Source organism: Bacillus sp. XF8 (genome assembly GCF_017498755.1).
Lineage (GTDB): Bacteria > Bacillota > Bacilli > Bacillales > Bacillaceae_G > Bacillus_A > Bacillus_A bingmayongensis.
On the sequence record NZ_JAGDQK010000016.1, the window covers coordinates 1 to 115,343 of the forward strand.

Annotated in this window: 127 protein-coding genes, 2 pseudogenes and 1 other annotated feature (1 of these 130 running past the window's edge); of the genes and pseudogenes, 28 read left to right on the plus strand and 101 right to left on the minus strand. The window is 34.6% G+C overall.

Annotated elements, in window-relative coordinates:
• Window positions 1-123: 123 nt before the first annotated feature.
• Complete coding sequence (locus J4P91_RS10125; RefSeq protein WP_483862143.1) at window positions 124-732, minus strand: BA5345 family protein; 609 nt, start codon at window positions 730-732, stop codon at window positions 124-126.
• A 154-nt stretch (window positions 733-886) separates the two neighbouring features.
• The gene (locus tag J4P91_RS10130; RefSeq protein ID WP_207993992.1) at window positions 887-1,261 is read right to left on the minus strand and encodes an ArpU family phage packaging/lysis transcriptional regulator; all 375 of its coding nucleotides are present in this window, start codon (window positions 1,259-1,261) and stop codon (window positions 887-889) included.
• A gap of 125 nt (window positions 1,262-1,386) precedes the next feature.
• Between J4P91_RS10130 and J4P91_RS10135 the strand changes: the two genes are divergently transcribed.
• A complete protein-coding gene (locus tag J4P91_RS10135; RefSeq protein WP_243763791.1) occupies window positions 1,387-1,719 on the plus strand; it encodes a hypothetical protein in 333 nt (110 codons plus the stop codon).
• A 64-nt stretch (window positions 1,720-1,783) separates the two neighbouring features.
• On the opposite strand, the gene J4P91_RS10140 is transcribed toward J4P91_RS10135, so the two are convergent.
• Window positions 1,784-2,137 (minus strand): hypothetical protein, encoded by a 354-nt coding sequence (locus J4P91_RS10140; RefSeq protein WP_207993994.1) that lies wholly within the window; start codon window positions 2,135-2,137, stop codon window positions 1,784-1,786.
• A gap of 3 nt (window positions 2,138-2,140) precedes the next feature.
• Window positions 2,141-2,337, minus strand: a pseudogene (locus J4P91_RS29700) (hypothetical protein); the annotation flags it as partial.
• A gap of 115 nt (window positions 2,338-2,452) precedes the next feature.
• Between J4P91_RS29700 and J4P91_RS10145 the strand changes: the two are divergent.
• The 4 genes from J4P91_RS10145 to J4P91_RS10160 all read left to right on the plus strand — a co-directional run bounded on the left by J4P91_RS10145 (window position 2,453) and on the right by J4P91_RS10160 (window position 4,632).
• Window positions 2,453-2,608 carry a DUF4021 domain-containing protein gene (locus J4P91_RS10145; RefSeq protein ID WP_207993996.1) on the plus strand — a complete coding sequence of 52 codons (156 nt, stop codon included), beginning with the start codon at window positions 2,453-2,455 and terminating at the stop codon, window positions 2,606-2,608.
• A gap of 383 nt (window positions 2,609-2,991) precedes the next feature.
• On the plus strand, window positions 2,992-3,366 hold the full coding sequence (locus J4P91_RS10150) for an ImmA/IrrE family metallo-endopeptidase (RefSeq protein WP_307802529.1): 375 nt from the start codon (window positions 2,992-2,994) through the stop codon (window positions 3,364-3,366).
• Window positions 3,367-3,517: 151 nt separating this feature from the next.
• The gene (locus tag J4P91_RS10155; protein ID WP_207993998.1) at window positions 3,518-3,952 is read left to right on the plus strand and encodes an excalibur calcium-binding domain-containing protein; all 435 of its coding nucleotides are present in this window, start codon (window positions 3,518-3,520) and stop codon (window positions 3,950-3,952) included.
• 59 nt (window positions 3,953-4,011) lie between these two features.
• Window positions 4,012-4,632, plus strand: coding sequence for a class D sortase (locus tag J4P91_RS10160; protein ID WP_207994000.1), 621 nt, complete (start codon window positions 4,012-4,014; stop codon window positions 4,630-4,632).
• A 26-nt stretch (window positions 4,633-4,658) separates the two neighbouring features.
• Here J4P91_RS10160 and J4P91_RS10165 read toward each other — a convergent pair whose 3' ends face one another.
• Together J4P91_RS10165 and J4P91_RS10170 are read right to left on the minus strand one after the other, a co-directional pair.
• Complete coding sequence (locus J4P91_RS10165) at window positions 4,659-4,847, minus strand: hypothetical protein (RefSeq protein WP_243763793.1); 189 nt, start codon at window positions 4,845-4,847, stop codon at window positions 4,659-4,661.
• A 249-nt stretch (window positions 4,848-5,096) separates the two neighbouring features.
• Window positions 5,097-6,047, minus strand: a complete 951-nt coding sequence (locus J4P91_RS10170) for a nucleoside hydrolase (protein ID WP_207994001.1) — start codon at window positions 6,045-6,047, stop codon at window positions 5,097-5,099.
• 257 nt (window positions 6,048-6,304) lie between these two features.
• Between J4P91_RS10170 and J4P91_RS10175 the strand changes: the two are divergent.
• Window positions 6,305-7,066, plus strand: a pseudogene (locus J4P91_RS10175) (site-specific integrase).
• A 72-nt stretch (window positions 7,067-7,138) separates the two neighbouring features.
• Window positions 7,139-7,453 (plus strand): thioredoxin family protein, encoded by a 315-nt coding sequence (locus tag J4P91_RS10180; protein WP_098337240.1) that lies wholly within the window; start codon window positions 7,139-7,141, stop codon window positions 7,451-7,453.
• 53 nt (window positions 7,454-7,506) lie between these two features.
• Here the strand turns inward: J4P91_RS10180 and J4P91_RS10185 are convergent, their stop codons facing one another.
• A complete protein-coding gene (locus tag J4P91_RS10185; RefSeq protein ID WP_207994002.1) occupies window positions 7,507-8,289 on the minus strand; it encodes a hypothetical protein in 783 nt (260 codons plus the stop codon).
• Between the two features lie 218 nt (window positions 8,290-8,507).
• On the opposite strand from J4P91_RS10185, the gene J4P91_RS10190 reads away from it, so the two are divergent.
• Entirely contained in the window at window positions 8,508-9,389 is an 882-nt protein-coding gene (locus J4P91_RS10190) for a cation diffusion facilitator family transporter (protein ID WP_207994003.1), read from the plus strand.
• Here J4P91_RS10190 and J4P91_RS10195 read toward each other — a convergent pair.
• The 5 genes from J4P91_RS10195 to J4P91_RS10215 form a co-directional block, all read right to left on the minus strand.
• The gene (locus J4P91_RS10195; protein WP_207994004.1) at window positions 9,376-10,011 is read right to left on the minus strand and encodes a phosphatase PAP2 family protein; all 636 of its coding nucleotides are present in this window, start codon (window positions 10,009-10,011) and stop codon (window positions 9,376-9,378) included. The two genes, J4P91_RS10190 and J4P91_RS10195, sit on opposite strands and share 14 nt — an antisense overlap.
• An 82-nt stretch (window positions 10,012-10,093) precedes the next feature.
• Entirely contained in the window at window positions 10,094-10,849 is a 756-nt protein-coding gene (locus J4P91_RS10200) for a sporulation protein (protein WP_207994005.1), read from the minus strand.
• Window positions 10,831-11,652, minus strand: coding sequence for a serine/threonine protein kinase (locus tag J4P91_RS10205; RefSeq protein ID WP_207994006.1), 822 nt, complete (start codon window positions 11,650-11,652; stop codon window positions 10,831-10,833). The genes J4P91_RS10200 and J4P91_RS10205 overlap by 19 nt, the downstream gene beginning before the upstream one ends.
• Complete coding sequence (locus tag J4P91_RS10210; RefSeq protein WP_017149660.1) at window positions 11,652-11,843, minus strand: hypothetical protein; 192 nt, start codon at window positions 11,841-11,843, stop codon at window positions 11,652-11,654. Before J4P91_RS10210 ends, J4P91_RS10205 begins: the two co-directional genes overlap by 1 nt.
• A 124-nt stretch (window positions 11,844-11,967) precedes the next feature.
• Window positions 11,968-12,147, minus strand: a complete 180-nt coding sequence (locus J4P91_RS10215) for a YozD family protein (RefSeq protein ID WP_003197525.1) — start codon at window positions 12,145-12,147, stop codon at window positions 11,968-11,970.
• A 158-nt stretch (window positions 12,148-12,305) separates the two neighbouring features.
• Between J4P91_RS10215 and J4P91_RS10220 the strand changes: the two genes are divergently transcribed.
• The gene (locus J4P91_RS10220; RefSeq protein WP_017149661.1) at window positions 12,306-12,461 is read left to right on the plus strand and encodes a DUF3930 family protein; all 156 of its coding nucleotides are present in this window, start codon (window positions 12,306-12,308) and stop codon (window positions 12,459-12,461) included.
• Here J4P91_RS10220 and J4P91_RS10225 read toward each other — a convergent pair whose 3' ends face one another.
• The 20 genes from J4P91_RS10225 to J4P91_RS10320 form a co-directional block, all read right to left on the minus strand.
• Entirely contained in the window at window positions 12,462-13,124 is a 663-nt protein-coding gene (locus J4P91_RS10225; protein WP_017149662.1) for a hypothetical protein, read from the minus strand. It abuts the gene before it with no gap.
• 154 nt (window positions 13,125-13,278) lie between these two features.
• Window positions 13,279-13,494 carry a YozE family protein gene (locus J4P91_RS10230; protein ID WP_017149663.1) on the minus strand — a complete coding sequence of 72 codons (216 nt, stop codon included), beginning with the start codon at window positions 13,492-13,494 and terminating at the stop codon, window positions 13,279-13,281.
• Window positions 13,495-13,566: 72 nt separating this feature from the next.
• On the minus strand, window positions 13,567-13,839 hold the full coding sequence (locus J4P91_RS10235; protein WP_017149664.1) for a YokU family protein: 273 nt from the start codon (window positions 13,837-13,839) through the stop codon (window positions 13,567-13,569).
• The gene (kamA, locus tag J4P91_RS10240; protein ID WP_017149665.1) at window positions 13,836-15,254 is read right to left on the minus strand and encodes a lysine 2,3-aminomutase; all 1,419 of its coding nucleotides are present in this window, start codon (window positions 15,252-15,254) and stop codon (window positions 13,836-13,838) included. Before kamA ends, J4P91_RS10235 begins: the two co-directional genes overlap by 4 nt.
• 211 nt (window positions 15,255-15,465) lie before the next feature.
• Window positions 15,466-16,857: a sigma-54 interaction domain-containing protein gene (locus J4P91_RS10245; RefSeq protein WP_207994007.1), complete on the minus strand. Its 1,392-nt coding sequence runs from the start codon at window positions 16,855-16,857 to the stop codon at window positions 15,466-15,468.
• A 219-nt stretch (window positions 16,858-17,076) separates the two neighbouring features.
• Complete coding sequence (ablB, locus tag J4P91_RS10250) at window positions 17,077-17,931, minus strand: putative beta-lysine N-acetyltransferase (protein WP_207994009.1); 855 nt, start codon at window positions 17,929-17,931, stop codon at window positions 17,077-17,079.
• Window positions 17,928-19,196 (minus strand): peptidase, encoded by a 1,269-nt coding sequence (locus J4P91_RS10255; protein WP_207994010.1) that lies wholly within the window; start codon window positions 19,194-19,196, stop codon window positions 17,928-17,930. Before J4P91_RS10255 ends, ablB begins: the two co-directional genes overlap by 4 nt.
• 15 nt (window positions 19,197-19,211) lie before the next feature.
• The gene (locus J4P91_RS10260; RefSeq protein WP_207994011.1) at window positions 19,212-19,874 is read right to left on the minus strand and encodes a CoA transferase subunit B; all 663 of its coding nucleotides are present in this window, start codon (window positions 19,872-19,874) and stop codon (window positions 19,212-19,214) included.
• Window positions 19,859-20,557, minus strand: a complete 699-nt coding sequence (atoD, locus tag J4P91_RS10265) for an acetate CoA-transferase subunit alpha (RefSeq protein ID WP_207994012.1) — start codon at window positions 20,555-20,557, stop codon at window positions 19,859-19,861. Before atoD ends, J4P91_RS10260 begins: the two co-directional genes overlap by 16 nt.
• Window positions 20,554-21,864, minus strand: coding sequence for an aspartate aminotransferase family protein (locus J4P91_RS10270; RefSeq protein WP_207994013.1), 1,311 nt, complete (start codon window positions 21,862-21,864; stop codon window positions 20,554-20,556). Before J4P91_RS10270 ends, atoD begins: the two co-directional genes overlap by 4 nt.
• A 526-nt stretch (window positions 21,865-22,390) precedes the next feature.
• Complete coding sequence (locus J4P91_RS10275) at window positions 22,391-23,335, minus strand: ROK family protein (protein WP_207994015.1); 945 nt, start codon at window positions 23,333-23,335, stop codon at window positions 22,391-22,393.
• A 19-nt stretch (window positions 23,336-23,354) separates the two neighbouring features.
• On the minus strand, window positions 23,355-24,278 hold the full coding sequence (gene pfkB / locus J4P91_RS10280; RefSeq protein ID WP_207994017.1) for a 1-phosphofructokinase: 924 nt from the start codon (window positions 24,276-24,278) through the stop codon (window positions 23,355-23,357).
• A gap of 12 nt (window positions 24,279-24,290) precedes the next feature.
• Window positions 24,291-25,136, minus strand: coding sequence for a tagatose-bisphosphate aldolase subunit GatY (locus J4P91_RS10285; RefSeq protein ID WP_207994019.1), 846 nt, complete (start codon window positions 25,134-25,136; stop codon window positions 24,291-24,293).
• Between the two features lie 4 nt (window positions 25,137-25,140).
• A complete protein-coding gene (nagA, locus tag J4P91_RS10290; RefSeq protein WP_207994020.1) occupies window positions 25,141-26,304 on the minus strand; it encodes an N-acetylglucosamine-6-phosphate deacetylase in 1,164 nt (387 codons plus the stop codon).
• 6 nt (window positions 26,305-26,310) lie between these two features.
• Window positions 26,311-27,498 (minus strand): SIS domain-containing protein, encoded by a 1,188-nt coding sequence (locus J4P91_RS10295; RefSeq protein ID WP_207994022.1) that lies wholly within the window; start codon window positions 27,496-27,498, stop codon window positions 26,311-26,313.
• Window positions 27,499-27,575: 77 nt separating this feature from the next.
• A complete protein-coding gene (locus tag J4P91_RS10300; protein WP_207994023.1) occupies window positions 27,576-28,295 on the minus strand; it encodes a GntR family transcriptional regulator in 720 nt (239 codons plus the stop codon).
• 133 nt (window positions 28,296-28,428) lie between these two features.
• A complete protein-coding gene (locus J4P91_RS10305; protein WP_207994024.1) occupies window positions 28,429-29,694 on the minus strand; it encodes a Gfo/Idh/MocA family protein in 1,266 nt (421 codons plus the stop codon).
• Between the two features lie 26 nt (window positions 29,695-29,720).
• Window positions 29,721-30,554, minus strand: a complete 834-nt coding sequence (locus tag J4P91_RS10310; protein WP_207994151.1) for a carbohydrate ABC transporter permease — start codon at window positions 30,552-30,554, stop codon at window positions 29,721-29,723.
• Window positions 30,547-31,491 carry a carbohydrate ABC transporter permease gene (locus J4P91_RS10315; RefSeq protein WP_207994025.1) on the minus strand — a complete coding sequence of 315 codons (945 nt, stop codon included), beginning with the start codon at window positions 31,489-31,491 and terminating at the stop codon, window positions 30,547-30,549. Before J4P91_RS10315 ends, J4P91_RS10310 begins: the two co-directional genes overlap by 8 nt.
• 60 nt (window positions 31,492-31,551) lie before the next feature.
• Entirely contained in the window at window positions 31,552-32,802 is a 1,251-nt protein-coding gene (locus tag J4P91_RS10320; RefSeq protein WP_207994027.1) for an ABC transporter substrate-binding protein, read from the minus strand.
• 584 nt (window positions 32,803-33,386) lie between these two features.
• Here J4P91_RS10320 and J4P91_RS10325 point away from each other — a divergent pair.
• Both J4P91_RS10325 and J4P91_RS10330 read left to right on the plus strand, forming a co-directional pair.
• Window positions 33,387-34,250, plus strand: a complete 864-nt coding sequence (locus J4P91_RS10325; RefSeq protein ID WP_207994028.1) for a PucR family transcriptional regulator — start codon at window positions 33,387-33,389, stop codon at window positions 34,248-34,250.
• Window positions 34,251-34,353: 103 nt separating this feature from the next.
• Complete coding sequence (locus tag J4P91_RS10330) at window positions 34,354-35,457, plus strand: ABC transporter ATP-binding protein (protein WP_207994029.1); 1,104 nt, start codon at window positions 34,354-34,356, stop codon at window positions 35,455-35,457.
• A 528-nt stretch (window positions 35,458-35,985) separates the two neighbouring features.
• Here the strand turns inward: J4P91_RS10330 and J4P91_RS10335 are convergent.
• Complete coding sequence (locus J4P91_RS10335; RefSeq protein WP_017149672.1) at window positions 35,986-36,120, minus strand: YjcZ family sporulation protein; 135 nt, start codon at window positions 36,118-36,120, stop codon at window positions 35,986-35,988.
• A 183-nt stretch (window positions 36,121-36,303) separates the two neighbouring features.
• Here J4P91_RS10335 and J4P91_RS10340 point away from each other — a divergent pair, with 183 nt between their 5' ends.
• Window positions 36,304-37,053 carry a DUF4397 domain-containing protein gene (locus tag J4P91_RS10340; protein ID WP_207994030.1) on the plus strand — a complete coding sequence of 250 codons (750 nt, stop codon included), beginning with the start codon at window positions 36,304-36,306 and terminating at the stop codon, window positions 37,051-37,053.
• 39 nt (window positions 37,054-37,092) lie between these two features.
• On the opposite strand, the gene J4P91_RS10345 is transcribed toward J4P91_RS10340, so the two are convergent.
• Complete coding sequence (locus J4P91_RS10345) at window positions 37,093-38,226, minus strand: BA2291 family sporulation histidine kinase (protein WP_207994031.1); 1,134 nt, start codon at window positions 38,224-38,226, stop codon at window positions 37,093-37,095.
• Window positions 38,227-38,390: 164 nt separating this feature from the next.
• On the opposite strand from J4P91_RS10345, the gene J4P91_RS10350 reads away from it, so the two are divergent.
• On the plus strand, window positions 38,391-38,783 hold the full coding sequence (locus J4P91_RS10350; RefSeq protein ID WP_017149675.1) for a YueI family protein: 393 nt from the start codon (window positions 38,391-38,393) through the stop codon (window positions 38,781-38,783).
• Between the two features lie 45 nt (window positions 38,784-38,828).
• Here the strand turns inward: J4P91_RS10350 and J4P91_RS10355 are convergent, their stop codons facing one another.
• On the minus strand, window positions 38,829-40,253 hold the full coding sequence (locus J4P91_RS10355) for an aldehyde dehydrogenase family protein (protein ID WP_207994032.1): 1,425 nt from the start codon (window positions 40,251-40,253) through the stop codon (window positions 38,829-38,831).
• Between the two features lie 183 nt (window positions 40,254-40,436).
• Entirely contained in the window at window positions 40,437-41,771 is a 1,335-nt protein-coding gene (locus J4P91_RS10360; RefSeq protein ID WP_207994152.1) for a hemolysin family protein, read from the minus strand.
• A gap of 384 nt (window positions 41,772-42,155) precedes the next feature.
• On the opposite strand from J4P91_RS10360, the gene J4P91_RS10365 reads away from it, so the two are divergent.
• Window positions 42,156-42,632 (plus strand): chromosome segregation protein, encoded by a 477-nt coding sequence (locus tag J4P91_RS10365; protein WP_207994033.1) that lies wholly within the window; start codon window positions 42,156-42,158, stop codon window positions 42,630-42,632.
• 110 nt (window positions 42,633-42,742) lie between these two features.
• On the opposite strand, the gene hcp is transcribed toward J4P91_RS10365, so the two are convergent.
• The 9 genes from hcp to J4P91_RS10410 form a co-directional block, all read right to left on the minus strand.
• Complete coding sequence (hcp, locus tag J4P91_RS10370; RefSeq protein ID WP_207994035.1) at window positions 42,743-44,029, minus strand: hydroxylamine reductase; 1,287 nt, start codon at window positions 44,027-44,029, stop codon at window positions 42,743-42,745.
• Window positions 44,030-44,134: 105 nt separating this feature from the next.
• Window positions 44,135-44,731, minus strand: a complete 597-nt coding sequence (locus J4P91_RS10375) for a hypothetical protein (RefSeq protein WP_207994037.1) — start codon at window positions 44,729-44,731, stop codon at window positions 44,135-44,137.
• 317 nt (window positions 44,732-45,048) lie between these two features.
• The gene (locus tag J4P91_RS10380) at window positions 45,049-46,899 is read right to left on the minus strand and encodes a hypothetical protein (RefSeq protein WP_207994038.1); all 1,851 of its coding nucleotides are present in this window, start codon (window positions 46,897-46,899) and stop codon (window positions 45,049-45,051) included.
• A complete protein-coding gene (locus J4P91_RS10385; RefSeq protein ID WP_207994039.1) occupies window positions 46,889-48,697 on the minus strand; it encodes an McrB family protein in 1,809 nt (602 codons plus the stop codon). Before J4P91_RS10385 ends, J4P91_RS10380 begins: the two co-directional genes overlap by 11 nt.
• Before the next feature lie 110 nt (window positions 48,698-48,807).
• Complete coding sequence (locus tag J4P91_RS10390; protein WP_017149683.1) at window positions 48,808-49,068, minus strand: hypothetical protein; 261 nt, start codon at window positions 49,066-49,068, stop codon at window positions 48,808-48,810.
• Between the two features lie 94 nt (window positions 49,069-49,162).
• Window positions 49,163-50,590: an arginine-ornithine antiporter gene (arcD, locus tag J4P91_RS10395; RefSeq protein ID WP_207994153.1), complete on the minus strand. Its 1,428-nt coding sequence runs from the start codon at window positions 50,588-50,590 to the stop codon at window positions 49,163-49,165.
• A gap of 218 nt (window positions 50,591-50,808) precedes the next feature.
• The gene (locus J4P91_RS10400; protein WP_207994040.1) at window positions 50,809-52,320 is read right to left on the minus strand and encodes an ABC transporter permease/substrate-binding protein; all 1,512 of its coding nucleotides are present in this window, start codon (window positions 52,318-52,320) and stop codon (window positions 50,809-50,811) included.
• A 3-nt stretch (window positions 52,321-52,323) separates the two neighbouring features.
• Window positions 52,324-53,277, minus strand: coding sequence for an ABC transporter ATP-binding protein (locus J4P91_RS10405; RefSeq protein WP_017149686.1), 954 nt, complete (start codon window positions 53,275-53,277; stop codon window positions 52,324-52,326).
• Window positions 53,278-53,380: 103 nt separating this feature from the next.
• The gene (locus J4P91_RS10410; protein ID WP_207994041.1) at window positions 53,381-53,938 is read right to left on the minus strand and encodes a YdcF family protein; all 558 of its coding nucleotides are present in this window, start codon (window positions 53,936-53,938) and stop codon (window positions 53,381-53,383) included.
• Between the two features lie 440 nt (window positions 53,939-54,378).
• On the opposite strand from J4P91_RS10410, the gene J4P91_RS10415 reads away from it, so the two are divergent.
• Entirely contained in the window at window positions 54,379-54,591 is a 213-nt protein-coding gene (locus tag J4P91_RS10415) for a hypothetical protein (protein ID WP_207994042.1), read from the plus strand.
• A 193-nt stretch (window positions 54,592-54,784) separates the two neighbouring features.
• The gene (locus J4P91_RS10420; protein WP_207994043.1) at window positions 54,785-55,207 is read left to right on the plus strand and encodes a DUF1801 domain-containing protein; all 423 of its coding nucleotides are present in this window, start codon (window positions 54,785-54,787) and stop codon (window positions 55,205-55,207) included.
• A gap of 99 nt (window positions 55,208-55,306) precedes the next feature.
• On the opposite strand, the gene J4P91_RS10425 is transcribed toward J4P91_RS10420, so the two are convergent.
• From J4P91_RS10425 to gntK, 5 genes are all read right to left on the minus strand, one after another.
• Window positions 55,307-56,101 carry a VOC family protein gene (locus tag J4P91_RS10425; RefSeq protein ID WP_207994044.1) on the minus strand — a complete coding sequence of 265 codons (795 nt, stop codon included), beginning with the start codon at window positions 56,099-56,101 and terminating at the stop codon, window positions 55,307-55,309.
• A gap of 153 nt (window positions 56,102-56,254) precedes the next feature.
• Window positions 56,255-56,791 (minus strand): NADPH-dependent FMN reductase, encoded by a 537-nt coding sequence (locus J4P91_RS10430; protein ID WP_207994046.1) that lies wholly within the window; start codon window positions 56,789-56,791, stop codon window positions 56,255-56,257.
• A 147-nt stretch (window positions 56,792-56,938) separates the two neighbouring features.
• Window positions 56,939-57,838 carry a phosphogluconate dehydrogenase (NAD(+)-dependent, decarboxylating) gene (gene gnd, locus J4P91_RS10435; protein WP_207994048.1) on the minus strand — a complete coding sequence of 300 codons (900 nt, stop codon included), beginning with the start codon at window positions 57,836-57,838 and terminating at the stop codon, window positions 56,939-56,941.
• Window positions 57,839-57,856: 18 nt separating this feature from the next.
• Complete coding sequence (locus tag J4P91_RS10440) at window positions 57,857-59,206, minus strand: GntP family permease (RefSeq protein ID WP_017149693.1); 1,350 nt, start codon at window positions 59,204-59,206, stop codon at window positions 57,857-57,859.
• A gap of 14 nt (window positions 59,207-59,220) precedes the next feature.
• Complete coding sequence (gntK, locus tag J4P91_RS10445; protein WP_017149694.1) at window positions 59,221-60,759, minus strand: gluconokinase; 1,539 nt, start codon at window positions 60,757-60,759, stop codon at window positions 59,221-59,223.
• Between the two features lie 332 nt (window positions 60,760-61,091).
• Between gntK and J4P91_RS10450 the strand changes: the two genes are divergently transcribed.
• From J4P91_RS10450 to J4P91_RS10460, 3 genes are read left to right on the plus strand one after another with little or no spacing between them, the layout of a single operon-like run.
• Window positions 61,092-61,475 (plus strand): GntR family transcriptional regulator, encoded by a 384-nt coding sequence (locus tag J4P91_RS10450; RefSeq protein WP_207994050.1) that lies wholly within the window; start codon window positions 61,092-61,094, stop codon window positions 61,473-61,475.
• On the plus strand, window positions 61,472-62,338 hold the full coding sequence (locus J4P91_RS10455) for an ABC transporter ATP-binding protein (RefSeq protein WP_207994051.1): 867 nt from the start codon (window positions 61,472-61,474) through the stop codon (window positions 62,336-62,338). Before J4P91_RS10450 ends, J4P91_RS10455 begins: the two co-directional genes overlap by 4 nt.
• Window positions 62,328-62,969: an ABC-2 transporter permease gene (locus J4P91_RS10460; protein ID WP_017149697.1), complete on the plus strand. Its 642-nt coding sequence runs from the start codon at window positions 62,328-62,330 to the stop codon at window positions 62,967-62,969. Before J4P91_RS10455 ends, J4P91_RS10460 begins: the two co-directional genes overlap by 11 nt.
• A 75-nt stretch (window positions 62,970-63,044) precedes the next feature.
• Here J4P91_RS10460 and J4P91_RS10465 read toward each other — a convergent pair whose 3' ends face one another.
• From J4P91_RS10465 to J4P91_RS10485, 5 genes are all read right to left on the minus strand, one after another.
• Complete coding sequence (locus J4P91_RS10465) at window positions 63,045-63,272, minus strand: hypothetical protein (RefSeq protein WP_207994052.1); 228 nt, start codon at window positions 63,270-63,272, stop codon at window positions 63,045-63,047.
• A 96-nt stretch (window positions 63,273-63,368) separates the two neighbouring features.
• A complete protein-coding gene (locus tag J4P91_RS10470; RefSeq protein WP_207994053.1) occupies window positions 63,369-64,223 on the minus strand; it encodes a MurR/RpiR family transcriptional regulator in 855 nt (284 codons plus the stop codon).
• Between the two features lie 86 nt (window positions 64,224-64,309).
• Complete coding sequence (locus tag J4P91_RS10475) at window positions 64,310-64,945, minus strand: response regulator (protein ID WP_243763795.1); 636 nt, start codon at window positions 64,943-64,945, stop codon at window positions 64,310-64,312.
• 14 nt (window positions 64,946-64,959) lie between these two features.
• On the minus strand, window positions 64,960-66,078 hold the full coding sequence (locus tag J4P91_RS10480) for a GAF domain-containing sensor histidine kinase (RefSeq protein ID WP_207994054.1): 1,119 nt from the start codon (window positions 66,076-66,078) through the stop codon (window positions 64,960-64,962).
• An 81-nt stretch (window positions 66,079-66,159) separates the two neighbouring features.
• Complete coding sequence (locus J4P91_RS10485) at window positions 66,160-66,597, minus strand: Hsp20/alpha crystallin family protein (protein WP_207994055.1); 438 nt, start codon at window positions 66,595-66,597, stop codon at window positions 66,160-66,162.
• A gap of 251 nt (window positions 66,598-66,848) precedes the next feature.
• Between J4P91_RS10485 and J4P91_RS10490 the strand changes: the two genes are divergently transcribed.
• Complete coding sequence (locus J4P91_RS10490) at window positions 66,849-67,298, plus strand: NUDIX hydrolase (RefSeq protein WP_207994056.1); 450 nt, start codon at window positions 66,849-66,851, stop codon at window positions 67,296-67,298.
• Between the two features lie 100 nt (window positions 67,299-67,398).
• On the opposite strand, the gene J4P91_RS10495 is transcribed toward J4P91_RS10490, so the two are convergent.
• The 10 genes from J4P91_RS10495 to asnB form a co-directional block, all read right to left on the minus strand.
• Window positions 67,399-67,947: a cysteine hydrolase family protein gene (locus J4P91_RS10495; RefSeq protein WP_017149704.1), complete on the minus strand. Its 549-nt coding sequence runs from the start codon at window positions 67,945-67,947 to the stop codon at window positions 67,399-67,401.
• Between the two features lie 105 nt (window positions 67,948-68,052).
• On the minus strand, window positions 68,053-68,922 hold the full coding sequence (locus J4P91_RS10500; RefSeq protein ID WP_207994057.1) for an AraC family transcriptional regulator: 870 nt from the start codon (window positions 68,920-68,922) through the stop codon (window positions 68,053-68,055).
• A gap of 247 nt (window positions 68,923-69,169) precedes the next feature.
• A complete protein-coding gene (locus tag J4P91_RS10505; protein ID WP_017149706.1) occupies window positions 69,170-69,658 on the minus strand; it encodes a hypothetical protein in 489 nt (162 codons plus the stop codon).
• Window positions 69,659-69,923: 265 nt separating this feature from the next.
• Complete coding sequence (locus J4P91_RS10510; RefSeq protein ID WP_207994058.1) at window positions 69,924-70,571, minus strand: nitroreductase family protein; 648 nt, start codon at window positions 70,569-70,571, stop codon at window positions 69,924-69,926.
• Between the two features lie 102 nt (window positions 70,572-70,673).
• Complete coding sequence (dat, locus tag J4P91_RS10515) at window positions 70,674-71,549, minus strand: D-amino-acid transaminase (RefSeq protein ID WP_207994060.1); 876 nt, start codon at window positions 71,547-71,549, stop codon at window positions 70,674-70,676.
• Window positions 71,550-71,685: 136 nt separating this feature from the next.
• Window positions 71,686-72,648 (minus strand): ABC transporter substrate-binding protein, encoded by a 963-nt coding sequence (locus J4P91_RS10520; RefSeq protein ID WP_017149711.1) that lies wholly within the window; start codon window positions 72,646-72,648, stop codon window positions 71,686-71,688.
• A 385-nt stretch (window positions 72,649-73,033) separates the two neighbouring features.
• Window positions 73,034-74,029 (minus strand): N-acetylmuramoyl-L-alanine amidase, encoded by a 996-nt coding sequence (locus J4P91_RS10525; RefSeq protein ID WP_207994062.1) that lies wholly within the window; start codon window positions 74,027-74,029, stop codon window positions 73,034-73,036.
• Window positions 74,030-74,128: 99 nt separating this feature from the next.
• On the minus strand, window positions 74,129-74,464 hold the full coding sequence (locus tag J4P91_RS10530) for a hypothetical protein (protein ID WP_207994064.1): 336 nt from the start codon (window positions 74,462-74,464) through the stop codon (window positions 74,129-74,131).
• 50 nt (window positions 74,465-74,514) lie between these two features.
• The gene (locus tag J4P91_RS10535; RefSeq protein WP_207994066.1) at window positions 74,515-74,874 is read right to left on the minus strand and encodes a GNAT family N-acetyltransferase; all 360 of its coding nucleotides are present in this window, start codon (window positions 74,872-74,874) and stop codon (window positions 74,515-74,517) included.
• 93 nt (window positions 74,875-74,967) lie between these two features.
• Window positions 74,968-76,869 carry an asparagine synthase (glutamine-hydrolyzing) gene (gene asnB, locus J4P91_RS10540; RefSeq protein ID WP_207994068.1) on the minus strand — a complete coding sequence of 634 codons (1,902 nt, stop codon included), beginning with the start codon at window positions 76,867-76,869 and terminating at the stop codon, window positions 74,968-74,970.
• Between the two features lie 218 nt (window positions 76,870-77,087).
• Here asnB and J4P91_RS10545 point away from each other — a divergent pair, with 218 nt between their 5' ends.
• Window positions 77,088-77,555 (plus strand): Hsp20/alpha crystallin family protein, encoded by a 468-nt coding sequence (locus tag J4P91_RS10545; protein WP_207994070.1) that lies wholly within the window; start codon window positions 77,088-77,090, stop codon window positions 77,553-77,555.
• 52 nt (window positions 77,556-77,607) lie between these two features.
• On the opposite strand, the gene J4P91_RS10550 is transcribed toward J4P91_RS10545, so the two are convergent.
• Window positions 77,608-78,195: an SCO family protein gene (locus tag J4P91_RS10550; RefSeq protein WP_207994072.1), complete on the minus strand. Its 588-nt coding sequence runs from the start codon at window positions 78,193-78,195 to the stop codon at window positions 77,608-77,610.
• 355 nt (window positions 78,196-78,550) lie between these two features.
• Here J4P91_RS10550 and J4P91_RS10555 point away from each other — a divergent pair, with 355 nt between their 5' ends.
• On the plus strand, window positions 78,551-79,528 hold the full coding sequence (locus tag J4P91_RS10555; protein WP_207994074.1) for an MBL fold metallo-hydrolase: 978 nt from the start codon (window positions 78,551-78,553) through the stop codon (window positions 79,526-79,528).
• A 172-nt stretch (window positions 79,529-79,700) separates the two neighbouring features.
• Here the strand turns inward: J4P91_RS10555 and J4P91_RS10560 are convergent, their stop codons facing one another.
• The 4 genes from J4P91_RS10560 to tatA all read right to left on the minus strand — a co-directional run bounded on the left by J4P91_RS10560 (window position 79,701) and on the right by tatA (window position 82,073).
• A complete protein-coding gene (locus tag J4P91_RS10560) occupies window positions 79,701-80,543 on the minus strand; it encodes a DegV family protein (RefSeq protein WP_207994076.1) in 843 nt (280 codons plus the stop codon).
• Between the two features lie 152 nt (window positions 80,544-80,695).
• Window positions 80,696-80,947 (minus strand): DUF2535 family protein, encoded by a 252-nt coding sequence (locus tag J4P91_RS10565; RefSeq protein ID WP_017149721.1) that lies wholly within the window; start codon window positions 80,945-80,947, stop codon window positions 80,696-80,698.
• Window positions 80,948-81,101: 154 nt separating this feature from the next.
• Window positions 81,102-81,830: a twin-arginine translocase subunit TatC gene (gene tatC, locus J4P91_RS10570; RefSeq protein WP_081584529.1), complete on the minus strand. Its 729-nt coding sequence runs from the start codon at window positions 81,828-81,830 to the stop codon at window positions 81,102-81,104.
• Window positions 81,831-81,905: 75 nt separating this feature from the next.
• The gene (tatA, locus tag J4P91_RS10575; RefSeq protein WP_017149723.1) at window positions 81,906-82,073 is read right to left on the minus strand and encodes a twin-arginine translocase TatA/TatE family subunit; all 168 of its coding nucleotides are present in this window, start codon (window positions 82,071-82,073) and stop codon (window positions 81,906-81,908) included.
• 192 nt (window positions 82,074-82,265) lie between these two features.
• On the opposite strand from tatA, the gene trhA reads away from it, so the two are divergent.
• Window positions 82,266-82,922 carry a PAQR family membrane homeostasis protein TrhA gene (trhA, locus tag J4P91_RS10580; protein WP_017149724.1) on the plus strand — a complete coding sequence of 219 codons (657 nt, stop codon included), beginning with the start codon at window positions 82,266-82,268 and terminating at the stop codon, window positions 82,920-82,922.
• A 35-nt stretch (window positions 82,923-82,957) separates the two neighbouring features.
• Here trhA and J4P91_RS10585 read toward each other — a convergent pair whose 3' ends face one another.
• The 5 genes from J4P91_RS10585 to J4P91_RS10605 all read right to left on the minus strand — a co-directional run bounded on the left by J4P91_RS10585 (window position 82,958) and on the right by J4P91_RS10605 (window position 88,278).
• Entirely contained in the window at window positions 82,958-83,677 is a 720-nt protein-coding gene (locus J4P91_RS10585; protein WP_207994078.1) for a lysophospholipid acyltransferase family protein, read from the minus strand.
• A 111-nt stretch (window positions 83,678-83,788) separates the two neighbouring features.
• A complete protein-coding gene (locus J4P91_RS10590; RefSeq protein ID WP_207994080.1) occupies window positions 83,789-84,424 on the minus strand; it encodes an FMN-dependent NADH-azoreductase in 636 nt (211 codons plus the stop codon).
• Window positions 84,425-84,640: 216 nt separating this feature from the next.
• A complete protein-coding gene (locus tag J4P91_RS10595) occupies window positions 84,641-86,626 on the minus strand; it encodes a penicillin-binding transpeptidase domain-containing protein (RefSeq protein ID WP_207994082.1) in 1,986 nt (661 codons plus the stop codon).
• Between the two features lie 186 nt (window positions 86,627-86,812).
• Complete coding sequence (locus J4P91_RS10600) at window positions 86,813-87,301, minus strand: dihydrofolate reductase (RefSeq protein WP_207994084.1); 489 nt, start codon at window positions 87,299-87,301, stop codon at window positions 86,813-86,815.
• A gap of 20 nt (window positions 87,302-87,321) precedes the next feature.
• Window positions 87,322-88,278, minus strand: coding sequence for a thymidylate synthase (locus J4P91_RS10605; RefSeq protein ID WP_017149729.1), 957 nt, complete (start codon window positions 88,276-88,278; stop codon window positions 87,322-87,324).
• 257 nt (window positions 88,279-88,535) lie between these two features.
• On the opposite strand from J4P91_RS10605, the gene J4P91_RS10610 reads away from it, so the two are divergent.
• Entirely contained in the window at window positions 88,536-89,993 is a 1,458-nt protein-coding gene (locus J4P91_RS10610) for a serine hydrolase (protein WP_207994086.1), read from the plus strand.
• Window positions 89,994-90,060: 67 nt separating this feature from the next.
• On the opposite strand, the gene J4P91_RS10615 is transcribed toward J4P91_RS10610, so the two are convergent.
• The 5 genes from J4P91_RS10615 to J4P91_RS10635 form a co-directional block, all read right to left on the minus strand.
• A complete protein-coding gene (locus J4P91_RS10615; protein ID WP_207994088.1) occupies window positions 90,061-90,447 on the minus strand; it encodes a VOC family protein in 387 nt (128 codons plus the stop codon).
• A gap of 22 nt (window positions 90,448-90,469) precedes the next feature.
• Window positions 90,470-91,105 (minus strand): HAD family hydrolase, encoded by a 636-nt coding sequence (locus J4P91_RS10620; RefSeq protein WP_207994090.1) that lies wholly within the window; start codon window positions 91,103-91,105, stop codon window positions 90,470-90,472.
• 131 nt (window positions 91,106-91,236) lie between these two features.
• Complete coding sequence (locus J4P91_RS10625) at window positions 91,237-91,812, minus strand: YpjP family protein (RefSeq protein WP_017149732.1); 576 nt, start codon at window positions 91,810-91,812, stop codon at window positions 91,237-91,239.
• Between the two features lie 282 nt (window positions 91,813-92,094).
• Window positions 92,095-93,291: an ABC transporter permease gene (locus J4P91_RS10630; RefSeq protein ID WP_207994092.1), complete on the minus strand. Its 1,197-nt coding sequence runs from the start codon at window positions 93,289-93,291 to the stop codon at window positions 92,095-92,097.
• The gene (locus J4P91_RS10635; RefSeq protein WP_207994094.1) at window positions 93,269-93,994 is read right to left on the minus strand and encodes an ABC transporter ATP-binding protein; all 726 of its coding nucleotides are present in this window, start codon (window positions 93,992-93,994) and stop codon (window positions 93,269-93,271) included. Before J4P91_RS10635 ends, J4P91_RS10630 begins: the two co-directional genes overlap by 23 nt.
• Before the next feature lie 179 nt (window positions 93,995-94,173).
• On the opposite strand from J4P91_RS10635, the gene J4P91_RS10640 reads away from it, so the two are divergent.
• Together J4P91_RS10640 and J4P91_RS10645 are read left to right on the plus strand one after the other, a co-directional pair.
• Complete coding sequence (locus tag J4P91_RS10640) at window positions 94,174-94,605, plus strand: GNAT family N-acetyltransferase (protein ID WP_207994096.1); 432 nt, start codon at window positions 94,174-94,176, stop codon at window positions 94,603-94,605.
• Between the two features lie 27 nt (window positions 94,606-94,632).
• Window positions 94,633-95,157, plus strand: coding sequence for an HAD-IIIA family hydrolase (locus J4P91_RS10645; protein WP_207994098.1), 525 nt, complete (start codon window positions 94,633-94,635; stop codon window positions 95,155-95,157).
• A 287-nt stretch (window positions 95,158-95,444) separates the two neighbouring features.
• Here J4P91_RS10645 and J4P91_RS10650 read toward each other — a convergent pair whose 3' ends face one another.
• The 6 genes from J4P91_RS10650 to J4P91_RS10675 all read right to left on the minus strand — a co-directional run bounded on the left by J4P91_RS10650 (window position 95,445) and on the right by J4P91_RS10675 (window position 101,537).
• A complete protein-coding gene (locus tag J4P91_RS10650) occupies window positions 95,445-95,885 on the minus strand; it encodes a GNAT family N-acetyltransferase (RefSeq protein ID WP_207994100.1) in 441 nt (146 codons plus the stop codon).
• Window positions 95,882-96,355 (minus strand): SAM-dependent methyltransferase, encoded by a 474-nt coding sequence (locus tag J4P91_RS10655; protein WP_207994102.1) that lies wholly within the window; start codon window positions 96,353-96,355, stop codon window positions 95,882-95,884. The genes J4P91_RS10650 and J4P91_RS10655 overlap by 4 nt, the downstream gene beginning before the upstream one ends.
• Before the next feature lie 98 nt (window positions 96,356-96,453).
• On the minus strand, window positions 96,454-97,176 hold the full coding sequence (locus J4P91_RS10660) for an aspartate/glutamate racemase family protein (protein WP_207994104.1): 723 nt from the start codon (window positions 97,174-97,176) through the stop codon (window positions 96,454-96,456).
• A 116-nt stretch (window positions 97,177-97,292) separates the two neighbouring features.
• Window positions 97,293-98,732, minus strand: a complete 1,440-nt coding sequence (locus J4P91_RS10665; protein ID WP_207994106.1) for a GntP family permease — start codon at window positions 98,730-98,732, stop codon at window positions 97,293-97,295.
• Window positions 98,733-98,783: 51 nt separating this feature from the next.
• Window positions 98,784-99,989 (minus strand): iron-containing alcohol dehydrogenase, encoded by a 1,206-nt coding sequence (locus J4P91_RS10670; RefSeq protein ID WP_307802528.1) that lies wholly within the window; start codon window positions 99,987-99,989, stop codon window positions 98,784-98,786.
• Between the two features lie 108 nt (window positions 99,990-100,097).
• Window positions 100,098-101,537: a GntP family permease gene (locus J4P91_RS10675; RefSeq protein WP_207994110.1), complete on the minus strand. Its 1,440-nt coding sequence runs from the start codon at window positions 101,535-101,537 to the stop codon at window positions 100,098-100,100.
• Between the two features lie 438 nt (window positions 101,538-101,975).
• Here J4P91_RS10675 and J4P91_RS10680 point away from each other — a divergent pair, with 438 nt between their 5' ends.
• On the plus strand, window positions 101,976-102,773 hold the full coding sequence (locus tag J4P91_RS10680; RefSeq protein ID WP_207994111.1) for a lipid II flippase Amj family protein: 798 nt from the start codon (window positions 101,976-101,978) through the stop codon (window positions 102,771-102,773).
• A gap of 52 nt (window positions 102,774-102,825) precedes the next feature.
• Window positions 102,826-103,401, plus strand: coding sequence for a nucleotidyltransferase family protein (locus tag J4P91_RS10685; RefSeq protein WP_207994113.1), 576 nt, complete (start codon window positions 102,826-102,828; stop codon window positions 103,399-103,401).
• A gap of 49 nt (window positions 103,402-103,450) precedes the next feature.
• On the opposite strand, the gene J4P91_RS10690 is transcribed toward J4P91_RS10685, so the two are convergent.
• The 15 genes from J4P91_RS10690 to J4P91_RS10760 form a co-directional block, all read right to left on the minus strand.
• Complete coding sequence (locus J4P91_RS10690) at window positions 103,451-104,365, minus strand: alpha/beta fold hydrolase (protein WP_207994115.1); 915 nt, start codon at window positions 104,363-104,365, stop codon at window positions 103,451-103,453.
• Between the two features lie 136 nt (window positions 104,366-104,501).
• A complete protein-coding gene (locus J4P91_RS10695) occupies window positions 104,502-105,842 on the minus strand; it encodes a sodium-dependent transporter (protein WP_207994117.1) in 1,341 nt (446 codons plus the stop codon).
• 117 nt (window positions 105,843-105,959) lie between these two features.
• Window positions 105,960-106,209 (minus strand) — a binding site (T-box leader).
• Between the two features lie 377 nt (window positions 106,210-106,586).
• Window positions 106,587-106,799, minus strand: coding sequence for a respiratory nitrate reductase subunit gamma (locus J4P91_RS10700; protein WP_307802530.1), 213 nt, complete (start codon window positions 106,797-106,799; stop codon window positions 106,587-106,589).
• Window positions 106,800-106,855: 56 nt separating this feature from the next.
• The gene (locus J4P91_RS10705) at window positions 106,856-107,977 is read right to left on the minus strand and encodes a TIGR04053 family radical SAM/SPASM domain-containing protein (RefSeq protein WP_207994118.1); all 1,122 of its coding nucleotides are present in this window, start codon (window positions 107,975-107,977) and stop codon (window positions 106,856-106,858) included.
• A gap of 238 nt (window positions 107,978-108,215) precedes the next feature.
• The gene (locus J4P91_RS29575; RefSeq protein ID WP_207994119.1) at window positions 108,216-108,503 is read right to left on the minus strand and encodes an SMI1/KNR4 family protein; all 288 of its coding nucleotides are present in this window, start codon (window positions 108,501-108,503) and stop codon (window positions 108,216-108,218) included.
• Window positions 108,457-108,837, minus strand: coding sequence for a BA_1872 family lipoprotein (locus J4P91_RS10715; protein ID WP_207994120.1), 381 nt, complete (start codon window positions 108,835-108,837; stop codon window positions 108,457-108,459). Before J4P91_RS10715 ends, J4P91_RS29575 begins: the two co-directional genes overlap by 47 nt.
• A 462-nt stretch (window positions 108,838-109,299) precedes the next feature.
• Window positions 109,300-109,689: a cupredoxin domain-containing protein gene (locus tag J4P91_RS10720; protein WP_207994121.1), complete on the minus strand. Its 390-nt coding sequence runs from the start codon at window positions 109,687-109,689 to the stop codon at window positions 109,300-109,302.
• A 1,005-nt stretch (window positions 109,690-110,694) separates the two neighbouring features.
• Window positions 110,695-111,237, minus strand: coding sequence for an RNA 2'-phosphotransferase (locus tag J4P91_RS10725; RefSeq protein WP_207994122.1), 543 nt, complete (start codon window positions 111,235-111,237; stop codon window positions 110,695-110,697).
• A 75-nt stretch (window positions 111,238-111,312) separates the two neighbouring features.
• Complete coding sequence (locus J4P91_RS10730) at window positions 111,313-111,951, minus strand: DUF2625 family protein (RefSeq protein WP_243763796.1); 639 nt, start codon at window positions 111,949-111,951, stop codon at window positions 111,313-111,315.
• 65 nt (window positions 111,952-112,016) lie between these two features.
• The gene (locus J4P91_RS10735; protein WP_207994124.1) at window positions 112,017-112,253 is read right to left on the minus strand and encodes a NucA/NucB deoxyribonuclease domain-containing protein; all 237 of its coding nucleotides are present in this window, start codon (window positions 112,251-112,253) and stop codon (window positions 112,017-112,019) included.
• Between the two features lie 214 nt (window positions 112,254-112,467).
• Complete coding sequence (gene imm47, locus J4P91_RS10740) at window positions 112,468-113,262, minus strand: Imm47 family immunity protein (protein ID WP_207994125.1); 795 nt, start codon at window positions 113,260-113,262, stop codon at window positions 112,468-112,470.
• Between the two features lie 114 nt (window positions 113,263-113,376).
• Window positions 113,377-113,772: a hypothetical protein gene (locus J4P91_RS10745; RefSeq protein ID WP_207994159.1), complete on the minus strand. Its 396-nt coding sequence runs from the start codon at window positions 113,770-113,772 to the stop codon at window positions 113,377-113,379.
• Window positions 113,773-114,366: 594 nt separating this feature from the next.
• Entirely contained in the window at window positions 114,367-114,648 is a 282-nt protein-coding gene (locus J4P91_RS10750; protein ID WP_207994126.1) for a hypothetical protein, read from the minus strand.
• A 91-nt stretch (window positions 114,649-114,739) separates the two neighbouring features.
• Window positions 114,740-114,895 carry a hypothetical protein gene (locus J4P91_RS10755; RefSeq protein ID WP_207994127.1) on the minus strand — a complete coding sequence of 52 codons (156 nt, stop codon included), beginning with the start codon at window positions 114,893-114,895 and terminating at the stop codon, window positions 114,740-114,742.
• 288 nt (window positions 114,896-115,183) lie between these two features.
• Window positions 115,184-115,343, minus strand: the final stretch of a protein-coding gene (locus tag J4P91_RS10760; RefSeq protein WP_207994128.1) for an SMI1/KNR4 family protein. The gene runs 188 nt beyond the window's last position; 160 of the gene's 348 nt are visible here — the last part of the coding sequence; its start codon lies beyond the right edge, outside the window — the gene reads right to left on this strand; the stop codon is at window positions 115,184-115,186.

Genomic DNA, 115,343 nt, shown 5'->3' on the forward strand with positions numbered 1-115,343 from the left:
CACCTCCATTTAATTCGCATTTAGTATGCGAATTAAGGAGGTGTTTTTTTCATGTCCCATTAATGGGGTTCACTTTACTACTTATCTATTTAATGACATCGCATTATAAGTAAACCGTATTGATCAGTTATTATTCTTCATTATCTCAGCTAACATCTTACCTTGATAATCCATTAATAAATCTGAATAGTACTGTTGATTTTTCCAAAAAAGCCAGCATAAAAATCCTTGAACAATTACAAGTAGAATTGCAACCCAAAATATATATGAGAATCCATTAAAGATCCAATTCCATCCAAAAATTATTAGACTAACAATAGTAGATAATAACTGAGAAAGAAATAAAGCTCCTAAGCCCTGTATTGTTGATAAATAATGTCTGTATCTTTCAGCTATATAATTACGTTGGTTATCATCTTCTATATTTTTAATTGCGTTTTGCCAAAGGAATTCAATATGATAATACTTTTTAGTATTTTCCCGCGGCCAGTCATCATTTTTTATTTGATTTGTTATTACAGATAAGTCCATATCCTTCAGACTTAGTGTCCATTTGTATGCAAAAAAAGCTTGATGACAAAGATAACCAATTGTCACCCCAATCCCTACAGATGCCAATAATAAAGTGATACTTTGTAAATTTTTATCATTTACTAATAACTTATCAAACGCATTTGAATGCATTAAAAACCAGCTTAAAGTTATCCAAAAGAGAAAAACCCATCCAGGAATTCACCATCTTATTAAATATTTTGTATCAAAATTCATACATGCGCCCTTCCTTCTATTCATCCTCTAACACTCATCAGTTCCCTAATTATATCAATATTTTTCTATATATTTGTAGTACAAAATAAAAATTATTTTCATACCACTAATATGACTTTTATATAATCCCTAAGGCTGTAGCTATCAGTCGTATAGCGCTTCTTTTCTTCTCGTAAAACGGATCACATTTCATCATCAATTCATTGTAAACATAGGAATCTTTTACTTTCTCATTCCCTAAATACTTCATTTCAATGATTTTGCGCTGATCATTATCAAGTGCATTTTGCAACGTCCTTTCAATCTGCCTAAACCGTATCTCATGCTTCTTATCATCTTTCATTTTCGGAAAAAGAAATGCGTACCCTGCTCGAATTTGTTCTTCTTGATTTTTCATACGTACGCGTAATGCTTTGTAATTTTTCAGCTCTTTCACCACAAGTTTACGCATCTCTTTTTCATCGATGTCTTCAAAGAATGACAATTGGTTCATATGATACGCTTCCCCTCCGTTCAAACTTTTTATTTCAAAGGATTATTTTGTTTAAAATTGTAAAAAACCACATGTTCGATTTTATTTTTGTTAAAATAATAAAGGATAAATTAAGATGATTTAATATGCAATTATCGTTACATAGAAAAGAGCTGATAAATTTGAACAAATGGGCAATATCTTCTTTAACATGCTTACTTTTTGCTATATTAACTGTATGGAATGAAGAAACAATAGAAATAGGTGGATCAGCAAACCTTTTTTGGAAAATCGGACTATTCACACCACTTATAGGAATATTTTTGGCATTAGGTGCTAGTTCTATTAGTCAACGAATTTTACTTGTATTGTTTAATTTAGGTTATTACCTTGTATGGATCTATCTTATTTTTAACGCTCCTATGTTCCCTCCGGACGAATACATGCCGCATGAAAGACCATTTGAAGAGCAGCGATGAATTTTTGCTAGCTGCTCTTTATCTATTGAATAAGCTTCTAATCTGTACAAAATGAAATTTTTGTTCAATCTTTTAAGATACCCTCGATAATATCCTGATCTTTCTTAAAAAATACGGTTCTTGTTTTACTGTTTGTGAACTCTTTAACCCGCTCAATTTTATAGTTTAATGTATCCTTTTCACATTGCAATTTATTTACCCATTTACTGTACATCTTGTTTTCTTTTTTTAGACGTTTAGTTTCTTTTTCAAGCTTTTCAATTTCATTATCATAAAAGTAATATGGCTGATTACCGCACCAAATTTTATATTCATCATTATCGGGATCATAATTTACTGACAAGCATGTTGGTGGTTCTAATGACCGTACTACTTTCATCATTTCATCCCATGTTTTTGCTGTCGTATACATTGACATCTATCATTCATCCTCCTCAAGTTCCGTAACAGTTAAATAATTTCTTCCTTTCTTTCTTTGGGACAATCTTCTTTGATATGCTGGTGTCATGTAAAAACGAACTGTTGCAGGAAGTACGCCCATATGTTGAACGCATTCCTTCATGGTCCCGATACATATAAGTGATTCACCTTATAGACTGCATATTCTTTTGAACTTGTTTATGACACTCATTGTTAAACTCTCCTTTGTTCTCAAATGAAGTTTTTATCATGAAACAAACCTTGAATGTTTATATCACTTTTAGACATCCTAAAAATAGGAGGTGATATATATATGAATGACTCTAAAAAAGAAAAAAATGATGTGACAAATAATAATGTGCTTGGTCTTGATTTAGATGAACAGGCTATGAATGGATTATACGGAATGCCTGAAACTGATATTGAAGACAAAGATCACCGTAAAAAAAGCAATTCACCAAAAATCTAGTACATATTTACACATAACATCTTTCTGATTAAGAGCACATTGCAAAAGTGCTCTTAATTTTCGGAGATTAAACCAAATAGCGTTTTTGTTTAGTTTTATACTGCTATCCCTTTAAACTCATTCACATTAAAATCCCTATATATGGTAAAATATAAAGTAATCCTATTTAAAGGAGGTTTATAAATGGCATTTCCAGCTTTGTTTACTATTGTCTTATCAATATTAATTCTGTATTTTCTTCATAAAGAAGAGAATGAAGAGCAATAATGAATTCTAAAATATTTTGTAGTACCAGCTGAAATATTAAGTATACTGACTCAATGTTTCAGCCAGTTTTATTTAAATAACGCTTTTGTTCAATTATTTATCCATTTCATTTTGAAATAGTAGCGTACCAACTATCATCCTTCCAAAAATCGTACTACATAGCAAATAATTATTTAAAAATGATTGTCATTGATTCACGCTTATCTAAAGAAAAACAAAACGAAGTATTCTTTCATGAATTATGCCATATCCTGCGCCACACCGGCATACAAGGGATTATGCCTACTGCTTTTCGTGAATTACAAGAATGGGATGCAGTACATTTTACCAAATATGCAGCTATCCCCTTCCATATGCTAAAATATATTAACCCTGCAAAGGATACTATGGTCGCTGATATGTCTGAAGTGTTTCAAGTCACTCCTGAATTATGTAAGCAACGTCTTACACAAATTCAAAGTAAAATTCGAATCAAGGAGTGTTTGACATGAAAGGACATATTCGAAAAAGAAATTAAAATGTAATAAGAGAGCTATTTGCTCTTTTTTCATTTCCATCCGACAAAATGTGACAAAACCTTTGTAACTATATTTGTTATTATTAGGTAGAAATCTTACATTTTAATATTGGGGGAAATAAATAATGAAGAAAAAGCTATTGATTTCAGCAACAGCGTTCACACTTTTAACAGTTGGGTATACTTCATCTGCATTTGCAGCTAAGAATCCTAACGACAAAGATTGTGGTCAATTCAAAAACAAACAAGAAATTATGGAGTTTTGGCACAGTAATGGTTACAGTGCCACTAATGACCCACATGACCTAGACCGTGATAACGATGGTTTACCTTGTGAAGTAAATAAAGGAGAATACGATCAATTCGTAGCTAGTAAGCAAGCTCCTGTTCAAAAACAAACAAGTAACAGCACTACTAAAGTAGAAACAAAGGAGAATAAAAAACAAGCTGAAAAGTTACCGAATACAGCTTCTAACAATGTGACAATGATGCTCGTAAGCGCCGGTCTAGTATTATTAGGTTCAATCTTTGTATTCCGTCGTAAGAAAACGAATGCATAAATCAATACATAAGGACGGCAGGTATATCTTCCTGTCGTTTTTAATGTGGAGTGATATATTTGAAAAAACTTGAATGGTTCGGCGTATTATTGATTACTATTGGTTCATTTGCTTTTGCTTATTACTTTATAGACTGGTATGATTCCAGAAAAACTGTTGTGACTATGGAAAATGCTGAAGTAGAACAATATCAAAATATATATGCCATGACTGATAATAAGGAAACATTTCCGGAATCTAAAAAACAAATCTCCTCTTCTCAAGTACAACACCAACAAGGAGAACAAATCGCATATATGGTAATCCCGAAAATCAAACGAAAATATCAAGTATACTGGGGTGCTGATGACAAAACATTGAAAAAAGGCGTTGGAATGTTCGTTAGTGACATTACAACAACCCCTTCTGGAAATGGGCACACTGTACTAAGCGGTCATCGTGACACAGTATTTACTGATTTGGGAAATTTACAAGAAAATGATTATATTTTAGTTGAATATGACAGCAAAATATACGTTTACCAAATTCGTAAACACTGGGTTACTGACGCAGAGGATCGTACTGTAATTGTTGCAAAGGATAAGCCTACGCTAACATTAACAACCTGTTATCCATTCAATTATGTCGGAGATGCTCCTAATCGGTATATAATTGAGTCTTCTTTAGTTGCTGTTCAATAAAAAAAAGAGCCCTATGGCTCTTTTTTTTATATCCCTGTTTCTGTATCAAAATTCAAGGTACTTCCCATTCCAGTGCCAGGATCTTTTATGTATCCTCCGCCAGGATTTGGATCGGAACTTAAAATACTTCCAATTCCTGTTCCTGGATCAGATATTATTTTCCATCCTGTGCCCGGCTCTTGTGACTCTTTTGAATATAAAAATATGATTACCATCCTTCTGGATCAGTAGAATTCTTTAAACCACCACCGCCTGGTTCATTGTGCCAGCCGCCAACCGGGTCTTTTGCAAACAATGCCATTCTCTTATCCCCTTTCATATTTTAATCTACTAATATTGTATCTTATTTTGTTATTTTCTAACAAGTTATGACAACCATATCCTATAACCCACACTGTTTATATATGATAAATAAATTCATTGCTAAAATACCTACATAACAAATTCCCTATCAATCCCACGCACTACAGTCTCTTTTTTAAAAATGTTTCCATAATATCTTGCTTAAATCTTTCATAATTGAATTGGAAAGCTACGTTATGCGTTTTATAACCTGGATTTGTAGTAAAACGAAAATCAGCTATACTTTGACCAAAGCCTTCTCCTTGATCAGGTATTATTTTAATGGGTACTTTAGAGAGGGAAACTGCATCTGTATTTAACAGGTACCATATGGTTACAAAGTCATGCATTGGACTTCCTTTTATACCAGGATTCGACTTCAAGTAAAAATTATAGTAGTAATCCAACATAGGTTTAATGATAAGTCCTGCAGGATCCTTTGTATTATGATGAAATGCATCGATTTGTTGAACCATTTCAGGCGTCACAATAGCACTTTGAGTAACGTTTAATGGAATAACTGTCAAATTTTTAGCATATTGTACGATTAGGTTTGCTCCATATGGATCTGAGTAAAAATTAGCCTCAGCCACAGCTGTCACATTTCCGGGATAAAAAAAAGCTCCTCCCATGCAAATATATTCTTTCACTTTTTGCATCTTTTTTAGATTTAAAACAAATGCAGTTGCCAAAGAAGAAAGCCTACCTAAATTAATAATAGTTAGATCATCCAAATTCAAATCTATAATCTGATAAATATCATGAATTGGATAAACTGGGGAATCAATCTGAGGTGGAATAATCGGTCCTAGCCCTGCTTCTCCATGTATTTCTGGAAAGGATTCAACAGCTATACCTGTTAAAGGCACCGAAGCGCCTAGAAAAACAGGTATCTCCGGTCTTCCTGCAATATACTTTAAATAGTTAATGTTCCATATAGCCTTTTCCCTTGATACATTCCCATAGTCAGCTACAATGCCTACTAACTGAATATCCTTACGGAAAAAGGTGTATAGAATAGCAAAGGCATCATCAACTCCTAAATCTGTAAACAAGAGAACCTTTTTTTGCATATATCTCCCCCCAAAAAACCTATATAAAATACATAATAGATTTATAAATTTTATGTATTCCTTAATGATACATTCCATTTGAACTGGTTATGTAATTCTTACTAAGAACAATATCTTTGAACTGTAAATAACAAACATATCCTATAACTAATGTAGTTTATATATGATAAAATATACCCATCGCTGATATGTCCAAACATGTAATTTTCATAGCAGCAAAATTACAACTAGACTTACACAACATGAATCAAAAATCGATGAAGCCTGTTACTACAGTCCGTAGCATTCATCAAATTGTTAGAACAGCTCTTACTTACGCTGTACGTCATGAAATTGTAAAAAAGAATGTTGCTGATGTTGTTAGTCCACCAGTAGCTGGCGCTGATGCTAAAACAGTAAATACTTGGACTGAAGAAGAGGTTCTCCGCTTTTTAGAGCACGCGAAAGAAAGTCGATATTACATCGCTTATTTACTGGCCATTACATGCGGTATGCGCAAAGGAGAAATACTGGGACTTCAATGGAAAGATATTGATTTTGAAAGACGAACGTTATCTGTTAACCGTTCCCTTTCTCATATCACAAAGGAATTCCATGAGCCAAAAACTTCTTCAGGAAAGAGATTGATTGTTCTACCTGACATTACTTTACAGGCGCTTAAAGAACATCTATAAAAGATATCTGAAGAAAAAGAACGATATGGCGATGGCTATAATGACTATGATTTGGTCTACCCTACTTTTAACGGAAATCCTTGCAATTTCAGAAGTTTGACACAGCTCTGGAAAAAGCTTATAAAGAAAAGTGAGGTTCCTGATATTCGGTTCCATGATCTGAGACATACTCATGCAACAATAATGTTAAAGCAGGGTATTCATCCAAAGATTGTAAGTGAGCGATTAGGACATAAAAGAGTAGGCATCACATTGGACACCTACTCACATGTTGTACCAGGACTTCAAGAAACTGCGGTGGATCAATTTGCAAACGAATTGTTCGAAAATAAAACCGTTCGTTAGAAGTTATGATTTTCCAATGAAATCACCACCTAAAAAATACAAAATAAAACAATTGTAAAAGGAGCAAAAAACATGAAAGAAATCAAGTCTGAAAAGGAATTTAAAGACATTATCGCAAGCGAGGAGCCAGTAGTAGTAAAATTCTTCACAACATGGTGTCCAGATTGTGTACGTATGGACAACTTTATTGGAGATGTAATGGAAGAGTTCAATAAATTTGAATGGTATTCTATTAACAAAGATGAGTTCCCAAGTATTGCGGAAGAATATCAAGTAATGGGAATTCCTAGCTTATTAGTGTATCAAAATGGTGAAAAACTTGGTCATTTACATAGTGCAAATGCAAAAACAGAAGAGCAAGTTACTGAGTTTTTAGAAGTGTATTAACTCCAACAAAATATGTATGTAATAAAAAAAGGGACGCAAAAAAAGCGTCCCTTTTAATTTATCTCCCTCCCAAAAAATGTAAAAACAAAAACATCTTTAGTCCATTTCCCTTTCCCATACATATAAAATCCAAATCCACTAATACCGCTTAATACAACAAGAATGGAAAGATATATCCAATTACTGTTATTTTTACTCTTTATCCCCTCTATAATTTGTTCTTTAGTACTTCCAATATAAACAAAATTCCCATACCTATTAGGTAATTCTTTAATTACCTTCCCATTTACCTGCCCCAGTACAACTACATTTTCTTTATTTTCTACTGCTTTAAATGAATAAAAGCGGTTTGTACCATCTGCTAACCTTGTAGTGTTTGCTTGAATATCATTTACCTTTGTTGAAATTACATTTTCACTATCTAATTCTATGAAAAGAGTTTCAAGTGACACATTGTCTTTATTGGCTAGCATTAATTCTTTATTTCCAATATGTATGGGGTTATTGTAAAAAACTTCCATTTGACCATTACTCCATAGAGAACGATTTGGTGCAGAAGTCTGTGTATAATACTTCGTTTTTTTCTTATGAATTCGATTTACTATCGCATATCCATTAGCAAGAAATGTTTCATCTCCTGTTACATGTTCAGAATATATCTTTCCTCGTACAAAGTACATACCATCTGCAACTTCTTTATCACTTGAAATCATCTTTAAATTACCGAGTTCATCCCAGAGTAAAAAACTATTTAAACTCTTATACCCATAAAAAACACATACAACTAATAAAAGTGTAAACAATGTCCCTATTTTAATTGTTGCCTTTTTATTCACTGATTTTTATTCCCCTATATACTACTAATATTTTCATCTTAATTATAATCAGAAATATTATTGATGTACATATATTAATCTTTTTGCCCTAAGCTAACTTTGTTATCCCCTACTTAAAAACCTATAAAGTGTCAACAATGTTTGTATAGACCCACATGAGTTTCGTTTGATACTCTATTAATAGAAAGAAATTCCTAACAGAAAGGTGAGTGATCGTTATGAATTCACTTTCTAATAAAGAAGCTGATAAAGGAGCCATCGTCAGCATTATCGCCTACATATTTTTATCATCACTGAAAATCGTAATTAGCTATATTGCTCTTTCCAGTGCATTACGTGCAGACGGTTTAAATAATTTAACAGATATCGGTGCTTCTTTAGCTGTATTAATCGGTTTAAAAATTTCTCGAAAGCCTCGTGACCCGGATCATCCATATGGTCATTCGCGTGCAGAACAAATCGCTTCACTTGTTGCTTCTTTTATTATGGCAACGGTTGGTTTAGAAGTTATCGTAAGTGCAATACAATCATTTTTTAATCCGCAAAAAACAGCACCAAATGTTCTTGCAGCATGGGTTGCTTTATTTTGTGCTGTCATCATGTACGTTGTGTACAAATATAATAATAAAATTGCGAAACGTACAAAAAGTAAAGCACTAGAAGCTGCAGCAAAAGATAATTTATCAGATGCCCTCGTTAGTATCGGTACAGTTGTCGGCATTGTCGCATCTCAGTTCCACATGCCTATCCTCGATCCAATCGCGGCCTTAATTGTTGGCTTTATCATTTGCAAAACTGCATGGGACATCTTTGTAGAAGCTTCTCATATGTTAACCGATGGCATTGATCCAGATAAAATGGAGGAATATTCACAAGCTGTCAAGCTTGTTTCTGGTGTTGAACATATTGTTGATATTCGTGCCCGTATGTATGGGAATCAAACGTATGTGGATATTACGATTGAAGTAGATGCTCGGATGGACGTGAGTAAAAGTCATCATATTACCGATAAAATTGAAGAAATGTTAGAACAGAAGTTTGGAATTTTTCACACACATATTCATGTTGAACCTATGCAAAAAGAACCTATGATGACATAGGTTCTTTTTTGATGAATGCTTCGTGAAACATAATACATAAAATGAGCCAACTTCCCCCTGCTGCCCAGCCTGCTAATATATCGGATGGATAATGAACTCCAAGATATACGCGGCTAATAGAAATAGAAAATATCACGAAACATGTAATAAAAATAATTAGCAACTTTCTATGCAATGTAATACGATGCTCCGTGATTGTTACATAAGCAATAAACCCTAGAAATGCTGTAGCATTCATCGTATGTCCGCTTGGAAAACTATATCCTGTAGCTGTAACAAGCTGTGACACATCTGGTCTTGGTCGTTCGTACCATAATTTTAGGAGGCTGTTAAGGTGACGGGATCCATAATAATTAATGATTAAAAACAACGCACCTAACAACCTTTTTCGAATGAGAAAGTACATTACAACTATGATTAATAATGGGAAATATATTTTTTTTGAACCAATATAAGACATCCAAGTGAAATAAGCTGTCAAATAATCGTTCCGAAAACTTTGAATAAATTTGGTAATAACATCATCAAATTTCTCAACACAAGCGGTATGATACGAAAGTGATAATCCGACAAAACAAATAAGTAATAGGCTTAACAAGTATACATGTCGATATCGTTTCACATACATAACCTCACTATATAAAAATAAAAAATGGAGCGGTTGTTTTAGTTTTCCTCTCCATTTCTTTTTTATGCATCATTTATTAAGAAATATAATTGTTAATTTTTTGCTGCATCGTTGGAATGTCTTCACGCGTTACAGTAAAACGAACGACTCTTTCATCTAAGTCTAAGGCTTCTGAAAATAAACCTGCTAGCCCACGGGCTTTTCTGTCTACTTCCATAACAATATCCAATCGATCATACGCACGTGGTAAAATTAATAATTCCAATTCATCCAATTTACCATAATACTGCCCCGAAACTGGAATGAACTCAAACTCTTGCGCAAATGGAATATTAGCACGTAAACGATGCGGTAGTTCTTCACACTCTGCTTGACGAAGCCTAAATCCTAATTGATTTACACTATCTAAAACACTATTTAATAATGCATTCGGTAACACCTGAACGTAATCACGATCACTCGGGTCAATACTTCGTTTAATATCAAGGCCTGTATGAACCCAAACTGTTTTCATGCCAAATGTAAGCGGCGCTTCAATTGGCATCGCGAATGAAAATGGGATTTCTACTTTTTCATTTGGAGATATCTTAATAGGCTCCGTTAAACGTACTCGTTCTAAATCGAATGTAGTACTTACTTTTTTATCATCTACTTCTCGTATATACGATGTCGATAGTGTTAAGTAAATGCTTTCAATTTGTTGACCAACTGATCCACCCGTAATATGAACCACACCTACAATTTCTTCCCCTACTAAATATTCATCTTTTTCAAGAACTGTATCCACTTTTGCATTTCCTATTCCAACGCTTGCTAAAAACTTTTGAAACATGTATCCCCCATCCTTTCTAATGCATGGCGTACATCTTTTCTAACATCTTGTACATTCTCATAATATGGAGTCTTCATCTGTAGCAGCCGCATAATAATTTCACGGTTTTCTTTCACTAGCTGTAACTCTTCATACCATGGCTTTTCCTCTTTTGCAGTAGATTCATAGCCAGAGTATAATAAAAATAATGTAAAGTGACCTAGTGCATAGAAGTCACTACGATAGTGAACTTCTCGCATATAGGCTTGTTCTCCTTCATAGGTACAGGCCCGCTCATCGACTTCTTCTATAAATCTAGCTAACCCAAAATCGATAATGCTAATTTGCCCCTCTTCCATTAAAATGTTAGGGATTCGTAAGTCTCGATGAATAATACCTTTACTATGAAAATAAGAAACAAGCTCAAGTACCTTGTATAAAATATGAAAGACCTCATATTCTTCATATACATGTCCATCTCTAAAAATGAAGTCTTCGAAATTCTTACCTGGCATATACTCCATTACAAAAAACGGTTGTTTTCTCCATATGAAACTGTCATATAAGTTCGGTATTGCCGGATGATCTAGCTGTTCTAGAATCGCTTGCTCCTGTGCAAAGGAACTTCTACCTGAAATATACCTTTGCTTACTTTGTCTTAATTGTTTCAAAACCTTTTTTTCTTTCGTTTGCAAATCAAAAACGATATATGTAAAGCCATAGCTGCCCATTCCAATTACTGATTCAATTTTATAGCGCTGCGTAACAATTGTATTATTGCGCTGCGGTCTATCAAACCAAGCAAGTATGTCACGCCACTTCATCAACTACTTGAAAAGAAACTACGACTTTTACGTTTTCTTTTATAGTGCTGATGTCCATAGCCATGAGAATTTCTCCTCTTATTATAATCACTACTTGAATACGAGCGACCTCTATGACGATAATCACTACTTGAATAGGAACGATATCTATTCTTCTTTCCTAGTAAAGAATCAATAATTTTTTTGAACATCCCTTCACCTCTTATTTGAAATTTTCTTTTTATTATACCAATAATAGTCCTTTATGTTTGTGACAAGTTTGTAAAGAAACAATTTTAAAGTGTAAAAAACGACGAGTAGGTCCCGTCGTTGCTTTCAGCCTTCATCCTCATCAAACACTTCATCAATCATACACTTTTCTAGTAAATACTCAAATGTAATATCAGCGAGATCTTCAATCTCTTCTCGCTTTGGTACATACCCTCTCTCAATTAGTTGCTCATAAAAAAACTCCGCAATTTCTTCCGTATCAATTACGACTTCAATTTCCTTCATGAGCATCACTCCTTTATTTCTGTTTTATGAAGAAATTTCAAAATTATGTATACAAGATTAGAAAAATAGATTTTCTTTTCTATATCATACTTGTCTGTCATATCGCTTCAACTTACAGCATACGATGTAGTACAAGCTATTTGAAGGGGGAAATAACTATGGAATATCAATATGAAATAGAGCAAAGAAAAGAAGAGTTCATGCATGAGGATAAATGGGCAGACTCTGTCATCAAAGGGCTTATTATTTTTTTAACGATTGTAGGTATACCTTACACAGCATATATTTTTGTTCAGTTCCTTCTTGCTTTCTAGCTATTTTTTCTCTGTTAATTTAACTAAATAATTATGGACGACATCCATAACAATTTTATATTCTTCATCTTGAAATGTTTCGTATAATAATTGATAGTCATTATAAATATCTAGTAATCCATCAATAATTTCTTGTCTGCTTGTTTTAATACTCACCTTTTTTGAGTTGTTTATTGACTTCAATTTTCCTAAATCTAATTTATTCATCCCTGCTTTATCTTGTTTTATTTTTTTCAAGATAGCATTAGCAGTTTGTGCATTCGCAAGCAAGGTTAAATCTGATTCATCAGCTTCTAACCACTCACCATCTGTAATTCTCGATAATTCATATATTGTATCTTCCCAAGCATCATTTTTATACCGCCACACCTCTGTACGAAACCCAACGATCCGAAAAACATCTTTATCATATCCCGTAACTTGCACAAGATCACCGAAAGTAAAATGATAGCGTAATTCAACCCATTCTGTTTCACCTTTTTTCATTTCTTGTTCCGTAACATGCTGAAGCGTTTGTTCCACATAATATCCATCATGATTATTAACTTCATATACATATACACCATCTAACATTTTCATATTTGTGATTTTACCAACGGTTCCATATAGCGTAATCACGACTATGTCTCCCACATTATATTTAGGTTGTTTTTTTCTTGCCATTTATATCTCTCCTTTTTAAAGTCGTGATTTTGATACCAGTATATGCAAACGATAGAAAAACGCTTATCACCTGAGCTTATATTCACAAAATTTTTCAATAAAAAAATACATCACTTTTTATAGAGTGATGTATTCATACAGATATATGTGATCGTTATCTTTCTTGTATGTATAGCTCCCAAGCCTCATCAAAAATAGACATACTGTCCAGTAATCCACTTAATTCTAAATACGAACTAATTTCATCGTAATCTTCTGATTGCTTCGGAAAACTTAAATCATCATACATAGCTTCAGCTAAATCTGACACTTCATTTTTGATTAAAGACGCACGGTGCTTCATCATATAGTGATAAAATGACTTTTTCAAAAATATTCCCTACCTTTCTAACTTGGGTACATTATACAAGGGGGAAAAGAAAAAAACCAGCATAATTGCTGGTTAAAAGTCGAAATAATTTCTCTTTAGTAGACGTGGGCGTTCCATCAACTCTTCATATGTTAATTGTTTTGGTAAATCTTTTGTATAAATTAAAAACAACTGATCTTCTATTTCTTTTACAACATGATCAGGCTGATAGTCCATTCCACATGATGAACAAGAGATACATGGTGTCTTTTGAATTTCAATGGCTTTTGTACCATCTGGCAATTCCCAATATACAGTATTCAGACTTTCTTTCGCTTCTGTACTGTCACACCACATACAATTCATACTGCGTCACCCTCAGCTTCTTTATTTTCTTCTAACTTCGCCATTTGGGCTTGATATTTTTTATCTTTTAACTGATCACGTTTATCACGTTTATCTTTTAAAGAAGAATGCGTTTCATTTGTTTCATAATCTTTCCGGCGATTCATACGTTGCAGGTCATCCGGAACAAGATTAAATTTCTTATCACTCATCAATCCTGCTACACCAATATCCGAACGCTTCTCTTCGTATGTTGGATAAATTTCTTTAAAGTAACCTTCTGCTCTTCCTGGTACATAGTTTTCTGGTTCTGGATACGTTGTAATAACTCCCTCAAAGTTACGAAGAACTACTTTATCCGCGCTTTGTGAGATTAAATAGTTTGGCTGAAGGGCGATTTTTCCGCCTCCACCTGGAGCATCGACAACGAACGTTGGTACAGCATAACCGGAAGTATGTCCACGTAGTCCCTCAATAATTTCTAATCCTTTAGAAACCGGAGCACGGAAATGACCAATACCTTCCGATAAATCACATTGATAAATATAATACGGACGAACACGAATTTTCACTAAATCGTGCATCAGCTTTTTCATGATTGGTACACTATCGTTAATTCCAGCTAAAATAACTGCTTGGTTCCCTACTGGAACACCTGCATTCGCAAGCATTTCACATGCTAATTTAGACTCTTCTGTAATTTCAATAGAAGTATTAAAGTGTGTATTTAACCACACTGGGTGATATTTTTTAATAATATTACATAGATTTTCTGTAATACGTTGTGGAAATACAACTGGAGCTCTCGTTCCGATACGGATAATCTCCACATGCGGAATTGCTCGTAAATTCTTTAAAACGTATTCTAAAATTTTATCATTAATAAGAAGACCATCACCACCAGAGATTAAAACATCACGTACTTGCGGTGTTTCGCTAATATAAGCAATTGCATCATCTAGTTGCTTTTTCGGAACACCCATTCCAATTTGTCCACTAAAACGACGACGTGTACAATAACGACAATACATCGAACATTGATTTGTTACTAGAAATAAAACGCGGTCTGGATAACGATGTGTTAAACCTGGGACTGGTGAATCTTCATCTTCATGAAGCGGGTCTTCTAAATCATATTTTGTTTTATATAATTCTTCCGAAATCGGTACAGATTGCATCCGAATCGGACAGCGTGGATCATCAGGATTCATAAGAGAAGCATAGTACGGTGTAATATTTAACGGAATCGTTTTCGTTGAAATTTTAACACCTTCTTCTTCTTCTGGTGTCAAATTAATTACTTTCTTTAAATCATCTAACGTTTTGATCGTATTCGTTAATTGCCAAACCCAATCATTCCATTGCTCTTCTGTAACATCTTTCCATAATTCGATATCTTTCCAGTGACGATTTGGTTTGTATACATCATGTAACATTGCTATTCCCCCTTTTTTTACGCTCGCCATTTAAATAAGCAATAATTATGCCAACTCTGCGTGTTCAATAAGTGATGACGAAAGATACCCTATTAAATATGAGAAAAAATATTTTTTCTTATTTTAAATGGCGCCTTATTTAATATAATATTCATTACTTTCTGTATATGTAAACGCTCTTTTATTGGTGTAAACACACAAAAACCGCCGATTATTCGGCGGTTTTGTCATACTTATTTAATTTATATTGCAATGTTTGTCTTGGAATACCTAGTAATTTAGCAGCTTGCAAAATATTCCCATCTGTTTCCGTTAGCGCTCGATCAATTAATTCTTTTTCTGTTTGATTAAGTGCTTCACGTAACGGGAGAATACATTTCTTCTTTTTCTTTGAATCTACTTCTTTTCGAAATGTTCTTGGTAAACAACTAACCGTTAATGAACTTCCTTCTGCAATAATAACAGCGTGTTCAATGGTATGTTTTAACTCTCTTACATTTCCAGGCCAATGATACGCGAGTAACCTTTCTTTCGTCTCGTTATCCATATAGAGTACCTGTTTTTTATATTCTTTGTTATAGTCTTTTAAAAAATAAGACGCTAACAATAATACATCTTCTTTTCGCTCACGAAGCGGTGGAATATATAACGAAAATACATTTAAACGATAATATAAATCAGTCCGAATTTTATTTTCACGTAAACATACTTCTGGAGGTTGATTCATCGCCGTAATCACACGAACATTGACTTTTCTCGTCTTACTATCACCTATGCGACGAATCACTCCATCTTCTAATGCTCGAAGCATTTTTGCTTGCAGATCAAGGGGCATCGAATTTAATTCATCTAAAAATAATGTCCCTCCATCTGCAAGTTCAAATAACCCCGCGCGCTCAATAGCGCCTGTATAACTACCTTTTGTTGTTCCAAATAATAAACTCTCTAAAAGAGATTCCGGAAGAGCTGCACAGTTTTGGGCAATAAACGGTTTGTTTTTCCGTTTTGAAGCCTCATGAATCGCTTGTACAAATAATTCTTTTCCAGTCCCTGTCTCTCCGTAAATTAAAACATTTGCGTCTGTTGGAGCTACCTTTTGTGCCAAATCTTTCGTTTGTTTAAAGCGCGAATCATCCGTCACAATTGTATTAAAGGCAACGTGTTTTTTTATTAACTTCTTCCTAGAAGATCGCTTCATTTTTGATTGTAAATCGACAATGGTATCTGTTAATTTTTGAATCGTCGAATAATCTTTTGCGATTTCAACAGCACCTGCAATTTTATCTTCTATAAAGATAGGTAATGTAGTATTTACAGTACATACGTCTTCACCGTTTAAATTTTGATACCGCTGTACTTGATGCAAAATCGGCTTTTTTGTATCTAAAACTTTCATAAGTGTACTCGTTTCTCTTGATAAAGACGGGAATGCTTCTAATAAATGCTTCCCTAATACATTCTCAATCTTTGATCCATCATGTTTTGCAGCAACAGTATTATAAAAAATTGTAATACCATTTTCATCCACCGCATGAATAGCTTCATCAATACTGCCCAAAATCGCTTCAATGACTTCTTGTGTCGAAACTGCCAGCAATGTCATCCCCCCTCTTGCCAAAAATCCAGCAATTTATATGCCAGATTTTCGGCATCCCTGTGTGCGATTATAAGCATTACGATTCCGTTCTATTTTTCTATTTATTTCATATCATTATTTTTCAACTAATAAGTGATAAAGTGAAACTTTAATCAGTGGGGCTTCATCCCCCACTGATGGTTATCCCGCAACAATCGAGCATTCTAATTTTGTATGACGAAGCTCTTACTTCCTGTTAATGTGGGATAAATCTTTCACCCATACATTCATATCTTCTAATTTATCAAAAATATAACAATTATTTGCTAGTCTACCTGTGTATTTGTATCCCAGCTGATGAAAAGCTGCGTTCATGCCAAATGAAAGCGAACGTGCGATTGTGTAAGAACAAAAGATTGCTCTCTCTTGTAATTCTTCTTCTAACTTGATGAGTAGACTTTTCATAAATCCATGTTTTCGATATTCAGGTAAAGTTGCACAATTCGTTAATTCCGCATTACCTTCTTTCACATTCATCTCCGCTGAAGCAGTACTAATAATGCGGCCCTCTGATTCATACACATAATAAATTGTATCTTCCTTCATTGTCTTAATGATATAGTCCGCTTCATTTAGCGGTGTCGGATAAATTTCAAACACTTTCCCGAATACACCTGCCAATTCTTCCGCGTCTGCTTCTGTCGCTTTCCGTAAGACAAATTTCTCAGGAATTTGTTTCTCCTTTACTTCCTTTTCTCTTACACCATTTATAATGTGGTCCTCATCAATCCACTGGATACTATTCCGTCTTTCATCATCACGGTATTTTACAAGAAAGTATGCATCATGTCCTTGAAAATAATGAGGAATCGTCGCTTCTAATAAAAAGCCAAAAGAGAGCCACGCCGAAACATGCTCTCCCTTTCCTTTTATAATACATTTGGTGAAAGAATGCTTCTCTGCTAACTCTTCTATTTTGTGCATGAGACTTTCTACATTTCCTGTATAATGATCTACCCTGATACGTTTATTAAAATAATCTAACGCTCCTTCTACAGTATAATGGTTCGTCTGTTCTTTAAATGATTCATAATATTTCATTTTTTCACCTCACACCAGTCTAGTAATGTACATGCAATAATTTTTGCTGCGGCAATCATTTTATCCACTTCAATGTATTCATTTGGATAGTGGGCTACTTTTGTCTCTCCTGGCCCAAATACTATAGTTGGTACATCAGCGATTTGTGTAAATAATCCCCCATCTGTTCCCCATGGTGATGCTTCTATAATTGGACTTCTGCCTTCAATTTGAGCAAAATTATCTTGAAGTGTTGTAATAAGTGCATGATCCTTTTCTAATTCACCTGGAACCCACCTTGCTCCAAACCATTCTACTACTACTGGATATTCTTTAAACCATGGATCTACATTCTTTAATTCCCCTATCCAATTTTCAAATTCTTCTTTTGCCGCCTCTATAGTCTCATTCGGCGCAATTCCACATCTTCCTTCTAAAATTAACGAATCTGGCACAGAACTTGGCCAGCTACCACCTTCAATTTTCCCAACATTGATTGGAATTGGGATTGGAATTCCTTTGTATAATGGATCTATAATTCGTTCATTTCTTTTCTGTTCTAGTTTTCTCAAATGTTCAACGACAAACATACTCTTTTCAATTGCACTAACTCCCTCGTAACGTGTACCACCATGTGCTGCTTTTCCTTTCACATGTAGGCGAAACCACATTGAACCTTGCTGTTTCGGGAAAAATTTCATATTTGTCGGTTCTGGAATAATAACACCATCCGCCTTATAGCCTCTTAAAATCGCTGCTAACGTACCTGCCCCACCACTCTCTTCTTCTATTACACTTTGAAAATGAATATCTCCTTTTAATTCAATACCCAGTTCAACAATTGCTTCCATTGCCAGCATAAGAGACACATTTCCGCCCTTCATATCCGTTGTTCCACGACCGTATATGCGATCCCCTACTTTTTCACCACTATAAGGGTGGTGCTCCCATTGATTTACATCACCTTCTGGTACAACATCAATGTGACCATTTAAAATCATCGATTTTCCATCGCCACTTCCTTTTAACGTCGCCACAACATTGGGGCTATCCGAAAAATTCGTTCTTGGCGATACAAAATAAGGATGATCTTTCATCTTTGTAAAAGAAGGTTCCCAAATATCGAGGTCTAAGCCTAACTCACGTAATTTTTCAATAACAATTGCTTGCGCGCCGCTCTCATTACCTGATACACTCTTTTCTTGAATTAATCGTGTTAAGAGCTTTACACTTTCTCCTTCATGACTTTCAATATAATCACATACTTGTTTTTTTAATTGCTCCATATTTGTTAGCTCCTCTCATTCAATCACAAGTAAATTAGAACTTACATGAAAAGATGCCTCCGTATGTTGTTTTACATCCGCAACTGTGTAAGGGCTCATTAATTCTTGTAGTATTAAACCTTCAGAAGTAACTTCCATTACAGCCATATCCGTAATAATTAAATCCACACACCTTTTCGATGTTAATGGAAGCGTACATTCTGAAACAACTTTTGCATTCCCATACTTATCAACGTGGTTCATCACAACAACGACCCGCTTTGCTTTCTGCGCTAAATCCATCGCTCCGCCAATACCAGGAACCCGTTTCCCTGGAACAATCCAATTTGCTAAATCTCCTTTCTCACTTACTTGCAGTGAACCAAGTATTGTTATATCAAGCAATCCTTTTCGAATCATTCCAAATGCTGTGCAGCTATCAAAATAACTTGCTCCTGTAATGAGTGACGTCGGCAACCCAGCCGCATTACATAAGTTTTCATCTTCGCTTCCTTTACTTGGCGTTGGACCCATTCCAACGATACCATTTTCCGCCTGGAACATAACATGCATATCTTCAGGCAAATGGTTAGGTACAAGAGAAGGGATCCCAATCCCTAAATTTACAATCATTCCATTTTGAATCTCTTTCGCAGCACGCCTTGCTATCTTATCTCGCACCTCTACTCCCATACCCATTTCCAATTCACTCCTTCCGACGGCACAATATAATTTACAAAAACACCTGGAACAATAATTTCCTCAGGATCTAAACTTCCGAGTGGTACGATTTCTTCTGCCTCAACAATTGTAATATCTCCAGCCATCGCTACATGTGGATTCATGTTACGAGCACTCTTATCAAACACAAGATTCCCAAACGGATCCGCCTTTTTCGCATATACAATCGATACTTCTGCAGTTAAAGCCGGTTCCACTAAATATGTTTTCCCATTCATTTCGACTGTTCGCTTTCCTTCCTCCACAATCGTATCGACACCGACATCGACAAGAATTCCGCCGAGTCCTACACCACCTGCACGAATGCGCTCTGCTAGCGTTCCTTGAGGTGAAAACTCGATCTGTAATCGTCCTTCATTTAATTGTCTTCCCGCATTTGGATTTGAACCAATATGAGAAGTAATTAATGATTTCACTCGTTCTTTTGTTACGAGGCGGCCGATCCCTACATCCGGAAACCCTGTATCATTTCCGATTAAATGTAAGTTTGAAATTCCTTTTTCTACAATGGCCTGTATTAATGATGGAGGAGACCCAATCCCGCCAAATCCTCCAAACATTAACGTCATATCATCATGAAAAAACGAAATAACTTCGTCAATTGCTTTTAATTTGCCGAATGTATTTGTGATAGTTGTCATGCGATACTATGCCCTCCTTTTTGCATCATCTCTTCCACGCTTTTCGCAAAAATCTCAAGTAATTCATCTAACTCAGAATATGTAGTTGTCATCGGCGGTGCAACAAGCAGTGCACTATCCTCTTTTCCTGCTTGGCCTGATACAGCTTGATATAAAAGAAGTCCATTTTTCGCCGCGACTGAAATGAGCTCAGACGCTTTTGTAAACGGTTGCAATTCTACTCCAATCAGGAATCCTTTTCCGCGCACATCGGCAATAATTGTCGATTGCTGCTGAACTTTCTGCAACCCTTTTATTAAATATTCTCCTTTTTCAGCTGTTTTTTCAGGTAAATTATGTTTCTCCATATATTCAATAACCGCTAAGGCTGTCGCTGCCGATAAAGGATTGGCACTTAGCGTATGACCACTCATAACTGAACGTGATCCTCGTAAAATCGGTTCCATCACACGGTCACTCACAACCGTCGCGGCCATCGGTGTATAACCTGCACCTAGTCCTTTTCCAAGCGTCATGATGTCTGGTTCCACGCCCCAGTGCTCCATCGCAAACCATGCACCTGTACGCCCAAGACCTGTCATAACCTCATCGGCAATAAATAAAATATCATAATGGCTACAAATATCTTTAATCACTTTATAATATTCTTTCGGTGGTACAACTGCACCGCCCGCAGCACCGATAATTGGTTCAGCTATAAAAGCTGCAATATGTTCTGCACCAATCCGCTCAATTGATCGTTCTAGCTCAGTCGCACAAGAAAGCTGACAAGTTGGATACACTTTCTGCACCGGACAACGGAAACAATACGGCGCTGGTACAGTTGGGTAATCTTCTAAAATAGACACAAATCGCTGACGACGTAGTGGATGCCCCGACATTGATAAAGCGCCCATCGTAATACCGTGATAACTCATCCAGCGCGACAAAATTTTATGTTTCCCTTGAATACCGCGCTCTTGAAAATGTTGAATCGCGATTTTCATAGCCGTTTCATTCGCTTCCGTACCACTATTTACGAAAAAACTCCAGTTCAAATCTCCTACACTTAAATCACTTAACTTCTTTGCTAACTTCTCAGCTGGCTCACTCGTAAACTGTGAGCGATACACAAAAGCAATCTCCTCTGCCTGCTTTTTAATCACTTCCGCAATCTCTGTTACGCCATGTCCGATACCTGCCGTAATCGCTCCTGACGAACCATCAAAATATTTATTGCCATTTTGATCATACAAATACACACCTTTTCCATGCGAAATCATCGGATACGGCTGACCAACAAGTGGCTTAATTAAGTAATCGCGCATAGCGCTCCCCCATTTCTCCAATTTGTATATATATATGAAGAAAATTGACGTTTCTTTCATAAAAAAGAATCCTCTGCAAGTGCAGTGAATTTATCAAAAAACTATTATAAAATATACAAATGAGTGCTAAAAACTAAAATAAAAAGTGAAAATTCAGAAATGCAACAAAGGACCAAACCTTTACCCCTCTTAAAAAATCCTCCTCTCCTATAAAAAATAAGCCTACAAACATACAAACTAATTATTTTCTTACCATACTATCAGCTTCTTTCAATTGCTGACATTGTGTAAACTTCGACGAAACTCCCGTCAATTTCCTTCCTATTCATTTAGTTTATCTGTCATATTTTCAAACAAATTTAGACAAATTTTTCGAAGAAGAGACCCTCCTTTTGGTCGAGTAATTATAGGAGGGTTTCTTTCAAATGTCTATTTTTTAGAGTCTCGCCATCTGCTTGTTGCTATGGAAAAGTTACTTTTATTACATTGTACTAATGTTCTGTACGAGTTCTCTTTCTTGCATTCTTCAATTTACATTCAAATGCTCTTTCTCCAACCGATTAAGCGCTAAGTAACAAGCCCCATACACCCCTGCATCATTATGTAATGCTGCTAACACAATATTCGTCTTTTTTTGATAGATATTCATTACCGCATGTTGGAATCTTTTTTGAATTTGCTTTAAAAATAATTCACCTTGTTCAGCGATCCCGCCCCCAATAATAATTAATTCGGGATTCAACATATGTGTAATATTCACTAATCCAGTGATGACATACTGCAAAAACTGTTCATATACATCTTTAGCTAATTGCTCTCCGCTATTTATGCGTTCTATAATTTCTTCTCCTGTTATTGTGTCCATCTCTATTCCTTGTAACCTGGCTGCTTCTTTATATTGACGAATCAGTGCAGAAGTCGATGCATATCGTTCATAACACCCTTTCCCGCCGCAACTACATTCTTCTCCATTATGAACAATTGTCATATGACCAAGCTCTCCAGCTAATCCATTTGCTCCTTGAAGCATTTGACCATTTATAATAATGCCGCTACCGATCCCTGTCCCAAGCGTAATTAAAACAATATGTTCTTTTCCGCTACCTGCTCCTTTCCACATTTCACCAATGCAAGCTGAACGAACGTCGTTTTCAACAGTTGCTGTATAACCAGTTTCTCTATAAATAGAATCTGTTATGTTCGTGCCACTATACCCCGGAATATTGGCAGAGAATATAACTTCTCCTCTTTCATTGTCAATCAGTCCACATGACGATACCCCAACAGAATGAATCGTATAGTTCTTCTCTAATTCATGTATTGTGTCACAAATACGTTGCAAAATTTCGTTTTTTTGATTGTGTGCTGGTGTTTGTATTTTTCCTTTTTCATATATTGTTCCTTGTTCATCAATCATCGCATATTTAATAAATGTTCCCCCAATATCAAAACAAGCGAAGTTTTTCCCCATCTTTCTCCCCTTCCTACTCTTATACAATTGTAATTTCGTTATAGAACTTCTCTACAATTTGAGGTTGTATATAACCGGTTGCTTGCTCTGCTGCATTCGCCATGCCACAAGCAGCCGAAAATCGAAGTGCATCCTTTACCTCATACCCTTTCGCGAGTGCATACGTTATTCCGGCAACCATTGCATCCCCTGAACCAACCGAATTGATAGCGTCTATTTCTGGAAAAATTGTCCTAAATCTCTCATCTTTCGTTATAAGTATCGCTCCTTCTTTTCCAAGTGAAAGAAGAACATACTGTACGCCGCCCCGGCATATTCTAGTTGCCGCTGCGACCATTTCTTCCTGTGATACGTGCTGTTTTTGAAGGAACTGACAAATCTCTTGCTTGTTTGGTTTAATTAAAAATGGCTTTCCTTGTATACCATGAGATAATGTTTCTCCACTTGTATCTAATATAAATTTCCTACCATTTTCAGCAGCTTTTTGCGCCAACTGTTTATAAAATGATTTTGGAATACCATTTGGTAAGCTTCCCGATGCAACAATAAACTCAAAGTTGTCTACAATTTTTTCATATTTTTTTATAAAAAGAGCTATTTCATCTTCCGAAATAGCTGGACCTGCTTCTAATACTTCTGTAGCCGAAGCGGAATTCTTTGTTACTAGTGCAAAACAATTACGAGTTTCTTCTTTAATGGAAACAAACTCGTCTGTGATTAATAGTTCTTTCAACTGTTCTCTTATAAAATCGCCATTTCTGCCACCGAGTAGGCCACTGCCTGTAATCTCTTCCCCTAATAAACGAAGTACTCTCGATACATTAATGCCTTTGCCGCCAGCTGTTTTTTCATAGTCTTTCGTGCGATGCACTTCATGTAGCTTTAATTCATCTAACTCATATCGCATATCAACAGATGGATTCAATGTAATCGTTGCAATCATAAGAATAGCTCCTTATACACGATTCAAGCTTTTGCACATCTTTATTTTATCCGCAACGACTTTTTTCATTTTCACAATAGCATCCGCAAAGTATTTTCGTGGATCATTTTCTTCTGGATGAGTTTGTAGGTAATTACGTAGTGCTGTTACAAATGCAATTTTCAATTCCGTTGCGATATTCACTTTACAAATTCCTAACCGGATTGTTTCTTGCACTAAACTATCAGATAATCCAGATGCTCCATGAAGTACAAGTGGAATATCAACTTGCTTTTGAATATTTGCTAATCTTTGTAAATCTAACTTTGGTTCTCCTTTATATAAACCATGCGCTGTTCCGATTGCAACTGCTAATGAATCAATATTCGTGCGCTCTACAAATTCTTTTGCTTGATATGGATCTGTGTAGATTGAGTTTTCTACTACTATATTTTCTTCTATTCCTGATAATTGACCTAATTCAGCTTCTACTGTTGCTCCATATTGTTTTGCATACAACACAACTTCCTGAACAATCTGAATATTACTTTCAAACGAATGATGTGATGCATCAATCATAGCAGAGCGAACTCCTAAATCGATACAACTTTTAATATCTTCTATATCTTCATGATGATCCAAATGTAGGCTAATTGGTACATCATATCGCGTTCTTGCCGCTTCAATCATATTCACAAGAATTTCTTTTCCCATATACTTTATCGTACCTGGTGTTGCCGCGATAATAACAGGTGATCGAAGTTCTACCGCGGTTTCAACTACCGCTTTTAAAGTTTCTAAGTTATGAATATTAAAAGCAGGAACCGCGTAGCCATGTTCTTGTGCATTTCGTAATATAAATTGAGTTGAAACAAGCATATTCTCAAACCCTTTCCATTTTCTTTTTATATTTCATTTCCCCTCTAACAACTGTTCCGATAAGCTCTAAATCGTCTGTTAATATAAGAAAATCTGCTCTTTTTCCTGGCGCGATGCTCCCAATTTCTCTGTCAACTCCAATACTTTTGGCAGGAATAAGTGATCCCATATGAACACTTTCCCATAACGATGCATTTGTCCATTTCTTGATATTCTTCACACCATCAATAAATCGAAGTGTGCCCCCTGCTAAAGATCCTGTTTCTGTTCGCGCAACTCCATCTTTTACATGAACAGCAAATTCTCCTAAATGATATATGCCATCTCCTAATAATCCTGCTCGCATGCAATCACTAACTAGACAGGTTTTATCGTATCCTTTACATTTATACAAAATATTTACTGCACTTGGATGTACATGATGTCCGTCTACGATGATTTCACTGTACACATGGTCAGTAGAAAGTGCAGCTCCAACAACGCCAGGTTCACGATGATGTAGCCCCTTCATTCCATTAAACGTATGCACAAAGATTGTCGCTCCTGCTTGAATCGCTTCCTGACACACTTCATAGTTCGCATCTGTATGACCAATTGCCACGCGAATATTATTTTTTACAGCTTGCTGTATAAAGGCGATAGCACCTTCTCTTTCTGGTGCCATTGCAATTTTTTTAACTGTTCCTTCTGATTCAGCAATCCACTCTTCTAACAACTCAATAGTTGGATTAATAAAATATTTTGGATTTTGCGCACCTTTATAGACTTCAGTAAAACAAGGTCCTTCAAGAAAAGCTCCAATAATAGTAGCTCCTGCAACTCCCTTTCTTTTTGCATGAGCTATATTTTGTAAAGCCTTTGTAGTATTTTCTAAGGAATCAGTTAATGTTGTAGGCAAAAAACTCGTAACACCATTTTCCAATAACTTCATAGAAATATTGTTTAACGATTCATATGTACCATCCATTACATCGTGTCCCGCTAAACCATGAATATGTGTATCAACAAATCCCGGAGCAATAATACTTCCTTCAAAGTCCCTTACCACTACTCCATCTACTATTTCTTCAACATGTTTTAGAAAATAGCCATTTACAATATGTAAATATCCACTTTCACGTACCCCATCTTCGAGTAGATACATTGATGCTTTGACATAATAATTCATACATTTCTATTCCTTTCCTTTATAAGGATGTACGGTAACACCTTGAACGACACGATTTACACTTCCGCTCGGGCAAGGATTATCTGGAGTAATTCCTAATGCAATAGATTTATATAACGCTAAAATTTGACCATATAATATATAAATAAACGTAATATATATATCATCCCTCAAATCGTTTCCGTCATTGCATAAAAATATATTGCAATACTGCCTTACTTCCTGGCTATCTTGATGCGCAATGACAATAATATCGTTTCTATCTTTCTCATGATAAATTTCTCTTAATAAATCAAGATCATACTTTTTTGTATACTCATCATTAGATAAAAACAATACAACAGCTGTATCTTCATCTAAAATTGATTTTGGTCCGTGTCTAAACCCAAGTGGTGTGTCAAACATAACGGGAATACGCCCAGCAGTTAACTCTAAAAATTTTAGTGCAGCCTCCCTAGAAAGGCCTTCGAATACGCCTGATCCTAAAAATACAATTTTACGAAATTCTTTTTCTGCGATACGCTTAATTTCCTGTTCTTGCTTTTCGATTACCTTCTTTCCTAGCTGAACAATATCTGTAATGCTAGATTGTAAGAGAGGGATTTCGTTATAGTTACATAATAAGAGTGCCGTTAACATCATAGAGGTAAAACTTCCTGTCATCGCAAACCCTCGATCATTTGCCTCCTTTGGCATATACATTACGAATGCATTCTCTTTATGTTGAAATTGTTTTGCTAAATTTCCTTCTTCATTACAAGTTAAAATAATATGGTAAACGGAATGAATCATTTGTTCTGCTAACTCCACTGCCGCTACACTTTCTGGACTATTACCAGAGCGAGCAAACGATACTAAAATTGTCGGGATATTTGGTTGTAAATAATAATAAGGACTTGAAACAATATTTGTTGTTGGAATACTTTCAATATGCATTTTCTTTACATCTACTATTCTTTTTATATATGGAACGATTGTATCTCCAACAAAGGCTGATGTTCCAGCCCCAGTAAAAATAACTCGTACTTGCTCATGCCTTCTTGAAATATGGGAAAAGAAAGCTGTAATTTCATGATGATTACTTTGAACAATCGAATATACTTGTTCCCAAAGATCTGGCTGCTGTGCAATCTCTTTCGCGGTAAAACACGCTCCGTATGTTTCTCTTATTTCTTCATTTGCATGTAATAACATGTGCAAACCCCCTTAACATAATTTCATATCTTATCACGTCATCATTACCAGTTGAATTACAATAAGTATCATGATACTTATTGTAATTCAACTGTGTAAGTAAATTTATCCCCTCTAGCAATTGTCTCTGTATATTCCATTATATTTTCTTTTGCATATGCGATTCGCTCTAGCAATAAAGATGGTTCATTCGCTTGAATTTGCAACCATTTTGCATGATCTTCATTTGCTGCAATTGCTTTAAAATTTTCAACTGCTCGTGTAATATGCACTTGATATTTTGTGCGGAAAATTTCGTACATCGGCGTCTCTTCTAACTCTTCTTTCGTTAAATATGGGAAGAATTTCACCGGAATATACGATGTTTCAAATAACATCGGCTCTTGATCAGCTAACCTTAACCTTGTAATTTGATACAATTCTTCTTCAAAATCAAGGTTCATAATTTTCGCTATTTTCTTGTCGCAATTCATAATAGTAAAGGATACGACTTTTGATGATGGCACTTTCCCAAACTTTTTCATTTCTTCTGTGAAACTATAAAAACGAACGAGACTTTGATTAAACACACGTGGTGAAACAAAACTTCCTTTACCATGTTTTTTATAAATATATCCTTCTTTTTCTAACTCTTGCATCGTCTGTCTTACCGTTGTTCTACTTACATCATGAATCTCACATAACTCACGCTCTGACGGAAGCTTATCATGTTCTTGTAGTTTTCCAGTCTCAATTAGGTCTACAATAATATCCATCAGTTGATAATATAATGGTGTTCGATTATCTTTTACAATCATGTTTTACTCCCTCATCCATAAAGTTGTTATAACCAGTTTACGGCTATTATAACGAATGGAAATAGGAATTACTACCACTTTCTCTCATATAAAAAGCAAAGCAGCATCCTAATACCAGAAGATTCCCACACCTTTACTTCGCTTGTTTCATTGTCTCTTGCAATTCTGCTACATATTGTTGTAAAGAGATTGTTTCACCTGAAATTCTCGATTGTTCAGCAGCAAAAGCAATTAAATGACTATTCGCCGAAATCATTGCAGATGTTAAACTTTCTGTCGTATTACTTTTTACTTTCTCAATGAAGTCCGTCATAATCGCATTGTCTGCTCCCATATGTCCACCATCTATTGTTTCTGGATAAATCGTTTCAACTTCACCTGAAAAATATTTAATCTTTAGTTCATTTAAAACATCATGCCCATGAATCTCACCGTTTGTTCCCATGATTTTAAACGTACGGCAGCATTCTTTCGTAAATGCAGACATCGTAAAAGCAACTGTTACATCATTATCAAACAACAAATTGACAACTTGATGATCTACAACATCATTGTCACAATGGTACACGCATCGGCCATAAGGTCCGGTTTTTAAAGCCTCTAATCTCTTCTCAATGCTAGTATCAATCGACACTACATTGGCTGGCCATTCATCTCTTTCATGTAAATACCACTTTAAAGCAGAGTATTCACAGCTTCCCTCAACTTCACAACCATCTGTACAACGTAATGTCGAACCTTTTGGTGCATGTTCGGATTTAAAATGAGTCAAGCTTCCAAAAGATGAAATCTTTGTACACTCTGTACCAACAAGCCATTGTAATATATCCATATCGTGACAACATTTCTGTAAAATCATTGAGCTCGATTCAGACTTATTCCGCCAGTTTCCTCGCACGAAGCTATGCGCTTGATGCCAATGACCGACATTTTCATTCCATTGAATCGAAACAATATCCCCTATTTTCTTTTGATCAACAATCTCTTTTAAAGCTCGGTAAAATGGTGCATATCGTAATACATGACATACCGTTAATAATGCATTATGCTTTGTTGCAGCCTCTGCAATTTCCAATGTTTCTCTCGGACTTGGAGACATTGGTTTTTCTAATAAAATTTTATATCCCTTCTCAATTGCTCGCATAACAGGCTTATAATGAAAGCGATCAGGTGAACAAATAAGCAGCGCTTCGCAAAATTTCTCTTTATCCAATAATTCTTCCCATGTTTCAAACTGCATATGTTCTGCAATACTGTGCATTTGAGAAAACTTTCTTCTTTTCCCCTCATCTATTTCTGCAACAGCAACAAAGTTTATCTCCTCTGGATGTTCTAACGCGTAAGATGCATAAGCGTACATCCCACGGCTTCCTGCCCCAATTAAAGCTGCAGTAATCATAAGTATCCTCTCCTATTCTCTTATTCTTATTTTCCACCTGTAATTGTAATTCCTTCAATAAATTGTTTTTGTAAAAACATAAATAGTAACAACATCGGTAAAATTGCTAAAAATGATCCTGCCATTAATACTGGGTAGTTTGTTGCATATTGTCCTTGTAGTGAAGATAACCCAACTGATAAAGTCATCATATCTGGTGAATTATTTACAATCATTGGCCACATAAGCTCATTCCAAGACCAAAGTGTTGTAAAGATTCCAAGCGCAATTAAACCTGGTTTGGCAAGCGGCAGCATAACATGCCAATAAATTTGAAAATGGTTGCAACCATCTAGTCTTGCCGCTTCTTCTAGTTCCTTTGGAATCCCCATAAAAAACTGACGTAATAAAAAGGTCCCAAATGCACTGAATAACCCAGGCACAATTACCGCCTGTAATGTATTCAACCACTCTAGTTTTACCATAATTAAATATTGAGGGAGTAAAAACACTTGAGCTGGAACCATTAAAACAGAAAGAGTTAACAAAAACAGGATGTTTCTCCCTGGGAATTGTATTCTAGCAAAGGCATAGGCCGCTAATGAACACAAGAACAATTGACCAACTGTTCTAACGACTGTAACGATTAATGTATTCATCATAAATTTAAAGAATGGTAGTAAAGTAAATATTTCCGTATAGTTACTCCACATAAATTGAGACGGGATAATAGCCGGTGGCACTTGAACAGATTCTGCGTATGTCTTTAAAGAAGTTAATATCATCCAAATAAACGGGCCAATTGTTAATAAAGCACCTATAATAAGAAGCGCATGAATGATAATCGTGTTCTTATTAACTGCACCTATTCTTTTATTCATCATAATGCACCCACTTTTTCTGTAATATCATTTGAATGGCTGTAATGATTAATATAATGATTAATAATACGACTGCTATGGCTGCAGAATATCCTTTTTCATTTAAGATAAAAGCATTTTGATAAAATAAATACACTACAGATTGTGTATTCTCAATTACATTACTTGTTCTACCAATCATCATAAAGATGAGATCGAATACTTGAAATGCACCAATTAAAGACATAATCGTTACAAAGAAGATAACTGGTGACAAAAGTGGCAATGTAATCTTAAAGAAAATCGTAATCGGTTTTGCTCCGTCCATAATCGCTGCTTCATAGTATGTTTTAGGGATATTTTGAAGTCCTGATAAAAAGATCACCATGTTATATCCAATTCCACCCCAAATCGCAACGATAATAATAGAATATAAAGCAATGTTAGGATCAGTAAGCCAATTCGGACCATCAATTCCAAACCATGATAATATGTAATTTAGTAATCCGTAGTCAGAATTATAGAGCCATTTCCATACCATTGCGATTGCAGCAGGCATCGTAATAACAGGTAAAAAATATAATGTTCTATAAAAAGACTTTCCTTTAATATTTTGATTTAACAGTACCGCTAATATAATAGATAAGAATATACCGATTGGAACAGTAAGTATGATATAAATAAATGTATTTTGGAACGCCTTTCCTAGATCTTGATCAGTAAACATCTTTTTATAGTTTTCTAATCCAATCCATTCATAACTACCAAACGCATCCCATGCCGTAAAACTAAAATAAATGTTTTGCAAAATGGGCCACATATAAAAGATGAACAGGCCTAACATAGTTGGAGCAATCATGGCATATGCCCATATATAATCGAGTCTCTTTTTCTTTTTATAATTCTTTTGTATTTGTGTAACTTTTTGTTCTCCTACCTTGATCGATAAATCCTCCATCTCTTCACTCCTCCCTGAATGTTTGATTTGAGATAAGGAGAGAATACCTCTCCTTATCTTTTATTTTTTAGAAAGGATTTCATTTGCTTTCTCTGTTAATTCTTTTGTCGCGTCTTCAACGCTCACTTCTCCTCCCCATACTCGTTTTAAAGTTTTTGTTTCTTGTTCCCATAGTGCCCCAGTATTCTTCACACTTGGTAGTGGATACGAATAGTCAACTCCAGTGATATACGCCTGCAAATTCAAGTTCGGAGCAGATTTCACCCATGCTTCTTGTGTTCCGTTAAAAGCAGGAATAACCGTCCCCGTTTCTGCAAACACATCTGCTGCTTCTTTAGAACCTAAGTACTTTACAAATTCCCAAGCTGCATCTGGATATTTTGTTTTCGCTGAAATTACATTTGCTAAACCATGAATTGTTACCGCTCGCTCTTTTCCTTTTGGCATAACCGCAACATTTAAATCCGGATTTTTCTTATACTCTGGCACCATCCAAGGACCATCATAAATCATCGCCACTTTACCAGATAAGAATAAATCAGAAGCAGCTGTCTCTGTCATTTGGGCAAACGTTGGTGATAACCCTTCTTTAATAAAGCTAATATTATAATTAAATGCCTCAATTGCTTCTGGCTTATTAAATCCAACTGTTTTTTTATCTTTCGAAAGAACATACCCTTTATTTTGATAAATAAGATCGTAATATCCACCTTGATTTCCCATTGCTGCGGCAAATCCCCAAACACCTTTTTCCTTATTATTTAGTTTTTTTGCTGCTTCTTTCATCTTTTCCCAATCCCATGAATCGTCCGGATACGCTACTCCAGCTTCATCAAATAACTTTTTGTTGTACCAAAGTGCAGTTGTATCAAAATCTTTCGGAATACCATATGTTTTCTTATCTACTGTATATAAATCAATTAAAGATTTCGGATAATTATCTAGTTTATACTTATCCTTTTTCGCTCTATCATCTAAAGGCAACAGCACTTTCCCAGAAGCATATTTCACAATATTTGGTCCATTCATCCAAAATACATCTGGCAATGCATTTCCCGTTGCTGCAGTTTCAAGCTTCTGAAAATATTGTCCATACGATGTTAATTCAATTTTCACTTTAATATTTGGATGTTTTTCATTAAATTGTTGAACTACTTTTTCTACTGCTGGTAGTTGTTTCTTATCCCAAAGTGCATACCGTAACTCTACTTTTTCTCCCTTAGATGACGTACTTGCCTTTTCGCCACCATTAGAACATCCTGCTACTGCAAATAGCAATGCTGACAAAAAGAAGATCAGCCACTTTTTCATCCCATTTCCCCCTCTATAGTAAAAAATTCCACTAATGTTTTTCTTACACACTAATGGTTAGTAGAACTAACAAACTGGATTTTCCAAAAAGATGTTTATGTAAAACCAAGTAACGTTTCCTCCCCCTAAATAAAGCGTTTCCAATTAAATGTTTTGATTTAGAAGAAACATTTGTTCCTTTCTATCACTTAGGTATAATGATGTCATTACCAGTTGAATCAACAAACTATCATTGATATATTTGTTATAGAAACAGAAAATTCAACATGATATAATGTTGTCATTACCAGTTGTTATGAAGTATACCATTACAACTTTTTCTTCCGCAACACTTTTCTGAATTTTTGGTAAATTTTTATTTATATCTTAACAATATGCTTCTATTTATGGCAAAATGAAAACTATGAACGAAATCACCTACAAGAGACAGTTTACTTTTATAACATAGATTCTTTCTATATAGATTTAATAGATGTTGACTATGAATAAAGAATACAGAACACCTTCCATCAAGTTTTAGTTTACCCTCATGAATAAATAGCGGAGGATGAAGCCTAACTGATAAAAAGACAAGGAGTGTTCCTATGATTCAACAATTAAAAACATATTATGGGAAAGATATAAAGATTAATGAAACCATATTGTCTGAGGATTATAACTGGTTTTTAGTTGAAGGAAAAAAAGTAGGGATTCGTAAATCTCGTTTACATGAACGGGAATGTCAATTACTTTCATCTATCTTAACACCCCTTCATACCGATACGTTTTATGAAACAGAAAAAGAAAAGTTATGGTATGAAGCTTTATATCAAAATAAGGATATCCCTATTACATCTGTTCGTTTTTTACACTTTTTCACAACGAAGCCTATAGTAGAACGTGAAGAATTTCAGGATGCTTTACAATCTATGTTTTCTTTCACCACTACAACAGTATGGGAGACTTCACAAAATGGTGTCCTCATCTTAGAAGAAAATATACCGGAATATATATTACAAACAGCTCTTGATACATTAGAAACAGATTTTTTTATATCTCTATCCTTTTTTATTGGAAGACACTATACGCAAACAAATGAAATTGCTCATCTGTATCAGTGGGAACGAAATTTATTTTCTTTTCTTTCTCCCTATTTATCAAAAAAAATTACACACATTGAACAACTACTCTCTTACCAATTAATGATCTCATTACCGAAAGAAGAAAGAGAGAAGTACACAAATCAATTATTAGCACATATCTCAAATGACAAAGAACTAATAGATAGTGTTAAAGTATTCTTCCAATATAATTTAAATGTCTCACTTGCAGCGAAACAATTATATTTACACCGCAATACCTTACAGTATCGAATTGATAAATTCATTGAAAAAACGGGAATTAATATAAAAACATTTGAAGGTGCTGTAGCAGTTTATATGGCGTTTCTTTCTTTGGATATCTCGTAAACTTGCATAAAAACTTCTCACTTTTTTTGTGCAACCTGCCAATTTACCTACCCTTTTAAAAAACTTATAATTCAATTAATTCAAAAAAAGGGAGTGAGTAATCTTGGCAGAGCTTGTGTTAGATCATATTTTCAAAGTGTATGACAATAAAACGACTGCTGTTTCTGATTTTAATTTACATATTCAAGATAAAGAATTCATCGTATTTGTTGGTCCTTCTGGATGTGGAAAATCAACCACTCTACGTATGATTGCGGGTCTAGAAGATATTTCTGATGGCTTATTTTATATTGATGGGGAACTTATGAATGATGTCGCTCCAAAAGACCGCGACATTGCGATGGTATTCCAAAATTACGCACTATATCCACATATGTCTGTTTTTGATAATATGGCGTTTGGCTTAAAACTACGCAAACTTCCAAAAGATGAAATCAATCGCCGCGTAACAGATGCGGCAAAAATCTTAGGACTTGAAGATTACTTAAAACGGAAACCAAAGGCATTATCAGGTGGACAACGTCAACGTGTTGCGTTAGGAAGAGCTATCGTTCGTGATGCAAAAGTGTTTTTAATGGACGAGCCTCTATCTAATTTAGACGCAAAATTACGTGTAAGCATGCGTTCTGAAATTTCTAAACTTCATCATCGTTTAAATACGACCACTATATATGTAACACATGACCAAACAGAAGCAATGACAATGGCATCACGCCTCGTTGTTATGAAAGATGGGCTCATCCAGCAAGTTGGTACTCCAAAAGAAGTATATGATGCTCCTGAAAACATTTTTGTTGGCGGATTCATTGGTTCTCCAGCTATGAATTTCTTTACTGGAATATTAAAAGATAACTATTTTCATATAGAAAATATTCGCTTTAAAGTACCTGATGGACAATTAAAAGTATTGCAGAAAAAAGGCTATAACGGGAAAAATATCGTACTCGGTATTCGCCCTGAAGATATTCATGATGAACCAATTGTTCTTCAATCTTCTCCTGAATCAACTGTCGAAATTACAGTTGAAGTTGCTGAATTATTAGGTGCTGAAACGATGATTCACGGAAGACTTGCGAATCAAAGTTTTGTTGCACGAATCAATGCTCGTTCAGAAATTAAGGCTACCGATAAACTTCCTTTAGCGTTTAGTTTATCGAAAGCACACTTTTTCGATATTGAGACAGAGCAGCGTATACGTAATGAATAGACAGACTTGATTAAATTATAAACTATTTTTCTTCCTGACCATTCTTCACCATTCACCTAAGAAAGGCCAGGAAGATTCTTTTTAATATTTTTTTACTAGTAGTATATTTCATCCTTTTTGTTTATCATTGCTGACGCTCCTCTTATTTTCCCATTTTCCTAAACATTTTCTAGCTATTCCTTCTTTATCTTGCTACTTTCAGAGTCCCCCAAAAACTGATTCAAGTTTCATTTTATAAATACCTGATTTTTCAAATGCTCGGTAGATGCCATCTTATGTAATCTTGCACATGCTTCTATTCAATAGAATTATGAATTTTCAAATGCATAATTAACAATTAATTGTACAAATTGCAGATTACCTTTACCATTATTAGTTTATCTATTGTACCTTCTTCATTTGTGTAGTTATGTTAAAATATCGCACGTCCTTGTGTTCAAACAGATATTTGGAATACGAATTTACCTAAAAAAGAAAGAACCGATTAAAAATAATTAACCAGTTCAGCATGACGCTCTTTATTCGTTATTAACGGACGCAACTTGCCCCGATAATAATGAGTAGAATAAACAATACAACTATCAATGCAAATCCAGAACCTGTGCCGCATCCTCCGCCACTATAACCATATCCGCAACTACCAGGATATCCATATCCCCACATGATTTGTTCCACTCCCTCCATAACTTAAAAATTAATTTTCCTTAATAAATTATGTAGGACAACTATCACTTTGTATGTGTGTTTGCCTATAAATCAAAAAATCCCTGGCTCAGCTCTAGTTTTTTTGCATAAGCCCATTTCCAAGACGCATATAGTTATAGTGATGAAAAAGGAGGAATTTATATGGCGCAATCTGAAATTGAAAAATATGGACAAGAAGCCGCTCTATATGAACAGCTTGCCCGTTACTATCAATATACAAATCCAAAAAAATATATGGAATTATATATGAAATATCATAATGCGATTACCAAACTTGTGCATGCGTATGAAAAACGTGATTCTCAAGAAGCAGCACTACCATCCTATATGAGAATATTCCATGCATCTCCTCATACACCAGTTGTTGATTTTTTAGTAAACGGACAGAAGGTAGTAAAAAACATTGCTTTTAAACAATACAGCCCTTATTTGTCCTTAACTCAAGGACAGTACCGGGTTGATATCGTTCCTGTTGGTAATGAATCACCTATTTTCTCAGCACTTGTTCCGATGATGGGCAACCGCTCTTATACGCTTGTAGCAATCGGTACCGATACACATATACAATTGCAGCCAATGCTTGATAATACTCCGTTACAATCTGGTCAAGCAAAAATAAGATTTTCACATTTTTCACCAGATACCCCTGCCGTTCACGTATCAATAAAAGGTGGCGATTATTTATTTGAAAATGTCTTATTTAAACAAATAACAGATTATGTACAGGTGAGCCCTGGAACAGCTGATATTGAAATTTCTCTTGCCGATACGAAAAAAGTACTTGTAACCATTCCTAATGTAAAAGTAGAACCAAATACAATTTACACATTTGCATTAGTAGGTTATTCGAATCAATCTCCCAAATTAGAAGCTGTGGTTCTTACAAATTAAAAAAGTCTACACCATTCTCTTGGTGTAGACTTTTTTAATTTATTTTTGAAACGAAATATGAAATTCTGTCCATTCTGAATTAGAGTGACATGTAATAGATCCGTTATGTTTTTCAACAATTTGTTTACATACAAACAAACCGATACCCGTTCCTAATTTCTTTGTCGTGACAAAAGGTTCAAAAATCGTTTCAATACTTTCTACCGGAATCATTGGTCCATTGTTTTTAATAACAATATGAATCCTCTCTTCACCTTCACATGCATCGATAATAATTTTACGATCTTCTTTAATCACTTCGAGAGCATCGATTGAGTTCATTAAAATATTTAGGAAAACTTGCCTCACTTCACTACGGTATCCCACAAATGGAATAGGACACGGTAAGTTTTTTTCAATTAAAACATTTGAATTAACTAGACTTGGATATAAGAAATGAATAATATCATGAAACAAATCATTTAGCAAAAATCGTTCAGACTCATTCCACATTTCTTTTTTTGAAACAAGCAAAAATTGCGAAATACGAAAGTTTAATTGGTCCAATTCGTGTGAAATAATATCTAAATATGATAAATTCGGATGATCTAATTTCAATAATTTCACAAACCCCATAATTGAGGTTAATGGATTTCGAAACTCGTGAACAAAACTAGCTGACATTTGTCCTAAAATCGTCAATCTTTCTTTATGTGTTTCATTTATATATTGCTGTTTTTCCTCTAAATTTCTCGATATAATTTCCGAGTATTTTAAAACCGTATAATAAATTAATTTGTCAAAACAAGTATGTATTTTTGTCATAATTGGTTTTAATTCCCGAGCTTTAACATCTAATTCGCACATTGCTTCAAATAGTTCATTTCTTCCTACATTCGCATTATAGACAAAATCTCCAATATTAGCATCTGCCCCTGCTCGCTCAATTGCAATTTTTTCACATAACGGCTGTAGTTGAGCTATATCCTTATCTTCCATAATAAGTTCAATGATTAACTCTAATAAGTCCTCTCCATTCCGAGCTACTTCTTGCTTAAATGGATCTTTTTCGGAAATTATCATTTTGTTTTTCCAGTTCTCTACGAATTGGTGCCTGTTGTTTTTCAAGTGCGAACAAAATACTTCTTTGATATCCTTATCGATTGGAAAAACCCCCATTCCCTCCATTTCCATGCGACGTATACCCTATATATTTTGAATATTAACACAAAAAACAAGTTTCGTTAAGAGATTGTTGTCACATTTTGTTAATTTCTGTTGATAAAATTTATTTAAAATGATTTTTTTGCATCCTTTTCATTTCTTGCGTACAATGAGAGATGAAAGGTGTGAAAAATATGGCAAATAAAAATGTGGAAGATTATCTCCAAGAAGGCATTCATGGCCAAAAGCAAAACAAACCAGAAGAACGCAATATGTACTTAAGCACATTGCGTGAGCGTGTAGAAATCGCTTTAACGATCGGTCAAGTGATGCAAAGCAATGTTTACACAGAAGTAGCTAATAGTATGCGTACTTCTCAATCATTACAACTATATGTAAATGGCAGCATCACTTACCCACATTTATCAAAATACATTAAATTAGCAAATGAAAAAAATGTACCATTTACAATTGTTCAAAATAAAGGTACACATACACCAATTGGTTTAGTTCTTGCGCATAGTACAGCGGTAGATAAAGAACAAATCTATGTTGAAGATGCTATTTTCAAACAAGAGATGAAATAATAATAAAAGGTACACTCGCCTATGAAGTGTACCTTTTATTATTATTTATTTTTTAATACAGATTAGTTTCATCTCTGTCATTTCTTCAATCGCATATTTAATTCCTTCACGACCTGTCCCGCTTTCTTTTACTCCACCATACGGCATATGATCCACTCGGAATGTTGGAATGTCATTAATCATGACGCCTCCTACTTCTAGTTCATCAATTGCACGCATTGCTTTCGTTAAATCATTTGTAAATACTCCAGCCTGTAAGCCATATCGTGAATTATTGACCTTTTCTAATGCTTCATCAAATGTTCGGAATGTATTTACAGTCACAACTGGTCCAAACACTTCTTGGCACTGCACAGAAACATACTCTGGAACATTTACTAATACTGTTGGTTCAAATATACGCGCGTCACTTTTTTTACCACCGTACAAAATAGTTGCTCCTTCTTTTACCGCTTCTTGTATCCATGAATCAATACGATCTACATCATTTTTTGAAATAAGTGCAGAAACATCTGTCTCTTCATGAAGTGGATCGCCTACTACTACTTTTCCCATCGCCTTCGTTAGTTTTTTAGTGAATTCTTCCATCTTATTTTCATGAACAAATACACGTTGTACAGAAATGCAAACTTGTCCATTATTAACGAAAGCTCCCCATTTCACACGCTCAATTACTTCTTCTGTTAACTCTACATTTTCATCAATCACTACTGCAGCATTTGAACCAAGCTCTAACGTAACACGTTTTAATCCAGCTTTTGCTTTAATACCGATGCCAACTTCTGGACTTCCTGTAAATGTAATTGAAGAAACGCGGTCATCTTTTACCAATGCTTCACCAACAATTGAGCCACGTCCAGATACAATGTTAAATGCTCCTTTTGGTAATCCGGCTTCTTCAAACAGTTCAACAAGGGCATAAGATGAAAGTGGTGTTTGATCAGCTGGCTTTAATACAATTGTGTTACCTGCAGCAATTGCAGGGCCGACTTTATGTGCAACTAAGTTTAGTGGAAAATTAAAAGGAGTGATAGCTCCGATTACACCGAGTGGCTTACGAATTGTATAAGCAATACGGCCATCTGCTCCCGGTGCTGCATCTAAAGGTAAAGTCTCACCATATATACGTTTCGCCTCTTCTGCAGCGAATTTGTATGTTTGTACGGTACGATCCACTTCTCCACGCGCTGCACGAATCGGCTTTGCAGCTTCTTTTGCGATAATTTGTGCAAATTCCTCGCTTCTCTCGTCCATCATTTGAGCAACTTTTTCTAAAATAGACGCACGATCGTATGCAGATAATTCCGCCATTTCTTTCACGGCTTTTTTCGCTGCAGCTGTTGCTTTCTGTACGTCTTTTTCTGTCCCTTGAGCAATTTCTGCTAATACTTCCTCTGAATATGGTGCATACAATGTTTTATATGACTCTACTTCTTGCCATGTTCCATCTATGTATAAATGTTTCTTCATTTTATTTCCCCTCTCTAACTTAAGTATGACTCGAACTTTCTTCAAACGTTTTCTAATTTTTTTAAAGTACAACACTCACTAAATAATTCACCTAGTTAAAGGTTTAACTTACTTCATTGTAACACGGTCCCATTACATAAAAAAACATTTTGCCTACTAAAAAAACTCTGCTATATGCAGAGTTTACGAGCTTATTTGTTCTTGTAATGCTACCCTGTTTTCGGTTTCTGAAATTAAAATGGGGACTGCTTGTTTTGTCACTTCTATCTGTTTGATATAGTGGCCATCCAATTCCTTAACACAAAAATTATAATCTTCAATTTCGACAATATCACCTTCTACAATTTCTAGATGCTTTGTTAAAATCCATCCACCAATTGTATCAATGTCATCATCATCAATAGATAAACCTAATAATGCATTTACTTCGCTAACAAGTACTTTTCCTTCTAAAATTGTTTTCGTTTCACTAATGTGTTGAATTTCTGGTTTTTCATCTATATCAAATTCATCTTGAATATCGCCAACAATTTCTTCTAATATATCTTCAACTGTTACAAGACCTGATGTCCCACCATATTCGTCAATTAATATAGCGATATGTGTACGCTCCCGTTGCATTTTTAAAAACAAATCATGAATTGCAATCGATTCAATGACAAGAATAATAGGACGAGTATACTGCTGCACCGTTTCTTTACTATAAGCACCATGTTTCACAAAATCTGTGAAAATATCTTTAAAGTTTACAAAACCAATAACATGGTCCTTATCCCCATCAACAACTGGGTATCTTGTATATTTCTCATTGGACATTTTTTGCAATGCTTCTTTAACAGACGTATCTTTATCTAAAATATGCATTTCTGTCCGCGGGACCATAATTTCTTTTGCAATGCGATCATCAAATTCAAAGATTTTATTTACATATTTAAATTCAGATTGATTAATTTCACCATTTTTATAACTTTCTGACACTAACAATCGTAGCTCTTCTTCCGAATGGACTTCCTCGTGCTCTTTCGCAGTTTGTAAACCGAATATTCTTGTTACATATCGAGCTGAGCCATTTAAAAGCCATATAAACGGAAAAGTAATTCGATAAAAGAAAATAAGCGGTTTAGCAACAAGTAAACTCACTTGTTCTGCTTTTTGAATTGCCAATGTTTTTGGTGCCAATTCTCCCACAACAACATGGAAAAAAGTAATGAACATAAACACTAGAGTCACAGCTAACATATCAGCAACCTGGGGAGGCACTTCCCATCTTGCAAAAAGCGAGTCAAACATGTGCTTTATCGCTGGTTTTCCTAACCACCCGAGTCCAAGAGCTGTAACTGTAATCCCTAATTGACAAGCTGATAAATACTCGTCTAAGTTTGTAATGACTGTTTTCACAGAAGCTGCACGTTTATTCCCTTCTGCAATCAAAGAATCGATGCGCGAACTCCTTACTTTCACAATTGCAAATTCAGCCGCAACGAAAAATGCAGTTAAGGCAATCAAAACAATCACCATACTTATACTATATATGTCCAAATACGTTTCCTTACTTACCCTGTAAGCAAGGAAGCCACCTCCTACTAAATTTATTCAAACGAAAAAGCTCTTCTTATCATCCTACAAGTTTCTACATTTGCCATCACCTTTTTATACATTATATGCATACACAAAGAGGATAATTATATTTATGATAATATAATTATCTTCTTTCCGTCAAACAGGAATAATTGAAAAAAATAGACATTTTTCTCCTTTTTTAGAAATATCTATATCCTAAAAAACTAATTCTCGTGAAAAAACACTTTCTTTGCCGATTCCTCACTTCTTTTGTCACCCATGCAGGGAAGAGGCTTAATACCTCGAAATCATTCAACAGGATATATATAGGAGGGATTTACCTTGGAATATAAAACACCCATTATTGCAAAGAAGTTAGGTGTTAGCCCAAAGGCAGTAGTTCGGATTGCACAACAATTGAATCTCAATATAGAAAAAAACAAATACGGTCATTTCATTTTTACTCAAGACGACTTAGATAAAATGTTAGAATATCATCGTTCACAAATAGAACAAACATCATATTCAACTACAGAACCATCAATTGATTTTGAGAAATTTGTTACACAATTAAATACAATTACACACCGCTTAAATCGTATAGAGGAAAAAATGCAAGATAAGGCAGATGATGTCGTCAATTACCAATTGCTACAACATCGCAGAGAAATGGAAGAAATGATGGATAGAATTCAAAAATTAGAAGCTGCCCTTGAGAAAAAAGAACCGATTTACATCACCCCTGATATCACGTCAACATATGAGCGAGAAGAAAAACCGAAACGTCGTAAAATGATTTTAAGTATATTCGGATTTTAGTTCTTTTCCAATCGTGTGTTCGCGCATGATAATTGACTCCCCCCTAGTCAAATATCATGCGCTTTTTTATTTATACAAAAAGGATGTCTCCTTACAAGACACCCTTTTTGTTATGATAACATCATATTCATATCTTCCGCTGCAGTTGTAATAAGTTTCAAACCAAATGTTTCTTGCAATACATCAAGCACACCAGGTGAAATAAATTCAGGTGCCTTTGGACCAATACGAATATCTTGAATCCCAAGACTAAATAGTCCAAGCAAAATTGCAACCGCTTTTTGTTCAAACCAAGATAAAACAATACTAACTGGCAATTCATTCACTTCACATTGAAAAGCATCAGCTAAAGCCGCTGCTATTTTTATTGTAGAAATAGAATTATTACATTGTCCTAAGTCAATGTACCGTGGGATTTCCGTACCTGGTACTACACCATAATTCACATCATTAAAGCGGAATTTCCCGCAAGAAGTTGTTAATATAACAGTTTCTTGTGGAAGTGACGTTGCTAATTCACGATAGTACTCTCCACCTTTACCTGGGGCATCACAACCTGCGATGACAAAAAAGCGCTTAATTTTACCTTCTCTTACCGCCTGGGTGATTTCTGGTGCTAATGATAAGACTGTATTATGATGAAAACCTGTTACTAGCTGTTCATCCGACTCCATATGTACTTCTGGAAGCTCTAGTGCTTTTTTAATCAATGGTGCAAAATTATCATCTTCAATTTTCCGTACACCCTCAAGGCCGGCAATATCATATGAGAAGAATCTATCAGAGTACGATCCTTTAATTGGCATAACACAGTTCGTCGTAGCCAATATCGCGCCGGTAAACTTTTCAAAGAGACGCCGTTGATCATACCATGCCTTACCAATGTTCCCTTTTAAATGTTTATATTTTTTCAGCTGTGGATATCCATGTGCTGGTAGCATTTCCGAATGCGTATAAATATTTATTCCTTTTCCTTCTGTTTGCTTTAATAATTCCTCTAATGCAAATAAATTATGGCCAGTAACAACGATTGCCTTCCCTTCTACACGATTTTGTGTAATTTGAACAGGTTCTGGAACACCAAAATGATTCGTATGTGCCTCATCTAACAACTCCATCACCCGTAAAGCTGATTTCCCAACTTTCATAGCCATATCAATATGCTCTTGTTCATTAAAGTTAGAATTCGTTAATGTCATATATAACGCTTCATGAGTTGTAGCGTCCACAAATGGATCTGTATATCCTAGCTGCGCAGCATGGGTACGATAAGCAGCAATTCCTTTTAATCCAAATACAATTATATCTTGTAAACTTGCAATTGTTTCATTTTTACCGCAAACACCCATTACTTTACATCCACCTGTTGGCGTTTGTTCACATTGATAGCAAAACATAACATCCCATCCCTTCTCAATTCATTATTACAAATTAAGCGTAATGTATATTGAAAAAAAAGGATGTGATATCAGTCACAATAATATTTAAAAATTTGTGACCTATCAATTCGTTAACATAATATTTTTACTGTATTCTTTAATGAGTGCTTGCGCATGAGCATTACCTTGTATCACATCTCGAAATTCCTTTAGTGAGTACAAATGTGTTAATCCTTTCCGAGCATGAATCCGAACAGGTACCCCTTGCAATGTATCATGAAAATGAAACGGTTCATCAATTGGCTCGATTGGAAAACCAAGTGTAAGTAAATACATATACATTCTTTTTGTAACAACAGCAATATACCACTCAGCTTTCATTTCTAAAGCATGTATAAATAAAATAGCAGTTAACCTTTTGAAATGTCCTCTTCCGCGCGACGTTTTCACAATACTTAACTTCCCTATTTCATAAACATTTTTTAAATCTTTCACTAACTCATTTTCAGAAAACGGATAGAAAAACTCAGAATTAGAATGTTCAGGTGTCGTATATCGAATACACTCTACTGTACCAATAGAATGCCCACCTTCTATTAATAAAAATCGTGATGGATTTAAATTACGTTCTACAAACATTAAATCTCTCTCTTCACAAAAATCTCCCCACAGTTGCTCGAACCAAAAATGTTCTTCTTTTGTTTGAACACGCTGGAACATATTTCCCCGCCTTTCCCATCGCCGTTCTACGTTTGATAACGTTTTCACCATCTATCATATAAGAACAATTCCCCGCATGCAACTAAAAGTGTTTACTAAATTAATACATTCTATAAAATAAGGAGATCTCCTATTCAAGTTTTAGATTTATGTGAAATTTTTACAAAATCCCAAAAATACTTTACATGTATCAAAATGATATGAAACACTATACTTCTCCCTACTCATAATAGTTTATGTCTAACTAAACATATAAAGTACAAGAATTCCATTCACCTACACAAAAAGAAACCCTTTCCACAAAGGAGGATTTCTTTTCATGTTCCAATATTTTTTAACCACTTCTCAAAAATTTGCACAAGTCCGTGTTTTCCAGCTAATTTTTCTTCTCCTTGCTTCGTTTTATATGGATATAATTGCAAAAAGACTCCGCAACCTGCTTCTATTTTCTTCCCGTGCATATGACTGCCTGGGTAGACACAAATCACTTCATGAATCGCCCTTCGGCGAAAAATACGTTTTCCATCTTGTTCTTCTACATATTTAATAGACCAATATTTGTACATTTGCTCTGTTGCTTTTGTATTGCCAATAGGCTGAAAAATATTAAACATTGGGCTATATTTCACCTCAATAATAATAGACGACTGATACTCATAACGTTCCCCTTGCTTCACATAACAATCTAAACGAATGTCTGGCTTTTTCGTATCTTCTCCATTATAGAAATGACTGCCTTTACTAAGTGCTATGAGCGGATGCGTTTCAATAAGGTCATTAAACGCTACATGAATTTGTATATTTTCACGATTTAAAACAATTGTCGTGCCGTCTTGTAAACCATCTAAATAAAAATAGGTTTGAATTTGTTCGCGTAATGGAATTTCATCTTTAAATTCTAACTGCTGCAATATAGAAATGATGATAAAGAATGCATAATACTCATACACTAAAAACGTTGGTTTATACACAAATAATAAAGCTGGAGATTGTTCATTATAACGTGGTAGAAACTCTAAATGATATAATAGTTGCCGATGCGTAACGGGTAAAGTATGCATAGTTATATTTGGTTTTTCAGAAATCCCTCTCCAGAATGGAGAATTTAACAAATTTCGAAAGAATAATACAGCTTGATGTACAATGTGATTTAAAATTTTATATTCTTGTATTTTTACAGATGCTTTCCGCAAGTCTGCCTCTTTCAACAAATGGATATTCCGATATTTTTGTTTCTCCCTGTCCGTCACAGATCCGTTTCTTTCAATGGTTTGCATAATTGTTTTCACAGATTGGTATTCCTCTTTTTTTGTATGCGTTGCTCGTTCTAGTATTTCGACTGTCTTTTGTAAGAAAATCTGCGCTTCAAGCAAATATTCATAAAATTGTTTCGTTGTAAATTTTAGAAAAGCATTCTCTAAACTATCTGTTTGTTCTATAAATCTGCGATTATAATACTTGGCACGAGGTTTTTTCTCGCTCATTATCACACTTTTCATCGTCGCTTTTCGTTCTCTTATTTCCCACTCATATCTATCCATATACTTTGTGTTCTCTTCAACCTTTTTATAAAGCTGTTTTATTTTTTTCATTTTTTGTGGCAGCATTCGAAGTAGCATTAAATATGAAGAATCTTCAATATCAATTAGTGTTGAGAATGTCTGTTTATAATAACCACGATCTAACATAATTTCATTCAAAATTGACTTCACATAATTTTGAATCGTTTCAAATTGATCATCTAAAAAATTTTTAGGAACAATTTGAAACGCTCCATAATATACATCTTCTTCCACTTGCACTTTAAAATGATACAAACCACAGCGCCAGGGATAAAAATAATCGGTTTTTCCATGTTCATATAATAATACTTTTTGTTTTTTTTCATGCAATTCATATTGCCATTCTTTCTTATCTTTTTGTCCTTCATACACCTTATTCCATATAAAAGTGACACGAACCGGTTTTTGATAATGTAAAATCAAACGTAATGCTTTTAATTCTTGCACTTTATAAATACAATGTGTCATTGTTGTTGTGTGTTTACAAAGGCGCTTCAAAAATACAAATTCTCCCTTTCCTTCTGTTCCAATAATTAATTTTAATACAAACGGGAGCTTATCTTTTGTGTCTACAATTTCCGTCTCGTACTGCTCCTCATTTCGCATACCCATACAACTCCAATTCACGCCGTTTTTGTCTTATATAAGCTAGAGAATGTTCGAATGCGGAGACACAATTCGCAAGTGGAGATTGCAATAATGCTACTAGCGATAACCCTTTCTTTTCATCTTCACGAAGAAGTGGACCAATTGTCATTTCTGTACCACGTAATTTTGTTAAAATACGTTGTTTTACTTGTAAATCAAAACCTTCTTCTCGGCTAATCATATAAGATTGATTATCTTTTTGGGGGATGTTTTGCAAATAAGTTGCAATCGCAGCAGCACATCGAAAAGAAACACCTTTCGATGCGTCATGTGATGAGATTAAGCCATGTAATTTATCTAATAGTTCTAACTCTTCTTCAGAAAACACATCAATCATCTCTTTATTTCGTAACCAATTCATACGAAATTCTCCTGTTGTTACTTGTAGGGGCGGGATTTGTGTCCCTTTATTTTGCTGCATATTGATCTCACAAAATGGAATTTTTTGAAGTGTAATAAGATTTGCTCGATCCAATAAGCGATCCGATAACTCTTTCGTTGTTTCATCAAAATTTACAGTACCGATAAAAATAATATTTTCACCAATTTCAATTTTGGATGGAACTATATTTTCTATCTCATTCCCTTCCTCATATAAAGAAAGAATACGATTTTTCTTTTCTAATTGAAGAATAGATAAAAATGGTGTAAACCAATGTTCAATATGTGCCATATTCATTTCATCAAACACAATCATATAAAGTTGATTCGGATTTTCATATGCTTTTAATAATGTTCGAATTAACTTCGTTTCACTTTCGATATATGTTCCATTTGGATGAAGATAGCCTAGTATATCGTGTGGTTCTTGATAAGATGGAGAAATTGGAATCCATAACAATTCTTCCCCGTACGTTAATCCTAATGCTTCTGCATATAGCTGCACCAAACGTGATTTTCCGATTCCTGGGATACCAGCAAGAATTGTTAACAGATTTGTTTTTACGCTAATATGAAAATTAAAAATATCCGTCACATCTAAATACAAGCCTTTATTATTGATTAAGTCCTGTACATACTGTATAAATGTAGATTCACGCTCATTCCATTCTGGTTCTTCTTTTTGCACTTTCACGTCTACTACTTCCACCCGTTTTCCCTCTTCTGTAATTTTCTTTAGAAGCTGATCATACATATTTTCTTGTACAAAATACAAATGATCATCCGCTACTTCTATATACTTGGTCCAATCATCAATCTCGATATATTTACATTCCTTTTTCTGTTCGCAATATGCTATTGAACTAATAGATGATTTCAGTGATAAATCCCCATATAACCTACCTTCAAACCATAACAACTGCGGTACTTCGAAATCGTGTGGAAATTTAGGAATAAGAAAAGACAAGTATCCATTTCCTAGCTTTCGCTCTAAAGATTCTCTCTTTTTATACCCTACTAATCTTGGCGAAGGGATGATCTTATATGCATCCGCAATTTCCCGTTGCTCTGTACATATTAATTCAACGTACAAATTCCCTCTCTCATAATAAAGGCGAAACAATACCAATTGTTTTCCTAACTTTTTTTTCTTCAAATCCGAAAATATTCTCTCATTTCTTTTGTTGGTATATAAGCCTTCAAACAAATATACTTCACCTTCAAATTGCGATTTCAAAATTGTAGGGATTTGTGAAAGACATTGCACAGAAAAAGTATCCTTTTTCTCCTCCTCACCTTCAACAAACTTTCCAAGAAATCTCATGTGATACATACGTTTTATAAAACTTGGGTGGAGAGCTTTATGTAGTTTCAATGCTACTCACCTTCTTTTTTCATGCTGTTCTTATTGTATGAACTGCAAAAGAAAACTAGAAACAAAAAAACCTGACATACTCCGTCAGGTTACAAAAAGTAAAACTTATATTAGTGAGAAGGGAAAGCTTTTTTCTCCTGCATAATAGCATTGTGAGCAATTTTCATTTTAGCAAGTACGTATCGAAGTTTATCCTCAGCATTTTCATCTTTATTATGTTTCAGACTTGCTAAAGTCTCCACAGAACCAGCCAAATTTTCAATTGCCCCACGTAGTTCGGGATGATGATTAAAAAATGACTCTTGCACTAATACTTTTCTCAAATCACTTGCCAATTCCATAATTCTTAACAGTTGTTCTTTTTCTTCCATTCTCATCCCTCCTAAACATCTTATATATTAGATATTCTGTGAATAAAATAAAATTCCTTGTATCCAAAGAAAAAAGTCCTACAGGAGGACTTTTTTACATTTTTATATTACCTGTTACAAGCATATAAAGCGATACTGCTGCCGCAATCACGATTACGATCATGACATATCTCTCCATGCCAGAAAAACAGCGATTTCCTTTTTCTTTTCGAGCAAACATATAAACAACAAGTCCAATACCATATACGATTGAGACAAGTAATAAGTTTTTTAAGCCTGCTGCATAAATCAACCATACGGAATATAACGAGGCAATTAAAGCGAGCATTCCATTTTTTAGTCTCGCGTGTTTTAGTTCCTTCGTTACGACTAATTTCAACTGATAAAGCGCTGATAATAAGTACGGAAGTAAAATAGATGTAGACGCAATAAAATACATCATTTGATACGTTGATTCCGAAAACAGAACGATAATAAACAAGGTTTGTGCAACACCATTTGAAATCCATAATGCAGCATGCGGTGTCTGTTTTTTATTTGTCTTCGTAAAGGCTTTCGGAAATACGCCATCTTTCCCTGCCACATGTGATATTTCAGATACAAGTAAGAACCAACCAATTAATGTCCCGATAAGTGAAGCAATTAATCCTATGTTAATTGCAAAAGCTCCCCATGATCCAACAACATGTTCTAATACATGTCCCATGGACGGAGTCTCTAAAACTGAAAGTTCCTGTCTTGTCATAGCCCCCATTGAAAGAACTGAGATTAAAATATAAATGGACATCACTAAAATTAGCCCAAATACTGTTGCTTTTCCAACATCACGACTTCTTTTAGCTCTTCCAGATAACACGACCGCTCCCTCTACACCTATAAATACCCAAAGTGTAACAAGCATCGTATTTTTCACTTGACCAAGTACAGAAGAAATAGAAACTGTTCCCTCTCCCCAAAAATCATGTGTAAATGTATCCCAGCGAAACGCTGTAACCATAACTACAATAAACAATAAAATCGGAACTAACTTTCCAATTGTTGCAATAAAGTTCATGATTGATGCCTCACGAATTCCAATTAAAATCAGAAAGTGAAGCGTCCATAATAAAAGAGATGCGCCTACGATGGAAGCGACGTTGTTTCCTCCTTTGAAAATAGGGAAGAAATATCCAAGCGTACTAAATAATAGCATAATCGTTGCTACGTTTCCTAAAATACCTGCAAGCCAATATCCCCAGGCGCTGTTAAAACCAACATATTCACCAAATCCTGCACGTGCATAACTATAAATACCACCTTCAAGCTCAGGCTTTTGTCGTGCTAATGTTTGATATACAAGCGCAAGAGGGATCATTCCCAGTGCTGTAATACACCACCCAATTATTGTTGCGCCACTATTTGCGCCTACTGCTAAATCATGCGGTAAACTAAAAACACCACCGCCAACCATTGTTCCTACTACTAATGCGATTAATGGAAAAAATCCTAATTTCTTTTCTATCGGTACCACCCCATCTGTCATTCTAGGTGTTATGTTTATCCGTTCTACTATTAAAGTCACCTTTTTCTCTAATAGACGTTTCTATTATATTTTTGCAGGAAAACATTACTTATTCTAAAAGAAAATGAGCAAAAAGGGAATACTTTTTTGAAAAAATGTATAAGTATGCACAAAAAAACCGTTCATTTTATTATGAACGGTCAATTTTCAATCGTGAAATTGTATATTTTTTGTAAATATTAATGAATCAATCCCTCTTTTTCTAAAAATTTTCTCGCTACTTTTTCTGCACTTTTACCATTTACATTTACTTCATAATTCATTTTTCTCATATCTTCATCTGATATTTTCCCAGCAAGTTTATTTAATGTCTTTTCAAGTTCAGGATATTTATCAAGCGTTTCTTTTCTTAATAAAGGAGCCCCTTGGTAAGGTGGGAATAACCCTTTATCATCTTCTAGTACCTTTAGTCCATATTGTTCAAGTTCACTGTCAGTAGAATAAGCATCAATAACAGTAACCTCTCCCGATTCAATTGCACCATATCTCAACTTCGGCTCCATTGTTGTTACGTTTGCAATCTGGAAATTATACAATTTTTGCATCCCTTTATAACCATCTACCCGATCTGCAAACTCTAATGTAAATCCAGCCTTAACATTCGCTGCGATATTTCGTAAATCTGAGATTGTTTTCACATTATACTGCTCTGCAACATTCTTTGGCATTGCAAGCGCATATGTATTGTTATATTCCATCGGCTTTAGCATCACCATATCATATTTCTTTTCCATGCCTAGGCGCGCTTGTTCATATACTTCTTTACGATTTGTACTTTTTGGGTCTTCTTTTACAAAAGTAGATAAAGCAGTCCCTGAAAATTCAGGGTACATATCAATTTCTCCTGATTTTAAAGCTTCAAAAACAAATGCTGTTTTCCCAAATCCTGGTTTCAATTCTACATCTAAATCAGTATCTTGTTCAATCAGCTGTTTATACATTTGAATTAAAATCTCTGGTTCAGATCCAAGCTTTCCAGCAATTACGATATCTTTCTTTTGTGTATTCCAAAGAAATGGTGCGGCTATAACAACCACTATGATACATATTGCTGGTATAATTCGCTTAGGAGAGCGTCTAGTGCCTTCAAACATCCGAAGTACTCCGTCAAAGAATAAAGCTAATAATGCGGCTGGTACGGCTCCTAATACGATAAGAGCATGGTCATTCCGATCTATACCGAGTAAAATAAGTTTTCCAAGCCCTCCAGCTCCTATTAAAGCAGCTAACGTAGCTGTTCCGACAATCAATACCATTGCTGTCCGAATTCCAGCCATTATAATTGGCAATGCAAGCGGAAGCTCCACTCTCCATAATCTTCTAAAGCTATTCATTCCCATCGCTCTTGCTGCTTCAATAAGCGATGCATCTAACTTACGGATTCCCGTATATGTATTTCGTAAAATTGGTAACAGCGCATATACAACTAGCGCGATAATTGCTGGCACTTTCCCAATGCCGACAAGTGGAATTAAAAGACCTAGTAAAGCTAATGAAGGAATTGTTTGCATAACAGCAGATGTGCCTATAACAAACTCAGCTATACGCTCTCTTCTCGTTAACAAAATACCGAGTGGAACTGCAATCATCACCGCAAAGAATAAAGAAATAAGTGAAATTTGTAAGTGCTCAATCAGCGCACTAAGTAATTCTAATTTTCGTTCTTGAAACGTTTGTAATAATGCAGACACGATTTACCCCCTCTCCTTCATTTGTTCAGCCAAATATGCCACAATATGACGGCTCGTTAATGTCCCCGCGTATTGCCCATCCCTTTCAATTGGGACAGCCTCTTCTGCTTCCAAACGAATCAACGCCTCTTGTAGTGAAGCGTATATAGAGAGAGGTGAAACATCATTGTCTACTTGTCTACCACTCACAAGTGGCAACACATCTTCAATTGTCTTCCCTTCATACCAAGGGCGTACACGATTTCCAATAAATTCTTCTACAAAATCATTTACTGGGTTATGTATGATTCCTTCCGGTGTATCTAATTGAACAATTTTTCCTTTTCTCATCACACAAATACGATCACCAAGTGTTAATGCTTCTTGCATATCATGTGTCACGAACACAATCGTTTTTTGAATTTTCTTCTGTAATTTTACAATATCCTTTTGCAACTGTTCTCGGCTCAATGGATCTAGCGCACTAAATGGTTCATCCATAAGAACAATTTTTGGATTGGCAGCCAGTGCTCTTACCACTCCCACACGTTGCTTCTGTCCACCAGATAATTCATCTGGCATACGATTCCTATACACATCTGGATCTAATCCAACCATATCAAGCAACTCATCCACACGCTCTCGAACTTTTTCTTTATCCCATTTTCTCATTTCAGGTACAATCGCAATATTTTCGGCAATTGTCATATGAGGAAACAATGCAATTTGTTGTAGAACGTACCCAATATCCCAACGCAGTTCATGAATATTGTAATCTTGAACGTCTTTTCCATCGATAGAGATTGAGCCTTCTGTCGTTTCAATTAAACGATTAATCATTTTCATCGTTGTCGTTTTTCCGCATCCACTCGGACCGATGAGAACAAAAAATTCTCCTTTTTTAATTTCTAACTGTAATGAATCTACTGCTTTTGTACCGTCTTCATATGCTTTTGACACATGATTAAATCGAATCACAAATACAACTCCCTTATTGTTGTTTCTTTTATTCTGATAGAAACTTGTCTTCTTTTCAAATGATACGCTTTTTATTCATGAAAAAAGAGCCCTTACTTGAGCTCTAATGATCGAATAATAATGTTTTAATAATTGCTGCATATTCACGTATATATGCTTTCTTCTTTGAGCGCCTTGGCGTTGGTGCAGCAAGGGCCTCCATTTGCATTCCTAAACGCTTAGCAATAATTTTTGTTCGATATAGATGATATGTATTACTCACAACTACCGCATGCGTTACATGATATAAATCGATGCTAAACTTTAGGTTTTCATATGTGCTTGTCGAACGATCCTCAACGAAGATACGATTCTCTTCAATTCCGTGTTTTATTAAATAATTTCGCATGCTGTGGGCTTCAGGAATATCTTCATCTTCACCTTGTCCTCCAGATACAATTACTTCTGTTTCTGGATGAGAATTTAGATACGCTAAAGCTATATCTAACCGATTTTGTAGAGATAAAGAAGGTTTATCCCCAAATAATTTTGCACCTAAAATTAATACATATGGAGCGTTATCACTTACTTTTTCATAAGCAACTTTTTTCATTCGATATGTCATATACATTATGCATAATGGTGGAAATAATACGATAACAAGTAGTATCCATTTGTTCATATATAAGCTTACACTCCCTTTCCTTATATTATATAGAAAAAGAAAGGGAGACAGAAGTATTTTTTTAGTGACTGCGTTGCCCTGCGTTTTGAGCATTACGCCCTTTTTTAGAAGATGTATGGCACTGAGTTTGATTTCCTTTATGTTTCGCTGAACCTAACGCTTTCGTTTTTCCCATTTTGTTTCACATCCTCTTTTTATATGGTTCCCTTATAGATTTTGTATTTTCTCTCTCGTCATACAATGGATTTATTGGAAGTTTCTCCTTATTTCAAGAGTATATTTTATTTTTGGGGTATCAAGAAAAAGTTAATGATTATGAAGATCTGAATGTAAATTAATAATAAAAAGTTTACATCTAGTGTATTTATTATATATAACTTAATATACATATTAATCGAATTAAGAATAGTGTAATATAGTTAATAGGAGATGATTTTATGTTGAAAATAGAACAAAACAAAGTACGTTTAATTTCAGGAATTAGCTTATTAATATTGGTTTTGACTAATTCTTTTATAAAAAGTGATTTTTGGGTCATTTGTATAGATGTCATTTTAGTTTTGGTTAACTTATTTTTATGTATTATCTCTAGAGATATAACAAAAACCAATTTATTTAGAAAAAAAGATAAGTTAGATGAAATAAAATAATTTTGTGTTATTTTCATGAATGAAAGACGATTAATATGAAATCGTCTTTTATTCATGAAAAGGGAAAGTAAATTTTTATTCAAAAATTTTTATTTCATTTAACATACATGAGATTCTGCAACTTTGATTCTAACTCTGTATTATAATTAAATATGTGATAAAACTTATATCTAAAAAGGGGGACAATTCCATTATGTACAAACTCAAAACAACAGAAACTAACAATAGTGTAATCGAATTTATTGAAAATGTTGACAGCCTAAAAAAACGAGAAGACGCATATCAGTTATTAGATATCTTTACTGAAACAACAGGTTATCCAGCAAAAATGTGGGGCCCAAGCATAATTGGATTTGGTACATATCATTATAAATATGCATCTGGTCATGAAGGGGATGCTCCATTAGTAGGATTTTCCCCTCGCAAGGCCAAAATTAGTTTATACTTTGCAACTGGTGATCCTAAGCGAGAAGAACTATTAAAAGACTTTGGAAAACACACATCTGGAAAAGCGTGTATATATATTAACAAAGTAGCAGATATTGATATTAATGTTCTAAAAGCGCTAATCAAACAATCTATTCGTTTTTTGGAAGAAACGTATCCAAGTCATTAATCTATAAGCAACAGGTGTTTTGAACGTAAGTCAAAACACCTATTTTTAGGGTTCGATTGCAAATATATAATTAAAAAACAAAACCTTAAAATATACCACTTAAATAGAAAGTGGTACGTTCAACTTATTGGGGATATCGGCTTGAAAATGCGGAGTATGCTGTATAGAAAAAGAATATCCCTCTTGAACAAACGATATTTCATTATTATGAAAATGAAATGGTACATCGCTTTGTCTTAGATGCTTCTGAACCATTTGAATAAAATCAAGACTCGGCGTCCCAAATGAAATATGCATCTTCGGCGGCAAAGCTTTCATTGCAATCGGAATCCAAGGTCTCCCCTTCCAACTCGCAACAACATGAGCTGTTCCACCAACTACAAAGTTAAAAATTTCACCATCTTCAAATGTTTTCATGCTTAAATTAGATTTTAGCCACTCTCTAAATATAGGTACACTTTCGACTGGGCAACCTATTTCTCTCATATATAGAATGTTTAAAGGTGTATACGGAACTAAAGTACCTTCATCAATATATTTATGTGCAATAATCTCTAGGAGGTTTCCATCCCCATCACGAAAATATAAATTTAATCGACCATCCTCTTCATCAATTTCATGACCATCTTCCCACCTTACAATAAGCAATCCAGATTCTTGGATCCGTTTTGCTGCTTCATGAAATTTTGAAAATGATACTTGAAAAGCAAAATGGGCAGGCGAAATTGGCTCATATGCTTCTTCAAAAGATAATGTTACATGTGGCGTTAATCGAAAGCTTATCTGTTTATCCGTTTTTAATAAAATTGGAATTCCGAGGCGTTCTCCATATACTTGTTCTACTCCTTGAATAGATACTGTTTGTAATCTCAGCTCTGAAAAATGTGTGAGCATCCTTTGTCACCACCTTAATTTCCATACATATAATCATTGGTATTGAAATCTCTTCTATATACATTACTATTCTGCGAATCCCATTAACTGAAATCGTTTTCATAAAGATGCTAGAGGCAATGAAAAATAGAACATTGCCCCCCTGAAAAATTATCACTCAACACCTAATTGCTTTTTCACTTCTTTATATACACTCATATATGCTGTTAACTCTTTTAAAAGATCATGAATTAACGGTTTTGCATCCTCACTAAGTTCACCATCTTGTACGTATAAACCGTCCAATATAACTTGTTTTGGAATTGCATTCGCATACACGCCTCGTGCGACAATACGCATGCTATTAAGCGCGTTTATTCCACCTTTTCCACCGCCCGCAACTGCCAATAGAGCAACTGGTTTATGAACAAATTCACTGCTGCTTAAAAAATCTAGTGCGTTTTTTAGCGCGCCACTCATCGCATTATGATATTCAGGTGTGCAAAGAACGACACCATCAGCTTCTTTCACTAATGTTTTTAATTTGGTTACTGCCTTTAATTCTCGTTGTGATTCTTCTCCATTATATAAAGGCAATTCCTCTACTGCTAGATCATATAATTCCCCTTCAAATTGCTCTGCAATATATTTTGCAATAACACGTGTTCTACCAAATTTACGTGGCGTTCCGTTAATTACGACTAATTTCATGTTTTTTCTCTCCTTTATTTTAACTTCTATCTCTATACTATCAGAAAATTCCATACAAAAAACAGTAAAAAGAGGGAAAAATTTCGAGAAAATAGTATGAGAAATAAAAAAGAACTCATACTTTCGTATGAGTTCCTAATCTATCAATTAATCATTTTTTACAACAGCATGTCCACCAAACTGATTCCGAAGCGCTGAAACAACTTTACCATGGAATGTATCATCTTCTTGAGAACGGTAACGCATAAACAATGACATTGCAATAACCGGAGCAGCTGCTTGTAATTCAAGCGCAGTTTCCACTGTCCACTTTCCTTCTCCAGAAGAATTCATTACGCCTTTAATTCCATCTAATTTTGGATCATCAGCAAATGCTTTTTCAGTTAAGTCCATTAACCACCCGCGTATAACCGATCCGTTTGCCCATACCTTTGCCACGTCTTCATAATTATAATTAAAATCGCTTTTATCTAATACTTCAAATCCTTCAGCAATTGCTTGCATCATTCCGTATTCAATCCCGTTATGAACCATTTTTAGGAAATGTCCACTTCCAACGCGTCCTGCATAAGAATAACCGTTTTCTACTGATAAATCTTTAAATAACGGCTCTAAACGATTAAAAATTTCTTTTTCTCCGCCAATCATTAAGCAAGCACCATAGCGTGCCCCTTCTACACCACCTGATGTACCGATATCTACATAATGAAGTCCAAAGCTTTTTGCTTCTTCAGCACGGCGTAATGTATCTTTATAGAAGGAGTTCCCACCTTCAATTACGATATCTTCTTTATCTAATAATGGATATACATCTTTTAGCACTGAATCAACAATTTCTCCAGCTGGTACCATAACCCAAATCGTACGTGGAGCTTCAAGTTCTGCTACCATTTCTTTTAATGTATTACGAGCATTGATGCCAGCTTGTCCTGCTTTTTCAACAAGCTCTTTATTTACATCATATACAACAACTTCATGCCCATCTTCGTGTAAATGTTCAGCTAATGGAAAACCCATTTTTCCTAATCCAATTAATCCTAGTTTCATATAAATCAAACTCCTATTCTATACAATGAGATTTAATAATGATATAAGTCCTAGAGCAACAACAGATAAAATTGTTTCCATTGCTGTCCATGTTAATAACGTTTCCTTCACAGTCATTCCAAAGTATTCTTTAATCATCCAAAATCCAGAATCATTCACGTGTGATAAAATGAGTGATCCTGCTCCTGTTGCAAGTGCTAACAATTCAACATTTACCCCCGGGATGCTCGCTGCAATCGGCGCTACAATACCTGCAGCCGTCATCATCGAAACCGTTGCAGAACCAGTTGCAATTCGAATAAGCGCCGCGATGCCCCAGCCTAATAATATCGGGGAAATTTCTGATTCTTTGGCCATTTCCGCAATCGTTGTACCGATTCCTGAATCTAATAGCACTTTATTGAATGCCCCGCCCGCACCGATAACTAAAAGTATATTCGCAATCGGGCCTAAACAATCATTTGTAAATTGTAGCACCTTATCTTTTGAAAAACCTTTTGCATAACCGAGACTAAAGAATGAATAAATCGTCGCAATTAATAACGCAACTACAGGATCTCCAATAAAATGTAACACCTGTGCAAGTTGACTCGATTTTTCTAATGCAATCTCTGCTACTGATGCTCCAAGCATGAGCAATACAGGAAGTAAAATTGTAAATAATGTATTACCGAATCCAGGGAGCTCTTTCTTCGTATCTCGTTCAAGGAGCTGTTCAGCTACATCTACTGGCACCTTTTTATGTATACGAGCACCAATCCATTTCCCATAAATCGGGCCTGAAATAATTGCTGTTGGAAGTCCGACAATTAATGCATATAAAATTGTTTTTCCTACATCAGCTTTAAAGATGCCAACTGCTGCCATTGCTGCTGGATGTGGAGGAACTAATCCGTGTACAACAGAAAGTCCTGCTACAAGTGGAATACCAATTGTAATAAGAGAAACCCCTGTTTCTAGTGCAATTGTAAACACAAGTGGAATTAATAATACAAACCCCACTTGGAAAAAGACCGGGATCCCTACTAAAAATGCTACAAACATCATTGCCCAGTGAACACGTTTCGTCCCAAAACGCTCTATTAATGTATTTGCGATTCTTTCAGCACCGCCAGACTCTGCCATCATTTTCCCAAGCATTGTTCCTAGCGCTAAAACAATTGCTAAAAATCCTAACGTATTACCAAGACCTAGTTTAATAGAATCGATAATTCCTGGATCTTTTGGTGAAGTAGCAATCAATGGCATCCCCATTGCTAGCCCAACTCCGATTGCTGTTAAAATTAAAGCGACAAATGGATGCCATTTTACTACTGTAATAAGCAAAAGTAGTATGACAACAGCCGCTAGTACGATTCCAACTTCCATTTCTCCCAATCCCCCTATTGTTTACGTTGGAAAGCAGCTATACAATCGAATTCTTCTTTCAAACGATCGTAAAGTCGTTCATACATGTAAAACATTTCTAAATATAAAGCCGTATTTTCTTTATTCGGTACATGATGATGGACAATTTCAATCCACTCTTTCACTTCTTCAAGTGAATCAATTTTCCCTATTGCATATAAAGCAAGTGCTGCAGCCCCAAGTGCAGATGCTTCATGACTTTCTGGAACGAGCAATTCTTTCCCCATCATATCGGATAACATTTGTCTCCAAAACGCTGACTTGGCAAATCCGCCTGAAACACGAATTTCAGAAAGAGGCCCCGTCTGATCTCGAATCGCGAGTGCTACGGAATACACACTCATACAAACCCCTTCCATTACAGCACGAATAAAATGTTCTCGTTTATGCTGAAGGTTGATACCAAAGAATGTGCCGCGAGCATTGGCGTTCCAATATGGAGCTCGTTCTCCAGATAAGAATGGTAAAAATAACAAACCGGATGCTCCAGCTGGTACACGTTCCGCATACTGAATTAATAAATCATACGGATCAATTCCCAGTTTTTTCGCTACCTCTTGTTCTGGGCTACCAAATTCATCACGTAACCATCTTAGTAGGATTCCACCATTATTTGTCGGACCACCAACTACCCAATGATCTTCTGTCAGTGCGTAACAAAACGTTCTACCTTTTTCATCAGTATTAATGTTCGATGAAATTGTTCGAACAGCGCCACTTGTTCCAATCGTAATCGCAGCCTCACCAGGTGATACTGCGCCAACACCGACATTTGCAAGAACTCCATCACTTGCTCCAATTACAACTGGAGTCTGTTCATCAACCCCCATTTTCTGAGCTAATTCCGGCTTCATTCCTGATAAAATATACGTAGTTGGTACAGGCACTGATAACTGTTCAGACGAAATATCTAACATTTCTAATACATCTACATCCCAGTTTAATGTTTCTAAATTAAATAACCCTGTAGCTGATGCAATTGAATAGTCAACAACATAGCTTGAAAATAATTGATAGATTACATACTCTTTAATCGAAATGAACTTATGAGTACTTGCATATAATTCTGGTTCTTCTTCTTTCATCCACAATAATTTAGATAATGGTGACATCGGATGAATCGGTGTACCTGTGCGGCGATAAATTTCATGCCCATTCATATGTTGTAGTAGGTTCTCTGATTGCTTCGTACTTCTGTTATCCGCCCAAATAATAGATCTTGTTAGCGGAGAACCTTTTTTATCTACCGCAATTAATGCATGCATCGCAGTACTAATACCGATTGAAGAAATATCTTCCGGTAATACGTTACCCTCTTTAATGGCAACGCTTACAGATTTATATACAGCAGAACATATTACATCAGGATCTTGCTCAGCCCATCCTACATTTGGTTGAATGATTGGATAATCAATTGCATGCGAAGCAACTACTTTTCCTCTCTCTGTAAACACAACCGCTTTTGTACTTGTGGTACCGATATCAATCCCGATTACTCTCCCCCTTGTTTCCATACTGAATCTTCCCTTCATTTCTAGCAAAATCAAATCTAGTAAACCGTTTACATGAATTAGTATATAAAAATTTTTTTCTTAAATCAAGTTTTAAAAAGAAAATTTTTTTCAATATTATCCTCCTCTTCCCTAAATCCTTAGATTTTGAATACAAATACAAACAACAAATTTGATCATTATTCCATTTAGAATAGATTTTTAAATTTAAAATCAAGTCAGCTTTCTGTTACTAACTCTTGTTATTCCAATAATAGTAAATTATAATTATAGTGTGTATAGTGTGTATAGTGTGTATGTTACACTATAACAATTTATAATAATGAGGTTGTTTAATGAAAATTATTTTAAGCAGTATATCAGATCAGCCTTTATACCAGCAGATAAAAGATCAGATCAAAACTTCCATTTTCAACAATGAGTTAAAAGAGGGTGAACAACTGCCCTCAATTCGCTCGTTAGCGAATGATTTACATGTAAGTGTCCTAACCACAAAAAGAGTCTATGCAGAACTAGAAGCAGAAGGTTTTATTGTAACTAGAGTTGGCAAAGGATCCTATGTAGCACCTGCAAACTTAGAACTGTTACTAGAATCTAAACGCCACATGGTGGAAGTCAAACTAGTCGAAGTTTGTCAAATGGCTCGAAATTTAGGAATTCATACAGATGATCTTCATTCTATGCTGGATTTAATTTTAGAGGAGGAGAAAGAAAAATGAGCGCTGTATTAGAAGTCAATAATTTAAGTAAAGCTTACGACAGTTTTTCATTAGAAAATGTGACTTTTTCACTAAACAAAGATTGTATTACTGGTTTTGTTGGCACTAACGGTTCTGGAAAAACTACTACAATCAAATCAATCCTAGGTCTTGTTTTAAAAGATTCTGGAACAATTCACTTTTTAGGAAACGATATGAGCAAAAATGAAAGAAAATCAAAAAACAAAATCGGTATCGTGTTAGATGAAGGATACTTCTATGAAGAGTTAACGTTGAAAGAAATGAAGAACGTGATTGCCCCAAGCTATACTGAATGGGATGAAGCCACTTTTTTATCGTACATAGAACGGTTCCATTTAAAGTTAAATCAAAAAATTGCTACCTTATCAAAAGGCATGCGGATGAAATATGCAGTCGCATTGGCACTCTCCCACCACGCAGATTTATTGATTATGGACGAACCAACAAGCGGTCTAGATCCATTGGTACGAAGTGAATTGATGAATATTCTCCTCGATTTTATGAAAGAGCCTGGAAAAAGTGTCTTTTTTTCCACACATATCACCTCGGATTTAGATAAAGTTGCTGACATGATAATCTTAATTAATGATGGTAGAATCTTAGTGAATGAAGAAAAAGATCATTTACTGGATACGCACGCACTAGTAAAAGGAGACAATCAATTTATTAATGAACAAACGCAAAAACTCTTTTTAAGTTTGCATCAATCAAAATATGGATTTGAAGGGATTACGCATCAAAAAGAGGCTGTACGTCGCCTCATACCTGGCGCGCTAATGGAAAGACCAACGATAGAGGACATTATGCTCACTTATATCGGAGGTGGTAACAATGCTAATTAACCTTGTAAAAAAAGATTTGATGCTAGTCAAAAAATCTTTTTTCGTTTTACTTATTTTTGCTGCAATCGCTCCTATTTATCTTTCTTCGCAATTAAAATTTAACGACGGCGGTCTTGTCAGCTTTCTCTTAACGGTGATTTTAGTAGAATATATTTTATTTGGTACAATATCTAGATCCGAAGATACATATAAAGGAGCGGCTTATCTTTGTGCGACTCCATATACACGAAATACATTTGTAAAAGCAAAATACCTCTTTATTTTTGTGATTTTCATTTGTATCGCCATCATCCGTATTCTAACATCTATTATCATTCCATCAGGCATAGAAAAATTAAGCCTTCATGCCCTGGGAATAACTTTTTTAATTCTAAGCATACTATTTGGAACCCTAATCCCTGTTCAATTCAAATTTGGCTATGACAAAACAAAACTTATTTCGTTTTTTATTATCTTTTTTATATCTTTTACCTTTCCTACTCTTGTAAGGGGAATCCAATCGAATCCTATTAGCTTTTCAATACCATTCCCACAAATGATTCAAGCATGGATTCCTTGTTTCATTTCGTTAGTTATTGGTTTTGTTTCAATGGTTATATCTCTAAAGATATATAGAAAAAAAGATTTATAATTAAGATAACACTAGGAAAATTTACTTAACGTTGTAAATTTTCCTAGTGCTATCCTCTCAACTACTCGCTTTCATTTAATTTCCATAAAACACCTTAAGAATAAATTCTCTATCAGGAACTTGCAATTTTTTATACGATGTTAAAAATTGAGAGTTATCATAGACGTCTTCTTTCAAATTAACTTCAATAGAATTAGATTCAATATTTACTATTGCATATGGTGCAGCTGATTTATTGTTACATCCTAACGATCCAGGATTCAAATAAATTGTTTTATCATCTTTAAAGTAATACACGCCCAAAACAAATGAGATCCTCTTTCCGAGTATGAAATAATGTTTCTAAATTGTTTAAACTCGGATCAACAAAAATAAAAACGGTGCATAGCTACACCGCTTTTAAATTCGCTTCATTGAAATTGTTTCACGTATACTTTGTAAGTTTTGCAACGTTTCTTCTTGTCGTTGTAATGACAATCCTACATATAAAGTATCTAATAAACTGAGCTGTGCTAATCGTGATGAGCTTGCTTCTGTACGAAATTCCGTTTCACGCGTTGAAGTATATAACGTTATATCAGCAAGCTGGCTTAATGCCGATTTTTGATAACTTGTAATTGCAATTATGCGTGCTCCTCTTGATTTTGCTACTTCTAATGCTTCAAGCAATCCTTTATTGCTCCCAGAATGAGAAATTGCAATCACGACCGCTTCTTTTGTAAGCAAACCAGCTCCCATAATTTGAAAATGTGAATCGACATGCGCAATACACGAAATGCCCGTTCTCATAAATTTATGATACGCATCCATCGCAATAATACCCGAGCCACCATTTCCATAAAACTCAATGCGTTCAGCTGTTTTCAATACATTTATTGCTTCTTCTAATCCTGCACCATTTAATAAATGTAATGTATCTTGTAACCCTGTAATATGCGAATGAAAAACTTTTTTAGCAACGGTTACCAGATCATCTTCTGCAGACACTTCTTCGTGAATATTTTGCATCGGTGTGTGTACAATTTCACGAGCTAATGTAATTTTCAAATCTTGAAAACCTTGAAAGCCGAGGTGCTTACATAAGCGAAAAATAGTTGCTTCTGAACTGCTAGTAACTTCAGCTAGTTCCGTAATTGATTTATGTACAACATCTTGCGGATGTTTAATAATATGTTCAGCAATACTTCGAAGCTTCGGCGATAAACCATTTAATGAAGCCTGAATCTTTCCTATACCAATTTTCGTACCAGGCATGATGTATCTTCTCCTTCCATAGTAGCTTTATTGTACCTAATTATTGAAAGAAGAAAAACCTTTATTGGGTATTGTTATGTATTTTTCTATACAACACCATGTTTCACAGCATACAGCGCAGCTTGCGTTCGATCATCTACTTCTAATTTAGCAAGTACGTTTGAAACATGTGTTTTCACCGTCTGTTCCGTAATATGGAGTTCTGCTGCTATTTCTTTATTGCTTCTTCCTTTCGCAATTTCACGAAGTACTTCTTTTTCCCTTTTTGTCAGCATAGATAAACTATCTTGCTTTTCCTCTTTGGCTATTGACCGTCCTAACAAGGCAGGAGTGACTTTTGGATGAAGATTTGCATTCCCTTGATATACAGCGATAATGGAAGCAACAAGTTGATCTGGCTGTACTTCTTTTAGTTGATAGCCATCCGCGCCAGCTTCTAGTGCTGGCAGAACGTAATCTTGCTCTGAAAAACTACTTAACATAAGGATTTTAATTGTGTCGTCATATTGTTTTAATCGTTTTGTTGCTTCAATCCCATCCATTTTCGGCATTGATAAATCCATTAATACTACATCTGGTCTTTCTTTTCGAACAAACTCTAACGCCTCTTCCCCATTCTCTGCTTCCCCTATAATTTCAAATTCCTCTTTCGTTTTTAAGAAGAAAACGAGCCCCTTCCGAACAATATGATGATCTTCTACAAGTAATAGTTTAATTTTCAATGAACTTCTTCCTTTCAAACCGGTAATTGAATCTCAATCTTTGTTCCCTGCCCCGGCTTCGTTCTTATTCGAAATGTTCCTTTCATCAGTTCAATTCGTTCTTTCATACTTTTTAAACCAAGTGCTGAATCTCTTACTTTTTCTTTCACAAACCCCACGCCATCATCTTTAATTTGAAAGTTCAACTTACTATTTTCCTTTTTTAAGCTAACAGACACTCTCTCACATGAAGCATGCTTTTTACAATTATGTAACGCTTCCTGGCTTACACGCCACAGCACTTCTTCTATTTCATCACCAATTGAAATAACCCCATCAATTTGAATTGCTACTTGAATACCTAATAACTTCCCGTAATTCTGTACTGCTTCTGCAAGCCCTTTCTCTAATCCTTCTGGCCGTAATTGCCAAATTAATAATGTCATCTCTTGCAGCGCTTCTTGCGATAATTCCCCTATGTAACTGAGCATCTCTTGCAGTTCTTTGTTCTTTGTCATATCAAGAGTCCCTCTAGCAGTTAACATAATTGAAAATAACAATTGTTTAACAGAATCATGCAAATCACGGGCGAGTCGATTTCTTTCTGCTATAACTACATATTTACGCTCTTTCTCAACTAGTCTAATTCGTTGTATTGTTGTTCCGATTTGGAATGCAATTGCTTCTAATAATGCTAGTTCTTCCTCTGAAAAATGCGTTTTATGAGGTGAAGCAACATTTAATAAACCGAACTTCTTTGCTCCAGCGCGAAGAGGAATCGTCGCATGATGTGTAATCTCTTCGGTCTCTCCCCAGTTATATTCAATGGCATCTTCAATTCGCTTACATTCAATGATATTTGTTGCCTTTTCTAAACGGCCATTCACAAATCGATTGATACACCAGCAATCCCCTTCACACATCGGCTTCTTTTCCTTCCATGTGAGCGCTGGTGGCAAATTCGTATCAACAAGCATCCGATGCGTTCCTTTCTCATCAATAAAAAAGATCCAGCCTGTTTGTAAATTCATAACTTGCAATAATGTATGTAATACTTTTTCTAACATTTCCTGTAAATTAGTTACCTCATTTAACAACTCTGCAATTTCTTTTAGTGCTTCTAGACGCCGCATTTCCTTTTCATCATAATTCATGTTCATCACCAATTACCATTATAACATTAAGAAATTTCAAAATACTATAAATAAAAAAGGAAGCTGAATATATCAGCTTCCTTACTCTATATCAATAACTTTTCGATTTGTGTTTTCCTCCTCTAGTTTAGGCAATGTAACAGTAAGAACACCGTCTTTAAATGCTCCCGCAATGTTTTCTTGATCCACATTATCTAATGTAAAACGACGAATGAATGACCCTGTAGAACGTTCTTTTCGAATAAATATGCCATTTTCATTTTGTTCTTCTACTTCATTATTTTGAGTAGCTTGAATTGTTAATACATCCTTTTCAAAATCGACTTGAATGTTTTCTTTTTGAAATCCTGATAAATCCGCTTGCACAACATATTTATCAGGTTTCTCTTGAACATCTACCTTGAAGCTGTTCATGTTCATTGGTTTAAAGAACGCATCTGTCATCACCTCAAATAAGGAAGGTCCAAATCGGGCAACACCATTTTGACGATTTGCTAATTTTGGAAATAAATTATGCATTTTCTATTCCTCCTTATAGATATGAATGAAAGATTAACTCTTTCTGTTTTTATTATATCGAATGGTCAAAAAAGGTCAAAGTATTTATTTGATGTTTTGATTATGTATTTTTTTCATTCTAAATACAATACGGTATGTGAAATTATTATTTCTAAATGATTAATATCTCATAAAAAAAACAAGGGAACTATCTACATACTGCAGAATACATAATTTGAAATCTGAAATTCTTATTACTTTTGGAGGTTACTATGGGATATATTGAAGATTTGCGCAAAATCGTTGGTCCACGACCACTTAATTTAGCAGGTGTTGCAGTTGCTGTTTTAAATGATCTAGGGCAAATTTTACTTCAGAAAAGACGAAGTGGTGTTTGGGGAGTACCTGGTGGATTTATTGAATTAGGTGAATCCACAGAAGATGCAGGAAGACGAGAAGTTCTCGAAGAAACAGGTATTGAGATTGGGAAACTTGACTTAGTAGGTGTTTTTTCTGGAAAAGAATTTTTTGTGAAATTATCGAATGGTGATGAATTTTATCCCATCACCATCGCTTATATGAGTAAAGAAATAAAGGGTGGAATTTTACAAGCTGATGGCACAGAATCTTTAGAAGTGAAATTTTTCAGCTTGAATCAATTACCAGAAAATATTAGTCCTTTCATAAAAAAAATAATTCAACAACAAGTTGTATCCATATAAAACATAGATACTTATGCAAGAAGAGACCTTTCATTTTGAAGGCCTCTTCTTACATATAACCAGTCGGGAACAGATATAACCTTCATTTTCCTATCTACCTTCACTGCACTTCTGCATGTAAACAAGACTTAAAGTGCCCAATTGCAAACTCATGTCCTTGCTCATTAAAAGAGGCCACTGCTTTTTCATGTACAACGATGTGAAATCCTTTATTATAAGCATCCACCGCTGTATGGAGAACACAAATATCCGTACATACGCCAACAAGATGGACTTCTTGTACGCCTCGTTCTCTTAGTTTCATTTCTAAGTCCGTTCCAGCAAAAGCACTATAACGTGTTTTGTCCATATAGTATACATTCTCATTATCTTGATATTTTTCATATACCATTTGTAGCTCTCCGTATAAATCTCTTCCTTTTGTTCCCGCTATATTATGTGGTGGAAATAATTGTGTCTCAGGATGATAAGAATCATTCTTTTCATGTTTATCAATGGCAAACACAACATAATCTCCGTTTTCAATATACTGCTTCGTAATCGCTACAAGATGCTGTTCAATATCTTGTCCTGGCTTTCCACACGTTAAAGCACCATCTTCTGCTACAAAATCATATGTATAATCAATATTTATAAGAGCACGTTTCATCACTCGGTCTCCTCCCTACTCGTTTCACGCTAAACAATAGAAAACGTGTTTTTACGACGCAATATATTGTATTCGACACATTCAAACAAAATCCCTACGAAATATTTATAGTATAGGTATATATATTGTCATTTTCATTTGATTTGGATATTTTGATTGTAATACATCGGTAATCTCAAAATCTGGCCCTTCTCTTCTTTCATAATTCGAGTTTAGTAACCATGTACTATAAATATACCTTCTCGTATTTTGAACTAAATCAACCGAGCCATTTACTTTGAATTCAGCATATTTACCTTCTGGAATTTCAAAATTAACAAATCCATTGTCTAGTTTTGTGACACTCCCCTTTACCTCTTCTCCAACAATGAACGAAAAGTTACCATCATCCTGAAAATTACATGAGATACCATATGACATATTAGGTGCAATTTTCTCAGGAATTCTTAAATAGTGTTCATTACTTCCAAAATCAAAATAAAATTTTGGAATTTCCTCAAAGTACTTTTCATTGTTTAGATTGGTTTTATATTCAAAACCGATAATATTCTTTTTACTTAATTGTAAAATATTAGGTTTATTCATAATCAAGTCTCCCTTCATCTCCTTTTTATAGTCCAAAAAGTTCATCTTAGCTTGTAAATGTAAAGCGATTTCTGACTTTCGATATTTAGCAGGAGTCATTCCAAAATAATTTACAAATGCACGTGAAAATGCCTCTTGGGAGTTATATTGAAAATCAATCGCAATTTCTAATATATTCTTTCTTGTTTCCCTTAATAAGATGGCAGCTTCAGATAGCCTCCTGTTTCTTATATATTCTTGTACAGAAAAACCGGTAATTGCTTGGAAAAGCCTTTGAAAATGAAACGGAGAAAAACAAGATTGCGAAGAAACTTCGACAATGTTAAATCTGTCCTGTAGATTGCTTTCAATAAATTCAATAGAGCCTTGTATTCTTTCGAAATAATCCATCTTCACACTCCCTCCTTGTAATCTATTTTATATTTTCATCAAAATATTTTTTGATAATTTGTGCTAATTCCTATTGTAACCTGTATTTATAAGATGAGAAACATATTATCATGTAGTATCAAATTCACATATAAAGTTGTATTCCATAGCATATCCTACAATGGAAAGACGAATAAAAACAAAAAAGGTACACCACTCTTTAACGTGATGTACCTTTTTCCCTCTAACATAGCGGAGTAGTATCATTTTACTGCGCGGGTTTATTTTCAAATTTAGCCTGTACAAAGTTAATAACTTTTCCTGCTGGATCATTATTTTCAAATTGAACTGCAGTTACCGTGTGTTGTCCTGTCTCTAACGTTTTTTGTTTTAACTCTACTGTTGTCTGCGTCATTCTAGTAACATGATGTTTATCCTCAAATATATTATCTACGAACACAAATGTTTCTTTATCATTTTGAAAATCGGCAAGTTCTAATTCAAGTTGCTGAATTAGAGCATCCTTCTTTACAAAGACAGTTGGTATCTTCCCATCTTCAGAGGTACCATTTGGCGTGATTACTTTTACTTTCCCCTCACCAATCGGCATTGCCCCATCAGGAAAAGGAGTTACACTCTCATCACTTGCATTTACAACTTGTTCTTCTTTTACTGGTTGAGTTTCTTTTTTTTCGTTTGGAACACCACACCCAACCAATAACAAAGCAGACAATCCAGCGATTATGAATTTCTTCAAAATTCATCCCCCCTGTAAATTTATTCTTTATTTATTATACAAAAATAATTATCTTTTCTAAATTCAGTTTTTTAAACTTTCGTGAACAAACATTCTGTCCACCATTACTGTACCATACTTTCTTTTTTAACATCATTAATTTTTTCAAGAAATAATTAGAAATTCCTTCCTATTCTCCATTTTGGCCCATTATCACTTAAAAATATTCAGCTAAAAAAATAAAAAAAGACATCGATACATCCAATGTCTTTTTTTACATAGCATCCTACAAAATAAACTTTGTAATATCTTCAACTTCTTTTCGAGCAAGTTTTTTCGGTTTATCTTTTGGATATCCTAGCGAAATTACCATATTGATTTGTTTCTCAGGCTCAATTTGTAAATATTGTCGCAGTTCATTTTGAGCTAATAAAACAGGCCCTGTCATTGGGCAAGTCCCAAGACCTCTTGCATGTGCTGCTAGCATTAAATTTTGTGCTGCTAAACAGCTACTCTTTATCCCCTCTTCTTCCCATACTGCATCTGGGACGAAGTCAATTGGATCAAATATCTTTTCACGAAACTTTGACTCATAAGGCGTTGCTAAACATACGATTAAGACCGGTGCATCAGAAAAAGCAGTTGCATATGGCCCAAACGAACGCGTAAGTAATTTGCCTGCTTTTTCTTCTCCTTTTTTCGTTGCTTCTTCAGCCAATTTATGTAAAGCATCCCATGTCATTTGTTCAATTTCTTTAATTTTATCTCGATTCATAATAACAATAAATTCCCACGTTTGCGAGTTCGTATCACTTGGTGCGTAACGAGCACAATCAATAATTTCTTCTATGTCACCAACAGATACTTCTTGTTCTATAAACTTCCGGATACTGCGTCGTCCGTGAATCACTTCTTTAAATGCTTCATAATTCATATACATAAAATCCCCTTTTACAACGTTTTCAAAAATTGTCCTACGCTTGATTATATCACGAAAAAAAGCTGGAGGAATACCAGCTTCATTTTCCTTATACATTCAGTTTATTACGTTAAAGGCAGCAATACTTTCTTCATAAGCTTCTTGTAACTTCCTTGTAACAAGTCCTCGTTCACCCTGACCAAATGGTTCATCTCCTATTTGAATGACAGGGAATATTTCAAGAGGCGTTGCTGTAAAGAAGCATTCATCTGCCTCGTATACTTCTTGTAATGAAAACTCTCGCTCTTCTACTTCAATATGTAGATCTTTTGCTAATGAAATGACATGATGACGAGTAATTCCATGTAAAATAAGATGATCTGCCGGGTGCGTAATCACTTTATTATTTTTTATAATAAAGAAATTTGAATGGCACCCTTCTGTTACAATTCCATCTCGAACTAATATTGCTTCTTGATACCCTTCTTCATTAATTTTATTCTTAATCATAATATTAGGAAGAAGGTTTAAAGATTTGATATGGCAAAACTTCCAGCGAATATCTTCTTCCACTGTTACTTTTATTCCCTTTTCCATTACAGATACCGGTCTCGGGAATGCAACGATGTTTGCAAAATAAGTTGCCTCTAGATTTGATTCATATACATGATTTCGCGGCTGCATACCTCTTGAAATTTGAATATACACATTCCCATCTTCTTGAAATTGATTTTTCTCAATTAATTGTTGAAGTTGCTCAATTAATTCTTCTTTTGTAAAAGGTGGAACAAGATGAATTTCTTTCATTGATTTAAAAAATCGCTCTAAATGTAAATCTAGCAAGTGAGGTTTCCCGTTGTATAAACGAAATACTTCATATATCCCATCTCCAAATTGTAGACCTCTCTCTTCTAATGCAACCATTGGCTGTTCTTCCTTCGTATTTACAATTCTCCCATTAAACAAAATCCAATCTTTATGAACACTTTTCACCGTTTTTCCACTCCTTTACTTTTTATCAATTTTATTTTACAACTTCTTCCTGTTTGATAGAAAGAATTTTCTGTTATTTGAGGGTAAAAAAACACATCACCCTTTAATAGTGATGTGTTTTTCTACTCTACTTTACTTATTTCAGAAAGTATTTTTCAATGTCATCCAACATAAGATTTGCAGCTTTAATACCGCCTGCTGTATTCCAAATAACTTCATCTACTTCAAATACTTTATTATTTTTGGAAGCTTGTAGCTGTTTAAAGAGTGGGTCTTCTGTCCATTCTTTCGCTATTGTATTTCCTTCATTATTTTTATCAGCATTTTTATCCGATGTGAAATAGAATAAGTAGTCTCCATCCATATTCGGAATTTGCTCTTTTGTAACACCTTTTATCGCAAAGTCATCCTTATCTTGAAGTGGTGGTCGTTTAAATCCGATATCATTTAAAACAACACCAGAGAATGAATTCTTTTGATAAATACGAACATCGCCTGGAACGAAACGAATGATAGAAACTTTAGATGACACTTTATCTCCTAGTTTCTCTTTGATTCCTTCAATGCGCTTCTTATAATCAGCCAGCGCTTTTTGACCTTCTTTTTCTTTATTTACTGCTTTTGTGTATAATGCAAAGTTTTCTTTCCAATCTCCGCGTAGTGTTTCAGCATAAACAGTAGGTGCAATCTCTTTTAATTGTTCATATACTTTTTCATGACGCATTTTATTCCCAATAATTAAATCAGGCTTTAGTTTCATAATTGCCTCTAAGTTAACGTCACGCTCAGTTCCTACAACTTTTGTATCTTTCAATTCTTTTGCTAAGTGCGGATACCATTCATCACCAGCTCTTGGTTTTGTGGAACCAACCGGTGTAACTCCGACCGCTAAAAGTGCCTCAGCACCTTCATTTGTCAGGACAACGACTCTTTTAGGTGTCCCTTTAATCGTTGTTTCTCCCATCGCATGCTTAATGACATACGAATCTGTTCCTTTTGCTGCTGCATTCGTTTCTTTCTTCTCTTCTTTGCCACACCCTGCAATCATAACCATTAACATTACAATGCATAGAATAAAGATATTTTTAGTCTGGATCATATTTCCTCCTGGGTGAAATTGATTATCATTAACATTTTAAAGGTTAATGTATAGACTGAAAGTTGTCAATATATATTTAAAAACTTTTCTAGAATATATTTTCTCAAGTTCATCCTATCAATTAACTCGACAGATACGAAAAATAAACAGGCAAACAACAGTAATTGTCATCCCAATCAATACATAACGTACATAATGCATATCTGGAATTTCCTTTTTCAACACGAATTGCATAGCTAGTACAATGATAAGTCCAATTAACACTTTTATAATTTGCAATTTTAATATATTATTTTCTCACAAAAAGCCCCTCCCTCTATGTTCTTCTGTTTGCAAGACATTCAAGGCAGGGGGGCATTTAATTCCATTGGTAATCGTTGATATTTTAATATTGATTGTATCTGATATAAGATGGGTCATAATAAATCCATTGATTGCCTCCAAGGTTTAGCCAACCATTTTGATTTGTGTATACTAAATACGATTCTGGAGGATTTAGCTTTCGAATGACTGAAGATGACGTTGATGGACCGCTTCTTAAATTCACATTCGTTCCTTGAATGTTCGCCACTCCAATCGGTCTACCATCGCTATTTCCGTATTTCACAAAATCAATATACGATGGATCATTATATACCCATTGCCCTGCCCCTAAATCTAACCAGCCGTTACTTTCCTGATACACTACATACGATTCTGGAGCATTTAATTGACGAATGACTGAAGATGCTGTTGATGGGCCACTTCTTAAATTTACGTTCTTCCCGCGAATATATGCTACGCCTATTGTTTGAGGTGCTGGAGTTGGTGGTTTTGGGTTTGGGGGATTGGGATTTGCCGTTAACCCTAAAATTGCAGCAATTCCTCTTGCATATGCTTGGCATAAATCTTCTATAAACTGCGGATTTTTTAATAAATTTGCATCAAAAGTTGTATCAATAAAAGCTGTTTCTGTTAATATAGCATCCATAGCTGTTTCCCTTAGTACTGCGTAATTGGCCTTTTTCGCACCACGATCACGCAAACCGTATTTCGTTAAAACAGGATTAACTGCTGCATGCATCTTTTGTTGTTTGGCTGCTACAGAACTGCTATCTGATAGTCCGTTATAAATATAACTTTCAAAACCTGTTCCACCGCCACTATTAATATGAAATGAGATGAAAAAATCTGCTCCGAAAGAATTAGCAATATTCGCACGTTCAGATAATGCAATAAATACATCACTATCGCGTATCATCTTAATATTAATTGTATAATTTGCAAGTAAAATATCTCGAACACGCCTAGCAATTTGAAGTGTTAGATTTTTTTCAACCAAACCGTTTCCAACAGCACCGGAATCGTATCCACCGTGACCTGCATCTATAATTAGCTTCATATACCATTTCCTTTCTGTATTTAATGGAGCTTATATTTATGCTCGTCCTATTTTATGTACAACATAAAGATTTGGTTACAAAACAAACAAAAAACCCCCTTATGTAAGGCGGTTTCCATCGTCCCGATTGAGCCAATTTAAAATAAATATGTACGACTGATAATGAATATGCCGGATACAAAATAAACAAACAAGAATAGCTATTCCAATTCCACTATATATTAAGCCAAACTTCAAAAAAATGTTCAACATTGGCGGAAAGTGGATTGCATTTTGTAATATATACAAAGTAAAAAACAGAATACAAAATACCGGAATGTATTGCCATTCATACGGTTTACGCTTTTTATGCATCTTTTTCCGAATGAAAATTTGGCATAGTTCTGCTACTACAAAACAACCCCCTATTAGTAAAAAACCAGACGTCATCGTCATACATCCACCTGCCTTATGTTCATTTCTTCCCTTAGGTATCTCCTTTCCTTCTAAAAGCGTTTTATGTACATTTCACCATTCCATATAAAGCCAAGTCCCTCTATAAAAGATTTAGCTTGTTCAGTTAAATCCCCTTGTAACACCTGGATATCCTTTATATCTCTACGCTTCATCATTTCCTCAAATGTAAAATAAGCGTTTGTTCCATAGCCGTAACCTTGGTAATCAAAATGAATCATTAAATTAGATAATATCGCATGCTCACCTTGTGCCGTATAATCCATTACACCAATATATGTATCATCAACTTTTATACAATATTGAACTTCCTTCCTATTTAAACCATGAGAAACAAACATTTCTTCAACAACTTTTTTTGTCTCTGTATTCACTTTTTCAAACGTAATCATATTTTGTCCACCCTCTTATTCTTATTGTATCAAGCACAATACATATTTATGAAAAAAACCTTAAGATCGTATACGATCTTAAGGTTTTCCTACTTATACTAAGCTATACGCACGCTTTGTTTCTTCATGAAACTCATTTGTATCATATTTATGCTCAACATAAATTTGGTGCCATACCATAAATGCAAGTACTGTCCAAATTTTACGGCTATAATCGCCTTTATCTGCACAATGCGCTTCCAGTAAGTTTAATACGTACTGTTTGTCGATTAAATGCTCTGTTTTGCTTTCTTTAATAATATTAACAGCCCAGTCGTGCATTTCATCTTTTAACCAGTGACGAATCGGCACTGGGAAGCCAAGCTTTTTACGATCTAATACGTGATCTGGAACGATTCCGCGCACTGCTTCACGTAAAATTGCTTTTGTCGTTCCGTTTGCAATTTTTAATTCTGTTGGAATTTTAGACGCAACGTCAAATACTTCTTTATCTAAGAATGGTACACGAAGTTCTAATGAATTTGCCATCGTCATTTTATCAGCTTTTAATAAAATGTCACCACGTAGCCATGTGAACATGTCGATGTATTGCATTTTGCTAACATCGTCATAATCTTTAATTTCATTATACAATGGTTTCGTGATATCCATGTAGTTAACACTCTCATTGTAATACTTCATTAATTCAGCTTTTTCTTCTTCACGGAAGATTTTCGCATTACCATAGTAACGTTCTTCAATTGGTGTACATCCGCGCTCTAAGAAGCTTTTCCCTTTAAATCCTTCTTTAAGCGCACCACTTAATGCTTTTAAGACGCTTTTACCTGGAGTAGGGATGTAAGAGAACATTTTTAAAGAATTTGGCTCACGATAAATGTTATATCCACCAAACAGCTCGTCTGCACCTTCACCAGAAAGAACTACTGTTACATGCTTACGTGCTTCTTTTGCTACGAAGTACAATGGTACAGCAGCTGGATCAGCTAAAGGATCATCCATATGCCAAATGATTTTTGGGAATTCGTTCATGAATTCTTTTGCTGTAATAAAGACACTATGGTTTGTTACACCTAGTTTTTCTGCAGTTTCTTTTGCAACGTCAACTTCACTGAAGCCGCGGCGTTCGAAACCAACAGAGAATGTTAAAAGATTTGGATTCATTTCTCTTGCAATAGAAGCAATGATAGATGAATCGATACCACCAGATAAGAATGAACCTACCGGCACATCACTACGCATATGAACTTTTACAGAATCATATAATACATCGCGAATCGCTTGAATGTGCTCCTCTTTCGTTGCATTTGAAGCATTGAAATACGGTTTCCAGTAACGATGAATTTCCATCTCTTTACCGATTTCTTTTACAAAATAATGACCAGGTTCAATTTTGTTAATATCAGTTGTTAACGTTTCTGGCTCTGGACCATATTGATACGTAAAGTAATGTTGTAATGAAGTTGGGTTTACTCCTTTATCTTGCATTACATGCATAATACTTTTCTTCTCAGATGCAAAGAATGTTGTATCACCTTGCTCCGCGATATATAACGGCTTAATACCGAAATGGTCACGTGCACCGAAAAGTTTCTTTTCTTCACGATCCCAAATCATAAATGCAAACATACCGCGAAGGTAATCAACACATTTCTCTTTCATGTGTGCATACAAAGCAAGGATAACTTCTGTATCAGATTGCGTTGCAAACGTTGCACCTTTTTCAAGTAGCATTTCACGTAATTCTACATAGTTGTAAATTTCACCATTAAAAATAATTACATATCGATCATTTTCATAAGTTAGCGGCTGATGTCCTGCCTCTAAGTCAATGATACTTAAACGGCGGAAGCCAAATTGTACATGTTCGTCACGAAAATATCCTTCGTCATCTGGACCACGGTGGAAAATAATCGTGTTCATATTTTCAAATTGATGTTTTTCTGTTTCTGAAAACTCTCTAGGGTTTTCACATAAACATCCTACAAAACCACACATACTTCTTACCCTCTTTCAGTTTTCATTCTGTTTCTATACTACTATATCAACCCTATTTATACTAGCATAATCAACTCAATATGGCGACAAAAACTATAAAAAAATCACTCCATTTCACATTTTACCCAATTTTTTTGAGTAAACATGAAAAATAGGCACTCACATTCGCACACATTTGTCATATGATATTGCAAATTGATTTCTAGGAGGCAAAAAACATGAGTGATGAAAAAAAAGATTCTTCGTCTCGTCCACCAATTCGTAGTTACTTAAAACAAATTGATGATTTTTTTGAACAAACACCATTGCGTGATGTAATTGCAGATATGAATCACTTTTTTCAAAAAGGAAACCGTTTATTAACATTCCCCGTGGACCTATATGAAGCTGGCGAAGAACTAGTCATAAAAGCAGAACTCCCAGGCGTTCAAAAGGAACAAATTCAAATAGAAATTCAAAATGAATACTTAAAAATCTCTGTTACAGAAGACATCATGGAAGAAACAAAAGATGAAGTTTCACATAATTACTATCGTCGTGAGCGATCCATGTCAGGAGCTTCTCGTATGATTAAACTTCCATATTTAATTAGGAAAAAAAGTGCGAAGGCCTCCTATCAAAATGGCATTTTAGAAATACGTGCTCCAAAACTTCCACAACAGCACGATATTTTATCCATAGATTAACCATTATATATTTTTTCCATATACCAAAAGAAGGATGCTCAGCATCCTTCTTTTATTCCACTAATCGTTTCATATCACGTAAAATGTCTTCGTATGGTGTATTACTAATTCCATTGTATTTCTTCATCACTTTACCCTCTTGATCGATTAGATAAAACGATGTTCCATGCATAACTTGATCTGTATTATCTGGCTTATCTACAAGCGTTTGGAAATTATCCTTTGCGAATTTTTTCACATCTTCTAATGAGTATCCTGTTAGCAAGTTCCAATTACTCGTGTCTTCTGTGAATTTTTGTATGAAAGCTTTTAAATTCTCTGGTTTATCAACCTCTGGATCTACGCTGAATGACACAAATTGAACATCTAACTTTTGGTCTTTTGCCATTTTTTGTAATTTCGCCATATTAGCAGTCATCGGAGGACAGACCGTTTGACAATTGGTAAACATAAAATTAGCTACCCATACTTTCCCTTTTAAATCTTTTGTTCCAAACTTTTTACCATCTTGATTTATGTATTGAAAAGTTTCTAAATCCCAATTTAATGGTTTACGGAGTTTTGATCCTGAGCCGCATCCTGCAAGTATAAATAAGCAAAAAACAACTATGAGACCAATCAGCTTTTGATAACGCTTCATTTTCAAACCTCTCTTCTCTTCCCTAAATTTATGTATGACATGTTTATCATAACAAAAGTAAACACTATGAGAAAATTGTTTATCCTATTTGTTCACGAAATCGTACCAATTTAAGTATGTTACTTCCTATTTTCGAGCGAATTACTAGACAAATGTTTTATTGTTTACTAATATTCTCTCCTTCTCGTCTCTTTACATAACAATTTTCAATACGTCACTCCTAGTTTTTCTACTTTGTAAAGATAGCCACCCTATTTTTTACAATTTTTTAATCGTTAATCAATTTTTCTTACTTTTTTCCTTAACAACATTTCGATACAATACAACTACAAAGATTTTAAATGAGGTGATGTTCATGGCAAAGCGCTATGAAAACATGGATAATGTTAGTACAAAAAAACCAATTCGCTCGTTTTTACGTTGGCGTAAAGAACGAAAACAAAACAAGAAAGATTTTTCTTATCTAGTAGAACAATCACCTGTCAAGCATGCTCAATTTTTACGAACGAATACTGAAAAAACAACGATTACATGGATAGGTCACTCAACATTCCTTATACAAACAAACGGGCTCAACATTTTAACAGATCCAGTATGGTCAAAAAAAATAAAGCTTGTACCAAGGCTAACGAGTCCCGGCCTTACATTACAAGAATTGCCCAAGATTGATATTGTCCTTATTTCACACGGTCATTATGATCATTTGGATTTTTCTACACTTCGTCAATTGAATTCAGATGTTCTATACTTAGTACCCACTGGATTAAAAAAAATATTTACCAGAAAAAAATTTATGCGAGTAGAAGAATATAATTGGTGGGAATCCACAAAAATTGATGATGTCGACTTTCACTTCGTACCAGCGCAGCACTGGACAAGAAGATCATTGTTTGATATGAATACTTCCCACTGGGGTGGGTGGGTTATCGATAACAGAACAACAGATGAAACGATTTATTTTTGTGGTGATAGTGGCTATTTCCGAGGATTTAAGGAAATTGGCAATCGATTTTCTATTGATATTGCCTTAATGCCTATTGGTGCATATGAACCAGAATGGTTTATGAAAGAATCACATGTTTCCCCTGAGGAAGCAGTGCAAGCCTATTTAGATGTAAAAGCAACTCATTTCATCCCAATGCATTACGGTACATTCGCACTCGCTGATGAGACACCGAGAGAGGCGATTACACGACTTCGTAACAATTGGAATTTACGTATGCTACCTTGGGAGCAACTTCACGTATTATTTCTTGGTCAAACGTATATTTCTCCCTCATCAACAAATGAGGAAAAAGAGCACAAACAAACATTAGATCATTCTCATGTATAACAAAGCTCTTTGGAAATACATTATATAGAGAAAAATGAAAAGGGTGTTTTCATGGAAAAATACTTGCAAACACGTTACATCATTAGCGGAAGCGCCTTTATTACTCTTCTTATCTCATATTTTCTATACTAGTAAAAAAAGCTACTTGAATGAATCATTCAAGTAGCTTTTTTTACTCAGCTAAATACATAAAACCAATTGCTCCTGGTCCTGTATGCGTACTTATAATTGGAGTTGTATAAAAAATTTCTGATTGTGTGAATCCACTAACTTTTTCAACAGCCGCTTTTACGCTTTCTGCTAACGGAAGTGCTTTCGCATGAGGAATAGCAACAGCCTTTACTACTTTTCCAGCTGTATCTTGCTCGAATAATTTCGCTAATGTTTTTACAATTTGTCCTTGGCTACGGACTTTTGTTACAGGGTTATATACACCATCTTCAAGGCTAGCAATCGGTTTAATATTTAATAAAGAACCAATGAATGCTTTTCCTTTTCCAATACGTCCACCTTTAACTAAATTTTCCAACGTATCTACAACTACATATAAACGAGTATTTTTTCTAACTTCATCAATACGATTTAAAATATCTTCTAACGAGCGTTCTTCTTTTGCCATTTTTGCAGCTTCAAGTACTTGATATGCTAAACCATGAGTAATAAATTGAGAATCAACAACCGTAACCTTTGTTTCTGTCATTGATGCAGCACTATTTGCCGTTGCAACTGTACCACTCATTCCACTTGTCATATGAATAGAAAGCACCTGACTTCCATCTTCTCCTAGCTTTTCATACATCTCTACAAATGATCCCATAGCAGGTTGTGATGTCTTTGGTAATTCTTCTGATTTCGCCATTTCTTCGATAAATTCATCGGGTTGTAAATCTACTCTATCTAAGTATGTTTGTCCATTTACAGAAATAGATAATGGGATAACATGAATATCATATTTCTCAATCACATCTTGTGATAAATCAGCCGTTGAATCTGTTACAATTTTAATTTTTTGCATATTTTACTTCTTCCCTTTCCAATACGCTCTCCTTGTTATTATACTAGTATTCCTAATGCTTTCAACCATTTAAAAGCATTTTTCAGTAAAAATCTTCTGTTTTATGGCTAAAAAGAAAACGACAGAGCACATTTGCCCTGTCTTATTTTAGACTATGCATTTTTTTCAAGTGAATTTGTTTGATACACATTCGAATAGTCATTCCACTTTAAGCAACTTTGTAAATATTCGCGAAAAGAGTATGAGAATCTCGGTTGTTTTTGTTTTTGAATTTTGGCAATAAATAGTTGAAGACGTGACTGAATTAGAAATGCTAATGGATGTTGTGCTTGTAGGACAGGAATTTCAAATATTTTGACACAATTCCCTGTTGAATGGGTGAAATAAAAACTTTTCATAATCACGATATCAATCCTCTTTTTTATTGGATTTATAACTTCAGTATAAACTTACAATGGTGAAAAGTTTGTCTAAATTTCGGAGATTCTATAATTTTTTTCTTCTTTATATTGTATACGATTACAAGTATAGTATAACAAATAAATAAAAAAAGTGCCTTTATAATGAGGCACTTTTTGATTCTGTATTCATTTCTCGTTTTATTTTCCGCTTATAAACAAGCTTTGATGCTGTAATACTTAATTCATAAATTACAAGAAGAGGTACCGCTACTGAAAAATCAGAAATAAAGTCTGGTGGTGTAATACAAACAGCGATAACAATTAAAATAAAATACGCATACCTTCTCACTTTTTGAAGTGCTATTGGATTGAGGACCCCTATGCTTGTTAAAAACATCGCAACGACGGGAAGTTCAAAAATCACCGCAAACGGTACAGTCATATTCATCACAAATGAAAAATACTTTTCTGTCGTAAACATTGTTTGAAACATATCATCACCAAGACTCATTAAAAATTGCAAAACAAATGGTAAAATCAAAAAATAGCCAAAGCAAAGTCCGCCAATAAACAATAAAAATAATGCCGGTATATAAAGAATCGTCATTTTGCGTTCATGCTGATGTAATGCTGGTTTGACAAATAACCAAATTTGTAATGCTGCGATTGGTATTGTACATACAATCGAAAAAACAGCCGCTATCACAAAATAAATCCATAAAATATCACTCGGACCTAAAACAGTTAATTTCATATTTAAATCTTTTACGATAAAATTATATATTTCTTTCGTAAACGAAAAACCAATGACAATAAAAAATAGAAACGTCAGCGCTGTTATAATGAGTCGCTTTCTTAACTCACCAAGATGCTCTGTGACACTCATTTCTTGATTGCCCACTCTTATCACCACATTCCCTACTCACTGGAAAGCCATAAGCTCAAAATAATCTAGTGAAGCTTATTTCTTTCCCTCTGTATCATCATGCAATCCTTTTGTAGACTTTTTAAATTCTTTTAACGTTTCTCCAAATGCCCGTCCAATTTCAGGTAACTTTTTAGGACCAAAAATAATTAAAGCGAGTACCAAAATTAATATTAAACCTGGAAACCCAATGTTCATTGGCATATTTCTTCCCCCTTATTGTCGCTTAATTTCATTTTGTCAAAAAAGTTTGTAAACGTCAATGTATCCGCTGTCTTTTGTCAAAAAAATTCAAAAATATAATCAATTAAACAATTTTCATTTTCTATTTCTTTTGTATATGATATTGTAAAAGAAAATACATCTTATTTCATCATGTGAGAAAGGATTCGACTCATGACTCAAAAAGTAACACGGATGACAAGGTTTGTAAAAGAAGAAATTGCCAACGCAATTACTCATGGCATCGGTGCCATTTTAAGTATTCCGGCTTTGATTATATTAATTATTCATGCCTCAAAGCATGGCACAGCTTCTGCTGTTGTTGGATTTACTGTTTACGGTGTAAGCATGTTTCTACTATATTTATTTTCGACGCTATTACACAGCATCCACCATCCAAAAGTAGAAAAGTTATTTACGATTTTAGATCACTCCGCCATCTATCTATTGATTGCTGGCACATATACACCATTTTTACTGATTACTCTGCGAGGTCCACTTGGCTGGACATTACTTGCAATTATTTGGACGCTTGCTATCGGTGGGATTATTTTTAAAATTTTCTTTGTACGCCGTTTTATCAAAATGTCAACACTGTGCTACATCATTATGGGATGGCTCATTATCGTCGCCATCAAACCACTTTATGAAAACTTAACCGGGCACGGATTTTCACTATTGTTAATCGGTGGGATTCTATATTCCGTAGGAGCAATCTTCTTCCTTTGGGAAAAACTCCCCTTCAACCATGCAATTTGGCATCTTTTTGTATTAGGTGGTAGCACAATGATGTTTTTCTGCGTATTGTTTTATGTATTGCCTGTTGCATAAAAAAGTCTCAGCTTTTTCAAGCTGAGACTTTTCTATTACTTATGTAATTGAGCTGCAATAATATCTTTCGTATACTGCGTTAGTTCTTTAACATCCATACTTGCATATTGCTCCGGTGTAATTGGTTTTGAAATGGTTACTGTTGCCTGCGCAGGCTTCATACGATTTCCATTTGCTTCAAACATCTTATATGTTCCATCCAGTGTTACCGGCAATATAGCCACACCCGATTTTACCGCAAGATGAAAACTCCCTGCTTTAAAATCTCCCATTTCACCGCCTTTACTGCGCGTTCCTTCTGGGAAAATCACAATTGAATGACCATTCTTTAATAATTCGATTCCATCTTTAATAGCTTGAAGAGACTGACGACGATTACTGCGATCCATAAACACACAATTCATCAATTCCATCCAAGTTGGTACAAGCGGAAATTTCTTAATTTCTGCTTTTGAAACAAATCCAATTGGTTTATTTAAGTACCCAAGTAAAACTGGAATATCCATGTCACTTTGATGATTACTTACAACAAGTACAGGCTTATCTTTCGGCACATTTTCAAGTCCGTTTACTTGTACAGTCGATCCGGCTACACGAACCATTTTCTTACCAAACCAGTTTGTTGTTTTATACACGAGGCGATCTTTTTCTTGTGGCGACATCGTATTTGCTTTACGCTTTATACGCCATAACCTCGGTGTAATACCAATTACAATTAAAATTAAATAAAAGATTTTAAAAAACGTTTGAATCATATAGAACCCCCACCTATTATCACTCCGTCATTCATTATACTAGACAAACGAAGGAAAAAGAAGAAAAAATGTCCAAACGACAAGCGTTTGGACATTTTTGAGTTTTCTATATTAGAAACGTTTTGCTAATTCACGTGCATTTGTAATTGCCGCTTCTTTAATTTCTGTTGCTTTTTCAGGATTTGCATTCATACCTTCAACTGCAAGATATTCTACATCAGATACACCCATAAATCCTAATACTGCATTCAAATGGTTACGGCCGAAGTCCATTGCTGCATATGGTCCTTCAGAATATACGCCACCTGTAGCTTGAATGTGAAGTGCTTTTTTACCTTCTAGTAAACCAACAGGTCCATTTTCAGTATATTTAAATGTTTTACCTGCAATAGATAAGTTATCTAAGTATGCTTTTACTACTGGTGGATAGCTGAAGTTCCACATTGGTGTTACAAACACATAACGATCTGCATTCATAAATGTTTCTAAGTTTGTATTCATAACTGCAACTTTTTGTTGTTGACTTTCACTTAATGTTTCAAAACCTTCACCTGCTGCAAATTTACCCCAAGCAGCAAATACTTCAGCATCAATTGCTGGTACAGTTGTATTAAATAAGTCAATTGTTACTACTTCATCTTGTGGATGTTCATTTTTATATGCTTCGATAAAAGCTTCCCCTACTGCCATACCGAAAGATGCTTCTGCAGAGTTTGGATTTGCTGTAATAAATAGTACTTTTGTCATTTTTATTCTCTCCCTTAATGATTATCTTTAATTTGAGATTTCTAATTAAAAAGTAAATTACTTACCTTATGTAAGTAATGATACAAAAACATCTCCCTAATGTCAATAAAAAATAGCTACTTTTTTTTCGTAAGTTAATATAATTATTCATCACTTGTTTTTTGCTTCATATAGAAAAAGCTATCTCCTTTCGTGGAGATAGCTTTTTGTTAACTATTACTTTTGAAAAATATGTTTCACTTTCTCACCCGGTACGTTACTTCCACCTCGACCTTTTACGTCCTCGATCATCATCGTTACAATCATGTTAGGTGAATTTGCATCAAAAGCAGCGAACCATCCAAGTTCTTTTCCCTCTGCTTCTTTTGATTCTTTTAACTCAGCTGTTCCCGTTTTTCCAGCGAGAGTCATTCCATCAATCTTAGCGATTTTCCCTGTACCATCTTCATCATTAATTACTTTTGTTAGCGCATTTTTTAATATATCTTGGTTTCCTTTAGAAATCACATTTTCTTTCCAAGGTTTAGCTTGTTTATCATCTTTAATCAAGTGTGGAGACGGTATATCACCTTCATTTACAATTGGTGCATACGTTAATGCTAAATGAAGAGGTGTCATTAATACTTGGCCTTGTCCATACCCTGTATCAGCCATTTGAATATCATTTTTAATACCATCTTTTGCAATTTTTGAAACTGGGAATCCATATTCAATTGGTAATTTTTCATCGAATCCAAATTTCTTTGCTTCACTCATAAATTTATCTTTACCAATTTTTAAAGCTTCTTGTGCAAAGTAAATGTTATCAGAAAACTTCATTGCTTTGTCAAAATCAATTGGACTCGCATCTTTTACACGTGTTACATAATAATTTCCCCATGAAGAATCTTTTGTCCATTGTAATCCTTCTATTTTCAATTCCTCTTTTGGATCAATTGTTTTCGTTTCAAGACCGATTGCACCTGTAATTGCTTTAAATACAGAGCCTGGTGCGGATGCTTGTGTAAAGCGATTTGTCATTGGCTTTTTCGGATCGTTATTCCACGCTTCACGTTGCGCTTTTGATGCACCTCTTACCATTACATTTGGGTTATATGCAGGGCTACTAACAAGTGCAATTGTTTCACCAGTTTGCGGATTTATCGCTGCACTTGACCCAGCTTCTCCCTTCATTTCATTAAAGATTTTTTCTTGAACAGCACCATCAATTGTTAAAGTAATATTTTTTCCATCTTTCGCTTCTTTTTTCGCTAAATCTTTTATTTCTTTTCCTTGCGCATCTTCCATGAAGACACGGCCACCCTTTTCGCCGCGCAATTCATCTTCAAATATTTGCTCTAAGCCAGCTTTCCCAACTGGGTCATCTGCTTGATAACCTTTTTTCTGAAGGGTCTTTAAGTCTTCTGCACTTACTTTTCCCATGTACCCCGTTAAGTGTGCTGCCGCTTCTCCTAATGGATATGTACGAACTTTTACTGGGCGCGATGAAACTCCTGGCAAATCAATATAATCATTTTGCGTTGCACCTTCTTGTAAAATACCGATTGGCACAAAATAATCTGGTTTCACCCATTTAGCCGCAAGCTTTTGATCAATTTCTTCTACAGACATATTAAGTAGTTTCGCTACTGTTTCTTTTGTCTGCGGTGCAGCATCTCCTAATTGCCCTGGAATCATTCCAATTTCAGATGCCGTGCCATTTGTTATGAGCCCTTTTTCATTACGATCATATATTTCCCCGCGCTTCGCTTGAAACGTTTGCATGCGTATTTTGCTGTCTTTCGTCATTCCTGGAAAAATGTAATCTGGAGTCCAATCTATTTTCCAAGATTCTTTATCTCCATCTTTCTCTTTCACAAGCTTTGCTTCGTGCGAAAAGGAAATCTTTCCACCAACTGTATCCATACTCACTTTAAAAGGAACTGGTCCTTTATCTGCTTTATCCTCTTTTACTTCTCCTGTTTCTACCTTCAGATTTTTAACTTCAATACCCGCGTAAATCTTTTCGTACTTCTCAGTAAAATCTTTTTTTGAAATAGATTTTTTCGCATTTTCTGATAACAAATCATACATATCTGCAAATTTTTGTTTATTCCACGCTTTTGCATATGTATCAAATGCTTGTGCTGGCTTTTCTTCTTTACCGCATCCTACTAGCATGAGTGTGAAGCAAAGAAAAAGCAGCCCCCATAGTTTTTTCAACCGATTCTCCTCCTTTAGCTAAGCAAAGAAATACTAGATATAAATCTTTCTTTTATGAATTTTTCCTAGGCTACTAATACTTACAGCCTCTACCATTATATCACCAAAAAAGTTCATTCATAAAGCTTTATCTTGTTATCTAGATAAAAAGATTGATGTGAACATCCACATCAATCTTTTTTATGATTATTGTTGTTTTTCGTATATGTGATAGTAATATGTATACGGGTTCTTTTCATCCGTAACGCCTTTTTCTACAAAAACTTCTTTCCACTCTTTCATATTCATTTCCGGGAAGAATGTATCTCCTCCAAATGAATGATGGATCTTTGTGATATAAAGCTTGTTTACATATGGTAAAAATAATTCGTAAATTTGCGCTCCACCAAAAATGAAAATTTCTTCTTCATTTTTACATAGCTCAAACACTTCTTCTACTGAATGCGCAATTTCACAGCCTTCTACATGATAATTCATATTGCGCGTAACAATAATATTTCGTCTTCCTGGAAGCGGCCTTCCGATCGCTTCATAATTTTTTCTTCCCATAATAAGTGAGTGCCCCATTGTGGTCTTCTTAACATATTGCAATTCACTTGGTAAATGCCATGGTAGCTTATTATCCTTACCGATGACTTTATTTTCATCCATTGCGACCATAAATGAAATAATCATATTTTCATCTCCTTTTGCGTTTACACTGCGACAGGTGCTTTAATTGCGGGATGTGGATCATAGCCTTCTAATGTTAAATCTTCCATTTCAAAGTCAAAAACAGACTTTACATCTGGGTTTAATTTTAACATTGGGAATGGGCGTGGTTCACGCGCTAACTGTTTTTCCACTTGCTCAAAATGATTTGTGTAAATATGCGCGTCTCCAATCGTATGAACGAACTCCCCTACTTCTAAACCACACTCATGCGCAATTAAATGTGTTAACAATGAATAGCTTGCAATATTAAATGGAATGCCAAGGAAAATATCACCGCTTCGTTGATATAACTGACATGATAGTTTTCCGTCTGCTACGTAAAATTGGAATAGCGTATGACAAGGTGGCAATGCCATGCTTGGCACATCTTCAGGATTCCAAGCAGAAACGAGTAAACGACGAGAATCTGGTGTTTTCTTAATCATTTCGATTACATCTTTTAACTGATCAATTGTCTCACCTGCTGTCGTTTTCCAAGCACGCCATTGTTTTCCGTATACATCTCCTAAATAGCCATACTGATTTGCAAAATCATCATCTTCTAGTACATTCTTTTTAAATAATTCCATTTGCTCATCGTATTGTTTCTTAAACTCTTCATCTTGCTGTGAGCGAAGTCCAAAGTCTGTCATATCTGGTCCTTCGTACGCATCACTTTCTACCCAGCTTTTAAACGCCCATTCATTCCAAATATTATTGTTATTTTGAAGTAAGTAGCGAATATTTGTATCACCTTTCATAAACCAAAGGAGTTCACTAGCTACTAAGCGGAATGGAACACGTTTTGTCGTTAATAAAGGGAATCCTTTGCTAAGGTCAAAACGCATTTGATATCCAAATACAGATACAGTCCCTGTTCCTGTACGATCTTCTTTTTTTGTACCATGCTCCATCACATGGCGGCACAAATTTAAGTATTCATATTCAGCATGTTTCATATGTAAGAAAAACCCTCTTTCACAACTATTTCCTATAAGGAGTTTATCATACAAAAAATATTTCTGCATGCAAAATTCTCAGTAAGACTTATTGAAAAATATTTCGATATAGTAAGTATTGACAAAAATCTAATATGGAATATCCATTTTAATGATTCTTACAAAATTCTTAACTTTTCATCTTTTAAGAGGTATTTAACTCCTTATCAAAGAAACTATAGTGCGGAAGTATAAAATAATATTTGGAGGTTAGAAACATGTCTAAAATCGAAATCCCTGTTGTTAGTACATTACAATCTACAATTGAAAAAATGATGAAAGATTTAAATGTTCCGGGAGCTGCTGTCGCGATTATAAAAGATGGAGAAGTCATTGTTTCAGAAGGATTTGGCTATCGTAATTTGGAACAGAAAGAGCCAGTTACACCTCAAACTCGCTTTGCAATCGGCTCTGCGACAAAAGCATTTGGTACACTTTCTTTAAGCCTATTAGCAGGGCAGAAAAAGTTTGATTGGGATGCTCCTGTTCAATCTTATATTCCTACATTCTCTTTATCCGATGTATTTGCAAGCTCACAAATTACAGCGCGAGATTTAGCTTCTCACCGCTCTGGCGTAAGTCGTCATGATGCTCTTTGGTACAACTCTTCCTTAACTCGAAAAGACATCGTTGAAAAAATAAAGCATTTATCACTTGATGCACCATTTCGCACTGCTTTCTTATATAACAACTTAATGTATGCAACAATAAGCTATATTGTAGAAAACATTACAGATCAGACATGGGAACAATACGTCAAAGAACATATTTTAGAACCACTTCAAATGGAACAAACAAATTTCTCTGTCACTGACTCACAAAATACGAATGACTATGCATTGCCTTATGTTGAGAAAGATGGAGAAATAAAAGAGGTACCATTCCGTAATATTGATACAGTAGGAGCTGCTGGATGCATCAATTCTACAATCGAAGATATGGCAAATTGGGTGCTTTTCCATCTTAATCAAGGAAAAAGTGGAGAGCATGAATTACTATCTTCCGAATTACTACAACAAATGTATACATCGCACAACACAATTCCTGATCAACCGTTTTTATCAACACCTGAATCACCATTGAACAATTACGGTCTTGGCTGGTTTATTAGCGCTTATCGTGGCTATAAAGTGATTCATCACGGCGGAAATATCGATGGTTTTACAGCACTTGTCTCATTCATTCCAAAAGAAAATATAGGTCTTGTCATATTAACTAACTCTGGAAGTACATTACTCCCTAATTATCTTGCAAATCAAATCTATGACGAACTTCTTGAGCTAGAAACCATTGATTGGCATAAGCGTGCTATAGAAGACACTGCTAAACTGAAAGACATGATGAAAGAGGTAAACCAATCACTTCCAGAGCAAGTAAAAGATACCACACCTTCTCATCCATTAAAAGATTACACTGGCACATTCGAACACCCTGCTTACGGAACACTAGAAGTATATAAGCAAAATGAAGAGTTATATTTACAATTCACAGAAATGAAAGTACAGCTGAAGCATCATCACTACGACATGTTTTCTGCAACATTAGACTTATTCCAAATCGAAATGAATGTGCTGCTGTCTTACGAGATGAATACAAGCGGACAGTTCCAAACGATTCAATTACACGTACCTGCTATGTTAAGTACACAACCTCTTACATTCACAAAAGTGAAATAAAAATATAATAATAGGAACTATATAGAGGGAGGCATAGCTTCCCTCTATTAATTTGTACGAGCCTTCATCACATTATCACATTAGGCGTATGAGCTACTTCTACTATAAATCCATTCGGATCATAAAAATCTACTGTATAATATCCATCAGAGTAACGATTCATCTCAATCGGCCCGCGAATAATCTCCGCTTGTACATCTAGTAAGAAATTAGTAACCTCATCAACTACAGATCTACTAACGGCCTGGTAACAAATATGCCTCGGACCTAATGTTCTTACAATCTCTTCATCCATTTTCTTAAAATATATTTCAAGCTTTCCTGTACTAAATGCATTCTCGCTCAACTGTTTCCATCCAATAATAGCGAACAATCTACTGTAAAAACACATGGATTTCTCTAAATCCCCCACCCAAAACTCAATATGATGAATACCTGGTTCAAACCGCTGCATCTCTTTAGCTTCCCCTCTTTCATCATGAATGAACAGATTGTACGACTTGTAAAATTTCATTCGGTGTATCCACCATATAATCTGGAGAATCTTCTTTAATCGTTTCCATCACATCATATCCCCATCCAACCCATATGACATTCACACCAACCTTTTTACAAGCAATGATATCTCTCTGTTCATCACCAACATACACCATATTTTTTTCTTCTATTTTTTTAACCTTTAAAAATTTCTTAATAATTTTATCTTTACCAAACAGATTTTTCGAACAAAAAACATCTTGAATATTTTCCATTTGATTATTATGTAAAAACGCTCTAATATGTTCTTCTGAATTGGATGATATAATCGCTATTTCATAACCTTTTCTATGTAATTCATTTAATACTTCCTTCATTCCATTAAACAAAACAAGATCCTTAATAGCAGGCTGATATAACTTATAAAACTCTACTGCTAAAAAAGGAAGTTTATAGATTGGTACATGAAGCTGTTTACACCTTTCAGAAATAGATAATTTTCGTAAAGGTTCAATGTCTTCTTCCCTTACCGTTTTATACCTATGCTTCTCGGCAAGTTGATTATAAATAGGAACAAATATATCTTGTGAATCTACTAATGTACCATCAAAATCAAATACAACATATTTCAACATAATGAATACTCCCTTAGCTTCTTTTTTGAACAAATCTAAACATATTTTATTCGCTATTAAGATTCGTTTCACCTTTAATTTTAAAATCTAAAAAAATAAAAAAGAACAAGGACATCTCCTCGTTCTTTTTATCACGACAGCCATTTCGGTGGCATATTCGTATTCCAATAAATATCTCCTAGCTCATGATGCGCTGTATATCCATCATCAAAACGATGATAATGGAAATTAAAATAATATCCGTCTTGCGGTGGATGATCACGTCTTACATGAAAACGCAGTAAGTCGTTTCCTGTTTTTGTATCATACACATGAAAGATCTTTTCGTTATTACCACCCGCTGGTTTTTGTGAAATTGCTAATGATTGTAGTGACTCCTCTGGTATATCTGTTGCAAGTTCTGCAATTGCTTCTTCTATTTTAGGTAAAATAATATCTTTAAATTCATCTTCAATGACAGGTCCAATTTTAGAACCGAACTTTTGCATAGATTGTTTTTCGGCCTCTTGCATTGCATAGGTGAGAAAGGTATCTGCGGTTAACCTTTCACGCTCTTCTTCATATGTATAGGACGTCTGCTCCAAATTTTGTTGCCTTGTAGGCTTGTCCGCTTTTGCATTATCAAGCAAAATAGAAGGAGGCGTCACTAAGCCAAATGTAAATACAGTAATTAATGCAACTAATGTCTTTCTAAACCAATTTGGCATTTTTTTATTCCCTCCTCTTTCACTACTTATATTTTTATAACAGTTGTTTCTTCTATTATACAAAATGATGCTAATTTTTGCACTTTACAAATTTATTAACTTTCATATTTTTTTCATTTGAATATGGAATAGTAAGATTTCATATAATATAAGTACAACAATAGTGAGGAGGATTTTTAATGACTCTAGATGTCATGTACTCCGTCCTAAGCATTTTTGTTCTTTTATATTTTATTTATCAGTCGATTACAGACTAAAAAAGAGCCATTACGGCTCTTTTTTCTATGGTAAAAATACAATCCAGCCTATTACGATTAATAAGAAGATCCCAATGATGATAGCTGGTAATAAATAAAACTGTGCGAGTATAACTGTTCCGTAAATGAAAACAGCCGGAATAAACAAGCACATTTCTGCCCTTCCTTTTAACAATAATAACTTCCCTTGCTCACAATATAATTGAAGAAACATTTTTTTAGCAAATTCATTCCATTGATCACCTGAATAACGTGCAATTGCAACACAGGCAAATACAATAATAATAAGTGCAATCCACCATGGTGTTACTTTTATCGATGCTGCACTCATAAAAATAATTTTAATATAAAACCCCAGAGAAGCCCCTGATCGAAAATATTCCTTTAAAAATGATTCAATAATACGCGAATCAGATTTTTTTCCCATTATATGCTTCGAACGTGGAAACAACCATGGTTTCGAGCTATTACTTGGCTTCGTTGTTTGACCACTGAATTGCATGATTTCCATCGTCCAGCGCATTCCTTCTTCCTTTTCTTTTTCAACTTCCTTAAAAAAGAAACGTTGATAGTTCATCTTTTGTTTTATCAAAATCACACTAATTCCAATCAATACAATGATAAATAGTATTGCATATACTGGATGTTGAAAACCTAAAAACACACCACTTGCCATACAAATAAAACTTATAAAAAATACGATAATCTTTACAATCCATAATATCCAGCGCTTCCCTCCACGTACATCCATATACCTTATTAATAGTGATAACATAAATCGAAAAACGGTAAAGGACAGCCAAAATAATACGACTTGTAAAAGAGATACATCCATACTCTTAACCAATATAGGTAACATAATGAGCGTTACAATAATATTTGTTATACTTATTCTAATACATGTATATAACATGCCGTATTTCATTAACTTTTGCATATGAACTGGATGTTGAATTAAAAATAGGCTATCCGCTTGCTCTAAAAACGAACGCATTCCTCTTGAATATGTAACAAAGGAAAATACAAACAAACCTATTAAAAAATAAGCAGGTTCTTCTGCAGATAATTCTCGCGTCCATAATGAGCGATAATAAATTCCACTAAATATAAACGCTGGAATGATAATATAGAGAGCTACCGTCCAATCCGTAACAGAGCGAATCGATTTCCATTTCCTCTGCAATTCATGATGTAACCTTTTATAAAATTGTTGTTTCATCATGTTGTTCCCGCCTTACGATTGCATCAAAACAATCTAATAATGGACTGTCTGGCATTTCCGCTAGTGATTGAATCGCTTGTAGATTTCCATCCGCTAATAATGTGCCTTGTGAAATAAGTAAAAATCGTTCACATATTCTTTCCGCTGTATCTAGTACATGGGTACAAAGTAAAATCCCAGCCCCACGCTCTTTCTCTTTATATAAGAAGTTTAAAAATTCTCGTGTTGCTACTGGATCTAATCCAATAAACGGTTCATCGATAATATAGAAATCTGGCTCTGTTAAAAATGCCAAAATTAACATGGACTTTTGTTTCATCCCTTTTGAAAACTTCGATAAGTATTCATGCTTATGCTTTTCCATTTGAAATATATGTAATAACTCCCGTGCGTGTTCCTCCCAACCCCCTGCTTCACACCCACGTGCAGCCATTAACAATTCAATATGTTCCCATAGTGTTAAATAATCATAATATGTTGGTTGTTCTGGCACATATGCATACGGATTCTTTTTTTCACCAAACGAAATGTCACCATCCATATTTGCAAGCAAGCCAAGCATTGATTTAATTGTCGTACTTTTCCCGGCACCATTTGCACCAATAAGAGCAACCAATTCACCTTTTTCAATTGAAAATGCTATATCATGGATTGTTTTTTCTCCTGTTTCATAACCCGCTGAGCGAATATCAACTTGTAACAAATTACTTCCCTTCTTTCCACTTACAGTAAACTTCAGGAAAATTATAACATGTTTTCTATTAAAATATTATTCTATATATCTAATTTATTAAATATCGATTTTACCAGCAGGAAAAAACATTTTTTGACAGAATATTTAAAGTTTGAAGTTATTAATTTATTACATATGGAGATGGTTATATGACATTTCACATTCGAAAAGCGACTGTAAATGATAAAGAATCACTTTGTTCACTAACAAAAGAACTAAAGGGTTCCTCTATTTCTCATGAAGATATGGAAAATCGTTTGCAATTTGTTGAAATGAGTCCGTTTGATTTCCTATATGTTTACGAAGAAGATAATCATATATATGGTTTTCTCGGATTCCGTATAAGAGAGAACTTAGAAGATGTGACACGATATGGGGAAATTTCAATTATTAGCGTTGATTCCACTGCACGTAGAAAAGGAATCGGACAAATTTTAATGGATTATGCTGAGCAATTAGCAAAAAAACATAATTGTATTGGAACATGGCTTGTGAGTGGTACACAAAGAAAAGAAGCTCATCCGTTCTATAAAAAATTAGGATACGAAGTAAATGGATATCGATTTGTTAAATATTTTTAATCTATTAAGAGGAAGGAACTTATTATTATGACAAACATTCAAGCAATCTTTATCGACCGGGATGGAACAATTGGCGGCGACACCACTGTACATTACCCTGGTGAATTCACCTTATTTCCATTTACACAAAACTCCTTACACGCATTAAAAGAACAAAATATAAAACTATTTTCCTTTACAAATCAGCCTGGTATTGCTGATGGAAAAGCAAGTGTTGAAGATTTTATCCAAGAACTACAAGCATTCGGTTTTGATGACATATACCTTTGTCCTCACAGACATGGAGATGGATGTGAATGCCGAAAACCAAGTACAGGTATGCTCCTGCAAGCAGCAAAAAAATATAATCTTGATTTAACAAATTGTATTGTTATTGGTGATCGCTGGACTGATATCGTTGCGGGGGCGAATGTTCATGCAACAACGATATTAGTTCAAACCGGTGCCGGACATGATGCTTTGCATACATATCGTGATAAATGGGCTCATATTGAACCAAGTTATATTGCAACAAATTTTGAAGATGCTACAAAATGGATATTGGAACGATGAATGTCCACTTGTTGATTTGAAATGAAGTCACGATATTCTTCCCCTTTAGATATGATTTCAAAAGGGGATTTTTTATATTTAAAAGAAAAATATTAAAGAGTATCACAGCGCAGGAATAGTTTGTTTAACAAGGAAAGCGATACTACAAAAATTCATGTGAAGAATATAATATACCTTGAACTCTCCACAACTTAAGAGCCTTACAAAATGTTTGAAATTGCAATGTTCTTAATATAAAAGCTCAACATACAAATCTTGTATGTTGAGCTTCTAATATGTATTCATTTTTAAAAAGTTAACTCATAATGAAAATAACGACTATCTCTCAAATATCCATTCTCGGCATATAATCGTTGCGCTGAAATATTATCAATTTCCGTTTGTAACTTCAAACCTTTTGCACCATTTTCTAATGCAAAAGTTCTAGCTGCTTCTAACAATTTCTTTCCAGTACCTGCCCCACGTTTATTAGCTTGTACAAATAAATCATTTAAAATCCATAATTCCTTCATTGAAACAGATGAAAAAGAGGGATATAATTGCGTAAATCCAAGATATTCTCCATCTTCAACAGCTACAAAAATGACAGATTCATTTCTCTCGATACGATTACGCAAAAATGTTTTTGCTTCTTCTACATTCGATTCTTGCTTATAAAATACACGATAATTGTTAAATACTTCTGCTAATCCATCTAAATCTGCAATTGTTGCTTCATATATTTTCATTTTGTTCCGCTCCCTTTCCAATACTCTTTCATAAGATCCGTTACCCATTCAGGTTGTGTAATATCTTCATTTGGTAAAAATTCTTTCATAACAGGCTTTATATCCAATATAGGAGTACCATCAATTGCATCTAACCCTTCAACTACAATTGATTTCCCTTCTCTCCTTACAACTTTTGCAATTGTCGCCCCTAATCGATTTGGACGATTTTTTCCCCGCTGTGCAAAAATACCTATTTTCGGATATTCCTTATTATTTCGTGGATGTCTAGCCGAATATTGAATCTGCTCATCTGTCACTTTATGAAAATAAAAGATTACTTCAATATGCGAAAAACTTTCAATTCCTTGTATGCTTTCTTCTGCATATGAATCTGTTAATGTAATAAGAGATCTTATATCTCCCCATTCATCATCCATTATCATTTTTCTCTCATTATGTACAAAAGCAATTGGCTGAAGTGAAAACATCCATACTCCCCCTTTTTGTAACCACTTACATTATAAAATATTTTCTGAATGTTTTCCATCTATACAGTTGCATTAGTTTACATAATAAAGTTATGTTGTTAATTTTTATTCTCTTGCACTGCATCCAAATACCTGCCTAAAGAGATGTTCACAGCTTCAACAGCATGTATAAAAGTTGTATCAAATAAAGGAACTTGAGAATCTTCCTGTTTTACTAATAGCCCTATTTCCGTACAGCCTAATATAATTCCTTCTGCTCCATTTTGAACGAAACGATTTATTATTTCTTTATAGGAATCTCTTGATACTTGATTCATTTCTCCTAAACATAATTCATTATATATGATCCCATTTATCAGTTCCCTATCTGCTTCATTTGGTACAATTATTTTTATTCCATTCTGTTCTATTCGAGACTTGTAAAAATCCTGTTCCATTGTATATTTCGTTCCAAGTAAACCAACTGATCGAATTCCATGTTTTTTTATTTCTATAGCTGTTGCATCCGCAATATGTAAAATCGGGATACTCACCTTCTCTTTAATATTACAAATAACTTTATGCATTGTATTCGTGCAAATAACAATGAAGTCCACTCCAGCTTTCTCAAGAGAATATGCAGCTTCTCCTAATACTTCCCCCGCCTTTTCCCAATCACCTTCAGATTGATAATATTCAATCTCTGCAAAGTCAACGCTATATAAAAGACATTTTGCTGAATGTAATCCTCCTAATCTTTTCTTTACTTCTTCATTGATAATTCGATAATATTCAGCAGAAGACTCCCAGCTCATTCCACCAATAAGACCAATCATTTGCATCCTCCTAATTCCCCCTTCATTCTCTCATTTAAAATTCACAGAAAAATATCTTATTATGTAATTTTAACATAACAAAAAGGACATTTGTTAAACAAACAAATGTCCTTTTTATGTTCTTATACAATTCCAGTTAAACTATACACCCCAATCACCACAAAAACAGCCAATGTTTTAATAATAGTAATCGCAAAAATATCACGATACGATTGTTTATGTGTTAAACCTGTTACAGCTAATAAAGTAATAACTGCACCATTATGAGGTAATGTATCCATCCCTCCTGATGCCATCGAAATTACTCTATGCATGACTTCAAATGGAATATTATATTGCTCTGCTGCCGCAATATATTTCTCTGACATCGCACTTAAGGCAATACCCATTCCTCCTGAAGCTGATCCAGTAATTCCCGCGAGGACGTTTGTAGTCACTGCACCATTTACAAGCGGATTTGTAAACGTTGTAGAAATACTATCTCGAATAACACCAAAACCAGGTAATGCTGCTATAACTCCTCCAAAACCATATTCGGCTCCGGTATTCATAGCAGCAAGCAATGCACCTCCAATACTTGCATTTAAACCAGCTTGAAATCCAGTAAATAAGCGTTTCCAATTTAAAATAATTGTTGTAATAATTCCGATTAAAAGTGCCAGTTCCACAGACCATACACCTAGCACACCAGAAAGTTCTACTTTACCAAACGCCTTTAATCCAATTGCGGAAAAATCAAATCCCTTCGGATACCATGTAGGGATTAATACTGTAAAAACTTTATTCATTACCCCTACTAAAATAAGTGGTACAAATGCAAGCACTTGGCGAAGTGGTGTAATTTCAGGAGCTTGAATAGCTGATTTTACATTTTGTTCTGTTTCTGTTGTGGCAGCCATTTCAGGATTTTCATCTCCAAATCCATAATATCCTTCTCCACTTTCCTCTGCCTTTTTTCGTCTTCTTTCTAAATACAACATACCAACAAGGAATACAAAGATTGCCCCGATAATCCCAAGAAATGGTGCTGCATAAATATCTGTTTTAAAAAACGTGGTCGGAATAACGTTTTGAATTTGCGGTGTTCCTGGAAGAGCATCCATTGTAAACGTAATCGCACCAAGAGCAATCGTTCCAGGTATTAATCGTTTTGGAATATTCGCCTCTCGAAACAAATTAGCTGCAAATGGATATACCGCAAAAGCAACTACAAACAAACTAACACCACTATAAGTTAATATAGCTCCCATTAGGACAATTGCTAACATGGAACGTTTGACACCAACTAGCTGAATAATTGTCTTTGCAATAGACTCCGCAATCCCTGACATTTCTACTACCTTACCGAAAATTGCTCCGAGTAAGAAAACAGGAAAATATAATTTAATAAATCCAACCATTTTTTCCATAAAAATATTAGAGAAAAACGGCAATACGTGACTTGGTTCTGTTAATAAAACAGCAAATAACGCACAAATTGGAGCGAATAAAATAACCGAAAAACCACGATACGCAACAAACATAAGCATGCAAAGAGCTAATAGAATAATTACTAATTCCATATCCTGCCCCCTTTTCATTTCCGTGGAAATATTTGAAGAAAATTCTGAATTTTATAGGGTACTTATAGAAGTCTCATATTGATAATCAAAACATATACGATATAATTTTTTCACTTCATGATAAGATGGAATGCGTGGGTTATTGCTTGGACTCCCACTAGCAAGTGCATCTTTCGCCATTTTTGGAAGTGCATTTTCAAATTCAATCTGATCAATTCCATACTCCCTCAGATTAGGAATTTGAAGAGCGGAACAAAGTTGCTTTATTTCAAGAATCGCCTGATTGGCAACCTCTTCATCAGGAAGTGAATATAAATCTGGATTGATGTGCCGTCCGATATCTGCAAGTCGCTTGACTGAACAAACCTTTGTGAAATCTAAAACAGCTGGTAATAACATTGCATTAGATATGCCATGAGGCACATGAAATAGCGCTCCAATCGGACGAGACATTCCATGAACTAATGTAACCGATGCGTTTGAAAAGGCGATACCAGCTTGTAAAGAGGCAATCATCATCGCTTCTCTCGCTTCCATATTATCTCCATCTTCATAAGCAATACGTAAATATTTCATAATACTTCTTATCGCTGAAAGTGCTAGTACATCAGTAAGAGGCTGTGAAAATCTAGAAATATAAGCTTCAATTGCATGACATAATGCATCTATTCCTGTTGCAGCAGTAATATGAGGTGGTACAGAACGTGTCAATACAGGGTCAATAATTGCTATTTGCGGGGTAAAGCTTGGGTCCTTAATCATCATTTTTACATCTGTTTTTTTATTTGTAATAACAGCAACACTTGTCACTTCCGATCCGGTACCAGATGTTGTTGGAATTGCAATGAGCGGTAATGGTTGCTTTTCTATTTGCATATGATTTTGAACATAATCTTCAATCTCTCCACCATTTGTAAACAGCACTGCTACAGCTTTCGCCGCATCAATACAACTTCCCCCACCAAGTCCAATAATAAAATCACATTTTGACTCTGCGCATATCGTTAGCGCTTCCAAAACATGAATATTTGTTGGTTCCGCATTTACATTTTCATAAGTAATAACATCTATTTTTTTTGCTTTTAGTAGTTTCACACACGCATCGATATAGCCAAGCTTTTTCATAATAGAATCACTGATAATAAAAGCTCTTTTTCCTAATTTTGTTGCTTGTTCCCCTAATTTATCAAGTGAATTTCTCCCATACAAAACATTCTTTGGCATACGAAATTCCGCGATCTCTTGCAAGTAACCCACCCCTTCTTTCCCTACTAAATATTTTATAATGTGAAACTTCTATTGTATAAATTATCAAATTTAATATTCCACTTCGAATAATTATTTCCTCCCAGACTAATAAATTTATTAGTAGATTCCTGTAAATGTATAAAAGGCAATTACTAAAAATACAGCAATCGTTTTCAATATTGTCACCGCAAATATATCACGATACGATTGTTTATGCGTTAATCCTGTCACAGTAAGGATTGTAATAATTGCTCCGTTATGTGGCAGTGTATCCATTCCTCCCGATGCCATTGAGACAATACGATGCATAACTTCAAGTGGAATATTATATTGTTCAGCCGCCGCAATAAATTTATCCCCCATAGCACTTAAAACGATTCCCATGCCTCCTGAAGCTGAACCTGTAATACCAGCAAGAATATTCGTTGTCACCGCTCCATTCACGAGTGGATTCGTAAATGTTGCAGAAATACTATCTCGCATAATCGCAAACCCTGGAAGTGCTGCAATCACACCACCAAAGCCGAATTCTGCTCCTGTATTCATTGTTGCAAGCAAAGCTCCTCCAATACTTGTATTCAATCCTGCTTGAAATCCAGTTACAACACGCTTCCAATATAATAAAAGCGTTGCTATAATTCCAATGATGAGTGCTAATTCTACCGACCATATACCCAGTACTGCACTTAACTCTACCTTACCAAATGCTTTCATTCCAATTGAAGAAAAATCAAAACCATTTGGATACCACTTCGGTATAGTCATCGTAAAAACTTTATTCATAACCCCCACTAAAATAAGAGGTATAAATGCAACCACTTGCTGTACTCTTGAAATTTCAATACTTTGTAGAGTAGTATTATTCTTTTGCTCTAACTCTAAGGATGCTGCCATTTCAGAATTTCCATCTTCAAAACCAAAATATCCTTCTCCAGCTGCTTTTGCCTTCTTACGCCGACTTTCTAAGTAAATCAATCCTAATGTTAAGACAAAAATAGCTCCTATAATGCCCAGTATAGGTGCTGCATAAATATCTGTTTTAAAAAATGTTGTCGGGATTACATTTTGAATTTGCGGTGATCCTGGTAGTGCATCCATCGTAAACGTGACAGCTCCAAGGACAATCGTTCCTGGTATTAAGCGTTTTGGAATATTCGCTTGACGAAACAATTTTGCAGCAAATGGATATACTGCAAACACAACAACATAAACACTGACACCACTATAAGTTAAAACAGCCCCCATTAAAACGATAGCCAAAATTGTTCGTTTTTCACCCACTACTTCAATAATTGTCTTAGCGATAGAGTCTGCAATTCCAGACATTTCTACTACTTTACCAAAAATCGCACCAAGTAAGAAAACTGGAAAATACAACTTAATAAAGCCTACCATTTTCTCCATAAAAATATTTGAAAAGAAAGGTAGCACAAAACTAGGTTCTGTTAAAAATACCGCAAACAAAGCAAAAATTGGTGCAAATAAAATAACTGAAAACCCTCTATAGGCAACAAACATAAGCAAACTAAGTGCTAATAAAATAATGACTAGCTCCAATTCTCTCACCTTCTTTTAATTGAAAATTCAATCTTTTTTATCTAGATTTTTCTATGTATTCCTTACAAAATATCATTTTTATGACAATCAAATACTGACATCCCTCCTCCTTTTCTAACAAAATTTTTATGATTTAAACAGCATATTTATTACTTATTCTATTACATACGAAAAATCCCTTTATAACGAATTCACTATCACTCGTTATAAAGGGATTTTCTTCTTTTATATTATATTTTAAAACTTTTATCTTTTGCATACAGGCTCCGTAACTCTTCGACATGTTTCATAACATAGGTCGCCCCTGTACTTCGAATTTTCATATTGTATTTTCACACATTAGATTCTTCTCAACAGTATGAGTCACGAATAGATATACCCAAAACCATGTTCTTGTTATATTATAAGTATAATTTCATAGAAAAATGGTGACCAAAAATGACGATAACATTAATTTTCATAATGGCTTTTACAATCATCATCCATGCAGTCGAAACAAGTTCTTATAGTATTCGACTAGCTGGCGTTCGTTTAAAAAAGATTGCCGTTGCCTTATCCGTAGTTGGAATGGTATTACTCATTTCACGAACATCCAACTTACTACAAGCTTTTTTACTTGGTGGTATTATTGATCAGGCTAAGAGTGGTGCTTCTGTTAATTTAGAAAGTACGATGCGCCTTGTTTTATTATCCGCTTCTATCGGTACACTGCTCGCGATTATTTTATATCCAACTTTAACGAAGTTATTTGGATATGTCATTCAAAACTTTGAAACAGATGGTTCGTTTATTCGAATGATGAAAACAAACAATATGCAAAAATTGAAGTATACAAAAAAATATGTTCGCTTTCCAAAATTTGAAATGATCCACCGTATGCGAGTTGGTGGCATTCCAAAACGAATTATGCTCATTAATATGTTTGCAACCGCAATTTATACTGCGGGGGTTCTTTCCGCCTTATATGCTTCTTATTTAAATCCAACTTATGCAACGAAAGCAATCACGGCTTCTGGTCTTATTAATGGATTTGCTACAATCTTATTGACTGTACTGCTAGATCCGCGTATTGCCCTTTTAACAGAACGTGCGCTTCAATCAGAAAATGGTGCAGATACAATGCGTAAGATGTTCGGTTGGCTTATGATTTCAAGATTCCTCGGTACATTATTAGCACAGCTTTTATTTGTACCTGGTGCGAAGTGGATTTTATGGATTATTGAACTTATGCATTAAATTAACTACATAGCATTTTCTAAAATAATAGGTGAGAAAGGCGGAATTAAACATGTATATCCAAACAGAACAAGATATTATTCGGCTTATACAAAACGATACTTGGATGATGGAAATATTAAAGACAGCTAAATCTTTACAACTACCGGATTGGTGGATTTGTGCTGGATTTGTTCGTTCTAAGATTTGGGATGTTCTTCATGAGTATGAAGTAAGAACTCTAACGCCAGATATAGATATCATCTATTTTGATCCATTACATATAAGTGAATCCACCGAAGAAAAATTAGAAAATAGGCTTAAAAGTATAGATTCTACTATTCCGTGGTCCGTGAAAAATCAAGCTCGTATGCATGTAGTCAACAACATGCCACCTTATTCATCTTCAGTCGATGCAATTTCTAAATTTCCAGAAACTGCAACCGCTCTTGGTGTTACATTAGATGAAGAAGAAAACGTTGTGTTAACAGCGCCTTGCGGAATTGAAGATGTTCTCACGTTACACGTGAAGCCAACACCTCATTTCCTCGAAACGAAAGAGCGCACTAATATGTATGAAAAAAGATTACAAAAAAAGAACTGGCAAAGTAAATGGCCTAACATTACAATCTTCCATCCTGAAATATAAACATGAAGAAAAAAGGTGCTTCTCATTTTATGAAGCACCTTTTCCTAATTTACTTCAAAAAATCAATTACAGTTTCTGCAAATCGATCTGCCGCTTCATAATGTGGTGTATGCCCACTCTCTTCAAAAACAGTCATCTCACCATTTTGAACCTCTCTTTGAAATATTTCAATTTGTTTTTCACAGGTTACCACATCGTGTTTTCCTACAATTAGCAACATCGGATTCTCCACATTTTTTAATTTTGATAATAATGATTGATGAATTTCCCCTTCCTCTTTCAATCTTGTAAAATGAATCTCAGAACGATCATAAAACTCTTCCCATTCTTCCTCACTATATAAACTATAATCTGTTTCATCCTCAACGTTATTATAAATTTCCATTCTGTGTTCTTCTAATTCATCGCTTAATTTCGAATAAGCTTCTAGCAATTCTACTGAACTAGCATCACTTTCTGCAATAGCTATACATTCGTTCCCCTGGTTTTCTTTTCCGGACTTTTTTAGTAGAACTCCTGTCTTTTTTAATAAAGCTCTACTTGTTAATGCAAAATCAAACGTAGGTCCTTCAAAAATAATTTTTTGAATAGATTGTGGATACATCGTTGCATATAACAATGCTAAAAAACCACCAAAGGAATGTCCAATAACAGACCATTGTTCAATTCGCAACATCTTCCTTAGCTCTTCGCAGTCCTCAATAATATCTTGTAATCCAAATTGCTCTTCTTGCCTAATTTCCTCCGAACGTCCTACTCCTCGTTGATCAATAGCAATGAGACGAAAGAAATCTTGTAATCTATGTGCTTGATGATAGGAAAAATCAAAACACATCTCACCAGGACCTCCATGAAGAAACAATACAGGATGATTTTCTCGTGATCCATACATCTCCACATATAGCTTTTTCCCACGCACTTCCAACATTTTACCTTGTAAAAGTACTTCTTTGTCTTGTTTCATCTTTTTCTCCTCCTATTTTCATATTTTAACCCTTTATACAAATAGGAGGACCACGAATCTGAACACGTTATATATCTGTTGCTTAATAATTCATTTTATCCACCTCTTCTTTTACTGAATATTATAACATTTTAAGTTAAATAATCCCTATCACATTCAAAAATACAATGACAATCGCAATCGGAGCGACAAATCGAAGCAAGAATACCCAGCAAGTAAATACTGCTTTCCCGTAATTCCCACCAACAAAGAATTCTGCTTCTAATACCTTTTTCTCCATTTTATATGAGACGAAAATACTTATAAATAAAGCTCCAAGTGGCATTAAAATATTACTAGATAAAAAGTCTACCGCATCAAAAATGTTTTTACCAAAGATTGTAATATCACTCCATACACCAAATGAAAGTGCAGATGGGATACCTATTAAGAAAATTAAAAATCCAATAATCCATGACAATTTCTTTCTTCTTTCCTGCTGCCCATTCGCTAGTGCTGAAACAACTGTTTCAAGTAAAGAAAATGCAGATGTTAACGTTGCAAATGTAAATAGTGCAAGAAATACTGTTAAGAAGAAATTTCCAAATGGAATTTGACTAAATACAGATGGTAATACGATAAATAACAAACCTGGTCCTTCAGTTGGCTCCATTCCTAGTGAAAATACTGCTGGAAAAATAGCAAGCCCTGCGAATAGAGAAACAAATAGATTCAGTCCAACAATTGTTACCGCTGAACGTGGTAAACTTTCTTTTTTATTTAAGTATGAACTATACGTGACCATGATTGAAATCCCTATACTAATTGCAAAAAATGATTGTCCCATTGCAAACAAAATACTTTCTGATGTAATTTTTGAGAAATCAGGCTGTAAGAAGAATTTGACTCCTTTCATCGCATCATCAAGTGTTAGTGATCGAACAATAAGAGCGACAAATAAAACAAACAATGCTGGTAACATATATTTGCTTGCTTTTTCAATTCCATTTTGTACCCCTTTTGATACAACCCAAATCGTAATAAACATAAAAGCAAAATGACCAACAATTGCCCAAACTGGATCCCCGATTGTTTCTGTAAATAAAGAACCGTAATTTTGCTGTGATGTAATAAGTTGTCCGGTAATGCCTCTAAATAAATAAATTAATACCCAACCACCAACTACACTATAAAATGATAGCAAAATAAAACATGTACCAACGCCAAGACGCCCAATCCAATGCCATCCTGTATTTGGTGCGATGCTTTTAAATGCACCGATTGCTTGTTTTTGCGTACTACGACCAATCATAAATTCAGCTATCAATAACGGAAGACCTATTAATACCGTAAACAAGATAAAGATTAAAAAGAATGCGCCTCCCCCGCTCTTTCCAGCAATATAAGGAAATTTCCATATTGCTCCAAGTCCAATTGCAGAACCTGCTGCTGCCATTATAAAACCTAATTTCGAAGTCCATTGCTCCGCCTGCTTCATCTTCTTTTCCTCCTAATTAAATCTTTTTATATTAATAAATAAATATTATTAACCAATCCAAATATAACCTCCATTTCTTCCTATATATAATAAAAAATGGCCCAGCATCTCTTTATATAAAGAGACGCTAAGCCATTTACTTAACGCGGTACCACTCTTATTGATTCCATTATGAATCCACCTTAGCAGTAATCGTTTGATTACAAACCTGTTATCGAAGGTTAACCGTTAAGATTTACTAAGAATTAGACTTCTGTTCCACCTTACTGCTCCTAGGCGAGTTCAGGATGTTATTTGACTATGTCGCACCAACCCATAGCTCTCTGTACAAACACATGACCTTACTACTCCTATTCAACGCAATTTAATATTCTGAATATATTTTCTCTTGAAATTACTACGAATTATATCGGTTATATGTAAGACTGTCAAGCAAGATATTTATTTTTTTGTCGAAAAAAGTTTTAAAACCAAAAGATTACGTTAGTATATTAATTAAAATACATTAATGATTAAACAGGGATTCGATTCTTTACTTATGTAATACTAGTAATCATTTCAATCCTAATCTAGCTTGTTTAGAAAGAATAATGTTTTTTTGGTACTTGGGAGTTGATGGACATGTTACCATACCTCTAGAAGGAACAAGCGTGCCATAAAGTGAAAATCAACTTACAAAAAAGTAATAAAAATATTCCATAGAGGTTTAACCCTCTACGGAATCCATCTAAGAAATGAATGTTTTTATTTTAAATCGTACTGAGGTTGGAGTGTAAATAAACTTCTGAACCATGGACCAATTGATGTGCGGTATTCATAAGCCACAACAGTTGTGTTATAAATTAGTGTCATATATGTTCCTAATCCAGCAATAACTATTAACATCACCAACGCGAAATAATCTCCGAATGTTGCATGTACACGAACTTTTGGAGATGTTATATTTCCACGTGCAATTGCAAAAGCTTAAATAAAAAACAGGACATGAGTAAAAAGTGCTCATGTCCTGTTTTTTATACGTTTTTTTTCTGTTTTCGCAATGCTTTTGGAATGTATACACAGAAAGGTTCACTTTCCATGTAATCTCCCGTCATCGCAAACGCTCTGGAACGAGATCCTCCGCAAACATATCGAAACTCACAAACTCCGCACTTTCCTTTATACTTGTCCGGATTACGCAAATCTTGGAAGACAGGAGCGTTCCGATAAATATCAGCTAGTGGTGTTGTTCTAACGTTCCCGGCTTTGATAGGTAATAACCCACTTGGATATACATCTCCAATATGAGAAATAAATACAAAACCGTTTCCATCATTTACCCCTTTTGGAGCACGTCCAAGTCCATCAATTTGCCCCGTCATTCCATTCATTAATACATCCTGATATTGAATAGCCTGATCTACTTTTTTATTTTCTTTCATTTTTTGTTGAATAACAACGCGTCGATAGTGCTGAGCGGCTGTTGTTTTAATATCAAAAGAAACCTTTTTACTTAGTTGATATAGCCATTGGAATACCCTTTCATGCTGAGCTGGTGAAATCATATCTGTTTCCTTGCCGCGCCCCGTTGGAACTAAGAAAAATACACTCCACAGCACACAATCTAATTCTTCTACTAAAATTGCCATATCTTCAAGTACATTCACATTATAATTAGAAACAACAGTATTAATTTGAATAGGAATTTTTAATTCATGCAAGTAACGAATCGCCTTCATTGTTAATTCAAATGACCCATCTGTCCCTCTAAAATGATCGTGTATTTCAGCTGTTGGTCCATCTAAACTAAATGCCCATCTAGCAAGCCCTATTTCTTTTGCTTTTCGAATCGTTTCTTTTGTAACATTTGGGGTAGCACTTGGTGTCATGGATACCCGAACACCTTTTTTTACCGCATAATCCGCAATATCATATACATCCGGACGCATTAACGGATCTCCGCCAGTAAAAACAAGCATTGGATTATCCATTTCATATATATCATCAATTAGTTTTTTCCCCTCTTCAAATGTTAGCTCAAGAGGATGACGATGATACTGAGCTTCCGCACGACAATGAATACATTTTAATTGACATGCTCTTGTTAACTCCCATATTACAATAAATGGATTTTTATTAAAATCACGATTAATCAAGATTAAAACCTCCCATCGATTTATATTCTAATTGTAAAGTTATATAAGCATTCATGTTGTGAGATACATCACGCATGAAATTTCTAGTATAAAGCAAAACTTTTATCAGGGGGTGTTTTGTTCATGTCTCATTAATTGGGTTCACTTTATTTGTATAAGAGGTGCTTTTTTAGAAGATAAATGTATATTCAAAATTTATATGTATTCCCTTTACTTTTCTAATTAATTTAATAGATTTTTAATCATCATGTACTCCATCTAATAGCTCTGAAAATGTATGACAAATTATCTCTATAGCTGCTTCTCCTTGTTCCTCATGATCCCAAAATACAATTGTTGGTGATAGTTTATCCGCAAGATAGTCAAAACATATTAGATTTCCGAAAGGATCTCTAGCAAAAGGAATAATTCCCTCTATCTCAGGCTGTATTGGGTTATAAAAGGAAACGGCAAGCGGGTACACTCCGCTTGCCGATTTTTCATAGCTTCGTATGTATTTGAATTCCTTTTGCTTTCTTTTCTTCACCCTTCACGCGTACAATTAAATCATATGATCCGGATTTTGGCGCTTCAAAAGAAAGCAAACCTTCTTTTTGAGAAGTGACTTCTTCTTCATAAATGACCTTATCGTCTTTTGTGACTTGCAATAAAATCGTACCTTCTTCAACGGCTGCCTCATAAGGAATTTCCACATTTCCTTTTTCAGCTTTAATCGTTTGCACATCGTGATACCCTTGCAGGGAGCCAATTTTCAAAGTCGTTTCGCCATTGTTTTGAACCTTTGTGACTTTTGTTGCTGTATTGCATGCGCTTAACAATACAACAAGAGTGAGAATGAGAAATGAACGTAGCAATTTCATAGAGATTCCCCTTTCTTTTTTATCATGATAAAATTTTACCATTGCGGTAACTATTTTATCATTTTTTGATAAGCCAATATACTCATCAAAATAAAAAATTGTAATTTATGATAACCTGTATGACATCCGCATCCTTTCAGCCTAATAAACTCCCGTAAATTTACTTAATCTACATTTCTTTTTGTAAATTTTAATACAGATTCTCTTGAACGTTCGATTTCATTTTTATTTTCATTATAGAACTTTGACACATACTTTTATAAACAGTTGTAACATTGAAATAAAGTTTGATTAAATTAACTTAATAAACCTTGATAAAAGAGCAAATAGAAAAAGCATGTTTTGAAAAATAGATTGATCAAAACATGCTTTTTCTATAATCAATTAAATCATCCTTTTATAAAAAAGTTTGATAATTTTTGCGATACTTACTCAATTAATGTGACCGATTGGCCCTGCTTGTTATTTGACTATTACTTTTCCATCCATTCCTTTCTGGAAATGGTACCGACATATCAGTTCATATGTACCGGGTTTTTTAGGTTTTACGGTAATGGTTTTTTCTTTTCCCGGCTGGACTTCGGCATCAATTCTAAGCTTTTCCACTGTGAAGGTGTGCTCTTTCTTACCTTGGTTTTTCAATATCAATGTTGTCGTTCTTCCAATCGGAAGAGTGATGACTTTCGGATTAAAGTAATCATCGTTCAACTCGACCTCAATCACTTTCACTGACTCAATAGGCTGTGTTACGACGCCGGATTCGGCAAATACACTGAGAGAGCCTGGAGTTGTCACAACCACAATCATCGCAAGCAAAACGACCAATCCCGTTAACCACTTTTTCATAGACATTCGCAATCCTTCCTTTCCTAAGTAAGCATTATTATTTTCCAATTCATAAAATATTATCACTATAAATGGGGCTCCAATGTGCTTCAAATAGTAACTCTTTTATCTGAAGCAGTAACAAAGAAAAAAGATCGACTCTAATAACGATCTTCTGGAATCCATTCTTCTTCAATTAACCTGCACCATTAGTTTAGGTGTAATACTTCACATTCAAACAAAATATTTTCATCATCTTCGTACTTGTAAATCTAGAGCGATGGTTGCGGCAGATTACGCTATAAATTCGTGGGTCTGGAATCTCAAGAAGAGAATATAGAAAATAAACAAAGTGTACCTACTACTCAGACGCCGGCGCAACAACAACCTAAGAAATCAGCTCCCCCATCTACACATGATCTGAAGAAAGATTCAGCTAATTATAATAAAAATAGTAACTATAAACCGGTAGATGAAATGACACCTGATAACATAAAAAAGAATTAAAAGGTTTCATGGCCCCTTTTTTTTAGGTAAGGTTGCTAATTCAACTACTTCTTTTCATATCAATAGTCCTACTGTCTCCCTTACCCAAAAACTTCCCTCCAGCCTCCATCATATACTTATATGGACCTTTCTGGGAGTACGGCTCTTTACACTTTCCGTTACAAAGAAATATACCCTCTAAGAATCCACTTATATTCCCTTTTATTAATTATATATAGTTTTTCATCCAAACAAAAAACTAGAAAATGATTTACATCTTCCAGTTCAGGTTGTATAAACAAATCCTCTCACAAATAACATCCTAAAGTGAAACTTTAATCGACAGGGGTTTTCTTCATCCCCCACTGATTATTAGTTGAATGAATCGGATTTTTACGGACAGTTGATTCCCACTTCACTTCTTTGCTTTTTCTGGATTTTAAGGTGAGAATCTTTTTGCCCGATAATGCAGGTTAAAAAGAATGAATTACGTCTACATTTCTTTACTCCTAGAATCTAGTAAAATAATACATAAGAATCACTCATTTAATACATAATTGATAAATAATTAGCTGGAATTGAATCTGAAAGCCAAACTTTTTCATTTCCAAAATAAAATGTTACACCTTGGCTACTAGCTTTTTCAGCATCTATAATTAAAATAACAGGTTGAGAATTTTTTCTTTTCCCTACCAATTTAGCTGTCTCTATATCTTCTGATAAGTGCACATATTGTCTAGACATTGGTAATAAACCCTTTTCCTTTATTGAGTTTATATAATCTGGCGAAGTTCCATGAAACAAAATTTTTGGTGGTACCACTTCATTTTTTATAATTTTCATTGGAATAGAATGTCCATATAAAGCTCTAATTTTACTGTTATTTAACTCATGACGTTTCTTATCCGATAGAGAAATCATTAGTTCGATATCTTTTTCAGTAATACCTTCCCACTCTTTTGATTGATTAAGAGAGCTAAATAGTTGCTTAATAGGTACCCATCCTTCATTATCTAATTCTAATTCATATTCCCAAGGTGCATGTCGAAGAGCGTAGGAGATTTCTTTACTTAGTTTTTGATAGTTCATAACTTTCTCACCCCATAAAAATATACATTCACTCTTAGGTGATATCCAAATTCATTGGGGCTATAATAATTATAACTAGCTTAAATTGAATTTTTCACTATATTCTTGATTAAGATTGAAAAGTTCTTCTGCTAGTACTACTTTTTTTTCTGCATTTTCTAATTGTATTTCATTTGCCCATAAAAAGGGATATATTAATATCGCATCATCAAACTCAACATCTTTGACATCTTTCTCCCATGCATTCCATCTCATATTACTATAAAATTCATCTATATTCCCATTTACAACCCAAGCTATAAATTCAGAGTATTTCATTTCTAATGACTCCCATTCTAATGTATCAGGAGCAAAATACCATATATCTCCTACTCCATTTGAAAGTCTTCCTGTATTTAATGCAAATATACCACCTACAACATCATCTGCAACTATCAACATTTTATCAATTTTAGTAGCAACCCCTACTTCATTCACTCTATTATATGAAAGTATTCCTCTATTTTTCTTACTATCAGAACCAAGTACTCTAATCCAATTTTCAACTATTATTCCAGATGTATGAAGTAACACTGAACCTAATGCTGATTTTGGTGTTATTTGTAACTTATCCAATGTATATTCGCCATTAATTGCTTCACTTCTATTTACTCTTATTTCCCTACTACAATTAGAAAACATATTACTAATTTCTTCCCACAGAGTATTATTCATTTTTTCCTCCCACTTTAGCTTTTTAGTCATCAATTATTTTAGTCCCATTAAGGTATGGTCTTAATTTATGCCCAGTACTTGAACCAGATCCCCGGTCGAACACTGGCCCCTGTACCGTCCTCTATAAACATTGCCGGTGGATATTCATCCAAATCTTTTCCTGGAACTTTATCTGCACCTTTTAATGATGTCCTACGATTAGCCTTTGCACTACCTCTATTGATTGTTAATACCTCTGGTTGTCCAGCAGCTATTGCATCCTCAATATGCTTTGCTGATTCTAGGTATTTAGTTCTAGACATTTCAACTTCTATTACCTTAGGGCTTCCTCTACCAAATTTCGGTACATACTCTCCTGATTTTTTCTGATTATTTATTCTGTAATAGCAGTTATCTCTATTCTACTATACAAACAAAAGAGGGTATGCACAGCATCCCCCTTTAATATCTCCTGAATATATCAATATCACTAATTGGAATATCCAGTTAACTATATTAATAGCTATTAAATAGCTACTAGACTGGATTTGCATAAAAATATTTAACACCTGTTTGCCAATCCATTTTCGATAGTTTGTCAATATAACTAATAGTCTCTTTAAGTTTATTTTCATTGATTACCGTATCATATTCAACTGGACATTTAACACTACTCCATATTGAAAGTAGTGAAGGAATTATCCCCATCTCTAATCTTGAATTTGTTTTCGCTGCGATAAATGATTTCTCAATTAGCTTTTTTGCTAAGTCTCCAGGAAATATAAATTGCTGATTATAATAATAGCTTTCAGCATCTAAACTATCTCTTTTTTCTAAATAGAATTGTCCTATTTCTTCCACAGTAGATTCTTCGGAAAGATACTTTGTATATCCAAGTATTGTATCCAAAGAATCTTTAATTGTTTGTTCTACATAAGTATCTTCCCATTCTTCTAACATAGCCAGTAAATAAGGAACCACATCATATGATAATGTTGTTGGTGCACAAGAAGCAAAAGTATCAGCATTTGAGTCCGAAATCTCAGACAAAAACCTCAGATTATTACTATTTAATAAATCATCATGATTAGAAACTGAACAAAATAATCTTATACATAAATTCAAAACTGCTTCATTCTTTGTAGTATTCATTAAATCAATAAGTATATTTTTTATAGTAAAGTCTCCAGACTTTAAAATTTCCATAACGGACAGAATACAATCTTTTTCAGAAGTAATAGCGGTAAAATTATTTTTCAACAGTGTAATATCCTCATTCTTCTTAACAGAGCCATACCAAATCCCTGGCATTAAATTTGTTTCACTAGGCAAAACACTCTCTCCTTTCGTTATAAATCATTATCGTAACCTATTCTCTCCTTACCATTTTAATACTTTATTTTGGTATATTGTAACCTTAGTATGGTTCGGGTTATTTCAAAATACTTACAATCCACTTGTTGATGAGATTAATATGAATAACACTATCAACAAAGTACTTTTATACAAAATCAAACCTGAAGATAGAGAAAACCTGCAATGACATATAGTCAAAGCGAATTTGTTAATATATTCTCGTTTACTTTCTCCTTCAAACCACTCATTGAAAACTTCATTCGAACTCTTTGGTAAATTTGTAAACTTTAAATCATAAGAATTAATCACTTCATTTTCTAATCTTTCTAAAGTAAATTTACTGAAAAATGAAGTTACTCCTATAATACCCTCTTCTAAAACATAGTTTCCAATCATTTCATCTGATAATTTTAGAATATCACTTCCACATTGAGATAGTGTATCTAAGAGCAATTCAAAAAACTTTCCTACAGGTATTGTTTGCATAATAGTTCCCTTTCTAATCAATTTGTATTACTGTTGCTTTATCATTTGGTGTAGCAATATATCCATCTGTACTTTTTATAACTTTTCCAGTTGGATCTGTTAAATATCCATAATATGAACCTCCACGGACACCTACACCACCATGATAAAATTCACTTCCATAAACACCCTCTATACAGTCTTCCCAAGTATTTTCTTAATCTCATTTTTATTGTTCCATACAAACGTTCTGAATTCGCAGTAATATCCTCAAATAAATTTAATTTTCATTGAATATTATCCGCTCCATATTTTTCTTTAAAGTATTTATTCCGCTGTTCACCGATTACAGGACTTTTATTTGCATTTTCGGTTCCTTTCAATCAGGTCCACTGGCGCCCTTAGGACTGGAGTTAAGAAGAGAAAAAAGCTGAAGAATAGTTATATCCTCCAGCTTTGTATGTCTCTAATCATAAAATTCAAATTCCTATTGTAAATCACAATAGAAATATTAGGTTCTTTTTAGTAAATAGCTCTTAATTTTATAGGTACTAGAGCTGTCTTGCTCCCTCAAAAAATATAATCATTTTATCTTCCAAAACAAGTATAAATTCTCTACAATAAAATCCTACTGTAGCTTATATCATCACCCATAAAATCATTAGAAAAAGCATCACATACTATTTCTTTACTAAAGAGTTTATAAAGAAATTTTGTCATTTCCATATCATATTCATAAATGTCAGAATATCTTGAAGCAAATACAACTATAGACCATTTACCTTTTAAGATTTTCCAATATAACTCATCACCATTTTCAGTATATGCCCATGGTAAGATCCCATTATTCTCAGGATATATATTAAAAGTAAACTCATCTGGAAATTGATTTTTCATATATTTGTAGCCTTTTATCATTTCTTGCTTTTTTTAAACAAATTTATATCCTCATGTTCATTAAATGGCGTTAGTATCCACAGAAAATTATTTATTCCTCCAGTTCCATACATGTGTATAAATTGCTTATAGTCACTATGTAAATCACAACCCAGTTTTTTTGAATAACTTTCCAATCATCTATTATACCTGTATCATATGTTTCTTGTGGAACTTCCATAATTCCTTTTATTTTTTCTAAATACATATTATTCCTACTTTCTATTTAGTACAGTAACAGACATATTTAATCCATCATCGCCAGTAGTGCTTATTGTAACACCTCTAGGTACTAATTTATCACTATATGTACAGGTACTGAAGAGTATGTCACTGTTACTTGTAATAGATACTTTAGAGATCCCCATATAATTTGGTGGTAAATTAAGTGTAGTAGTAAAATTAAAAATATAATTATAGAAATCCAACCACTTTTTAGAGTCCAAGGAATTAATATTTCCATATAACACAATTGACGTTGTCAACCTTTCAGTCATCAACTCTCCTCATCTTCATAAACGAACAGGCCTTTAATTAATGTTTCAAAATCAGGTGCTAATTCTAAAATAAAAATATCTTCTCCCCATTCTAAATCAATGTATATGATTGGTGGGTTTTCTTTTGTGTGTCTATAATCCATCGCAATCCACCAATGT

Coding starts and splice junctions, on each gene's coding strand:
- J4P91_RS10130 (WP_207993992.1), bottom strand. CDS start 1,261: ATGAACCAATTGTCATTCTTTGAAGACATCGATGAAAAAGAGATGCGT.
- J4P91_RS10135 (WP_243763791.1), top strand. CDS start 1,387: ATGCAATTATCGTTACATAGAAAAGAGCTGATAAATTTGAACAAATGG.
- J4P91_RS10140 (WP_207993994.1), bottom strand. CDS start 2,137: ATGTCAATGTATACGACAGCAAAAACATGGGATGAAATGATGAAAGTA.
- J4P91_RS10145 (WP_207993996.1), top strand. CDS start 2,453: ATGAATGACTCTAAAAAAGAAAAAAATGATGTGACAAATAATAATGTG.
- J4P91_RS10155 (WP_207993998.1), top strand. CDS start 3,518: ATGAAGAAAAAGCTATTGATTTCAGCAACAGCGTTCACACTTTTAACA.
- J4P91_RS10165 (WP_243763793.1), bottom strand. CDS start 4,847: ATGGTAATCATATTTTTATATTCAAAAGAGTCACAAGAGCCGGGCACA.
- J4P91_RS10170 (WP_207994001.1), bottom strand. CDS start 6,047: ATGCAAAAAAAGGTTCTCTTGTTTACAGATTTAGGAGTTGATGATGCC.
- J4P91_RS10180 (WP_098337240.1), top strand. CDS start 7,139: ATGAAAGAAATCAAGTCTGAAAAGGAATTTAAAGACATTATCGCAAGC.
- J4P91_RS10190 (WP_207994003.1), top strand. CDS start 8,508: ATGAATTCACTTTCTAATAAAGAAGCTGATAAAGGAGCCATCGTCAGC.
- J4P91_RS10200 (WP_207994005.1), bottom strand. CDS start 10,849: ATGTTTCAAAAGTTTTTAGCAAGCGTTGGAATAGGAAATGCAAAAGTG.
- J4P91_RS10205 (WP_207994006.1), bottom strand. CDS start 11,652: ATGAAGTGGCGTGACATACTTGCTTGGTTTGATAGACCGCAGCGCAAT.
- J4P91_RS10210 (WP_017149660.1), bottom strand. CDS start 11,843: ATGTTCAAAAAAATTATTGATTCTTTACTAGGAAAGAAGAATAGATAT.
- J4P91_RS10215 (WP_003197525.1), bottom strand. CDS start 12,147: ATGAAGGAAATTGAAGTCGTAATTGATACGGAAGAAATTGCGGAGTTT.
- J4P91_RS10220 (WP_017149661.1), top strand. CDS start 12,306: ATGGAATATCAATATGAAATAGAGCAAAGAAAAGAAGAGTTCATGCAT.
- J4P91_RS10225 (WP_017149662.1), bottom strand. CDS start 13,124: ATGGCAAGAAAAAAACAACCTAAATATAATGTGGGAGACATAGTCGTG.
- J4P91_RS10235 (WP_017149664.1), bottom strand. CDS start 13,839: ATGAATTGTATGTGGTGTGACAGTACAGAAGCGAAAGAAAGTCTGAAT.
- kamA (WP_017149665.1), bottom strand. CDS start 15,254: ATGTTACATGATGTATACAAACCAAATCGTCACTGGAAAGATATCGAA.
- J4P91_RS10245 (WP_207994007.1), bottom strand. CDS start 16,857: ATGACATTGCTGGCAGTTTCGACACAAGAAGTCATTGAAGCGATTTTG.
- ablB (WP_207994009.1), bottom strand. CDS start 17,931: ATGAAATATTATGAATCATTTAAAGAACAGACGAACCATTATACTGTA.
- J4P91_RS10255 (WP_207994010.1), bottom strand. CDS start 19,196: ATGGAGCAATTAAAAAAACAAGTATGTGATTATATTGAAAGTCATGAA.
- J4P91_RS10260 (WP_207994011.1), bottom strand. CDS start 19,874: ATGGGTATGGGAGTAGAGGTGCGAGATAAGATAGCAAGGCGTGCTGCG.
- atoD (WP_207994012.1), bottom strand. CDS start 20,557: ATGACAACTATCACAAATACATTCGGCAAATTAAAAGCAATTGACGAA.
- J4P91_RS10270 (WP_207994013.1), bottom strand. CDS start 21,864: ATGCGCGATTACTTAATTAAGCCACTTGTTGGTCAGCCGTATCCGATG.
- J4P91_RS10275 (WP_207994015.1), bottom strand. CDS start 23,335: ATGGGGAAAAACTTCGCTTGTTTTGATATTGGGGGAACATTTATTAAA.
- pfkB (WP_207994017.1), bottom strand. CDS start 24,278: ATGATTGCAACGATTACATTGAATCCATCTGTTGATATGCGATATGAG.
- J4P91_RS10285 (WP_207994019.1), bottom strand. CDS start 25,136: ATGCTTGTTTCAACTCAATTTATATTACGAAATGCACAAGAACATGGC.
- nagA (WP_207994020.1), bottom strand. CDS start 26,304: ATGAATTATTATGTCAAAGCATCAATGTATCTACTCGAAGATGGGGTA.
- J4P91_RS10295 (WP_207994022.1), bottom strand. CDS start 27,498: ATGTTATTACATGCAAATGAAGAAATAAGAGAAACATACGGAGCGTGT.
- J4P91_RS10300 (WP_207994023.1), bottom strand. CDS start 28,295: ATGATTGTAAAAGATAATCGAACACCATTATATTATCAACTGATGGAT.
- J4P91_RS10305 (WP_207994024.1), bottom strand. CDS start 29,694: ATGATTACTGCAGCTTTAATTGGGGCAGGAAGCCGTGGGATGTACGCT.
- J4P91_RS10310 (WP_207994151.1), bottom strand. CDS start 30,554: ATGAATAAAAGAATAGGTGCAGTTAATAAGAACACGATTATCATTCAT.
- J4P91_RS10315 (WP_207994025.1), bottom strand. CDS start 31,491: ATGGAGGATTTATCGATCAAGGTAGGAGAACAAAAAGTTACACAAATA.
- J4P91_RS10320 (WP_207994027.1), bottom strand. CDS start 32,802: ATGAAAAAGTGGCTGATCTTCTTTTTGTCAGCATTGCTATTTGCAGTA.
- J4P91_RS10325 (WP_207994028.1), top strand. CDS start 33,387: ATGATTCAACAATTAAAAACATATTATGGGAAAGATATAAAGATTAAT.
- J4P91_RS10335 (WP_017149672.1), bottom strand. CDS start 36,120: ATGTGGGGATATGGATATCCTGGTAGTTGCGGATATGGTTATAGTGGC.
- J4P91_RS10340 (WP_207994030.1), top strand. CDS start 36,304: ATGGCGCAATCTGAAATTGAAAAATATGGACAAGAAGCCGCTCTATAT.
- J4P91_RS10345 (WP_207994031.1), bottom strand. CDS start 38,226: ATGGAAATGGAGGGAATGGGGGTTTTTCCAATCGATAAGGATATCAAA.
- J4P91_RS10350 (WP_017149675.1), top strand. CDS start 38,391: ATGGCAAATAAAAATGTGGAAGATTATCTCCAAGAAGGCATTCATGGC.
- J4P91_RS10355 (WP_207994032.1), bottom strand. CDS start 40,253: ATGAAGAAACATTTATACATAGATGGAACATGGCAAGAAGTAGAGTCA.
- J4P91_RS10360 (WP_207994152.1), bottom strand. CDS start 41,771: ATGGTGATTGTTTTGATTGCCTTAACTGCATTTTTCGTTGCGGCTGAA.
- hcp (WP_207994035.1), bottom strand. CDS start 44,029: ATGTTTTGCTATCAATGTGAACAAACGCCAACAGGTGGATGTAAAGTA.
- J4P91_RS10375 (WP_207994037.1), bottom strand. CDS start 44,731: ATGTTCCAGCGTGTTCAAACAAAAGAAGAACATTTTTGGTTCGAGCAA.
- J4P91_RS10380 (WP_207994038.1), bottom strand. CDS start 46,899: ATGCGAAATGAGGAGCAGTACGAGACGGAAATTGTAGACACAAAAGAT.
- J4P91_RS10390 (WP_017149683.1), bottom strand. CDS start 49,068: ATGGAAGAAAAAGAACAACTGTTAAGAATTATGGAATTGGCAAGTGAT.
- arcD (WP_207994153.1), bottom strand. CDS start 50,590: ATGACAGATGGGGTGGTACCGATAGAAAAGAAATTAGGATTTTTTCCA.
- J4P91_RS10410 (WP_207994041.1), bottom strand. CDS start 53,938: ATGAACAAATGGATACTACTTGTTATCGTATTATTTCCACCATTATGC.
- J4P91_RS10415 (WP_207994042.1), top strand. CDS start 54,379: ATGTTGAAAATAGAACAAAACAAAGTACGTTTAATTTCAGGAATTAGC.
- J4P91_RS10420 (WP_207994043.1), top strand. CDS start 54,785: ATGTACAAACTCAAAACAACAGAAACTAACAATAGTGTAATCGAATTT.
- J4P91_RS10425 (WP_207994044.1), bottom strand. CDS start 56,101: ATGCTCACACATTTTTCAGAGCTGAGATTACAAACAGTATCTATTCAA.
- J4P91_RS10430 (WP_207994046.1), bottom strand. CDS start 56,791: ATGAAATTAGTCGTAATTAACGGAACGCCACGTAAATTTGGTAGAACA.
- gnd (WP_207994048.1), bottom strand. CDS start 57,838: ATGAAACTAGGATTAATTGGATTAGGAAAAATGGGTTTTCCATTAGCT.
- J4P91_RS10440 (WP_017149693.1), bottom strand. CDS start 59,206: ATGGAAGTTGGAATCGTACTAGCGGCTGTTGTCATACTACTTTTGCTT.
- gntK (WP_017149694.1), bottom strand. CDS start 60,759: ATGGAAACAAGGGGGAGAGTAATCGGGATTGATATCGGTACCACAAGT.
- J4P91_RS10450 (WP_207994050.1), top strand. CDS start 61,092: ATGAAAATTATTTTAAGCAGTATATCAGATCAGCCTTTATACCAGCAG.
- J4P91_RS10455 (WP_207994051.1), top strand. CDS start 61,472: ATGAGCGCTGTATTAGAAGTCAATAATTTAAGTAAAGCTTACGACAGT.
- J4P91_RS10460 (WP_017149697.1), top strand. CDS start 62,328: ATGCTAATTAACCTTGTAAAAAAAGATTTGATGCTAGTCAAAAAATCT.
- J4P91_RS10470 (WP_207994053.1), bottom strand. CDS start 64,223: ATGCCTGGTACGAAAATTGGTATAGGAAAGATTCAGGCTTCATTAAAT.
- J4P91_RS10480 (WP_207994054.1), bottom strand. CDS start 66,078: ATGAATTATGATGAAAAGGAAATGCGGCGTCTAGAAGCACTAAAAGAA.
- J4P91_RS10485 (WP_207994055.1), bottom strand. CDS start 66,597: ATGCATAATTTATTTCCAAAATTAGCAAATCGTCAAAATGGTGTTGCC.
- J4P91_RS10490 (WP_207994056.1), top strand. CDS start 66,849: ATGGGATATATTGAAGATTTGCGCAAAATCGTTGGTCCACGACCACTT.
- J4P91_RS10495 (WP_017149704.1), bottom strand. CDS start 67,947: ATGAAACGTGCTCTTATAAATATTGATTATACATATGATTTTGTAGCA.
- J4P91_RS10500 (WP_207994057.1), bottom strand. CDS start 68,922: ATGGATTATTTCGAAAGAATACAAGGCTCTATTGAATTTATTGAAAGC.
- J4P91_RS10510 (WP_207994058.1), bottom strand. CDS start 70,571: ATGAATTATGAAGCATTTAAAGAAGTGATTCACGGACGACGCAGTATC.
- J4P91_RS10520 (WP_017149711.1), bottom strand. CDS start 72,648: ATGATCCAGACTAAAAATATCTTTATTCTATGCATTGTAATGTTAATG.
- J4P91_RS10525 (WP_207994062.1), bottom strand. CDS start 74,029: ATGAAGCTAATTATAGATGCAGGTCACGGTGGATACGATTCCGGTGCT.
- J4P91_RS10530 (WP_207994064.1), bottom strand. CDS start 74,464: ATGACGATGACGTCTGGTTTTTTACTAATAGGGGGTTGTTTTGTAGTA.
- J4P91_RS10535 (WP_207994066.1), bottom strand. CDS start 74,874: ATGATTACGTTTGAAAAAGTGAATACAGAGACAAAAAAAGTTGTTGAA.
- asnB (WP_207994068.1), bottom strand. CDS start 76,869: ATGTGTGGTTTTGTAGGATGTTTATGTGAAAACCCTAGAGAGTTTTCA.
- J4P91_RS10545 (WP_207994070.1), top strand. CDS start 77,088: ATGAGTGATGAAAAAAAAGATTCTTCGTCTCGTCCACCAATTCGTAGT.
- J4P91_RS10550 (WP_207994072.1), bottom strand. CDS start 78,195: ATGAAGCGTTATCAAAAGCTGATTGGTCTCATAGTTGTTTTTTGCTTA.
- J4P91_RS10555 (WP_207994074.1), top strand. CDS start 78,551: ATGGCAAAGCGCTATGAAAACATGGATAATGTTAGTACAAAAAAACCA.
- J4P91_RS10560 (WP_207994076.1), bottom strand. CDS start 80,543: ATGCAAAAAATTAAAATTGTAACAGATTCAACGGCTGATTTATCACAA.
- tatC (WP_081584529.1), bottom strand. CDS start 81,830: ATGAGTGTCACAGAGCATCTTGGTGAGTTAAGAAAGCGACTCATTATA.
- tatA (WP_017149723.1), bottom strand. CDS start 82,073: ATGCCAATGAACATTGGGTTTCCAGGTTTAATATTAATTTTGGTACTC.
- trhA (WP_017149724.1), top strand. CDS start 82,266: ATGACTCAAAAAGTAACACGGATGACAAGGTTTGTAAAAGAAGAAATT.
- J4P91_RS10585 (WP_207994078.1), bottom strand. CDS start 83,677: ATGATTCAAACGTTTTTTAAAATCTTTTATTTAATTTTAATTGTAATT.
- J4P91_RS10590 (WP_207994080.1), bottom strand. CDS start 84,424: ATGACAAAAGTACTATTTATTACAGCAAATCCAAACTCTGCAGAAGCA.
- J4P91_RS10600 (WP_207994084.1), bottom strand. CDS start 87,301: ATGATTATTTCATTTATGGTCGCAATGGATGAAAATAAAGTCATCGGT.
- J4P91_RS10605 (WP_017149729.1), bottom strand. CDS start 88,278: ATGAAACATGCTGAATATGAATACTTAAATTTGTGCCGCCATGTGATG.
- J4P91_RS10610 (WP_207994086.1), top strand. CDS start 88,536: ATGTCTAAAATCGAAATCCCTGTTGTTAGTACATTACAATCTACAATT.
- J4P91_RS10615 (WP_207994088.1), bottom strand. CDS start 90,447: ATGCAGCGGTTTGAACCAGGTATTCATCATATTGAGTTTTGGGTGGGG.
- J4P91_RS10620 (WP_207994090.1), bottom strand. CDS start 91,105: ATGTTGAAATATGTTGTATTTGATTTTGATGGTACATTAGTAGATTCA.
- J4P91_RS10625 (WP_017149732.1), bottom strand. CDS start 91,812: ATGCCAAATTGGTTTAGAAAGACATTAGTTGCATTAATTACTGTATTT.
- J4P91_RS10630 (WP_207994092.1), bottom strand. CDS start 93,291: ATGATGAAACAACAATTTTATAAAAGGTTACATCATGAATTGCAGAGG.
- J4P91_RS10640 (WP_207994096.1), top strand. CDS start 94,174: ATGACATTTCACATTCGAAAAGCGACTGTAAATGATAAAGAATCACTT.
- J4P91_RS10645 (WP_207994098.1), top strand. CDS start 94,633: ATGACAAACATTCAAGCAATCTTTATCGACCGGGATGGAACAATTGGC.
- J4P91_RS10650 (WP_207994100.1), bottom strand. CDS start 95,885: ATGAAAATATATGAAGCAACAATTGCAGATTTAGATGGATTAGCAGAA.
- J4P91_RS10655 (WP_207994102.1), bottom strand. CDS start 96,355: ATGTTTTCACTTCAGCCAATTGCTTTTGTACATAATGAGAGAAAAATG.
- J4P91_RS10660 (WP_207994104.1), bottom strand. CDS start 97,176: ATGCAAATGATTGGTCTTATTGGTGGAATGAGCTGGGAGTCTTCTGCT.
- J4P91_RS10665 (WP_207994106.1), bottom strand. CDS start 98,732: ATGGAATTAGTAATTATTCTATTAGCTCTTTGCATGCTTATGTTTGTT.
- J4P91_RS10680 (WP_207994111.1), top strand. CDS start 101,976: ATGACGATAACATTAATTTTCATAATGGCTTTTACAATCATCATCCAT.
- J4P91_RS10685 (WP_207994113.1), top strand. CDS start 102,826: ATGTATATCCAAACAGAACAAGATATTATTCGGCTTATACAAAACGAT.
- J4P91_RS10690 (WP_207994115.1), bottom strand. CDS start 104,365: ATGAAACAAGACAAAGAAGTACTTTTACAAGGTAAAATGTTGGAAGTG.
- J4P91_RS10695 (WP_207994117.1), bottom strand. CDS start 105,842: ATGAAGCAGGCGGAGCAATGGACTTCGAAATTAGGTTTTATAATGGCA.
- J4P91_RS10715 (WP_207994120.1), bottom strand. CDS start 108,837: ATGAAATTGCTACGTTCATTTCTCATTCTCACTCTTGTTGTATTGTTA.
- J4P91_RS10720 (WP_207994121.1), bottom strand. CDS start 109,689: ATGTCTATGAAAAAGTGGTTAACGGGATTGGTCGTTTTGCTTGCGATG.
- J4P91_RS10725 (WP_207994122.1), bottom strand. CDS start 111,237: ATGAACTATCAAAAACTAAGTAAAGAAATCTCCTACGCTCTTCGACAT.
- J4P91_RS10730 (WP_243763796.1), bottom strand. CDS start 111,951: ATGAATAATACTCTGTGGGAAGAAATTAGTAATATGTTTTCTAATTGT.
- J4P91_RS10735 (WP_207994124.1), bottom strand. CDS start 112,253: ATGTCTAGAACTAAATACCTAGAATCAGCAAAGCATATTGAGGATGCA.
- J4P91_RS10745 (WP_207994159.1), bottom strand. CDS start 113,772: ATGCAAACAATACCTGTAGGAAAGTTTTTTGAATTGCTCTTAGATACA.
- J4P91_RS10750 (WP_207994126.1), bottom strand. CDS start 114,648: ATGAAAAATCAATTTCCAGATGAGTTTACTTTTAATATATATCCTGAG.
- J4P91_RS10755 (WP_207994127.1), bottom strand. CDS start 114,895: ATGTATTTAGAAAAAATAAAAGGAATTATGGAAGTTCCACAAGAAACA.